Below are 111,115 nucleotides of genomic sequence, written 5' to 3' on the forward strand. Positions count from 1 at the left end.
TGCGCTGGCTGCTGGACCGGGGTCTGCTGCTGCCGACCGCGCCCGGGACCGTCGTCCTGCCCCGCGAGGTCGCCCTGCACCTGCGCGAGGGCCGAGCGCACCGCACGCCCGAACCGCTGCCGCCCGCCGTGGAGCCGGCCGCGGCGCACTCCCCGCAGGTGGTGGACGCCACCGCGGCCGGGCAGGCCTACACGGCGCTGGCCACCGTCGAGGAGCTGCTGAAGGACTGGGACGAGGGCGGCCCGGCGGTGCTGCGGGCGGGCGGGCTGAGCGTCCGGGACCTCAAGCGGACCGCGGTGGCGCTGGACGTGTCGGAGCCGGTCGCCGCCTTCTGGACCGAGCTGGCCTACGCGGCCGGACTGGTCGCCTCCGACGGCGAGGCCGACGAGCGGTACGCGGCCACGCCCGCCTACGACGAGTGGCTGGAGCAGCCTCCGGCCGAGCGCTGGGCACGGCTCGCCCAGGCGTGGCTGACGGCCACCCGCACCGCGGGGCTGGTCGGCGGGCGGGACACGAAGGACCGGACGCTGTCGGCGCTCGGCCCCGGCCTCGACCGGTCCGCCGCGCCGGAGGTACGGCACCGGGTGCTGTCCCTGCTGGCCGGGCTGGCGCAGGGCGCGGCCCCGGACACCGAGTCGGTCCTGGCCCGGCTGCGCTGGGAGCGCCCGCTGCGGGGCGCCCGGCGGGACGGCGCCGAGGACGACCTGCGCTCCCGGCTGGCCCGCTGGACCCTGTCGGAGGCGGAACTGCTGGGCGTGACCGGCCGGGGCGCGCTGTCGTCCCACGGCCGCGCGCTGCTGGGGGCGCCGCCGGCCGGGCGGACCGGGGGCACGGGCGGGAAGGCCGGGAGTCCCGCCGGCGGTACGGCCGGGCCGGCCGACGGCACGCCGGAGGCGGGCACGTCCGCCCGGGCAGCCGGCCCGTCCGGGCCCACCGTGCCCGCGGAACCCGCCGGCCCCGGCGACAAGCTCCCCGTGCACCACCACCGCTCCCCCGGGCGCCCCACTGTCCTTTCCTCCGCCGAGCAGACCGCCGCGACCGCCGCCGCGGCCCGGCTGCTGGCTCCGCTGCTGCCCGAGCCGCTGGACCACGTGCTGCTCCAGGCCGACCTGACCGCGGTCGCCCCCGGCCCGCTGCGACGACCGCTCGCGGACGTGCTGGGCGTGCTCGCGGACGTGGAGTCCAAGGGCGGCGCGACGGTGTACCGGTTCACCCCGGCCTCGGTCCGGCGCGCCCTGGACGCCGGGCGGACCGCCGCCGACCTGCACGCCTTCCTCACCGAGCACTCCCGCACCCCGGTCCCGCAGCCGCTCGCCTACCTGATCGACGACGTGGCCCGCAGACACGGCCACCTGCGGATCGGCGCGGCCTCCGCCTACGTCCGCTGCGACGACGACGCCCTGCTGAACGAGATCCTCGCCGACAAGCGCGCCGCCGCCCTGCGTCTGCGCCGCCTGGCACCGACCGTGCTGGCGGCGCAGACCGACCCGGCGACGCTGCTGGAGGGGCTGCGCGCGATGGGGTACGCGCCCGCCGCCGAGTCCGCCGAGGGCGACGTCCTGATCACCCGCGCGCACGCCCACCGCACCCCGCCGCGCTCCGCGCCCGAACCGGTGCCGGAGGGGCCGCCGCCGCCCGACGCCACGCTGCTCGCCGCGGCGATCCGCGCGATCCGGGCCGGCGACCTGGCCGCCACCGCCCCCCGCAAACCCGTCGGCGAACCCCTGGCGGGCGGCGAGCTGCCGCGCACCTCCTCCGCCGAGACCCTGGCCACCATGCAGGCCGCCGTCCTGACCGGCGACTCGGTCTGGATCGGCTACGTCAACGCCGACGGCGCCGCCAGCCAGCGCGTCATCGCCCCCGTCCGCGTGGAGGGCGGCTTCGTGACGGCGTACGACCACACGTCCGACGAGGTCCGCACCTACCCCCTGCACCGGATCACCGGGGTGGCGGAGCTGGCGGACGACTGAGGCCGCCCCGGGCCGCAGTCGATCTCGCGTCCTTCGGCCACCACGGGAGGATGAGGCACACTGGACGTTTGGCCGTGATGGAAGGGTGTGCCGCGCGTGAATGGTCCGCTGATCGTCCAGTCCGACAAGACCCTGCTCCTGGAGGTCGACCACGAGCGGGCCGACGACTGCCGTCGTGCCATCGCGCCCTTCGCCGAGCTGGAGCGGGCGCCCGAGCACATCCACACCTACCGGGTCACCCCGCTCGGGCTGTGGAACGCGCGCGCCGCGGGGCATGACGCCGAGCAGGTCGTGGACGCGCTGGTGCAGTACAGCCGGTACCCGGTGCCGCACGCGCTGCTCGTGGACATCGCCGAGACGATGGACCGCTACGGCCGCCTCACCCTGACCAAGCACCCCGCGCACGGACTGGTCCTGTCCACCACCGACCGGCCGGTGCTGGAGGAGGTGCTGAAGTCCAAGCGGATCGCCCCGCTGGTCGGCGCCCGGATCGATCCGGACAGCGTGGTGGTGCACCCCTCCGAGCGCGGGCAGATCAAGCAGACCCTGCTGAAGCTGGGCTGGCCGGCCGAGGACCTCGCCGGGTACGTCGACGGTGAGGCCCACCCGATCGAGCTGCTGGAGGACGGCTGGGCGCTGCGTCCGTACCAGAGGCAGGCCGTGGAGAACTTCTGGCACGGCGGCAGCGGTGTCGTCGTGCTGCCCTGCGGCGCGGGGAAGACGTTGGTCGGCGCCGGGTCCATGGCGCAGGCGAAGTCGACCACGCTGATCCTGGTCACCAACACGGTCTCCGCCCGGCAGTGGAAGCACGAGCTGGTCAAGCGGACCTCGCTGACCGAGGACGAGATCGGCGAGTACAGCGGGACGAAGAAGGAGATCCGGCCGGTCACCATCGCCACCTACCAGGTGCTGACGACCCGGCGGAAGGGCGTCTACCCGCACCTGGAGCTGTTCGACTCCCGGGACTGGGGGCTGATCGTCTACGACGAGGTGCACCTGCTGCCCGCGCCCGTCTTCAAGTTCACCGCCGACCTCCAGGCGCGGCGGCGGCTGGGGCTCACGGCCACCCTGGTGCGGGAGGACGGACGGGAGTCGGACGTGTTCTCCCTCATCGGGCCCAAGCGGTTCGACGCCCCGTGGAAGGAGATCGAGGCGCAGGGCTACATCGCGCCCGCCGACTGCGTCGAGGTCCGGGTGAACCTCACCGACTCCGAGCGGCTGGCGTACGCCACCGCCGAGACGGAGGAGAAGTACCGCTTCTGCGCGACCACCGAGACCAAGCGGAAGGTGACCGAGGCGATCGTCCGCCGGTTCGCCGGGCAGCAGATCCTCGTCATCGGCCAGTACATCGACCAGCTGGACGAGCTGGGCGAGCACCTGAACGCCCCGGTGATCAAGGGCGAGACGTCCAACGCGCAGCGCGAGAAGCTCTTCGACGCGTTCCGCGAGGGCGAGATCAGCGTGCTGGTGGTGTCCAAGGTCGCCAACTTCTCCATCGACCTGCCCGAGGCCACGGTCGCCGTCCAGGTGTCCGGCACCTTCGGCTCCCGGCAGGAGGAGGCCCAGCGGCTCGGCCGGGTGCTGCGCCCCAAGGCCGACGGCCACCAGGCGCACTTCTACTCGGTCGTCGCCCGCGACACCGTCGACCAGGACTTCGCCGCCCACCGGCAGCGCTTCCTGGCCGAGCAGGGGTACGCCTACCGGATCGTGGACGCGGACGACATCCTGGCCGAGAGCTGACGGGCCCGGACGGCGGGACGTTCCCGCCGGCCTAGAAGAACGCGTGGTACTCCATCCAGCCCGTCGTCCTGCCGGACTTGCCGTAGTACCAGTCGCCGCCCTTCGCGGTGCAGTACACCCGCACGTTGTTGCCCGCGAAGACGGACTTCTTCACCTTGGACCGGAAGCTGGGGCTCGTGTACATGTCGGCGTGGTCCCACTGGACGACCTGCAGGGTCCGGTCCTTGATGTTCTTGGTGCACGCCGAGGAGCCGACGGCCGAGGCGCCGGGAGCGGCCATCAGGGTGGCGCCGAGGGCGAGGGCGGTGGCGGCGGTCAGCCCGCTCACCGCCTTGCGGAGCGGAATCTTCGAGAAGAGCATGCCGGTTTCCCCGTGTGTTCGGTCGAAAGAGTCGGACAACGATTGATCATGCTGTCATACGAGATGATCAGCCCGATCGCGAGGAGCGGGTAAGCGGCTGCCAACGGCTGCTGCCACCAGGGCAGTTCCAGGTCCAGGGCGCCCTCGTGGGGCACCAGCCACATCGTGCGGGCGGTGAAGACCAGGGCCGTCAGCGCCGCCGTACGGGGGTGTCCGTCGGCCAGCAGCACGGCGAGCAGCGGCACGCACCACACCCAGTGGTGGGTCCAGCTGACCGGGCAGACCAGCAGGGCCGTGAACGCGGTCAGCAGGACGCCGTGCGCCTCCCGGCGGGCACGGGCCGCCAGCACCAGCCCCGCCGCCGCGACCGCCGCCGCCGGCAGCGCCCAGGCGAGGCCCGGCCCGGGGTCGCCGAGGGCCCGCGCGAGAAGGCCCCGCAGGGACTGGTTGTCCACGATCCACGCCTTGCCCACCCGGTCGGTCTCGTACAGCCGCCGGGTCCAGAAGTCCGCGCTCGCCGAGGGGAGCAGTACGGCACCGAGCGCGACCGTGCCCGCGAAGGCCGCCACCGCCGTCGCCGCCTCCCGCACCCGGCCGCGCAGCAGCAGGTACACCACGAACACCGCCGGGGTGAGCTTGACGCCGGCCGCGATGCCGAGGCCCAGCCCCTGGGCGCGGGCGCCGGGCGGCCGGGTCAGGTCCGCCAGGACCAGGCAGGCCACGGCCAGGTTGATCTGGCCGAACAGCAGCGTCTGGAAGACCGGCTCCAGCCAGAGGGCGAGGGCCGTGGCCGTGCAGAGCGGGGCCGGCGGGAGGGGGCGGGAGGCCAGGCGGGCGGAGAGCGCGACCAGGGTGGCGAGCAGGACGGTGTTGCCCGCGAGGAAGGCCGCCTTCAGGGCCGTGACCGGGATCCAGGTCAGGGGGACGAAGAGGACGGCCGCGAAGGGCGGGTAGGTCGCAGGGAGCCGCCACTCGGTGACGGTGAAGCCGTACAGGTCGGTGCCGTGGGCCACGGCCGCGCCCTCGGCCCGGTAGACGAGGAGGTCGGCCATGGGTGCGCCCCGCAGGGCGCACAGCGTGACGAACGAGGCGAGGGAGAGGGCGAGCAGGAGCAGGGCCGTCCGGTTCCGCACGGACGCGACCCTATGCCGTCACCTGCGGCGTGTGCCCGCTTCCGCGCCGTACTCACCGAGGATGACGATCTCGAAGGCGGCCTCCAGGAACACCTTCACCGCGCGGAGGACGTTGCCCGGCCAGTGGTGGTGGACGCCGTCGAGCGCCGTGGCGCCGGACGGCGGCCGGGAGGACATGAAGCTTGCTGCGCTCATGTCTCCATGGTGGAACTCCGCACCCGTCCCCCGCATCGGTCCACGGGCCCGATCCGGGACCGGAAATCCATTGGCCCCCACCCCGCCCCCTCACCTAAAATCTCCGCCCTTGCCCGCCTCCACTCGGAGTGCCGCCGTCCGGCCGGAAACCGGGCGGCATCGTCGTAGCCACGCAGCAGGCCCACCGGAGGCACCCCCTTGTCCACGCCCGCCCACGACACCCTCGACGGTCCGCTCGCCCGAGAGCGCTCCCACCTCGCCGCCTCCCGTGCCGCCCTGCGCGCCATGCGGGAGGACGTGGAGGCGCTGGACATCGGCGACGTCACCGCGAACTGGGTGAACGCCCGGATCCTGGAGCGCCAGATCGGGGAGCGCATCAAGGCGCTGGCCGACCTCAGCGACACCCCGTTGTTCTTCGGCCGGCTCGACTACCTGCACGCTCCGGGCGCGGAGCAGGCCGAGGGTGCCGAAGGGGAGGAGTTCTACATCGGGCGTCGGCACGTGCACGACGCCGACGGCGACCCCATGGTCATCGACTGGCGTGCGCCGGTCTCGCAGCCGTTCTACCGGGCGTCCAGGAAGGACCCCATGGACGTCGGGCTGCGCCGCCGCTTCGGCTACACCGGCGGCGAGCTGACCGCGTACGAGGACGAGCGCCTCTCCGACCCGGAGGAGGCGGCCACCACCAGCAGGCTGCTCCAGCAGGAGATCGAGCGGCCGCGTGTCGGCCCGATGCGGGACATCGTCGCCACCATCCAGCCCGAGCAGGACGAGATCGTCCGCAGCGGCCTCGGCGGCACGGTCTGCGTGCAGGGCGGCCCGGGCACCGGGAAGACCGCCGTCGGCCTGCACCGCGTCGCGTACCTCCTCTACGCCCACCGGGAGCGGCTGGCCCGCACCGGCACCCTGGTCATCGGGCCGAACCGGTCCTTCCTGCACTACATCGAGCAGGTCCTGCCCGCGCTCGGCGAGCTGACCGTGCGGCAGGCGACCGTGGACGACCTGGTCGCGCACGTGGAGGTGCGCGGCACGGACGAGGCCGCCGCCGCGATCGTCAAGGGCGACGCCCGGATGGCCGAGGTCCTCCGACGCGCCCTGTACTCCCACGTGACCCTGCCCACCGAGCCGGTCGTGGTGGTGCGCGGCTCGCGGCGCTGGCGGGTCCCGGCGTACGAACTGGAGGAGATGGTCCGGGAGTTGCTGGCCCGGGACATCCGCTACGGCGCCGCCCGCGAGGCCCTGCCGCAGCGGATCGCGCACGCGGTGCTGGTGCAGATGGAGCGGGCCGGGGAGGCCCCCGACGACCGGGTCCAGGACGCGGTGGCCCGCAACAGCGCGGTGAAGGCGGCCGTGAAGGCGCTCTGGCCGGCCGTCGACCCGGCCAGGCTGGTGCTGCGACTGCTCACCGACGCGGAGTTCCTCGCCGAGCACGCCGACGGTGTCCTGACCGAGGACGAGCAGAAGACGATCGTGTGGGCCAAGCCGGTGCGCGGCGTGAAGTCGGCCAGGTGGTCGGCGGCGGACGCCGTGCTGGTCGACGAGGCGGCCGACCTGGTCCAGCGCACGTCCTCGCTCGGCCATGTCGTCCTGGACGAGGCGCAGGACCTCTCCCCCATGCAGTACCGGGCCGTCGGCCGCCGCTGCACCACCGGCAGCGCGACCGTGCTCGGCGACCTCGCGCAGGGGACGACCCCGTGGGCGACCCGGAGCTGGGCGGAGGCGCTGGCCCATCTCGGCAAGCCGGAGGGGGCCGTCGAGGAGCTGACCGCCGGTTTCCGTGTGCCGACGGACGTCATCGCGTACGCCTCCCGGCTGCTGCCGCACATCGCGCCCGGCCTCGCCCCGGTCGCCTCCGTCCGGGAGAACCCCGGCTTCTTCGAGGTCCGCACGGTCACGGGGACCGCCGACACCGTCGCCGCCTGCGAGGAGTCGCTGCGCAACGAGGGCTCGACCGGTCTGATCGCCGCCGACGCCCGCGTCCCCGTCCTCGCCGACGCGCTGACGGCGGCCGGCATCCCCTGTCTGGCCCCCGGCGAGGAGACCACCCGGGAGACCCGGCTGACCCTGGTCCCGGCCTCGCTCGCCAAGGGCCTGGAGTACGACTACGTGGTCCTGGACGAGCCGCAGGCCGTGGTGGACGGCGAGCCGGACGAACGCACGGGCCTGCGGCGCCTGTACGTGGCGCTGACCCGGGCGGTGTCGGGCCTGATCGTGACGCACACGGCGCCGCTGCCGCCACAGCTCGCCGAGTAGGGTGCTGTGCCGTTCCGCCATGTCCGCCTGGAGAGGCCTCCGTTGAGCACGCCGTACCCGCCGCACGCGTCGCCGTACCCGCAGCAGCCGGGGCCGTACCCGTATCAGCAGCCGCCCGGCCCCGGGTGCGAGGTGTGCGGGGCGATGCCCGCCGCGCCGGTGACGGTGCGCGGGCACCAGGGGATGGTGGTGGTGATGCGGTTCCTGCGGCGCCAGGGCGTGCTGTGCCGCACCTGCGGGCTGGCCGTCGCGCGGAAGATGCAGGCGGACACCCTCGTCCAGGGCTGGTGGGGTCCCCTGTCGATGCTCATCACCCCGTTCGTCCTGCTGATCAACCTGGGGGAGCTGTCCCGCATCCGCAAGCTCCCGCCGCCGGCCACGGCCGCCTGGCGCCCGCCGCTGGACCCCGGCCGCCCGCTGCTGAGGCGGCCCGCGGGCCTGATCGCGCTCGTCCCGCTGCTCGCCCTCGCCGGGCTGGTCCTCGCCATCCCGGTGCTCCTGGTCATCGGCGTGGTGGTCGACTCCGGCGGGAGCGGGCACCCCACCCTGACTCCCGGCTCGTGCGCCCGCAACGACGCGGACTGGCCCGAGCAGGACCTGCGGCCGGTGGACTGCGGCTCACCGCAGGCGGAGTTCCGCGTCTACTGGCCGGACACTCCCTCCTGCCGGTCCGGCGACTACGACGCCTACCCGCAGTACAGCGAGAACGGGGACCTCTCGCTGTGCCTGCACCCGGTGCGGAACTAGCGGGCCACCCCGTCCAGCGTCGTCCGCCACTCGGCCACCGCGTCCGCGGAGACCGGTCCCTGCCAGCCGTCGGGACGGGCCGCGCCGCCGATGTGGAAGGCGTCGATCCCGCCGGCCCGCAGCCGCGGGACGTGGTCGAGGCGCAGTCCGCCGCCGACCAGGATCTGCTGCCCGTACCCCGGCTCGCCGCCGTGGGCCGCCTCGGCGAGCAGCGTGGGCAGGCCGTCGTCCACGCCCGAGGCGGAGCCGGCGGTGAGGTAGGTGTCGAGGCCGGGCAGGTCGGCGAGCTGTTTGCGCAGGGCGTCCCGGTCGGCGGCCCGGTCGATCGCCCGGTGGAAGGTCCACGGGCAGCCGCCGAGCGCGCCGACGACCCGCTCCACGGCGGCCAGGTCGACGCCACCGTCCTCGGCGAGGAAACCGAGGACGAACTGGTCGGCGCCGGCCTCCCGCAGCTCGCCGGCCACGCCGACCAGCCGGTCCACGTCCCCGGCGGCGAACCCGTCCGCGAGCCGGAGCATCACGCGCAGCTCGATGTCGACGGCGGCACGGATCGCGGCGACCGTGGCCGGCGCGGGGGTGAGCCCGTCGGCCGCCATCTCGGTGACCAGCTCCAGCCGGTCCGCGCCTCCCGCCTGGGCGGCGACCGCGTCCTCGACGTCGAGGGCGATCACCTCCAGGACCGCACGCTTGCTCATGGCACCCCATTCCTCGGCGTTCTCGGGCGACTACAGGTCTAGTCCAATTCAAGAGTACGCCGGTACCGGAGCGCCACAGTGCCGCCGGTCACCCGAAGATGTTCAGCTCCTTCTCCCGCACCCCCGCCAGCTCGTAGGCCGCCGCCGGCACCGGCCGTCCCGAGTACAGCCGGACGAGCGTGGGGGCGTCGCCGATGTACCGGGCGGGCGGACCCTCCCCGGCCGGAGCGCCGAGCCGCAGCGGCTCGTCCAGGTCGTCGACGTCGGCGTGGAGCGGCACGTGCTCCCTCTGCCGGGTGTGCCGCACCAGCAGGGCCAGCGCGTGCGGCAGCCCCGCCCCGGCGTACGCCCCCGGCTCGCCCAGCACCTCCCGCACGTCCCCGGCGTGCACCCACTCCCCCAGGGCGATCAGGTCCAGCCGCCCGTCGCCCCGGGCGATCACCGGCCCGGCCTCCGTCATCCCCCGCTCCAGCTCGTCCACGACCCGCGCGTTCGTCCAGTCGGCCCGCTCGGCGATGTCCCGGTCGTTCGACTCCGGCGAGAACACGCCCTCCTCGAACCGGTTCTCCACCACCCGCGTCAGCGCGGCGGAACAGTGCGCCAGCACGTCCCGCACCGTCCACCCCGGACACGCGGCCGTCGGCAGCGCGAAGTCGGAGTCGGGCCGGGACCGCAGCAGCGGCACGAGGGCGTCGCGCTCGACGGCCAGCAGCCGTCCGGGCAGTTCGGGATCGCGCACTTCCAGCGTGTCAGTCATGACGGCCACGCTAGGGGCGACCGGGGCGGACCGTCACGCGGGAAACGGACGGGCAGCCGAAACGGGGAGGCGGGGGGCGGGACGGGGCAGCGGTCCGGTGGCCGACCGGCGAGACGGCAGGACGCTGCAGCGACACGGTGACCGACCGGGGGGCGGCGGGACGCGACCGGGCAACGGACCGGGAAGGCGGCAGGACGCGGCAGCGACACGGTGATCGACCTGGGGGCGGCGGGACGCCGACCAGGCAGCCGACCGAAAGAAGCGGCCGGGAAAGCAGCCCGGGCAGCCGACCGAATGAAACGGCCGGGAAAGCAGCCCCGGCAGCCGACCGAAGAAGCGGCCGGGGAGGCGGGCGGGCGCCGACCGAAGAAGCGGCCGGGGAGGCGGGCGGGCGCCGTCCGGCGCGGAAGAATGGTCCCATGGCCGATCTCGACGCCCTGCGCCTCCGCTTCGCCCGCGCCCTGGAAGCAGCCCGTGCCCCCGGCGGCGGCTCCGACCCCGACCCCGTCCCGTACGCCGACAACCTGCTCGCCCGCTGGCAGGAGCCGCAACGCCGGTACCACACGGTGGCCCACCTCACCGCCGTACTCGACCACGTCGACACACTGGAGGCGTACGCGGACGACCCGGACGTGGTCCGGCTGGCCGCCTGGTTCCACGACGCGGTCTACCTGCCCGAGCGGTCCGAGAACGAGGAACGCTCGGCACGGCTGGCCGAACGCGCCCTGCCGGAGGCCGGGGTGCCGGACGCGAAGACGGCCGAGGTGGCCCGGCTGGTCCGGCTCACCGTCACGCACGACCCGGCCGACGACGACCGCGACGGCCAGGTGCTGTGCGACGCCGACCTCGCGATCCTGGCCGCACCCCCGTCGGCGTACGCCGTGTACACCGCCGAGGTCCGCGAGGAGTACCACTTCGTCCCGAGCGACGCCTTCCGCCAGGGCCGTGCGGCGGTCCTGCGTCAACTCCTCGACCTGCCCCGCCTGTTCCGCACCCCGTACGGCCGCGAGCACTGGGAGGCCACCGCCCGCTACAACCTCGCGTCCGAGCTGGAAATGCTGTCGACCTGAGGGCCTCGCCGCCGTACTGTGCGCGCATGCGGACCATGAGCGGGGACCAGGTGGAGGCGGCTGTCGCCAGCTGCACGGACGCACTGCGCGCGGCGGTGGACCGGGACTGGGAGGCCGTCGACGCGGCCGGTCTGGACTGGAGTTGCCGTACCACCGCGCTCCACATCGCCCAGGCCGTCACCAAGTACGCCGGCCAGCTCGCCGCCCGCGCCCCGCACCGCATCCCGCTGAACCTCACCCTCCCCGAGGGCACCGACAACGCCGGGCTGATCCAGGTGATCGAGGCGACCGGCGCGGTGCTGGCCGCCGCGGTCCGCACCGCACCGCCGGGTGTGCGGGCCTTCCACCCCCTCCCCTTCGGCAGCGCCGACCGCGAGGGCTTCGCCGCGATGTGCGTCACCGAGGCGCTGCTGCACACCCACGACATCACCCGCGGCCTCGGCCTGCCGTACGAACCCCCCGCCGACCTCGCCGAATCCGCCCTGGCCTGGCTCTTCCCGCACGTCCAGCCCGGTCCCGCCCCCTGGCCGACCCTGCTGTGGGCGACCGGCCGCGGCGAGTTGCCCGGCCGCGCCCCGGTCACCGACTGGACCTGGTACAACAACCTCGTCATCCCCACGGATCGCCTCACCCTCACCGGCATCCGCCCGGCCGCCGCCGACGATCTGCGCCTGGGCGGCACCGGTGGCTTCGACTGGCTCGACGGCGGCCCCTACGAGGGCACCCGGGAGGCCTGCTCCCACCTGCTGAAGGCGTACGAAGCCGGCGTCCACCGCCCCGAGTTCGGCGTCTTCGCCCTCGTACGCTCCGAGGACGGCCGGGCGGTCGGCGGCATCGGATTCCACGGCGCCCCGGACGACGAGCGCCGGGTGGAGATCGGCTACGACCTCGTCCCCGGCGCCCGCGGCAACGGCTACGCCACCGAGGCGCTGCGCACCCTGACCGAGTGGGCCCTGGCCCGGGAGGACGTCGACACGGTCATCGCCACGGTCGAGCGCGCCAACCTGCCCTCACAGCAGGTGGTGAGCCGGGCGGGCTTCACCCCGGCGACGGTGGAGGAGGAGCGCACCGCCCGGGACGAGCACGACATGGACGCGGGGCTGCTGCTCTACCTGCGCCGCTGAGCCGGGCCCTTGCGCCGGCGCAGTCCGGAGGACGTCAGCAGCCGGACCACCTCGCGGCTGCTGACCTCCACCGCCCCCGCCGCCACCACGTCCGCGTAGCGGTGGGACGGGACGTCGTAGTGGTCCCCGTCGAAGGCCCGGCGGGGGACGCCCACCCCGGCCGCGAACAGGTGGAGTTCGTCGTAGGAGACGTCACTGACCAGGTGGGACCACAGGCGGCCGTGGCCCGGCCAGGTGGGCGGGTCGATGTAGAGGGTCACCGGTGCCTCACGAGGACGTCGTCCCGCCGGTCGCCGAGGCCAGGGAACCGACGGAGGCGACCTTCACGCCCGCCTTGTGGCACACCCAGTGCGGGTCGGGGCCCAGTTCCGGTTCCACGTCCAGGGCGTGCGGGTCGCCGGAGCCGCACACCGGGCACAGCGGCCAGCGGCCGTACCGCTCCAGCAAGGCGTCCTGGACGTCCTGGGCGACCAGTCCGGCGACGAAGGCCAGGCCGTCCGGCCACTGCTCCACCCACCAGCGCCGCTGCGCGATGGAGTCCTCCACCAGCGACACCACGTCCGCCTCCGCGACCTGGCCGGCGACCAGGTCCGCGAGCACCAGGGCGCGGGCCGCGTGCAACGCCTGTTCCAGGGGGCTGATGGGGTCCATGCACCCCATTGTGCGCACTCTTGACCGCGACACCGAACCGAAAATATCTTTCAATCGTGACCCAGGACGTGAAGGAAAGTTTCGGCAGTCCGGGTGGCTCCCTCGCCGCCAAGGTGCGCACCCTCGCCCCCTCCATGACCCGGTCCATGCAGCGCGTCGCCGAGGCCGTCGCCGGTGACCCGGCCGGCTGCGCCGCGCTCACGGTCACCGGACTCGCCGAACTCACCGGCACCAGCGAGGCCACCGTCGTCCGCACCGCCCGGCTGCTCGGCTACCCGGGCTACCGCGATCTGCGGCTCGCCCTCGCCGGGCTCGCCGCCCAGCAGCAGTCCGGCCGCGCGCCCGCGATCACCACGGACATCGCGGTGGACGACCCCATCGCCGACGTCGTCGCCAAGCTGGCCTACGAGGAGCAGCAGACCCTCGCCGACACCGCCGCCGGAATCGACACCGCGCAGCTCGACGCGGCCGTCGCCGCCCTCGCGGCCGCCCGCCGCACCGACGTGTACGGCATAGGGGCGTCCGGACTGGTCGCCCAGGACCTCACCCAGAAGCTGCTGCGGATAGGGCTCATAGCCCACGCGCACAGCGATCCGCACCTCGCGGTGACCAACGCCGTGCAGCTCCGTTCGGGTGACGTGGCGATCGCGATCACGCATTCGGGGTCCACGGGGGACGTCATCGAGCCACTCCGGGTGGCCTTCGAGCACGGCGCGACGACGGTGGCCGTCACCGGCAGGCCCGACTCGGCGGTCACGCAGTACGCCGACCTGGTGCTGACCACCTCGACCTCGCGGGAGACCGAGCTGCGGCCCGCCGCGATGTCCTCGCGGACGAGTCAGCTGCTGGTGGTGGACTGCCTGTTCGTGGGAGTGGCACAGCGGACGTACGAGACGGCGGCGCCGGCCCTGGCCGCGTCCTACGAGGCGCTGGCCCACCGGCACCGGAACGCTTCGCGATGAACCGCGGAGCGATGGACCGCGGGCGTTGGACCGCAGGCGATGGACCGTAGGGCGATAGACCGTAGGGCGATAGACCGTAGGGAAAGCACGCCCCCGTACTGGAGAGAGCCACCCCCCAATGACCTCTCATGACCTCCGCAGCCAACTCGCCTCCCTGACCACCGAAGCCTTCCGGCCCGAACTGGCCGACATCGACCGGCTGCCCACCCTGGACATCGCCCGGCTGATGAACGACGAGGACGCGGGCGTCCCCGGCGCGGTGGCCGGGCAGCTGCCCCGGATCGCCGCCGCCATCGACGCCGTGGCCGCCCGCATGAGCCGCGGCGGACGGCTCGTCTACGCCGGGGCCGGCACCGCCGGACGACTGGGCGTGCTGGACGCCTCCGAGTGCCCGCCCACCTTCAACACCGACCCGGACCAGGTCGTCGGCCTGATCGCGGGCGGCCCCTCGGCCATGGTCACCTCAGTGGAGGGCGCGGAGGACTCCCGGGAGCTGGCCCGGCGGGACCTGGACGCCCTCGGACTCACCCCGGACGACAGCGTGGTCGGCGTCTCGGCGTCCGGTCGTACGCCCTACGCCGTCGGGGCCGTCGAGCACGCCCGTGCGCTCGGCGCGCTGACCGTCGGCGTGGCCTGCAACGCGCGCAGCGCGCTGGCCGCCGCCGCCGAGCACGGCATCGAGGTCGTCGTCGGCCCCGAGCTGATCACCGGCTCCACCCGGCTGAAGGCCGGGACGGCCCAGAAGCTGGTCCTGAACATGCTGTCGACGATCACGATGATCCGGCTCGGCAAGACGTACGGGAACCTGATGGTCGACGTCCGTGCCTCCAACGCCAAGCTCCGCGCCCGCTCGCACCGGATCGTCTCCCTGGCCACGGGCGCGGGCGACGCCGAGATCGAGAAGGCCCTCTCGGAGACCGGTGGCGAGGTGAAGCACGCGATCCTGGTCCTGCTCGCCGGCGTCGACGGCCCCACGGCCGCCCGCCTTCTGACGGACTCCGGCGGCCATCTGCGCGCGGCCCTGGCCCAGGCGTCCGCGCCCTGACGCCGTCCTCCAGACGGCCTCGGGCCCAGGGCGGCCTCAGGGCGCGGGCGCCCGCCACACCAGCGTGTACCGCCAGAACAGCCGGCGCCGCATCCGGGCGCCGGGCAGGAGGCGGCGGGCCGTGCGGAAGATCTCGCTGTGGGTCTCCCGCGGCTCCCTGGTCCGGGCCGTCATGGACACGGGCCGCCGAGCCGGCCGGCCGCGGTTCTTCACCCACCCCACCAGCGGGTTGAGCGCCACGGCCGGCAGACCGAGCGCGTGGTCCAGGGTGCCGGACGCCCGCGCGCAGCCGACGACGACCAGCGTGCCGCCGGGCGCGAGCCGGTCGCGGAGGCGGGTGAGGGTCTCGGCGAGCGGGAGGTGGTGGAGCACGGCGACGCAGGTGATCACGTCGTAGGGGCCGTCGGGGAGCGCGCGGGCGGCGTCGGCGACGGTGTAGGTGACGACGGCGGAGGCACCGGTGGAGGCGGGAGCCGACTCCCTTGCCCGGGCGAGGATTTCCGCGTCGGTGTCCACCCCGTGCACCTCCCGGGCCCGCCGGGCGAGCAGCCGTACCAGGTCACCGCTGCCGCAGCCGACGTCCAGCGCGGTCCCGAAGCGGCGGGGCAACCGCCGTAGCAGCCAGGGGTGGTAGTGGGTGTTGTGGTCCCAGGGATGGGCCGCGTTGAAGCGGTGCAGGGCGTCGAGGAGGCGGGCGGTACGGGTCGTCGTCACGGCGCCCACTCCACCACGCCCCGGCCCGGACCGCCCCGGCCCTCCGGACCAGGGCACCATGGAGGGGAGGAGGCAGCGACCGATATGAACCATGCCCAGCTCACCGCCCTCGGCCGGGCGCTCCGGGTGCTCGGCGAGCACGGGGAGGCCCTGACCGCCGACACGCCGGACGCCCGGCTGCACGAGATCAGGGACGACCTGCGGCGGGCCCTCGACCTGCTGGACGACACCGTCTCCGCCGGTGCGCCCGCCACCCGTTGCCCCGAGCACCCGCAGGGCCCCGTGGACGAGAGCGCGCCCGACCTGTGTCTGCTGTGCGAGACCCGGCGCCGGGCCGCCCGCCGCTCGGAGTTCCAGGGCGGCAGGCCCCGCCCGGGCGAGCCGGCTCCCACCGCCCCGTCCCGGTACGGCGTGCGCGGCGACCGCCCCCAGCCGCAGCAGCGGTGGCTGCCGGAGCTGTGGAACGGCCAGGAGTGGCAGCTGTGCGGCACCCCGAGGCGGGACCGGCACGAGGCGGAGGCCTATCTCGCGGCCCAGCGGCGCGGCTCACGCCCCGCGATGGCCTACCGGCTCGTGCACGAGTTCACCGATTACGAGGTGCTGCGGGTGTGGGGGACGCCGGTACGGATCGACATCGAGCCGCTGGGCAACCTGTGACGGCCGGCCACCCGGCCGCCGCTCGACGGCCGGGTCAGCTGAGCGTCTTGACGGTCGCCGCGTCGTACGGCTTCAGCTCGTCGAAGCGGTCGGAGAGCACCTTGGCCGCCCACTCCGGGTCCTGGAGCAGCGCGCGGCCGATGGCCACCATGTCGAACTCGTCGGACTCCAGGCGGTCCAGCAGGTTGTCGATGCCCTGGACCGGGGAGCCCTCGCCCTGGAACGCGTTGATGAAGTCGCCGTCGAGGCCCACCGAGCCGACGGTGATGGTCTGCTTGCCGGTGAGCTTCTTGGTCCAGCCGGCCAGGTTCAGGTCGGAGCCGTCGAACTCGGGCAGCCAGTAGCGGCGGGTGGAGGCGTGGAAGACGTCGACGCCGGCGGCGGCGAGCGGGGTGAGGATGGCCTCCAGCTCCTCGGGGGTCTCGGCGAGCCGGGCGGTGTAGTCCTGCTGCTTCCACTGCGAGTAGCGGAAGATGACCGGGAACTCGGGCGAGACGGCCTCACGCACGGCGGCCACGATCTCGGCGGAGAACCTGGTACGGGCCACCGGGTCGCCGCCGTAGGCGTCCGTACGGCGGTTGGTGCCGGCCCACAGGAACTGGTCGAGCAGGTAGCCGTGGGCTCCGTGGATCTCCACGCCGTCGAAGCCGATGCGCTCGGCGGCGGCAGCGGCCTCGGCGAACGCGGCGATGACGTCGTCCAGGTCCCGCTGGGTCATCTCCTTGCCGGTGGGCTCGGCGCCCGCGGTCTCGATGCCGGAGGGGCCCATGGCGGGGGCGTCCGGGAAGGGGGCGTCGCCCTGCTTGCGGACCATGCCGATGTGCCACAGCTGCGGCACGATCCGGCCACCGGCCGCGTGCACGTCCTCGGCGACCTTCGCCCAGCCCGCCAGCTGCTCCTCGCCGTGGAAGCGGGGGACGCGGTCGCTCTGCCCGGCCGACTCGTGGCCCACGTAGGTGCCCTCGGTGACGATCAGGCCGACACCGGCGGCGGCGCGGCGCGCGTAGTACGAGCGCACGTCCTCACCCGGGACGCCGCCCGGGGAGAACATCCGGGTCATCGGCGCCATCACGATCCGGTTCGGGACGGTGAGGCCGTTCAGCGTGATCGGCCGGGACAGGACGCGGGCCGCGCGGGAGGCGGGGGTCGTGGTGGTCACGTGGGGGGCTCCTCGTTCGGGGGCGGACGGGCAGGGCTACCGCCTGGTATGTGCGTGCGCATTGTTGCAGCACCTTAAGCAATCCGGGAAGCGCCCTCCGTATTCCCGCCCCCGGCTTCGAGTGGCGCGGGCCACACCGCCCCCTACGGCGGCCCCAGGAGCCGGGCCTCCCGGTTCAACCGCCGCACCCGCTCCCGCAGCACATCACCCGGCGGCGCCGGCTCGGCACTCTCCGGCGGACAGTCCCACTCCCGGCCGCCTCCGACGGGCCGCAGCTGCACGTAGCCGCCGACGTGCCCCATCACCTCGCCGATCCGCCCGGTCCGCACGTCCACGGCATACGCACCGACGGCGGGCCCCCTCACTCCGCGCCCCCCTGCGCCGCACCCCTCAGCACAGCCGCCAGCCGCGAGGCCACGCCCAGGTTGCAGCGCCCCAGGTCCACCAACGCGTACGGCTCCTCGTGCGCCGCCGACACGGGATCGACCCGGAGCGACGGCAGGATGATGCCGACGCCGTCCAGTGCGGCGCGCAGCTCTTCCACGGCCTTCTCGGTCTCGTCCACCCGTTCCACCTCCACGGTGAGTTCGTGATTCGTCACACAGGGTGTCGGCGCGCGGTCTAGCCTGGCCAGATACGACGCCCCAACAAGCCGTGCTGGTGAACCGGGAGTTGCTCATGCCTGGACCCAAGGACCTCGACCCGTCGTCGTCGCCCCGCGCGCTGCTGGGCGCGGAGTTGCGTCACGCGAGGGAGAAGGCCGGCCTGAGCCAGGAGGAACTCGGCCAACGGCTGTTCGTGAGCGGGTCGTTCATCGGGCAGCTGGAGGCGGGGACCCGGCGGATGCAGCCGGAGATGGCCCGGGTGTTGGATGAGGTGTTGGGGACGGGGGACTTCTTCACGCGGAACTGCACGGCGGCGGCCAGGTCGAAATATCCGGAGCACTTCGCGGAGGCGGCGGAGGCCGAGGCTCAAGCGACGGCGATCAGGCAGTACGCGCCGCTGCTCATCCCAGGACTGCTCCAGACGCCCGCTTACGCACGGGCTGTGTGCCGGGCTTACCAGCCCACGACACCCGAGAACGAGATCGACAGGCTGGTGACCGCTCGCATAGAGCGCGCCCAGATCCTCGACCATCCAACAGACCCCTTGTTGTGGTCGGTGATCGATGAGGCTGCGCTGCGGCGGGTGACCGGTGGGACCGAGGTGATGGCAGATGCCCTGCGCCATATCGCCGGTCTGGCCCGCCGGGGGCGTGCCATCGTGCAGGTGCTGCCGTTCGGGGCTGGGGCGCACGCGGCGATGGAGGGCTCCATCAAGCTGATGGACTTCGAGGACGCCCCTCCGCTGGTGTACTTCGAGGGGGTGGGTACAGGACGGTTGGAGGACGACCCGGCCATCGTCAGACACCAGCGGTTCACGTACGAACTCCTCACGGCGTGCGCACTCTCGCCGGAGAAGTCCCTGGTCCTCATCGAGGCGATGGCGCAGGATTACGCACATGAGGACCATCCCTGAGCACCTGCTGGACACGGCCACCTGGTGCAAGTCCAGCCATAGCGGTGGTGACGGCGGAGACTGCCTGGAAGTCGCCCGCTGGCGCAAGTCGACCTACAGCGGCGGCAGCGGCGGCGATTGCCTGGAAGTAGCCGACGGCCACCCCGCCCTCGTCCCCGTACGCGACTCCAAGGTCCCCCACGGTCCGAAGCTCGTGTTCCGGGCCGAGACCTGGGCTGCCTTCACCTCTTCCTTGAAGTGACCGTGGGGCCGCTCGCTTCTCGGCCAGTGTCGTGCTTCCACGGCCCGCCTCAAGGGCGCTGCGCGTCGCCTTCGGCGATGGGCCTCCGGCCCACCCTTGACCCGGTCCGCTCCAGCACGGGTCAGAAGCGAGCGAGCGGCCCTAAAGAGCAGTGGCCCAGCCCGGCACCGGCCCCTTGGGCGGGCTGGGCCGCACCGTCGGCAGGGGACGCGACCGCGCCTCACACGCACGCCGGGTCGGCTTAGCGGCGAACGGCGGGTGGGTGGTGGGCGCGACCGCATCTCGAACGCACGCCGGGTCGGCTTGGCGGCGAACCGCCGGTGGGCGGGGGCGCGGCCCTCGGCTCATGCGCACGCCCGGTCGGCTCAGCGACAAACCGCCGGCGGACGGGGCACGCGACCACGCCTCACACGCACTCCGGGACGGCTGCCCGCCCCCTGGACCTCACAGACCTCACCGCTCCCATTCCCGGCGGTGATTGGCGGATTTGTGCCATGGGTTCCAGCAAAGTGGCAGGTCAAGTGGGTGAGCGATCAGCGGGAGTGGCCCAAATCCGCCAAACACTGTCTTCGTGTGACCTGAGGGGCTGGTGGGGCATCCGAGAGACGCCGATGCTCCGGATGGGACGGAGGTGCGGCCCACCCCCACCCCCACCCCCACCCACCTCTCGCCGCTCGCCGCCAGCCCCACCCGCCGTCCACACGAAGCTCGACCGCGCGCCCCCACCGGCCGCAAGCCGCCGAGCAAACCCGGCGTCCACACGACACGCGACCGCGCACCCCCACCACCGGCCGTTCGCCGCTAAGCCGACCCGGCGTGCGTGTGAGCCGCGACCGCGCACCCCCACCCACCTCTCGCCGCCAAACCCACCCGGCGTGCGTGTGAGCCGCGACCGCGCACCCCCCACCCACCGCTCGCCGCCAACCCCACCCGGCGTCCATGCGAACCGCGACCGCGCACCCCCGGCTGACGGTGGGCAGCCAACCCGCCCAAGGGTCCGGTGCCGGGCTGGGCCACCGCCTTTCCGGGCCGCTCGCTCGCTTCTTCCCCGGGCTGGAGCGAGGTGTGTCAAGGGTGGGCCGGAGGCCCATCGGCGAAGCCGACGCGCAGCGCCCTTGACTCACCTCGCGGAAGCCCGACACTGGCCGAGAAGCGAGCGGCCCCAACAGCCACGTACCACCTCCCGGGGCTCAAGTCCCCAGCTCCGAGCGCCCTTTTCAAGGAACGGGTGAGGGTCCCCACCCACCCTCCCACCCCGCGAACTGACTTCACGCGTTCGACTTGCGACACACAGTCACGACGCTCTAGCGTGCCCGCATAACGAACAGCCCCCGCCCGGTGCGGCAACACCTGCGGGGGCTTGACCGACGAGACCGGAACGGCCCCGATCCCATGGCTGAAGCCAAGCTTAGTGCTGCCTCCCTCCCCGCGCACGTCTCCCCGCACCCGATGTCCAACCCGGGTTACGGCAAGCGCTCCGCGCCCGACCAACTCCGTCGTACCAAGCACGACTTCACTCACCTCCCGCCCCGCGAAGCCGCCGTCGCCGCCTACATCGACCGGCTGCCCGACGGCTCCGACATCTCCGTGAAGACGCTGGCCAAACACCTCCCCTACGGCCAGTGCGCCCTCCGCACCGCCCTCAATCGCCTGCAGCGGGCCGGGCACTTGAGGCGGGGACGGGAGCGGCTGGACACGGAGACAGGCGGCTTCCGCTGGATCACCCGATCGTGGTGGTCCCGTACGGCACGCGACGACGGCTGGTGGGCGAGGTTCACCCGAGGCGACGTACCGGAGCCGGAGCCGCCGCCGGGGACACCGGGCGACCGCGCCCGTCCCACCCGCTCCCGCGCCCACGTCCTGCTCGCCGCCCTGGGGCGCACGGCCCCGGTCCTCTCCCTCTCCGCCGCCGACTGCGCCGCGCTCGCCCCGCTGCTGACGGAGTGGTTCGCACGCGGGGCCACCGACGAGGGCGTGATCCGCACCCTGACCGAGGGCCTGCCCGCCTCCGTCCACCACCCCGCCGCCCTCGTCCGACACCGCCTCGCCACCAAGATCCCCCCGGAACCGGCACCGGCACCCGTCCCCCGGCCGCCCCGCCGGGTCCTGGAGTGCGCGGAGTGCGGAGTGCCGGGGCTGCCGGAGGCGCTGCCCGGGGGCGTGTGCAGACGGTGCCGGGGTGAACGCGCCCCCGCTCACCCCCGTACGCCCCTGCCGACCCCCACGGTCCACGCCCGCGCAGGTGAGATCCGGGCTGCGATGTCCCTGCGACGACACGAGAGGACACACGTATGACGGCTTCCACGGTCCGACATGACCACGCGGGGGCACGATGGAGGGGAGGAGGCGACGCCATGACCCCTGACACTGAAGAACGCCCGCAGATGTCCGTCGAGGACTTCGAGGAACTCGTCCGCAGGGCTCCGAGGGAGCTGCGGAACCGGCTGGAGTTCCTGGGCGGGAGGCTGTGCGTCCGGCACGGTCCGCTCGACGTGGAGGAGTTCGAGGAACTGGCCGCCGCAGCCCCCGAAACCGTGCGGCTCGAGTACGTCAACGGAAAGGTAGTGGTCAAGGCCATGCCGGACGGCAACCACGGCGAGATCTTCATGTGGCTGCTACGTCAGTGCATGCAGCAGCGCCCGGAGCTGAACCTCATGCCCGAGCGAGGCGTCAAGGCCGAGGCGTACCGCAAGGGACGTGCCATCACGGACGGCTTCCTCGCGCCCGTGGGTCACTTCAAGGGACACGGCAACTGGTCCGAGACCGACGGCGCCCTCATGGCCGTGGAGATCACCTCCCACGACCGCGACACCGACCAGCGCGACCGCGTCGACAAGCCGGTGGGGTACGCGGCGGCCGAGATCCCCGTCTACCTCCTCATCGACCGTGACAGCCGCGTGGTCAGCGTGTACAGCGAACCGAAGGACGGGCGTTACCTCCAGTGCTCCACCCACCCCTGGGGCGCCACCGTCGAACTGCCGCCGCCCGTGGGCATCACCCTCGACACGGACAAGCTCAAGGACTACGCCGACTGAGCCGGAGCCCGTAAACGCCCGAGGGCGGCACCCCCAGCCGGAAGCTGGACGTGCCGCCCTCGGTTCGCAGGACAGGCGATCAACCCTCAGGTCGATCAGAAGTCCATGTCACCGCCCGGCATGCCGCCGCCGGCCGGCGCGGCGGCCTTCTCCGGCTTGTCGGCGATGACGGCCTCGGTGGTGAGGAACAGCGCGGCGATGGAGGCGGCGTTCTGCAGCGCGGAACGGGTCACCTTCGCCGGGTCGATGATGCCCTCGGCGACCAGGTCGACGTACTCGCCGGTCGCGGCGTTGAGGCCGTGGCCCGGGGTGAGGTTGCGGACCTTCTCCACCACGACGCCGCCCTCGAGGCCGGCGTTGACGGCGATCTGCTTCAGCGGGGCCTCCAGGGCGATGCGCACGGCGTTGGCGCCGGTCGCCTCGTCACCCTCCAGCTCCAGCTTCTCGAAGACCTGGGAGGCCTGCAGCAGGGCCACGCCACCACCGGCGACGATGCCCTCCTCGACGGCCGCCTTGGCGTTGCGGACGGCGTCCTCGATGCGGTGCTTGCGCTCCTTCAGCTCCACCTCGGTGGCGGCACCGGCCTTGATGACGGCCACGCCGCCCGCGAGCTTCGCCAGGCGCTCCTGGAGCTTCTCGCGGTCGTAGTCGGAGTCGCTGTTCTCGATCTCGGCGCGGATCTGGTTCACGCGGCCGTTGACCTGCTCGGAGGAGCCGGCACCGTCGACGATGGTGGTCTCGTCCTTGGTGATGACGACCTTGCGGGCGCGGCCCAGGAGGTCCAGGGTCGCGTTCTCCAGCTTGAGGCCGACCTCCTCGGAGATGACCTCGCCGCCCGTGAGGATGGCGATGTCGCCGAGCATGGCCTTGCGGCGGTCGCCGAAGCCCGGGGCCTTGACGGCGACGGACTTGAAGGTGCCGCGGATCTTGTTGACGACCAGGGTCGACAGGGCCTCGCCCTCGACGTCCTCGGCGATGATCAGCAGCGGCTTGCCCGACTGCATGACCTTCTCCAGGAGCGGGAGCAGGTCCTTGACCGAGGAGATCTTGGAGTTGGCGATGAGGATGTACGGGTCCTCGAGCACCGCCTCCATGCGCTCCATGTCGGTCGCGAAGTAGGCGGAGATGTAGCCCTTGTCGAAGCGCATGCCCTCGGTGAGCTCGAGCTCCAGGCCGAAGGTGTTGCTCTCCTCGACGGTGATGACGCCTTCCTTGCCGACCTTGTCCATGGCCTCGGCGATGAGCTCGCCGATCTGGGTGTCGGCGGCGGAGATGGACGCGGTGGAGGCGATCTGCTCCTTGGTCTCGACGTCCTTCGCCTGCTCCAGCAGGGCGGCGGAGACGGCCTCGACGGCCTTCTCGATGCCGCGCTTCAGGGCCATCGGGTTGGCGCCGGCGGCGACGTTGCGCAGGCCTTCCTTGACCAGGGCCTGGGCCAGGACGGTCGCGGTCGTCGTGCCGTCACCGGCGACGTCGTCCGTCTTCTTCGCGACTTCCTTGACCAGCTCGGCGCCGATCTTCTCGTACGGGTCCTCGAGCTCGATCTCCTTGGCGATGGAGACACCATCGTTGGTGATCGTGGGGGCGCCCCACTTCTTCTCGAGGACGACGTTGCGGCCCTTGGGGCCCAGCGTCACCTTCACGGCGTCCGCGAGCTGGTTCATGCCGCGCTCGAGGCCGCGCCGCGCCTCCTCGTCGAACGCGATGATCTTGGCCATGTGAAGTGGTCCCTCCAGGACTGGGGGTGATTCCTTCGGACCGCGCCCGCGCCCGCGACGGACGGCTCGCCGGCCTCGTGGTCCCTTGCACCACACGGCCTGCGGGCCTCACCGACCCGGTCCTTCGCTGTCACTCTCACCTTCAGAGTGCTAACGCCAATGATTAGCACTCGGCATGGTCGAGTGCAAGCGCCCTGCGGGGTACGGCGTCCCCGTCCGCCGCCCGCGAACAGAGCCGTCCGGGGTACGGCGAAGGGCCCGCACCCTCTGCGAGGTGCGGGCCCTTCGGACAAGAAACGTTCAGGCGGTGACGCGAACCATGTCGGCCTGCGGGCCCTTCTGGCCCTGCGAGATCTCGAACTCGACCCGCTGGCCCTCTTCCAGGGTGCGGTAGCCGTCCATCTGAATGGCGCTGTAGTGGACGAAGACGTCCGCACCACCGTCGACCGCGATGAAGCCGTACCCCTTCTCCGCGTTGAACCACTTGACGGTGCCCTGAGCCATGCCTAACTCCCCTATTACTGGCCCTTGCACAGATCCACACTTCGCGGACCCGGGTCAGACCTCACCCCCCATTGGCCGGGGGCGTGCGCCGGAACGCGTCGACCGCGGCTGAATGTATCTGTCCAACTGCCGTCTGCAACAGGTCAATCGGACGAGAATTCTGGACGCGAGAGGTCAGGAATCTGGGGAGAATTCACCCGAATCCCGGGCAAGTCGGGCCCCATAAAAGCCGCAAAAGCCACAGAGGACCCGCACACTTTGGCTACTTCTTGTCGGGGCACGCGGCATGTTTTCTGGGCCCGCGGCCCGGAGGTCCCGGCCGTGTTCCCCAACTCTACCGCGCTCAATCACACAGAATTGCCCCCTCCGCTTCTCTCACGGAGAGGGCAATCCGACGGACACTCGGTAATCGATGTTACCGACGGTAATGAGCGGACATATGGACGGCTCAGCCGCCCGCGACCGCCGGAATGATCGACACGCCGGCACCGTCCGGGGTCACCGTCTCCAGACCCTGCTCGAAACGGACGTCGTCGTCGTTGACGTACACGTTCACGAAGCGGCGCAGCCTGCCCTGGTCGTCCAGCACGCGCGCGGCGATGCCCGTGTGGTTCTTCTCCAGGTCGGCGATGACCTCGGCGAGCGTCGCGCCCTCGGCGGTGACCTCGGCCTGCCCGCCGGTGTAGGTGCGCAGGATGGTGGGGATGCGAACGTTCACGCTCATGCGGTGAGACCTCCGGTCGGGTTCACGGGTACGGCGGGGCGGTGCCCCGGGGGCGCGGGGCTGTGACGAGTGTGCGGCTGCCGCCGCGCCGGCGCGACCGGCCCCCACCGCCCGCGGGGTGGGTGCGGCCTGCCGGCGCGGCGCCCGTCATGCGAGGCCGGCCTCGCGGAAGGAGTCCAGGCTCGGGCGGATGGTGGCGGTCAGGCCGGTCCCGGCCACCGCGTCCAGGGTCTTCAGGCCGTCGCCGGTGTTGAGGACGACCGTGGTCTTCGCCGGGTCCAGCAGGCCCGCCTCGAGCAGCTTGCGGGTGACGCCGACGGTCACACCGCCGGCCGTCTCGGCGAAGACGCCCTCGGTGCGGGCCAGCAGCTTGATGGCGTCCACGATCTCCGCGTCCGTCACGTCCTCCACGGCACCGCCGGTGCGGCGGGCGATGTCCAGGACGTACGGGCCGTCGGCCGGGTTGCCGATGGCCAGGGACTTGGCGATGGTGTCCGGCTTCTGCGGGCGGACCACGTCGTGCCCGGCCTTGAAGGCGGTGGACACCGGGGAACAGCCCTCGGCCTGCGCCCCGAAGATCTTGTAAGGCCTGTCCTCGACCAGGCCCAGCCTGATCAGCTCCTGCAGGCCCTTGTCGATCTTCGTGAGCTGGGAGCCGGAGGCGATCGGGACGACCAGCTGGTCGGGCAGGCGCCAGCCCAGCTGCTCGGCGATCTCGTACGCGAGGGTCTTGGAGCCCTCCGCGTAGTACGGCCGCAGGTTGACGTTGACGAAGCCCCAGCCCTCGCCGGCCGGGTCGCCGATCAGCTCGGAGCAGAAGCGGTTCACGTCGTCGTAGTTGCCCTCGATGCCGACCAGCTCACCGCCGTAGACCGCGGCCATGACGACCTTGCCCTGTTCCAGGTCGTGCGGGATGAACACGCAGGAGCGGAAGCCGGCCCGGGCGGCGGCGGCGCCGACGGCACCGGCCAGGTTGCCGGTGGAGGAGCAGGAGAGGGTGGTGAAGCCGAAGGCGCGGGCGGCCTCCAGGGCCTGGGCGACGACCCGGTCCTTGAAGGAGTGGGTGGGGTTGCCGGAGTCGTCCTTCACGTACAGCCCGCCGGTCACGCCCAGCTCGCGCGCCAGGTTGTCGGCCTTGACGAGCTTGGTCCAGCCGGGGTTCAGGTTGGGCTTGCCGGCGACGTCCGCGGGCACCGGCAGCAGCGGCGCGTACCGCCAGATGTTCGCGGGACCGGCCTCGATGCGCCGGCGCAGTTCCTCGGTGTCGTAGGCGGAGAAGTCGTAGGCGATCTCCAGCGGGCCGAAGCACTCCTCGCAGGCGAAGACCGGGCCGAGCGGCACCCGGTGGCCGCACTCGCGACAGCTCAGTGCCGCGGCGGGGCCGAGGTCGACGGTGGATTCGCTGGAGGTTGCAACTGTCTGCACAGCCATGTGAGGCGAGGCCCTTTCTCCTCATCTTCCTCACGACGCATCTCGCCGTGAGACGGATTTGGCACCTTCCCTAGCCGGGAGCCTCGCTACGAAGACGAGAATCGGCTGGAGGGTTGCCGGGGCTTCATCGGGCCGTGTCCCTCTGCCCCTCTGGATGAGCGGTATGCGGTTGTGAACGCCGGTCGACCCCCGACATGCGATGGTCATCGGCGTTGTTCAAGACTGTAACCGAAGGCCAGGACAGTTGAGATAGTCGTCCGAACCGCGAGATGGATCACACGGTGGAGTGTGGTCGTGACAGTGAGGAGCCGCCGACCGTGCTGGAAGAAGTCGAGCGCTGGCTGAGCACCCGCTCCTGGTCCGTGGCCGACCGTCCGCTGCACCAGGTGCTGGCGGCCAAGCAGCGCACCGGCCAGACGATCAGCGTCGTCCTGCCCGCCCTCAACGAGGAGGAGACCGTCGGCGACATCGTCGCGGTCGTCCGGCACGACCTCGTGGAGCAGGCACCGCTCGTCGACGAGATCGTGGTCGTCGACTCCGGCTCCACCGACCGCACCTCCGAGGTCGCCGCCCGCGCCGGCGCCCGGGTCGTGCACCGCGACGACATACTGCCCCGCATCCCCGCCGTCCCCGGCAAGGGCGAGGTGCTGTGGCGCTCGCTGCTGGTGACCGGCGGGGACATCGTCTGCTTCATCGACGCGGACCTGAGGGAGTTCTCCTCCGCCTTCGTCACCGGGATCGTCGGCCCGCTCCTCACCGACCCGGACGTCGACCTGGTCAAGGGCATGTACGACCGCCCGCTCGCCGGCGGTGCCGGGCAGGGCGGCCGGGTCACCGAGCTCATGGCCCGTCCGCTGCTGAACATGCACTGGCCGCAGCTGGCCGGGTTCGTGCAGCCGCTGGGCGGCGAGTACGCGGCCCGCCGCTCCCTGCTGGAGCAGCTGCCGTTCCCCGTCGGCTACGGCGTGGAGCTGGGCATGCTGGTCGACGCGCTGCACCTGGTGGGCCTGGACGCGCTGGCCCAGGTCGACGTGGGTGTGCGCAAGCACCGGCACCAGGACGGGCAGGCGCTCGGGAGGATGGCGGCGGCGATCTACCGCACGGCCCAGCTGCGGCTCGCGCGCGGGCACCTCGTCCGGCCCTCCCTCACCCAGTTCGAGCGGGGCCAGGACGGGTTCGAGCCGCGTACCTACTCGGTGGACACCGAGGAACGGCCGCCCATGGTGGAGATCGCGGAGTACGCCGAACGGAAGGTGGCGTGAACGTGCCGTACACGGTCCTTCCGCCTGGCGAGCCGTACGTTTGAGCGTTTGGGGGCCGGGCTAGGTTGAGGCGTATGGCTTTCACGCGTGCTGCTGGTGACAAGGCTCAGGTGCTGGTCGCGTCGAATCGCGGCCCGGTCTCCTATCAGGTGGGCGAAGACGGTGCGCTGCACGCCAGACGGGGCGGCGGCGGACTGGTCTCGGGGCTGTCCGCCATCGGCTCGGACGCGGACTCGGTGTGGGTGTGCGCCGCGCTCGGCGACGGCGACCGGGCGGCGGTGCGGCGCGCGGACGGCGGGCTGCTGCCGGCCGAGGACACCGGCGGGCAGCGGGTGCGGATGCTCGACATCGACGCGAGCGTGCACGCCGAGGCGTACAACGGGATCGCCAACTCGGTGCTGTGGTTCGTCCACCACATGCTGTACCAGACCCCGCTGGAGCCGGTCTTCGACGCGGAGTTCCGCCGGCAGTGGGGGTCGTACGAGGCCTACAACCGGGCGTTCGCCGAGGCGCTGGCGGAGGAGGCCGCCGAGGGCGCGGCGGTGCTGATCCAGGACTACCACCTGGCCCTCGCCCCCCGGATGCTCCGCCGGCTCCGCCCCGACCTGCGCATCGGCCACTTCTCGCACACCCCGTGGGCGCCGCCGGACTACTTCCGTGTCCTGCCCGACGACATCGCGGCGGAGCTGCTCGGCGGCATCCTCGGTGCCGACCGGGCGGCGTTCCTGACCCGGCGGTGGGCGGACGCGTTCACCGACTGCTGTCACGCGGTGCTCGGGCCCGGCATCCCGTCCGGCACCCGGATCGGGGTGCACGGGCTCGGCGCGGACGCCGACTTCCTGCGCGAGCGGGCGCACCGGCCGGACGTGGACGAGCGGATGGCGGCGCTGCGGGAGGAGATCGGGGAGGGCCGGAAGACGATCGTCCGGGTGGACCGCACCGAGCTGTCCAAGAACATCGTGCGCGGGCTGCTGGCGTACGAGCAGCTGCTGGAGGACCACCCCGAGTGGCGGGAGAAGGTCGTCCACGTGGCCTTCGCCTACCCGTCCCGGCAGGACCTCGCCGTGTACCGCGACTACACCGCCGAGGTGCGGCGGGTCGCGGACGGGATCAACGAGCGGTACGGCACGGCGGGCTGGACGCCGGTCGTGCTGCACGTGAAGGACGACTTCGCCCGCTCCCTGGCCGCGTACCGGCTGGCCGACGTGGCCCTGGTGAACCCCATCCGCGACGGCATGAACCTGGTCGCCAAGGAGGTCCCGGTCGTCTCCGACGCGGGCTGCGCGCTGGTGCTGTCGCGGGAGGCGGGGGCGTACGAGGAGCTGGGCGAGGACGCGTTCACGGTGAACCCGTACGACATCGGCGGGACGGCGCGGGCCCTGCACGAGGCGCTGACCCTGCCGGCCGGCGAACGGGCGGAACGCTCGAAGCGGCTCGCGGCCGCGGCGACCGCGCTGCCGCCGGCCCGGTGGTTCCTGGACCAGCTTGAGGCGCTGACCTCTCAGCCGCGCTGACCCGTCGGGCCGAGCCGGCCTCGCAGCCGCGCCGGCCTCACAGCGGGGCCGACGTCCCAGCGGGGCCAACGTCCCAGCCGGACTGGCCTCACAGCCGGGCCGAGCGGTCAGCCGAGCTGGGTGGCCAGTGTCCTGAGGAGGTCCACGACGCCCTCCGGGCCGTCCACCACCAGGTCGGCGCGTTCGGACAGTTCCGTGACCTCGGTGCTGCCGCTGCACACCAGCAGGCCGGGGGTGCCCTCGGCGCGGAGTTCCTCGACGGCGGCGAAGGCGGGCAGGTCGCCGAGGTCGTCGCCGGCGTAGACGACGCTGCCGGCCTTCAGGGCGCGGGCGTGGTCGAGGAGGGCCACGCCCTTGTCCATGCCGGGCGGGCGCAGCTCCAGGACCATGCGGCCGGGCTCCACGATCAGGCCGTGCCGGGCGGCGAGGTCGGTGAGGGGGGTGCGCAGGGCCTCGAACGCGGCCTGCGGGTCGGCGGCACGGCGGGTGTGTACCGCGAGCGCCCGGCCCTTCTCCTCGATCCACGCGCCCTCGCCGGCTCCGGCGCGCCGGAGCACTGCGGGCAGCTCGGCGCGGACGGCGGCCACGCCGGGGTGCGGGGGCGGCGCGGTGACCTCGCCGGTGGCCGCGTCCCAGCGTTCGGCGCCGTAGTGGCCGAGGACGGTGAGGTGCTCCAGACCGGGGACGCCGGCGAAGCCGCCGTGGCGGACCGCTACCTCGGGCGGGCGGCCGGTGATCACGGCCACGGAGGCCACCCGGGGTGCGAGCGCGGCGAGCGCGGGTACGGCGCCGGGGTGCGCGCGGGCCTGTTCGGGGTCGGCGACGATGGGGGCGAGCGTGCCGTCGAAGTCGAGGCCTACGAGCGCGGTGCCGGGCTTGGCCAGCAGTGCGTCGAGTCCGTCCCGGCCGGCTCGGGTGCGCGGGGCCGGAAGGGGGTGCCGGGGGTCCGTGGAGTGGGTGCCCATACGGCGACCCTATCCAGGAGGGGCCCGGTCCACTCCTCAGCGCTCCGCGCGGCGGGCCTCGCGTATGCGGCGGAGGCGGTGGACCGTGACGGGGTCGTGGGCCAGGGCGCGCTCGTCGTCCAGGAGGGCGTTGAGGAGCTGGTAGTAGCGGACGGGGGTCAGGTCGAGCTCCTCGCGGATGGCCCGTTCCTTCGCGCCGGGGCCGGGGAAGGTCCGGCGCTCCAGCGCGAGGATGGCTTTTTCGCGGGTGCCCAGTTCCATGCCCGCCACCGTAGCGGCGGGCGCTGACATCGGGCGGTCGGTCCTAGCCCGCGTTGGTGCTGTCGGCCGCCGTGGCCGACGACTGCAGGCGGGTCAGGACGCCGGCGGGGTTGCCGCCGGGGGCGACGGCCTGGCCGATGTTCTGCTTGACGGCCGCGCTGATCGCCGCCCAGGAGGTCTTGCCGACGGGGTACAGCTCGGAGGTGGGCAGCTGCTCCAGGAAGGGACGCAGGGCCTTGTCCGAGGGCGCGTTCGACGCGTCCATCGTGTTGGAGGCGGAGCCGGTGACCGGCAGCAGCCCGTACTCCCGGGAGAAGTCGAGGACGTTCTTCTCGGTGTAGACGAAGTCGAGGAAGTCGCCGATCTGGTCGGCGTGGCCGTTCTGCCTGAAGCCCATCATCCAGTCGGCGACGCCCATGGAGGCCCTGGCCTTGCCGGTGCGGCCCGGCATCGGCACCATGCCGAACTTCACGCCCTTCTTGGACGCCTGCTGGATCAGCGTGGGGTGGCCGTTGAGCATGCCGACCTGGCCGTCGGCGAACGCGGCGAAGGCGTCCGCGCGGTTGAGCTTGCCGGGGGCGACCGGGCCGGTCAGTCCCTTGCCGACCAGCTCGTCCTTGAGCCAGGTGAAGGTCTCCACGTTCGCCGCGGAGTCGATGGTGTAGGTGCCGATCTCGTCGGTGTAGCCGCTGCCGCCACTGAGCAGCCACTGCATGGTCTCGGCCTGGGCCTCCTCCGGTCCGAGCGGCAGGGCGTACGGGTACTTCACGCCCTTGTCCTTGAGGGCCCTCGCGTCGGCGGCGAGGTCGTCCCAGCTGGTGGGCGGGGTGATGCCGGCCTTGGCGAAGAGGGTCTTGTTGTAGAAGAGCACCCGGGTGGAGGCGGCGAACGGGATGCCGTACTGGGTGTGCTGCCACTGGCCGGCGTCGGAGAGCTGGGAGAGGAGGTCGGCCTGGGTACGGATGGAGAGCAGGTCCGAGGCCGGGTAGAGCTTGCCCGCCGCGGCGTAGTCGGCGTAGGCGCCGATCTGGGCCATGTCGGGGGCGTGGCCGGCGTCGACCATCTCCTTGACCTTGCGGTCGACGTCGTTCCAGGAGTAGACGCTGACCTCGACCTTCACGCCCGAGTGCTGCTTCTCGTACTCCTTGGCCAGGGCGTCCCAGTACTTCTTGGAGCTGTTCGCGGGCGAGTCGCCGTAGTCGGCCGCGACCAGTCTGAGGGTGACGTCGGAGGAGCCCGTGCTCCCGCAGCCGCCGAGCACCGCCGTCATGCCCAGCGCGGACACCACCGCGATCGTTCCTGCCGTTCGCCGACGCACCCTCAAAGCCCCAACCCTGCTGTCTGACCGTTCAACAAATGGACACATAAGGTCTACACCACGTGAGTGGACTAGACCTCTCCCGGGTGGGAGGGTCACACTAGGCCCCGTGGTGAGACATGTCATCGCCCTCGACGTGGGCGGTACCGGGATGAAGGCCGCCCTCGTCGGCGACGACGGCGCACTGCTCCACCGCGCCCGCCGTGCCACCGGCCGCGCCCGCGGCCCCGAGGCCGTGCTCGCGGGCATCCTCGACTTCGCCGCCGAACTGCACGCCCACGGCGTCGAGCACTACGGCGAGAGCGCCGGCGCGGCCGGCATCGCGGTCCCCGGCATCGTCGACGAGCACACCGGCACCGCCGTCTACGCCGCCAACCTCGGCTGGCGCGACGTACCCCTGCGCGACCTGCTCGCCGACCGGCTCCGGGTGCCCGTCGCCCTCGGCCACGACGTGCGCACCGGCGGCCTCGCGGAGGGCCGGATCGGCGCCGGCCGCGGCACGGACCGGTTCCTGTTCGTGCCGCTGGGCACCGGGATCGCCGGCGCCATCGGCATCGACGGGCGGGTGGAGGCCGGCGCGCACGGGTTCGCGGGCGAGATCGGCCACGTCGTCGTACGGCCCGGCGGCGCCCCCTGCCCGTGCGGGCAGCGCGGCTGCCTGGAACGGTACGCCTCCGCGTCCGCCGTCAGCGAGGCCTGGGCGGCGGCCTGCGGCGACCCGGACGCGGACGCCGCGGACTGCGCGCGAGCCGTCGCGTCCGGCGACCCCGACGCCGTCCGGGTGTGGCGGGAGGCGGTCGACGCGCTCGCCGACGGACTGGTCACCGCCCTCACTCTGCTGGACCCCGGCACGCTGATCATCGGTGGCGGGCTGGCCGAGGCGGGGGAAGTGTTGTTCCAGCCCCTGCGGGACGCCGTCCGGCGCCGGGTCACCTTCCAGAAACTGCCGGCCGTCGTCCCCGCCGCGCTGGGCGACACCGCCGGCTGCCTGGGCGCGGGACTGCTCGCACAGGACCTGCTGACAGCCACTCCTACGACTCCGGAGGTAAGCACCTGATGGCAACCGAGCGGGAAACCCTGCTGCTCACCGGCGCGAACGTGGTGCTCCCCACCGGAACGGTGCCCAACGGCCAGGTGGCCGTGGACGGCAGGCGCATCGCCGGCACCGCACCGGCCGGCGCCGAGGTCGTCGACGTCACCGGCCACTGGCTGGTCCCCGGCTTCGTCGACCTCCACAACCACGGCGGAGGCGGAGCCTCCTTCTCCGGCACGGCGGACGACATCCTCCAGGCCATCCGCACGCACCGCGCGCACGGCACCACCACCCTCGTCGCCTCCACCGTCACCGACGAGATGGACCTGCTGGTCGGCCAGGCCGGCCTGCTCAGCGAGCTGGCCGAGCAGGGCGACATCGCGGGCATCCACTTCGAGGGGCCGTTCATCTCCCCGTGCCGCAAGGGTGCCCACTCCGAGGCGCTGCTGCGCCACCCCGACCCGGCCGAGGTCCGCAAGCTGATCGACGCCGCGCGCGGCAAGGCGACGATGGTCACCCTCGCCGCCGAACTGCCCGGCGGCATCGACTCCGTACGGCTGCTCGCCGAGCACGGCGTCATCGCGGCGATCGGGCACACGGACGCCAGCTACGAGCAGACGGCCGAGGCGATCGACGCGGGCGCCACGGTCGCCACCCACCTCTTCAACGCCATGCCCGCCCTGAACCACCGCGCGCCCGGCCCGATCGCCGCCCTGCTGGAGGACGAGCGGGTCACGGTCGAGCTGATCAACGACGGCGTCCACCTGCACCCCGCCGCCCTGGAACTGGCGTTCCGTCACGCGGGCGCGGACCGGGTCGCGTTCATCACCGACGCCATGGACGCGGCCGGCGCCGGCGACGGCCGCTACCTGCTCGGCCCGCTGCAGGTCGAGGTCAGCGAGGGCGTGGCCCGGCTGGTCGAGGGCGGTTCGATCGCCGGCTCCACACTCACCCTGGACCGCGCCTTCCGGCGGGCGGTGACCGTCGACAAGCTCCCGGTGGAGGACGCCGTACGGGCCCTCTCCGCCACCCCGGCCCGCCTGCTCGGCCTGTCCGACCGCATCGGCTCCCTGGAGCCCGGCAAGGACGCCGACCTGGTCCTGCTGGACGCGGACTTCGCGCTGAAGGGCGTGATGCGGCAGGGCGAATGGGTGGTAGCGCCCCAACTGCCCTGATCCGTACCGGCGTCGAGGAGACGGTGGCCGGCCCGCGCTCTGGGCCGACCGCCGTCTCTTTGGCATGATCGTGACCCCGGAAACCGAGACAGGCGCGGCAACTTCGAGGGAGGTCGGCCCGGGTGATCCTCACGGTCACGCTGAACACCGCTCTCGACATCACCTACCGCGTGCCGTCGCTGCGTCCGCACGCCTCGCACCGGGTCTCGGAGGTCGCCCAACGGCCGGGCGGCAAGGGCGTGAACGTCGCGCGGGTGCTGGCCGCGCTCGGGCACGAGGTGACGGTCACCGGGTTCGCGGGCGGCGGCACCGGCCGGGAGGTGCACGAGCGGCTGGCGGGCACCCCCGGTCTGACGGACGCGCTGGTGCCGGTCGCCGGGGCGAGCCGGCGCACGATAGCCGTGGTCGACGAACTGTCGGGCGACACCACCCAGCTGAACGAGCCCGGCCCGCAGATCACCCCGGCCGAGTGGGGCACCTTCCTGGACCGGTACGGCGAACTGCTGCCCGCCGCCTCGGCGGTGGCCCTGTGCGGCAGCCTGCCGCCGGGGGTGCCGGTGGGGGCGTACGCCAACCTGGTCCGCGCCGCCCGCTCGGCCGGCGTCCCGGTGCTGCTGGACACCGGCGGCGAGCCGCTGCGCCGCGGGGTCGCGGCCCGACCCGACATCATCAAGCCCAACGCGGACGAACTGGCCGAACTGACCGGCTCCCACGAGCCGTTGCGCGCCACCCAGGACGCCCGCCGGCGCGGCGCCCACACGGTCGTCGCCTCCCTCGGCGCGGACGGCCTGCTCGCCGTCACCCCCGAGGGCCGCTGGCGCGCCGCCCCGCCGACCCGCGTCCACGGCAACCCGACCGGCGCCGGCGATTCGGCGGTGGCCGGTCTGCTGTCGGGCCTGCTGGACCGCCTCCCCTGGCCGGACCGCCTCGCCCGCGCGGTCGCCCTGGCGACGGCGACGGTACGGTCCTCGACAGCGGGCGAGTTCGATCCCGGGACCTACGAGAAGCTTCTGGAGCGCGTGACGGTAGCCGCGGCATGACCGTGCTCGGAGTTCGCGCACCCCACCACCGGCTGCGGCGCCGGCACCTCAGCCGCTGGAATTGACCCAGCCCTTCACCAGCCACATCTGGTCGATCAGGGCATCGCACTGATTGCCCTGCTCGCAGGAGAGCTTGACGGTGTTCGTTCCCTTGTTCAGCTGGACCCAGCTGTAGGTCTTCGTCCAGCCCTTGTCGTAGCTGCCCTCCGAGGCTTCCGCCCAGTTCTTCAGTCCGACGGGCGTGTTGGACGCCGTGCCGTTGACCGTGAGGGTGGCCGTGGCGTCCTTGCCGGGGACGCTGTAGCCGACGAAGACGCTGTACTTGCCGGCCTCGGGAATGCCGTTCACGGTCCAGGTGATCGAGGAACCGGTCTGGTTGAAGCCGGTCACATAGGCGCCGCCGGCCGCCTTCGCGCCCGGTACGTCCGTGGCCTTGGCCGCGCCGCCGGCCAGCTGGAGGGCGGCCGCGTCCGACTTCGGCAGCTCTCCCGGCGCCGCCGAACCGCTCCCCGACGGGCTCGGCTTGGCGCTCTGGGACTGGGTCGGGGTCGGCTGGGCCTCGTTGCCGGAGTCGTCGTCCGTGTTGCCGTTGATCATCGCGACGCCGATGCCGATGACGACCGCGGCGACCACCGCGATCGCGCCGATCAGCAGGCCCTTGGTGTTGGGGCCGCGGCGGCCGGGCGCGGGGGGCGCGGAGCGGCGGGAGGACGGGGCGCCGCCGGGAAGGGTCTCCGGCGCCTGGTAGTGGGCGCTCGGCTGGCCGTAGGCACCCTGCTGCGGCGGGGCGGCCGGCTGCGCACCGTACGGGGCCCGCTGCGCGCCGTAGCTGCGTTCGCCGACGCTGCGCACCCTGCTGACCGAGTTCGGGTAGCCGTAACCGCCGGACGGCGGCTGGGCTCCCCGTGCCTGGCCATCTGCGTACAGGTAGCCGAACGGGTCGTCGTCCTCGGGCGTGCTCGCGCCGTTGTCGCCGGGCGTCATCCCTTGGTACTCCTCAACAGGTGCGGGCGGATGCGGTACGGGTGTGGAATGGCGAGCCTACCCGCTCTCACTGGCCCAAACGGGTGACCCGAACCGCGTCAACTCGCTGACCTGCGCTTCATCCGGCGCGGCGGTGCTGTTTGGGACGAGATCGTTTCTCTACGTACATCCGCTCGTCAGCGGACTTCAGCACCTCGTCCGCCGTCATCCCGCAGTGCGCCCACCCGATGCCGAAGCTGGCGCCCACCCGGACCGCCCGGCCCTCGGCCCGGATCGGCTGGATGATCTCGTTGCGCAGCCGTACGGCGAGGTCCTGGGCGTCGGCCCGGCCGAGGCCGTCGGCGAGGATCACGAACTCGTCGCCGCCGAGCCGGGCGACCGTGTCACCGTCCCGGACGCCGTTGCTCAGCCGCCGTGCGACCTCGATGAGGACCGCGTCACCCGCGTTGTGCCCGAACCGGTCGTTGATCGACTTGAAGCCGTCGAGGTCGCAGAAGAGCACCGCGAGGCCCTTGGTGCCGTCGTCGCGACCCTCCTCGGGGGCGACGGTGTGCACGTGGTGGTCGTAGGCGTCGTAGCCCTCCGTGCCCGGCGCGAAGTCGAAGCCGTGGCCGGCCGGGACGTCGAAGACCGGGTGGCTGTAGGCGGCGTCCAGGGACTCCGCGGCGCCGGCGTGGGCGGGGCGCCGGCAGAGCCGGGCCGACAGGCGCGAGCGCAGCTCGGCCGAGTTCGGCAGCCCGGTCAGCGAGTCGTGGGAGGCACGGTGCGCGAGCTGCAGCTCGCGCCGCTTGCGCTCCTCTATGTCCTCGACGTGGCTGAGGAGGAAGCGGGGGCCGTCGGCGGCGTCCGCGACGACGCTGTTGCGCAGGGACACCCAGACGTAGCTGCCGTCCCGGCGGCCGAGCCGCAGCTCCGCGCGCCCGCCCTCCGCCGAGGTCCGCAGCAGGGTGCCGATGTCCTCCGGGTGGACGAGGTCGGCGAAGGAGTAGCGGCGCATCGCGGAGGCGGGGCGCCCGAGCAGCCGGCACAGGGCGTCGTTGGTGCGCAGGATGCGGCCGTGCTGGTCACCGCCCATCTCGGCGATGGCCATGCCGGAGGGGGCGTACTCGAAGGCCTGCCGGAAGGATTCCTCGCTGGCGCGCAGGGCCTGCTGCTCGCGCTCCAGGCGGACCAGGGCGCGCTGCATGTTGGCGCGCAGGCGGGCGTTGCTGATCGCGATGGCGGCCTGGAAGGCGTACATCTGCAGGGCCTCGCGGCCCCAGGCGCCGGGACGGCGGCCGTTGCGCGGCCGGTCGACGGATATGACGCCGAGCAGCTCGCCGCAGTTACTGCCCTGCGCTCCGGGGGTGTACATGGGCGCGAAGAGCCGGTCGGAGGGGTGCCACTCGTCCTCGAAGCGCGGCGCGGGCCCGTCGGTGTACCACTGGGGGACGTCGTCGTCGTCCAGGACCCAGCCCTCGGTGTGCGGTATGAAGACGAGGTCGCCCCAGCGCTCGCCCATGTTCAGCCGCCGGTCCCAGGACTCGCGGGAGCCGACCCGGCCGGTGATCAGGGCCTCGGCGGCGGAGTTGCCGGAGAAGGCGGCGACCACGAGATCGCCGTCCTGCCGTACCAGGTTCACCGCCGCCATCTCGTACCCGAGAGCGCCGACGGCGCCGTCGGCGACGGTCTGCAGAGTGTCCGCCAGGCTGCGCGCCGTGTTCATGTCGGCCATGACCTGGTGCAGCTGCCGCAGGGATGCAAGACGGACATAGGGCTCCGACTCGGTCTCCATGCTCGCCCCTCCCCCCGAGACCTCGCAGCGAATGAAGGGTTGTCCCGCCACTGAATCACAGCGCGCTGCCCACTCGGTACACAGGGTCAACAATTCCTTGCCCTTGTGACTCAAGTCACAGGAGAACGTGAACAATTGAGTGGAGTTTCTGCGTTTTGCCTGTGCGTTTACTGAACGCACAGCGTGCGGATGCGCCCCCATCATGCACGCTTCGTGCACACCCCATGCGCGCTCGTCGCGCCGTGTGCGCCGTTGGTCCTAGGACCCGGCTCGGGCGGAGGGCGGATGCGGCCCGCGTGCGGCGGAGACTAGCGTTTCCGGCGTGCTGAAGACTCCCTCCCCCACCGCCCCCCTGCCCACCGGGCATGCTGAGGGGGTGAGCAACGACGAGTTCCGGGCCGCGATGTCCCGGCTGGCCGCGGGCGTGGTCCTGGTCACCGCGCAGGAACCGCCGCTCGACCCGGACGACCCCGAGGCGCCGGGCATGGAGGACGTCGGCATGACCGCGACCGCCTTCATGTCGGTCTCCCTCGACCCGCCGCTGGTCCTGGTCAGCCTGCGCACCGGCGCCCGCATGGACGACCTGCTGGAGGAGCAGCCCCTGTGGGCGGTGTCCGTCCTCGCCGAGAGCCAGCGGCACATCGCGGGCCGCTTCGCCATGAAGGGCCGCATCAGCGACCGGCTACTCTTCGAGGACATCCCCTACGCCCGCGGCGAGGCCACCGGCGCCCCGCTGGTCGGGGGCGCGCTGGCCACCCTGGAGTGCCGCACCGAGCAGCGGGTGACCGCCGGCGACCACACCCTCGTCATCGGCCGCGTCCTCACCGCCCGGGTGCCCAGCGCCGAGGGGGGTCCACTGCTGTACTTCCGCGGCCGGTACCGGCAGCTGGGCTGAGGGCTCGCTGCGGGAGCGGACCGGCGGCCGGGGTGCGGGTTCGCCGCGAGGTCCGACCGGCGGCCGGGCTTCGCGTTCGCCGCGAGGTCCGACCGGTGGCCGGGCCGCGCGTGCGCTGCGGGGGCGACCGGCGACCGGGCCGAACGGCCACTGCGGGGATCCGGTGGACAGCGGGGCCGAACGCCCGCCGCGGGTTCCGACCGGCGACCGGGCCGAACGGCCACTGCGGGGAGGCCGGCGGCCGGGCTGCGCCTCCCGGGCGGCCGGTACGGGCAGCTGGGCTGAGGGCTGGCTGCGGGAGCGGACCGGCGGCCGGGCAGCCACCGCGGGGAGCGCACCGGCGGCCCGTACGAACGGGGAGACCGGCGGCGGCCGGACGGTGGGCGTGCCGGCCCTGTGACCTAGACCTCCTCGACGGTCAGCTCCGCCAGCCGCGACGGGTCGGTGACGATGTCGATCACCGAGATGCGGTCGGCGACGAAGGCGAAGGCCAGGACCCGCTCCGGGCGGCCGTCGGCGAACACGGCCAGGCCGGTCGCACCGTCCACCAGCACCGGGCGCGCGACGCGCGCCAGGTGGGCGAAGCTCGCCGCACCGGCGGCGACCCGGGCCGCACCGCTGTTCACGCCCGCCTCGGTACGGGCCACCACGTCCGGGTCGAGCACCATGAGCAGCCCGTCGAAGTCACCGCCCCGCGCCGCGGCCAGGAAGGCGTCGACCACCTCCCGCTGCCGGGCCAGGTCCGCCTCCGGCGCCTCCACGCCCCGCACCCGGCGCCGGGCCCGGCTGGCGAGCTGCCGCGCCGCGGCCGCGTTGCGCCCGAGGATGCGGGCCACCTCCTCGAACGGCACCCCGAACAGATCGTGCAGCACGAAGGCCAGCCGCTCGGCCGGCGAGAGCGTGTCGAGGACGACGAGCAGGGCCAGCCCGACGGAGTCGGCGAGTACGGCGTCCTGCGCGGGGTCCGGCTCGGCGGAGGGCGCGGGCCGCCAGCTCTCCAGGGGCTCCTCGCCCCGGGTGCGGCGGGAACGCAGCATGTCGAGGCAGACCCGGCCGACGACGGTCGTCAGCCAGCCGCCGAGGTTCTCCACCTCCCGGGTGTCGGACCGGCTCAGCCGGAACCAGGCCTCCTGGACGGCGTCCTCCGCCTCGGCTGCGGAGCCGAGCATCCGGTAGGCGACGGCCCGCAGGTGTCCCCGACAGGCCTCGAACCGCTCGGCGAGAAAGTCGTTGTCGGTCATGGGTGGTCCGGCCTCTCCGTCGTCGTTCCCGGGGTCCCGGTGCTGCCGCACCACCCTGACGATCCGGAACCCGGAGTTGTGACAGACCACCGCCCCGGCCGCGGTCCCGCTATCCCCAGTCCCGTCCCGAACGGCCCCGCTTCGTCTCCGCGCGCTGCTTCTTCTCCCGCAGCCGGCGTTCGTTCAGACCCCGCGGGATGCGGGTCGGCTTGCGCGGCCTCGGCGGCGGCGCGCTGGCCTCGGCGAGGAGCGCGGCGAGACGTACGGCGGCGGCCTCGCGGTTGCGCCACTGCGAGCGGTGCTCCGAGGCCCGTACGGACACCACCCCGTCGACGAGGCGGCCGGCCAGCCGCTGGAGCGCCCGCTCCTTCCACACGGGGGGCAGCGCCTCGGTGCGGGCGAGGTCGAAGCGCAGCTCCACCTGGGAGTCGCTGGTGTTGACGTGTTGTCCACCGGGCCCCGACGACCTGGAGAAACGCCACATCAGCTCGGCCTCCGGGAGGGAGACGGAGCCACGGATGACATAGGGACCGGACATGCGCTCCATGTTCCCGGCTGCGTCCCGCTCACGTCACCCCGATTTGCCGTTGGTAAAAAAGGTAAAGGGCGCCGGAACCTTGGGGAGGCCCTTCGACGTTCATAGGGGTAGCTGTAGCTTCGACACGCACCGCGTAACGCAACGAGGGAAGGACCCCCGAACCATGGCAGTAAGCCTGTCCAAGGGCGGAAACGTCTCGCTCACCAAGGAGGCTCCGGGCCTGACCGCCGTCACCGTGGGTCTCGGCTGGGACGTCCGCACCACCACCGGCACGGACTTCGACCTGGACGCCTCCGCCATCGCGGTGAACGGTCAGGGCAAGGTCTACTCGGACGCCCACTTCGTCTTCTTCAACAACAAGCAGACCCCGGACAGCTCGATCGTCCACACCGGCGACAACCGCACGGGCGAGGGCGCGGGCGACGACGAGGCGATCAACGTCAACCTGGCCGCCCTCCCGGCCGACATCGACAAGATCGTCTTCCCGGTCTCCATCTACGACGCGGAGAACCGCGGCCAGAACTTCGGCCAGGTCCGCAACGCCTACATCCGCATCATCAACCAGGCCGGCGGCGCCGAGATCGCGCGCTACGACCTGTCGGAGGACGCGGCCACCGAGACGGCCATGGTCTTCGGCGAGCTGTACCGCAACGGCGCGGAGTGGAAGTTCCGCGCGGTGGGCCAGGGCTACGCCTCGGGCCTGGTGGGCATCGCCCAGGACTTCGGCGTCAACGTCTGACCGACTCCGCGTCACCGCCCGAGCGACGGCCGAGACGTGAAGGCCCCCGGCACCCGCCGGGGGCCTTCGCCCGGGGCCTCCGCCCGGGAGTCTCCCTCCACGGGCGGGCTACGGCACCCGTGGGAAGCGGGCCTGGAGGGTCCAGATCGCCGGGTTCTCCGCCAGGTCCTCGTGCAGGTCGGTCAGGTCCGCGAGCAGGTCGTGGAGGAAGTCCCGGGCCTCGCGGCGCAGTTCGCCGTGGGAGAAGGCCAGCGGAGACTCCTCCGCCGGCATCCAGTCGGCGGTGATGTCGACCCAGCCGAAGCGGCGCTCGAAGAGCATCCGGTCGGTGGACTCGGTGAAGTCCAGCTCCGCCCGCTGCGGCCGGGCGGCGCGGGAGCCCATCGGGTCCCGGTCCAGCCGTTCGGCGATGTCGCACAGCGCCCACGCGAAGTCGAGCACCGGCACCCATCCCCAGGCTGTGGACAGTTCCCGGTCGGTCTCGGTGTCCGCGAGATACACGTCCCCGCAGAACAGGTCGTACCGCAGCGCGTGCACGTCCGCGTGGCGGTAGTCGGTCTGCGGAGGGTCCGGGAACCGGTTGGAGAGGGCGTAGCCGATGTCGAGCACGGAGGAGATGGTGTCACGCCGCCCCACCGAACCCCGCCCACGGTCCACCGGCCCCTGCCCTCACCCCGCCGGACCCCGCCTCCGGCCCACCGGACCCCGACCCAGGCCCGCCGAACCCCGACCCAGGCCCGCCGAACCCCGTCCCCGGCCCGCCCGGCCCGCCTAAGATCACTGACATGTCCAGATCCGTACGCCTTGTCCCGGGCCTCGCCGCCATACTCGCCCTCGCCCTCACGGGCACCGCGTGCGACGGCGGTGTGCGGGGCACCCCGGGTGGTTCCGGCGTACACGACCCGTACTTCCCTAAGGCCGGCAACGGCGGCTACGACGTCGACCACTACGCACTCACCCTGGACTACACCCCGTCCGGCCGCCGGCTCACCGGCACCGCGGTCATCACCGCCCGGGCCACCCGGGACCTGTCCGCCTTCGACCTCGACCTCGCCGGACTGCACGTCGACTCGGTCCGCGTCGAGGGCAGGGACGTCCGCTGGAGCCGCACCGGCCAGGAACTCACCGTCCGCCCCCACGACGACCTCGGCAAGGGCGAGACCTTCCGCGCCACCGTCCGCTACTCGGGCACCCCACGCACCCTCACCGACCCCGACGGCGCGCACGAGGGCTGGCTGCCCACCGCCGACGGCGCCCTCGCCGTCGGCGAACCCGTCGGCTCCATGGCCTGGTTCCCCGGCAACCACCACCCCTCCGACAAGGCCGCCTACGACATCACGGTCACCGTCCCGAAGGGCCTGCAGGCCGTCTCCAACGGCGAGCTGAAGGAGCAGCGCACACGGGGCGGCCGTACCTCCTACCACTGGCACACCGCCGAGCCCATGGCGAGCTACGTCGCCACCGTCGCCATCGGCCACTACGAGATCACCCGCACCTCCGGCCCGCGCGGCCTGCCCGTCCTCACCGCCGTCGACCCCGCCGAGGCCGAGGGAAGCGCCGAGGTGCTGGGGAAGATCCCCGAGATACTCGACTGGGCGGAGTACAACTTCGGGCCGTACCCGTTCTCCTCGGCCGGCGTGATCGTCGACCGCCCCGACGACATCGAGTACGCCCTGGAGACCCAGAACCGCCCCGTCTTCCCGGCCGACCAGTTCGACACCTCGACCCTGGTGCACGAACTCGCCCACCAGTGGTACGGCGACTCGGTCACGCCCCGCACCTGGCGGGACATGTGGCTGAACGAGAGCTTCGCGCAGTACGCGGAGTGGCTGTACAAGGAGGACCACGACGGGCCCACCGTCCAGCAGACCTTCACCCGCCTCTACGAGAGCGACCGCGAGGACCTCTGGGCGTACCCGCCGGCGACACCGTCCGGTGCCGCGCACATCTCCGACACCCCCGTCTACGACCGCGGCGCGATGGTCCTGCACAAGATCCGGCAGAAGACCGGCGACGACACCTTCTACGACATCATCCAGGGCTGGGCCGCCGACCACCGCCACGGCAGCGCGAGCACCGCCGACTTCACCGAGTACGTCGAGGAGAAGGCCCCGGAAGAGGACTTCACCGGGATCTGGAAGGACTGGCTGTACGGCGACGGCCGGCCGGACCACCCGTGACGACGGGCGGCCCGGCCGGCCGACTGCCCCGCGGAGCGGGTTACTTGACGTTCACGGCGGTCCAGGCCGCCGCCACCGCCTTGTACTCCGCGCTGCCCGAGCCGTACAGGTCGGCCGCGGCCTGCAGGGTGCCGGTACGGGCGCCCGCGTAGTCCGTGGACCCAGCGCACTTGAGCCGCCGGCCGTCACACCCCGCCCCCGGCCGCCCACCCGCGACCGTCACAGCACCCGGATCCCCAACGCCGCCGCCAGCACCGGCGCCAGATCCAGCAGCTGCCCCGTACTGACCACCGCACCCGACAGCCGGTCCAGACCCCGCGTGATCTCCAGGGGAGCGGCACCCCGCAGATCCACGTCCCGCAACGTGGCACCGCCGAAGTCGGCACCCTTCACCGCACAGTCGACGAACTCCACCCGTTCCAGCCGCGCCCCCGCGAAATCCGGTTCCACCAGCACACAGGACTCGAACACGACATCCTTCAGACGGGCCTCACGGAGATTCAGACAGTCGATCTTGCCGCCCCGGACGACCACCCGCTCCAGCACCGCGCCATGCAGCTGAATCCCGCCCAGACGCGCGTCGACCAGCTCCACGTCACGGAACGTCGCCTCCGCCAACTGCGTCCCCACCCCGCGCAGTCCGGTCAGCACCGAGTCCAGCACCCGAGCCCGCCCCAACGCCGTCCCGTCCACCGCGCAGCCCGTCAGCGCACAGTCCATGAACCGGGCGCCGGCCCCCTCCTGCCCGCTCAGATCCAGCTCCCGGAACTCCACCCCGTCATAGTCACCGTCCGGCTCCAACTCCCCCTCAGCCCACGGCTCCAACGCGGGCAACCGCACCTCCGGCCGCCGCGCACCCTTCACCTGCGCCGCGTCCCCGCCCGCGCCCGACCCCGCGCCCGTCACTCGCCTCACCATGCCCCCATGCTGCACCCCACCACTGACAATCCCCCGGACCTGGGAAAACACCGAGACGCACACGGGGACACACCGGGACACCCACGGGATGTCACATCCCGCACCGCCCCACCGTCGTACCCCCGAGCAGGTGAACCGACGTGAACCGACCCAGGAGGCCCCATGCACCACATCACCGTCATCGGCGGCGGCTTCGCCGGACTCACCGCCGCGATCACCGCCGCCGAGGCCGGCGCCAAGGTCACCCTCTACGAGGCCCACCACACCCTCGGCGGACGCGCCCGCACCGCGACCGGCCCCTACCGCACCAACGAAGGCCCCCACGCCCTCTACGCCGGCGGCCCCCACTGGACCTGGCTCGGCCAACGCGACCTGATCGGCCCCCTCGCCCCCCTGCCACCCCTGGAAGCCACCCGCCTACGCCTCCACCACCGCGGCGTCCTGCGCCGCACCCCACCCCTCCCCCTGCTCAAGCTCCTCCGCCACCGCACCGCCACCGCCCCCGTCGACACCGACTTCCACCAATGGGCCACCACGATCGCCGGCGAGGAAGGCGCACGAGCCGCCGCCCACTACGCCGCCGTCGCCCTCTTCCACCACGACCCCGGCAGCCTCTCCGCCGCCTTCGTCCAGGAACGCCTGCGCCGGGCCACCACCCTGCCCCCGGAAGCCCACTACCCGCGCGGCGGCTGGGGCACCGTCATCCACCGCATGGCCACCCACGCCGCACACCTCGGCGTAGGCATCGAAACGGGCGCCCGCGTCGACGAACTCCCCGAGAACACCCCGGTCGTCGTCGCCACCACCCTGCCCGCCGCCGCACGGCTCCTCCGCGACGACACCCTGACCTGGCCCAGCGGCCGCACCGTCCTCCTCGACCTCGCCCTGCACACCCGGCGCGGCGACGCCTTCGCCGTCTCCGACCTCGACACCCCCGGCTGGATCGAACGCTTCACCGCCCAGGACCCCTCCCTCGCTCCGGCCGGCGAGCAACTCCTCCAAGGCCAGTTCCCCATCGGCCCCCGCGACACCCGCGCCGACGCCGTCACGCGCGCCGAACACCTCCTCGACCTGGGCTTCCGAGGCTGGCGGGAGCGGATCACCTGGCGACGCGAAGCCGTCTCCGACGGCCGGACCGGCGCCGTGGACCTGCCCGGCCGCACCTGGCGGGACCGGCCCGCCCTGGACCGCGGCGACGGGATCTACCTCGCCGGCGACCAGGTCGCGGCCCCCGGCGTGCTCTCGGAGGTCTCCTTCAACAGCGCGGTCACGGCGGTCTCCCTCATCCTCGGCCGACCCGCCCTTGACCTCAAGCACGCTTGAGGTCGGAGGCTGAGGCCGCCGGGAACCACTCCGCACCGGCACCACCGTCTCCCGGGGGGAACCCATGTACGCCATCCGCCTCCACGCCTTCGGCCCCGCCGACAACCTCACCTACGAAGAGGTCCCGGACCCGGCCCCGGGCCCCGGCCAGGTACGCATCACGGTCACCGCCGCCGGAGTCCACCTGCTCGACGCGACCCTGAGGGAAGGACACCGGGGCCCCCTCCCCGAACTCCCCACCCTGCCGACCATCCCCGGCCGGGAGGTCGCCGGAACCGTGGACGCCCTCGGCGACGGCGTCGACCCGCGGTGGCTCGGCAAGCGGGTCGTCGCCCACCTCGGCGTCGCCCCCGGCGGCTACGCCGAACGCGCCGTCACCGACGCCGAACGCCTCCACCACGTCCCCGACAACCTCGACCCCGCCGCGGCCGTCGCCATGATCGGCACCGGCCGCACCACCCTCGGCATCGTCCAGTTCGCCGAACCCGGACCGGACGACATCGTGATCGTCCCGGCCGCCGCCGGCGGCGTCGGCACCCTGCTCGTGCAGTACGCCAAGAACGCCGGAGCACACGTGATCGGCCTCGCCGGCGGCCCGGAGAAGACCGCCCGCGTCCACGCGAACGGCGCCGACCTCGCCATCGACTACACCACCCCCGACTGGCCCGCCAAGATCCGCGCCCACCTCGGCGACCGGCCCGCCACCATCGTCTACGACGGCGTCGGCGGAACCACCGCCCGAGAAGCCGTGGCCCTGCTCGGCCCCGACGGCCACCACCTCGTCTTCGGCTGGTCGGCCGAAGGCATCGCCCAGGGCCAGGGCTACCACGTCGAAGGCCTCTCCCGGTCCGTCCTCGGCCCGGCCATGCTCCGGAAAGCCGGCGGCCTGCGCGCGCTGGAGCAGCGCGCCCTCACCGAGGCCGCCCAAGGCCGCCTCCACCCGGCCCTCACCCGCTACCCCCTCGCCGAAGCGGCCACCGCCCACCGGGCCCTGGAACAGCGCCGAACCGTCGGCAAGGTCGTCCTGGAACCCTGACAGCGCTCACCCCCTGACCCCAGCGCCGCCGACGCGGGTACGAGGGCGTGTGGAGTGCGGAACTTCATGGCCTGGAGAGACGGCCTCTGTGTACAGTGGACCCGCTTCCGCGCATGGCATCGCAGTGCGCGATGCCTCCTTAGCTCAGTCCGGCCAGAGCAACGCACTTGTAATGCGTAGGTCGTCGGTTCGAATCCGACAGGGGGCTCCACCAGCCCAGGCGGGGCCGGCTCCCGCCTGGGCTTTCTCGTGTCATCCGGCGGTCAGCAGGTGAGCGATCTCAAGCTGCCGCGGCTCGATCGGGCGGCCGTCCCCCACATCCCACAGGGCGTTCTGGAGCAGCCGGCCGAGGGTCCAGGCGCGGGCCCGGTCGCGGTCGAGGCCGAGGACGTCGGTCATGGCGTCGAAGCGCCAGCGGACCTCGGCCGGGTCGTAGCGGTTGTCCAGGGCCGGCCACAGTTCGAATCCGGGGTCGCCGGCCGGCGGCTTGGGGTCGATGGCGAGCCAGTCGGCGCGGTCGGCGGCGAGGACGTTCTCGTCGTGCAGGTCCCAGTGGAGGAGACGGTCGCCGGGTTCGCTGGCGACCTCGCGGACGGCGGCGGCGCAGTCGGCGACGGTCCGGCGCGCTTCGGGGTCGGGGATGCGCCGCAGGGCCCGGGGGGTCCGTTCGAGCATGGCTTCGGTGAGGTCGCCGAGGCGGCGCAGGCCGGGCGGGGCGGGGAAGGTCGTCAGGTGGGCCAGGAGCCGGGCGATGACGAGGACTGCTTCGCGGGTGTCGGTGAGGTGGGCGAGCATCCGGGATTCGTCCAGGCGTTCCAGGAGCATGGTGCCGGTGGCCGGGTCGTGGTCGAGGAGTCGTACGGCGCCGTCACCGTTCCATGTCCGCAGGGCGGCCGGTTCGCCTTCGCTTTCCTCGTCCGGCAGCTGGAGCTTGAGGACGGCGCGGAGGCCGTCGGTGCGGACGACGGGGAGGACGAGGGCGCTGACGCCGTTCATGGAGGGTCCGTCGAGCGTGAGCCGCCAGCGATCGAGGAAGTCGGCCGCGAGGTCCGGGAGGGCGGCGATGAAGGCGCGTCCCGCCGCGCCGTTGTACGTCTCCTGGGCCTGGGCCGGCTCGCCGGGAATGTCGATCACGAGTCGGACGATAGTGGCGTGCGTGAATCGGCTCATGCGAATTTCCCGGGGCCTGAACGGGGTGTGGGCGTATGTCCGCAGTGCTCCCGGCACCTATGTGTGGTTGGTGGTCCTGTTCGTCACGACGGTGGCGTTGCACCACATGCCGCCGGAGTTCGAGGAGCATTTCCTGCGGCGGCGGTCGACGAACCTGCACGAGTTGTCGCGGAATCCGGTGCGGGCGCTGGTGGCGAGCGCGATGTGGATCGAGAGCGGTCACTGGGTGCCGTACGCGGTGCTGTACACGGTGTTCCACGCGCCGGCGGAGCGGTGGCTGGGGACGGTGCGCTGGCTGGCGGTGTGCGCGTTGGCGCATGTGCTGGCGTCGCTGGTCAGTGAGGGGGTGCTGCTGGAGGCGATCAGCCGGGGTGTGGCTCCGCGGACGGCGGTGTTCACGCTGGACATCGGGGTGAGTTACGCGCTGGCCGGGGTGATCGCGGTGGTGGGGTACGGGATCGCGGTGCCGTGGCGGTACGCGTACCTCCTGGGGGTGCTGGCCGTGTTCGGGCTGCCGTTGGCCGCGGGGCCGACGTTCACCGATGTCGGTCACTTCCTGGCCGTGCTGATCGGTCTGGCCTGCTATCCGCTGGTCAGGGGGCGGGGAAGAGCATGGAATCCGAAGGAGACACTGGCCGGGTTCAGGGGTTAACGTCCCGGCCATGAGCAGCCCGGTGAGCGGTGTCGTGAACGGTGGGATCTCCTTCTGGTACGCGGACGACGGTCTTCCGCCGGCGCGGGAGCCGCTGTCGGGGGACGCGTCGGCCGATGTGGTGATCGTGGGGGGCAGCTATACGGGGCTGTGGACGGCGTACTACTTGAAGAAGGCGGCGCCGTTTCTCCGTATCACGGTGCTGGAGCAGAAGTTCTGCGGGTACGGCGCCTCGGGCCGCAACGGGGGCTGGCTGTACAACGGGATCGCGGGCCGGGACCGGTACGCGAAGCTGCACGGTCGTGAGGCGGCCGTCCGGTTGCAGCGGGCGATGAACGACACCGTGGCGGAGGTGATCGCGGTCGCCGGGGCGGAGGGTGTCGACGCGGACGTGCACAGGGGTGGTGTGCTGGAGGTGGCGACGACCCCGGCGCAGCTGGCGCGGCTGAGGGCGTTCCACGAGCACGAGGTGTCGTACGGGGAGAAGGACCGGGAGCTGTACGGTGCGCGGGAGACGGCGGAGCGGATCCGGGTGGCGGACGCGGTCGGTTCGGCCTGGACCCCGCACGGGGCCCGGCTGCACCCGGTGAAGTTGGTGAAGGGGCTCGCCGCGGTCGTGGAGGGGCTCGGGGTGACGATCCACGAGTCGACGCCGGTGACGGAGATCCGTCCCCAGCACGCGGTCACCCCCTACGGCACGGTCCGTGCGCCTTACGTCCTGCGTTGCACGGAGGGTTTCACGGCGTCTCTGAAGGGTCAGCGGCGGACGTGGCTGCCGATGAACTCCTCGATGATCGCGACGGAGCCGTTGTCCGAGGAGCAGTGGGCGGGGATCGGCTGGGCGGGCCGGGAGACCCTGGGGGACATGGCGCACGCGTACATGTACGCGCAGCGCACGGCGGACGGCCGGATCGCGCTGGGCGGGCGGGGGGTGCCGTACCGCTTTGGTTCGCGTACCGACAACGACGGCCGGACGCAGCCGGCGACGGTCGAGGCCCTGCGGGAGATCCTCACCCGCTTCTTCCCGTCCCTGGCGGGGGTCGGGATCCAGCACGCCTGGTCGGGTGTGCTCGGTGTGCCGCGTGACTGGTGCGCCACGGTGACGCTGGACCGTTCCACGGGGCTGGGCTGGGCCGGCGGTTACGTCGGTTCGGGTGTCGCCACCGCCAACCTGGCCGCCCGTACCCTGCGCGATCTGGTGCTGCGGGATTCCGGACAGGGCGGCCGGACGGAGCTGACGGATCTGCCCTGGGTGAACCACAAGGTCCGCAAGTGGGAGCCGGAACCTTTCCGCTGGCTCGGCGTGCAGGGCATGTACGCCACGTATCGCACCGCCGACCAGCGCGAGCGCCTCCGTCCGGGGACGGAGTCCTCCCGGCTGGCGAGGGTGGCGGACCGGATCGCGGGTCGGCAGTGAGGGTGCCGGGTCGGTGTTCCGGGAATTTCCGCGAAGTTCACCAGGGCCCGGGTACTGACAGAGCCGGTGAACGCCAGGTACCGTCCTGATCCAGTTCACTCCGGTGGACTACGCCAACCACCTTCCTACAACGGATCGTCCGGCACGTTCCTGCCGGTAGAAGGGGGCCCATTCACCATGGCCACAGTCACGTTCGACAAGGCGACCCGGATCTACCCGGGTTCCGACAAGCCCGCCGTCGACCAGCTCGACATCGCGATCGAGGACGGCGAGTTCCTCGTCCTGGTCGGCCCGTCCGGTTGCGGCAAGTCCACCTCGCTGCGGATGCTCGCGGGGCTGGAGGACGTCAACGGCGGTGCCATCCGCATCGGTGACCGCGACGTCACGCACCTGCCGCCGAAGGACCGGGACATCGCCATGGTGTTCCAGAACTACGCCCTGTATCCGCACATGACGGTCGCCGACAACATGGGCTTCGCGCTCAAGATCGCCGGTGTGCCGAAGGCGGAGATCCGGCAGAAGGTCGAGGAGGCCGCGAAGATCCTCGACCTGACCGAGTACCTGGACCGCAAGCCGAAGGCGCTGTCCGGTGGTCAGCGCCAGCGTGTGGCGATGGGCCGGGCGATCGTGCGTGAGCCGCAGGTCTTCCTCATGGACGAGCCGCTGTCCAACCTGGACGCCAAGCTCCGTGTGTCGACGCGTACGCAGATCGCGTCCCTCCAGCGTCGTCTCGGCATCACGACGGTCTACGTCACGCACGACCAGGTCGAGGCCATGACCATGGGCGACCGGGTGGCGGTGCTCAAGGACGGTCTGCTGCAGCAGGTCGACTCGCCGCGGAACATGTACGACAAGCCGGCGAACCTCTTCGTCGCCGGTTTCATCGGCTCGCCGGCCATGAACCTGGTCGAGGTGCCGATCACGGACGGCGGTGTGAAGTTCGGCAACAGCGTGGTGCCGGTCAGCCGGGAGGCGCTGTCGGCGGCCGCCGACCGGGGCGACCGTACGGTGACGGTGGGTGTGCGTCCGGAGCACTTCGACGTGGTGGAGCACAACGGCACGGTGGCGGCTTCGCTGTCCAAGGACGCCGCGGACGCGCCGGCCGGTCTGGCGGTCTCCGTGAACGTCGTCGAGGAGCTGGGCGCGGACGGGTACGTGTACGGCACGGCCGAGGTCGGCGGCGAGGTCAAGGACCTCGTCGTCCGGGTGAACGGCCGGCAGGTGCCGGAGAAGGGCTCCACGCTGCACGTCGTGCCGCGGCCGGGCGAGATCCACGTGTTCTCCACGTCCACCGGTGAGCGGCTGTCGGACTGACGACGGTCGCCGGCATCGGCAGGGGCCCCGCGCGTTCGGCGTGCGGGGCCCCTGCCGTTTGGTGCCGCTGTGCGTGCCGCCGCGTCGCGTCGTAGTTTCTCGTCACCGGATCTCGTCGTTGGATCTTGCGGGCGGGCGCTTCGTCAACCCGTTACCCGGAAATCAGCACCTTCTCATCCCCCATAAGAGTGACCGAATGTCGCCAAATCATCACTGGGCGCTACCCTCACACGCGTGAAGCACTCCACCACCCCACAGACGCGACGCGGCCACCGGGGCGGCCCTGCCCGCCGGATCGGCCGCACTCTCGCCCTCGTCCTGCCCGTCGTCCTGGTGCTCTCCGGGACCCTCGCGGTCACCCGGGTCAACTGGACGGGCAGTCCGTCCAGCTCGGTGCTGGCCGCCTCCGACGTCGCCGCGGCGGAACCCCCCGCGAGGAGGGTCTCCCGTGCTCCGCAGGACGTGCTCCGTGACCGGCTGATGACCGAGCTGCAGAGCAGGGACCCGGGGGTGGTCCTCACCCACCTCCAGCAGGCGGTCAACGGCCGTCCCCGGCTGGCCCGGCACTGCTCGTCCATCGCCCGCGCCCTGGGCCGGGCCGCGGTGCAGATCTACGGCGCCTCGCGTGCCCAGTCGTACGCCCGCCCGGTGTGCGACACGGCCTTCGCCTCGGGGGTTCTGGCCGCGCACAGCTGAGGTGCCGGTGGGAAGTCGGTAACGGCTCCTCAAGAAGGGCGTTGCCGCCGACCCGCCGTGGTGGGGCGCCACGTACAGTGCGGTCATGACCCATCCGAACGCCGCGTCGCGCCCCACTCAAGCCGTGGTCCTGGCCGGTGGCCAGGGCTCACGGCTGCGTCCGTACACCGATGACCGGCCGAAGCCGATGGTCGAGATCCCGGGTACGGGTACTCCGATCATCGGCCACCAGCTGACCTGGCTCGCCGAGGAGGGCGTGACGGACGTGGTGGTCTCCTGCGGCCACCTCGCCGACGTCCTCCAGAAGTGGCTGGACTCGGCCGACCTTCCCGTCTCCGTCACGACGGTCGTGGAGACCGAGCCCCTGGGCCGCGGGGGTGGCCTGCGGTACGCCGCGGCGCGTCTGCCCCATCCCGACCGGCCCTGGTACGCCACGAACGGGGACATCTGGACGCGGTTCTCGCTGCGGGACATGGCCGACTTCCACACGGAGCGGGATGCGCTGGCCACCTTGGCGCTGGCTCGTCCGCGGATTCCGTGGGGTGCGGTGAGGACCGACGGGTTCGGGCACATCACCGACTTCATCGAGGCGCCGCCGTCGACGTTCGAGATCAATGCCGGTGTCTACGTGTTCTCGCCGGAGTTCGCTTCTCTGCTGCCCGAGCGGGGCGACCATGAGCGGACGACGTTCCCGCGGCTGGCCCGGGAGAAGAAGCTGGCCGGGTTCCCCATTCCGCAGGGTGCTTACTGGCGGGCCATCGACACGGCGAAGGACCTGACCGAGGCGGCGAAGGAGCTCGCGGCGCTCGGTCGCTGACGGCTCCCCGCGTCCCCCGCCGGCCGACGGTTCCCGCACCCCCTCGGCCGGTCCGCTCGCCTCACGCTCGGAAGGGCCCCGTACCTCCCTGGGTACGGGGCCCTTCCGTCCGCTCGCTCGTTCCGTCAGCCCAGTAGGCCGCCCACCAGGCCCGGTTGGCCCGTGGAGGTGCTGCTGCCGCCGGAGGACGTGCCGCCGCCCGTGGTGGAGCCGCCCGTGCTGGTGCCGCCGCCCGTGGTGGTCGGGCCCGCCGTGGTGCTGGGGGCGCCGCCCGTGGGAGAGGTCTGGCGGGGCGGGGCCTGGCCCGTGGTGCCCTGGGTCTGGGTGGGGGTCGTGACGGTGGCGCCGGTGGTGCTGCGGCTCGTGCCCGGGGTGGTCGCCGCGCCGGAGGGGCTCGCGCCGGCCGTGGCGCCGTCCGTCGGGGAGGTGGAGGCCGACGGGGTGGTGCGGTGCCGTGTGCCGGGTTCCTGCGGGAGCGGGGAGCCGGGGAGCTGGTTGCGGGGGGCCTCGCCGGGGCCGGGGACGACCACGCGGCTGGAGTCGCGGACCGCGCCGCCGAGCAGGGAGCCGACGAGGAGGGTGAGGCCGACCGTGACGGCGGTGATCAGGGCGCCGCGGCGCAGGACGTAGCGGCGCAGGTCCCAGATGTCGGCGCGGGGGCCGAGTCGGCGCCAGGCGCTGCCGGCGAGACGGCCGTCGACGGAGTAGACGGGGGCGCCGGCGATGATCAGCGGGGACCAGGCGGCGAGGTAGATGATGTCGGGGGCGTCGTAGGCGGGGACGGTCTTCCAGCTGACCGTGACGATCAGGGCGGCGGAGAGCAGGGCACCGATGACGGCGGTGACGCGCTGCCAGCAGCCGAGGATGGTCAGGACGCCGACGACGACCTGGAGGAAGGCGATGACCAGGCCGGAGCCGACCGGGTGCTGGAGGGCGAACTGGCGCAGGGGTTCGGCCACGTCCCAGGGGTGCAGGGTGTTGAGCCACTTGACCATGGAGCCGCGTTTGCCGCCGTCGAAGTAGACGGGGTCGCACAGCTTGCCCATGCCGGCGTAGAGGGAGATGAAGCCGAGGAAGATGCGCAGGGGGAGGAGGACGACGCCGAGGTTGAGCCGGCGGCCGGGGTAGTAGGCGTGCCGGGCGGGGTCGTCGCCCTGGCGCCGGGCGCGGCCCGCGTGGTCGGGGTCGGGGCCGGCCGGGTCGTCGTAACCGTCGTGGCCGTCGTGGCCGTCGTGGCCGTCGTGGCCGTCGTAGAGGGCGTACGGGTCGTGGCCGGGGTCGGCGTGGGGTGGGTCGTCGTAGGCGCCGGTGACCGTGCGCATGTGCGGCAGGAGACGGGTGCCGTCGGCGTCCGGGGCGGTGCGCTGGTGGCCGACGACGGGGGTCTCAACGGTCTGGTCGAGGGCGTCGTAGGTGTCGGCGTAGCCCGTCTGGACGCGCGGGATGACCTGGGTGGCGCCGGCCTCGGGCTCGTCGGCGTGGCGGACGCTGCTGCCCCGCACGGCCTGGAGGAGCCGGTGGGCGCCGGTGTCGTCGGGGGCGGACTTGCCGCTCCACACGACGGGGCGGCGGCGGCCGGTGGCGCCGGCCCGGCCCGCCGTGCCCGCGACGGGCATCCGGGCGGTGTCCTGGGTGGCGCTCAGGTGCCGGGCGATCCGCGGGGATTGGGTGCGCTGGGCCGCCGCGCCCAGCTGCACGCGGAAGCTGGCGTGATTGACGATGACCTGCGCCGGATCGCTCGGCACCTTCACCATGCTCAGCGCGGGAGCGTCGTCGTATCCCGACGAGCGGTCCCCCGTGGGTGTGCGGGGTGTTCTGGTGTCCACACTCATCTAACCGAGTGATGTGGCGTTAGGACACTGCTTTGACCGGGCGGATGTGTCCGGACCCCGTCAAAGCCGTCTCGAACGCCTCATGGGTGCCCGAATACGCCCGCACGGGTGAGGTTCCGGACGGGTGTTCAGCCCGTCCGGAACCGTGTTCAGCCCGGCCAGACCCGTTGTGCGGCCTGGTCCGAACCGTGGTTCAGTTCCGTCGGCGCGAGGCCTCGTAGAGCACGATGCCGGCCGCTACACCGGCGTTGAGGGACTCGGCGCCGCCCGGCATCGGGATGCGCACGCGGTAGTCGCAGGTTTCTCCGACGAGGCGGGACAGGCCCTTGCCCTCGCTGCCGACGACGATGACGACCGGACCTCCCAGGGCCTCCAGGTCGCCCAGTTCGACCTCGCCGTCCGCCGCGAGACCGACCACCGTGAGGCCGGCCTTCTTGTAGGCCTCCAGGGTCCGGGTGAGGTTGGTGGCGCGGGCGACCGGGGTGCGGGCGGCCGCACCGGCGGAGGTCTTCCAGGCGCCGGCGGTCATGCCGGCCGAGCGGCGCTCGGGCACGACCACGCCGTGGCCGCCGAACGCGGAGACGGAGCGGACGACGGCGCCGAGGTTGCGCGGGTCGGTGACTCCGTCCAGGGCGACGACCAGCGGGTCCTCGCCCTCTTCGGCGGCGGCGTCGAGCAGGTCCTCGGGGTGCGCGTACTCGTACGGCGGGACCTGGAGGACGAGACCCTGGTGGTTGAGGCCGTTCGTCATGCGGTCCAGCTCGGGGCGCGGGGCCTCCATGAGGTTGATGCCGCCGCGCTCGGCGGCGAGCTGGAGGGCCTCGCGGACGCGCTCGTCGTTGTCGATGAACTGCTGGACGTAGAGGGTGGAGGCGGGGACGCCCTCGCGCAGTGCCTCGACGACCGGGTTGCGGCCGACGACCAGCTCGGACGTCGACCTGCCGGCGCCCCGGCGCTGCTGCGTGCGGCCCTGGGCGCGGCGGGTCTTGGCCGCGGCGGCGCGCTGCTTGGCGTGGCCCTTGCGCATCTCGGCGGGCGGGGTCGGGCCCTTGCCCTCCAGGCCCCGGCGCCGTTTGCCGCCGCTGCCGACCTGCGCGCCCTTCTTCCCGGACATGCGGCGGTTGTTCGCGGCCATGAGTTACCCGTCTCTGCTCTCTCGAAAAAGCGTGTCGTACGTACGTCGTGTGCGTCGTTGCGTCGTGTGCGTCTTATGCAGTGTGCCGCCCGGAGGGCCGGGCGGCACAATCGATCAAGGGCCGGTGCTCAGCGGGTGCCGAGGCTCCAGCGCGGGCCCTGCGGGCTGTCCTCGATGACCAGCCCGGACTCCTTCAGCTGGTCGCGGATGGCGTCGGCGGTGGCCCAGTCCTTGCGGGCGCGGGCGGACTCGCGCTGGTCGAGGACGAGGCGGACGAGGCTGTCGACCACGCCGTCGAGGTCCTCGCTCCGGTCGCCGGAGTCGCCGGCCCAGTGCGGGTCGAGCGGGTCGAGGCCGAGGACGCCGAGCATGGCGCGGACCTCGGCGAGGCGGGCGACGGCGGCTTCCTTGTCGTCGGCGGCCAGTGCGCTGTTGCCCTGGCGGACGGTGGTGTGCACGACGGCGAGGGCCTGGGGGACGCCCAGGTCGTCGTCCATCGCCTCGGCGAAGGCGGGCGGGACCTCGTCGGCCGGCTCGACGGTCTTCCCGGCCAGCTCGGTGACCCGCTGGACGAAGCCCTCGATCCGGGCGTACGCGGACGCGGCCTCGCGCAGCGCCTCCTCGCTGTACTCGATCATCGAGCGGTAGTGCGGGGTGCCCAGGTAGTAGCGCAGCACGACCGGGCGCCACTGCTTGACCATCTCGCTGACCAGGACGCTGTTGCCGAGCGACTTGGACATCTTGTCGCCGGCCATGGTGACCCAGGCGTTGTGCACCCAGTACCGGGCGAAGTCGTCGCCGTAGGCCTTGGCCTGGGCGATCTCGTTCTCGTGGTGCGGGAAGATCAGGTCCAGGCCGCCGCCGTGGATGTCGAAGACGGTGCCCAGGTACTTGTGGGCCATCGCCGAGCACTCCAGGTGCCAGCCGGGACGGCCGGGGCCCCACGGGGTCGGCCAGGCCGGCTCGCCGGGCTTGGCGGACTTCCACATGGCGAAGTCGCGCGGGTCCCGCTTGCCGGTCTCACCGGCGCCCGAGGGCTGCTGGAGGTTGTCCAGCTCCTGCCGCGACAGCCGGAGGTAGCCGGGGAAGGAGCGCACGTCGAAGTAGACGTTGCCGTCGGCCTCGTAGGCGTGCCCGCGCTCGATCAGGCCCTGCATCATCTCGACCATCTCGGTGACATGGCCGGTGGCGCGCGGCTCGTACGTCGGCCGCAGGCAGCCGAGGGCGTCGTAACCCTCGTTGAAGGCGCGTTCGTTCTCGTACCCGATCGACCACCACGGCCGGTTCTGCTCGTGGCTCTTGTTGATGATCTTGTCGTCGATGTCGGTGACGTTGCGGATGAACGTCACCTCGTAGCCGCGGTACTCGAACCAGCGGCGCATGATGTCGAAGTTGAGGTACGACCGGATGTGGCCGATGTGCGGTGCCGCCTGGACGGTGGCGCCGCACAGGTAGATCGAGACACAGCCCGGCTTGACCGGGGTGAAGTCACGGATCTGCCGGGCGCTGGTGTCGTACAGGCGAATCGTCACCACTCCAGAGTAGTGGGCGTGAGCCAGTGCCTCACGCCCTTCCCCCGCGCTGCCGGGGTCTCAGACGCGGCCGACGACCTTCCGCGGCGTGATCCGCACGACGACCCGCTGGGCGTCGTCCTTCGCGGCCGGGTTGAAGTCCGCGTAGTCCTTGCCCGTGTACTTCCGGCTCAGTTCGTCGATGAGTTCCGGGCCGCCCTCCGTGGTCATCTCGGCGGTGCCGCGGATCTCGGCGTAGGCGTACGGGTTCTCCGGGTCCATGACGACGACCGTCACCCGCGGGTCGCGCCGCAGGTTCTTCTCCTTCCGGCGGTCGGCCGTGGTGGAGAAGAGGAGGTGGTCGCCGTCGCGCTTGACCCAGACCGGGGACATCTGCGGACTGCCGTCGGGCTGGACGGTGCCGACGACGATGAACACCTTGCCGTCGAGCAGGGATTTCAGGCTGTCGGACAGTGCGGCGGACATGGGTACCCTCCGGTTCCGGCGATCACTGGCGGTCGTGAGGGTACCCTCGCACGCGCTCAGCTCACCCGCACCACGAGTGCCGTCGCCACCGCCATCAGCCCCTCCTCGCGGCCCGGGAAGCCGAGGCCGTCGGTGGTGGCGCCGGAGACGGAGACGGGTGCGCCGGCCGCTTCGGAGAGGGTCTTCTGGGCCTCGTCGCGGCGTTTGCCGATCTTCGGGCGGGGCCCGATCACCTGGACGGCGATGTTGCCGACGGTGAAGCCCGCCGCGCGGACGATCCGGGCGGCCTCGGTGAGGAGGGTGGTCCCGGAGGCCCCCGACCACTCGGGGCGGCCGGTGCCGAAGTGCTGTCCCAGGTCACCGAGTCCGGCGGCGGAGAACAGGGCGTTGCAGGCCGCGTGGGCGACGACGTCGGCGTCGGAGTGGCCGGCGAGTCCGGGGCCCTCGCCCTCCCACTTCAGGCCGGCGCACCACAGCTCGCGGCCCTCCTCGAAGGCGTGGATGTCGGTGCCGATGCCGACCTGCGGCAGCGGGAACCCGGTCTCAGAAGCCATCGTTGAGCCTCCTGCGGGCGAGGACCGCCTCGGCGAGGACCAGGTCCAGGGGGCGGGTGACCTTGAAGGCCTCCTCGTGGCCGGGGACGGCCACGACGGGCAGCCCCAGCTGCTCCACCATGCTCGCGTCGTCGGTGACGTTGTCGGTGACGCTCTCGTGGGCGCGGACGAGGGTGGCCCGGTCGAAGCCCTGCGGTGTCTGCACGGCACGCAGCCGGGACCGCTCGGGGGTGGCGACGACCGGCTCGGGCGCGTCGGGCTCGGCTGCGGGCGCCACCTCCTTGACCGTGTCGGCCAGCGGCAGCGCGGGCACCACGGCGGGGGCGCCGTCGCGTACGGCCTCGACGACCGTGTCGACCGTGTCGACCGGGACGAGTGGCCGGGCGGCGTCGTGGACCAGCACGATCCCGTACTGCGGCGGCAGGGCTTCGAGGCCGAGCCGGACCGACTCCTGGCGGGACTCCCCGCCGGGCACGACGAGGAAGTCCGTCCGCTCGGGCAGCGCGTGCGCGTCGAGCAGGGACTTGACCTCGGCGGCGCCGTCCGGCGGGGCGACGACGATCACCAGGGAGACGTGGCGGGACGCGGCGAGGGCGCGGACCGCGTGGATGAGCATGGGCGTGCCGTTCAGCGCGCGGAGTGCCTTGGGGGCGCCCGGACCGAGCCGCACACCCCGGCCGGCGGCGGGAATCACGGCGGCGACGGAGGTCTGCGCGGGCGTGGGGCGTGATTCGTCAGACATCGGTTCCTGTCAGGTTTGTGTGCTCGACCTACGTGGGTATGGCCTGAGGAGTGCCGGGCGCGACGCCTTGACCGGACCCTTTCCGTGACCCTGGTCGAGCCATCCGCCCGGGCCCGGCACGTCAAGTATCGGGGGGCTGTGCAGCGGGATCCCTGCTGTACGAAGGATCGGTTCCCCGGAGAGCACCCACTGCGGGGACGAACATGCCGCAGCGCCCGGCGACAGGGAGTGTCATCGGGCACCGCGGCATTTCGGTGTGCTGGGCGTGGCGGAGGCGAGGGTTCGCCGCCGCTGCGCGTCAGGAGGCGAGCACCTCGTCGAGCAGGGCCTCGGCCTTGTCCTCGTTCGTGTTTTCCGCGAGAGCCAGCTCGCTCACCAGGATCTGGCGGGCCTTGGCGAGCATGCGCTTCTCACCGGCGGACAGTCCGCGCTCGCGCTCGCGACGCCACAGGTCACGCACGACTTCCGCGACCTTGATGACATCGCCGGAGGCGAGCTTCTCCAGGTTTGCCTTGTAGCGACGGGACCAGTTCGTGGGCTCCTCGGCGTACGGCGCGCGCAGCACCTCGAAGACCCGGTCGAGTCCGTCCTGACCGACCACATCACGCACGCCGACGAACTCCGCATTGTCCGCTGGCACACGTACCGTCAGGTCACCCTGGGCGACCTTCAGCACCAAGTAGGTCTTGTCCACGCCTTTGATCTGGCGAGTTTCGATAGCCTCGATCAGCGCGGCCCCGTGATGGGGATAGACCACGGTGTCGCCAACCTTGAACGTCATGTGACAGGTACCCCTTCCGTGGCTATCCAGGGTAACACGGATACGGCGTCTTCTGAATGGCGTTTTCGCAGGTCAGGGCATATCTCGGGGCTTGACAACAGCAACCCGGACGTGCTGCGGGCCGCTTCCGAAAGTGGGTATTCGCAGGTCGGAGGGGCTCTGCGGGCGGGGTGAAACGCCTACGTTACACACCTCGGGAGAGCGCTCCAAGGGGATGAATGTCACGATTTGTCCGCCCTCAGGGGTGCGACTTCCGCTACTCCGTTCGGTGGCCGGAGGCGGATGTGAGACGAATCCAAAATTGATCAACCGCCGCCGGAGGGGAGCCTCGTGATCAATATCGGGGGTGGCCGCGCATTCCTTCACGGAAAATTTGCGAGGGGTCTTGAGAGGCGCCGAGAGGCGGTCGCCGCCGCGTTATGTGAATGGCGGACGGACGCCTCCGCAATGTGACTGAGGAGTCACTTGTGCCTGGTGAGGTACCCCCACGCGGACGGAAGCCCGGCGCTTGGGGGAGGGTCGGGTGCGGTCGCGTCGGAACGGCTCGGTAACCTGAGGCCGCTGACAGACACTTAGGGCGGCTTTATAAGGGGAGCCGCCCGCGCGTTCAAGGAGTTGCCGCCGCCGTGAGCAGCAGCCTTCGACGCGGCGCCCTCGCCGCCTCCGCCATCGTCTTCTCGATCGCCTCGCTCGCCGCCTGTGGCGCCGGCAACAACTCGCAGACCCTGGAGATCAAGCCGGACAACGCCGCGACCAGCGTCGGCGCCATCAAGATCCAGAATGCCCTGGTCATCACCCAGCCGGACCTGGAGTCGACGGGACCCGCGGTGATCTCCGCGACCCTGTTCAACTCCGGCCGCAGCGACCAGACCCTCCAGTCGATCACCGTGGAGGGCAGCGGCACGTCCGCCGAGCTGAAGCCCGCCAAGGGCCAGAGCCTGACCGTCCCCGCGGGCGGTTCGCTGGTCGTCGGCGGCAAGGACAACGCCGCCGCGACGCTGTCCAGCGGCCGTGAGGCGGTCAAGGACGGCAACGCCCAGAAGCTCACGTTCACCTTCAGCAAGACCGGCAAGGTGAGCCTGAACGCCTTCGTGGTCCCGGCCACCAGCTACTTCGACAAGTGGGGCCCGTCCCAGGTCCCGTCCGCCTCGGCCGCCGCCGGCGGCGCCCCGGGTGCCACCGCCTCCGGCAGCGCCTCCAGCAGCGCCTCCAGCAGCGGCAAGCCGGAGAAGGGGCACGAGACCAGCCCGTCGGCCACCGCCTCCCACTCGGCCGTCACCCCGAGCGACTCGGCCTCCCAGTCGGCCGCGGGCCACTGACCGGCCTGACGACAAAGCCGTACGACACAGCCGTACGACACAGCCGTACGACACAGCCGTACGACACAGCCGTACGACACAGCCGTACGACACAGCCGTACGACGGAGGGCGGCACCCCTGCGCGGGGTGCCGCCCTCCGTCGTTTCCGTACGTGTCAGGGCTGTGCGGTCTACGGCTCGAACTTGTAGCCCAGTCCCCGCACCGTCACCAGGTACCGCGGCGCGCCCGGATCCGGCTCGATCTTGGCGCGCAGGCGCTTGACGTGGACGTCGAGGGTCTTGGTGTCGCCGACGTAGTCGGCGCCCCACACGCGGTCGATGAGCTGCATGCGGGTCAGGACGCGGCCGGCGTTGCGCAGCAGCATCTCCAGGAGGTCGAACTCCTTCAGCGGGAGATCGACCTTGGAGCCGCCGACGGTGACCACGTGCCGGTCGACGTCCATGCGGACCGGGCCGGCCTCCAGCGCGGCCGGGGTGACCTCCTCCGGCTCGCCGCGCCGGCGCAGCACCGCGCGGATGCGGGCGACCAGCTCACGCGAGGAGAACGGCTTGGTGACGTAGTCATCGGCTCCTATTTCGAGACCGACGACCTTGTCGATCTCGCTGTCCTTGGCGGTCACCATGATCACGGGGACGTTGGAGCGGCCCCGCAGCTGGCGGCAGACCTCGGTGCCGGGCAGGCCCGGCAGCATCAGGTCGAGGAGGACCAGGTCGGCGCCGTTGCGCTCGAACTCGTCCAGGCCGTCGGGGCCGGTCGCCGCGACGGCGACCTCGAAGCCCTCCTTGCGGAGCATGTACGACAGGGCGTCGGAGAAGGACTCCTCGTCCTCGACGACGAGCACTCGGGTCACGGAAGGACCTCCGGGGCGGGAAGCGGTTCGTACGGGGATGAGTCGGTGGGACCCGCCTCGTCGTCGAGGTCGGGATGCTGCTGTGCGCGGTCGCGGGCCGCGCCCGCCTCCGGCAGCCTGAGGGTGAAGGTGGAGCCCTGGCCTTCGGCGCTCCAGACCGTGACCTCCCCGCCGTGCGAGGCGACCACGTGCTTGACGATGGCGAGACCCAGGCCGGTGCCGCCGGTGGCCCGGGAGCGGGCCGGGTCGACGCGGTAGAAGCGTTCGAAGATGCGCTCCTTGTCCTTGTCCGAGATGCCGATGCCCTGGTCGGTGACGGCCAGCTCGATCATGTCGCCGCCCGGCGCGCCGACCCTGCGGATGGCTATGCCGACGCGGGTGCGGGCCGGGGAGTAGTTGACGGCGTTCTCGACCAGGTTGCCGAGGGCGGCGGCCAGCTGGCCCCGGTTGCCCCAGACGTGCAGGTCGGCCGTGCCACCGGCGGCTATCGTGATCTGCTTCGTGCCCGCCTGGTGGCGGCAGCGGTCGATGGCCTCGGCGACCAGCTCGTCCACCCCGACCGGCTCGGCGTCCTCCAGCGGGTCGTCGTTCTGCACCCGGGAGAGGTCGATCAGCTCCTGGACCAGGTTGGTCAGCCGGGTCGCCTCGATCTGCATCCGGCCGGCGAAGCGCTGGACGGCCTCCGGGTCGTCCGAGGCGTCCATGACGGCCTCGGAGAGCAGGGAGAGCGCGCCGACGGGCGTCTTCAGCTCATGGCTGACGTTCGCCACGAAGTCGCGTCGTACCGCCTCGATCCGGCGGGCCTCGGTCAGGTCCTCGACCAGCAGCATGACCAGGCGGGAGCCGAGCGGGGCCACGCGCGCGGAGACGGCGAGGGCCTCGCCGCGCCCGGTGCCGCGCCGCGGCAGATCCAGCTCGACCTGCCGTATCTCCCCGTCGCGTCTGGTGTCCCGGGCCATCTGGAGCATCGGCTCGACGGCGAGCTTGCCGCCGCGGACCAGCCCGAGGGCGTAGGCGGCGGAGCTGGCCTTGACGACGGTGTCGGCCTCGTCGAGGACGACCGCGGAGGAGCGCAGCACCGACAGAACGGTGTCGACGCCGGGCGGGAGTACCGGATCGGTGTGCAAGGAAGTCCTGGTGGGTCGCTTCTGGTCGCGTTCGCTCCAGCGGAACGCCAGCATGGCGATGACACCGGTGAGCACCCCGGCGATCGCTGCCGCTGCGGCGACCGCCGCGTTCACGTCCATGTCTCCAGGTTAGGCATGGGGTACGACATGACCACAGCCGTCGAGGTGCGACCTCGAACACTCGTCGCCCAGAGTTCACCTTGCAGCCAGTACTGGTTCATTCGGGGTGGCGGAAACGGACGCGTGCGGGGCCGAACGTGGGAGCGTGGGGACCAAGCACGCCTATGAGAGGGAACCCTGATGCGGGACGCGTACCACGAGGAACTGGACTCGATCGGCGACGGACTGGTGGAGATGGCCCGGCTGGTCGGCTCGGCGATCGGGCGCGCCACGACCGCCATGCTGGACGCCGATCTGAAGCTGGCCGAGAGCGTGATCGAGGCCGACCAGAAGGTCGACCAGCTCCAGCACGACCTGGAGGCCCGGGCGATAGCCCTGCTGGCCCGGCAGCAGCCGGTGGCGACGGACCTGCGGATCGTCGTCACGTCGCTGCGCATGTCCGCGGACCTGGAGCGTTCCGGCGACCTGGCCCAGCACGTGGCGAAGCTGGCGCGGCTGCGCTTCCCGGACCGGGCCGTTCCGCAAGACCTGCACGCCACGATCCTGGAGATGGGCCAGCTCGCGCAGCGCCTGATGGCGAAGGCGGCCGAGGTGATCGTGACGAAGGACGTCGACCTCGCGCTCCAGCTGGAGCAGGACGACGACGAGATGGACCTGCTGCACCGCACGCTCTTCCAGCACCTGATCGACGACCGCTGGAAGCACGGCATCGAGACGGCCGTGGACGTCACCCTGCTGGGCCGCTACTACGAGCGGTACGCCGACCACGCCGTGGCCGTCGCCAAGCGGGTGGTCTACCTGGTGACCGGCGAGCACGCGGACGATCTGCAGCAGGACATCCAGCCGGTGACGGGGACCGACGGCGTGTGAGCCGTGCGACGCAGTGAGCCCTCCGGGGGCCGCGTGAGCCGTGCGGCCCGTGAGGCCTCCGGGGGCCGCGTGAGCTGTGAGCCTTGGGAGCCTCAGGGGGCCGCGTGAGTCCTGCGGGGCCGCGCAGGTCCCCCAGGGGCCGGCCGGGACGGGCTCGCGAACGTCCGAACGCCTCCGTGCGCCGTTGATGCGCCCGGCCGAACGGGCATGGAATGGGCGAGGGCATCCCTGCCCAAGGTCTAGGAGGGTCCCATGGCCGAATCCCCCAGCACCACGCCCGATCCCACGCAGGAGCGCGAGACCGAGCAGCCCGCCGAGATCAAAAGCCTTCCGCTGTTCGGCGCGTGCGGCTGCGGTTCCGGATGCGGGTGCGGGTGCCAGTCGGGCAACCCCTGCCAGTGCGGCTGAGCGACACCGCGCGACGACGACGGGGCCGGTGCGAACAGGGTTCGCACCGGCCCCGCGCCGTACCGGATGCCCCGCCCGCCCGCCGGGCGCAGCATGGACGTAACGGCGTCGAGAGGAGGTGCGGGAGCCATGGCCAAGTTCATGGACGTACACCGCGGCATGCAGGGCATCACGGCCGAGAAGCTGATGGAGGCGCACCAGGCCGACCTCGCCATCGAGCAGGAGGAGTCCGTGCACTTCGAGCGCGCCTGGGCGGACCCCGAGTCCGGGACGGTCTACTGCCTCTCCGAGGCCCCCTCGGCCGAAGCCGTGCAGCGCGTGCACGAACGCGCCGGGCACCGCGCGGACGAGGTGCACGCGGTGTCGCTGGAGGCCTGACCGGAGCCGAGCCCCGTCGACACCCCTGGCCCCACCGGTCTCATCGGCTGCCGCCCGTCGGGCCGGGTGAGCCGCGGATCACGGCCCGCCGCCGTCGTACGGCCGGGCGGGGTCGCCGCCGTACGCCTCCGGGTGGAAGCTCAGGCGGCGGGAGAGGACGTCCCGGGACACCTGGCTGACCGTGCGGCCGTCGGCGTACGCGCGGGCCCGCAGCCGGTCCAGGGCCTGCTCGGAGTCGAGGTCGAGCTGCACCATCACCATGCCGACCGCCTGGTGGACCTCGGTGTGGTCGGCCTCCGAGGCCGCCACCCAGGAGGCCAGCTCGTCCTCCGCGTCGTCGCCGCCCGCCCCGGTGGCGCCGCGGACGGCGCTCCGGAAGTTCATCAACGCGAAGGTGACCGCGTCCCGCACCCACAGCGCGACCCGCAGATCGGGCTCCGTCAGCCCGCCCACCCGGTCGCTGTACAGGTCGAACGTGCCGACGGCGGCTCCGCCGACGCCGATCGGCAACGAGAACACCGCGCGGACGCCGAGGGCCACCGCCTCCTGCGCGAAGATCGGCCAGCGGCGCACGTCGGGGCCCCGGGTGAGGTCGGCCGCGAGGACCGGGGCGCCCAGGTCGAGCGCGGTCTGGCAGGGACCGTCGCCGACGGTGTACTGCAACTCCGCCAGCCGGGCGGCGACCCGGTCGCTGGCACACCAGGTCACGCGGACGCCACTGCCGCCGGAGATCGACACGGAGGCACCGGTGACCGGCAGGAGCCGCACGCAGGCGGCGCACAGCGCGTGGGGCACCGCCAGCGGGTCGTCGATGCCGCGCGCGGCGGCGGCCAGCGTCTCACCGACCCGCAGCCGCCCCTCGGCATCCGACGGCACCCCGCCGCCGGCCCACGCCCCGGGCTCCTCGGGCGGCATCCTCATCACTCCCGCCGCGCACGGTCTCCGTCGAACGGATCCACCGAGCTGATCCGCCGGTCCGACCGACTGGTCCGAGCCACCGGTCCGATCCCTGCCTGATCCCCCGGTCTGCGGATACCGGGTTCCCAGGACGGCGGAAGTAACTGCGCGTTTCCGCCGCGACGGGGCAGGCCCCGCTGCCCGGTGTCGCCGCCCCGCCGTCCCCGCCACAGCAGGGCACCGCTAAGCGGTACGCACCCCGCTCCCCTCGCGCTCCTGCACCGCCGGAGCCGGGGTCCGGGCCGGCGGGTCGGCGGGCAGGCGGCGCATGAGGACGCCGTATCCGGCCGCCGCCACCGTGCCCACCACCGCGCACGTGCCCCACAGCCACACATCGCCGAGACCGTCGATGACCGCGCCCGCCATCAGCGGGGCGACGAGGGCGGCCAGGGACCAGGACAGGGAGTACACGCCCTGGTAGCGCCCGCGGCCGTGCACCGGGGAGAGACGGACGACCAGGCTGGTCTGGGTCGGGGCGTTGACGATCTCGGCGAGGGTCCACACGCACACGGTGAGCATGAAGGCCCCGACCGAGCCCGCGAACGCGGTCAGTCCGAAGCCGTAGCCCGCGAGGACCGAGGAGGCGACCAGCCGGGTGCGCGGGTCGCGGTGTTCGATGAACCGGGTCACCGGGATCTGCAGGGCGACGATCAGGATGCCGTTGACGGCGATGGCCAGGCCGTAGTCGGCGGGCGAGAACCCGGCGCGGCCCATGGCCACCGGCAGCCCGACCGATCCCTGCTGGAAGACCAGGGCGACGAGGAAGGACAGTCCGACGACGGCCATGTACCGCCCGTCCCGCAGGACGGTGCCCAGACCGATCGCCGCCTCCTCCTGCCGGGCCGCGGGCGCGGGCCGTGACTCGGGCAGCTTCGCGAAGACCACGGCCGCGCAGGCCAGGGTCATGCCGGCCTCGATGAGGAACCCGGCGAGATAGCTGAACTCGGCGATGAACCCGGCGGCCATGGAGGACACGGCGAAGCCGAGGTTGAGCGCCCAGTAGTTGAGGGAGAAGGCCCGCACCCGGTCCTCGGGACGGACGATGTCGGCCATCATCGCCTGGACGGCGGGCCGGGAGGCGTTGGAGGCCATGCCGACGAGGAAGGCGACGGCGGCGATGGCCGTCGGGTCGGTCATGAAGCCGAGCAGGGCGACGGAGGCCGCGGTGGCGGTCTGGGCGATGAGCAGGGTGGGCCGCCTGCCGAGCCGGTCGGCCATCACCCCGCCGCCCAGCGAGGAGACGACCCCGCCGAGGCCGTGCAGGGAGGCGACGAGACCCGCGTACGACGCCGAGTAGCCGCGGTCGAGGGTCAGGTAGAGGGCCATGAAGGTGGCCACGAACGCGCCCAGCCGGTTGACGAGGGTGCTGATCCACAGCCACCAGAACGCGCGGGGCAGCCCGGAGACGGATTCGCTGACGGCTCGTCTCATACGGGCTGGTGACATCGCGGATCCCCCGGTTGTGTAAGCGGCTCAGACGGTGAGCACACATTACGAATGCGGAGCTCGGGGGCGCCACTCAATTAGCGGTTCGCGTCAATCGGGCAGCGCCCGGCCGACGCCGGGACGCCCTCCGCCCTCCGCGGGCGGCGGCCGGGGCCGGGTACGGCGTGGTCCGGGCGGCCCGCTCGAAGCGGCTCGGGAACGGGTACTTCCGCTCCAGGAAGGCCCTGATCGCCTCCCGGGCCGCCGCCCGGTCCGCCGGGGCGGTGTCCACGTCGTTCAGGCAGAAGAAGTCCACGTCCTCGCCCGCCGCGAGCCGCGCCAGCCTCCGGCGCATGTCCGGGGTGCCCAGCTGGACGTACCGGAAGCTGTACTCGGCCGGCACCGCCCGGCCCGTCGCGATCGCCCAGTGGTGGTGCAGCGTGGACGCCGGGGCGACGTCGGCGGTGGACCGGAAACGGGAGTACGACGTCCGCTCCAGCTCCTCGATGCCGAGGCTCTCCATCTCGCGCATCACCGACAGCAGCTGAGGGTGCGGGGTGTGCAGCGACTTGTGCGTGACGTACCTGCCGTGAAAGCGCCGGATCACCTCACGGGCGTTCTTCCCGGCGGAGTTCGGCGCCGGCTCCAGGGGGTGCGGGGCGCCGACCCCGAGCTTGAGCGGGGACAGCGGGATGCGGGCGATGCCGTTGCCGTGGAAGAAGTGCTCGGCGCCGACCGGGCGGTGGATGAAGACGTCGTCGTTGAAGTAGAGGTAGTGCTCGGACAGGCCCGGTATGTGGTGCAGCCGGCTCTCGATCGCGTGCGAGTTGAAGACGGGCAGCGCGTCGGCCGGGAGGATGTCCCGGTGGTCGACCACGGTCAGCCCCTCCGCGTCCGGGTCCAGCCAGGAGGGCGTCTGCGAGTCGGTCACGAGATAGACGTGCCGGATGAAACCGGCGTACATCTCCAGCGACCGCAGCGCGTATCTCAGCTCGTCGTGGCTGGTGTACCGGGAGGCACCGGTCTCGCGCGGCGCGATGACGTTGTCGGAGAGCGCCTGGTGCGCCCGCCGCTTCACCGCCATCACCGGATCGTCCCCGTCGACCCAGGTGTACACGGCGTCGACGGGGAAGCACACCTGATCGACACCGGGCTCGGCGAACGCGGGGAGGGTGGGCAGGGGGCGGCGGCCCGGCGCTGCGGGGAGGGGGGTGGGCGGCTGGTGGGCGGGTCGCTGGTGGGGGGCCGTGGCCGGTGGCTGCTCGGCTGCCGCCATCCCCGACAGCCGCTCGGCGGACGTGGCCGACACCTGCGCTGCGGACGCGGCCGACGGCTGCTCGGCGGGCAGGCCCGGCGGCTGCTCGGCCGCCGTGGCCGGCGAATGCAGAGGCAGCGGACCCGGTGCACCCGGTGCAAGCCCCTCCAAGCCACCCGGTACGAAGCCCCGCCCCCGCTCACGCGCCTCGCCGGCGTCCGGCACGACGCCCGGCCCCGCCACCGGTCCCCCCGCCACCGGCTCCCCCGCCCCTCCCCCCGTCGCCCGCCACGCCCCGGTCGGCAGTACCTCCGACACGGCGTTGCGGCGCGGGGCGACCAGGGAGGGGCCGAAGTCGTCCTGCAGGCGGGCGCCGGGGACGGTGAGGTGGGCCGGGTCCCGGCCCAGATCGCGGCCGTAGCGCCAGAACTCGATGTCGCAGCCCATCTCCAGCCCGCCGAGCACCTGCCCGCCCGGCCCCAGCCGGATCAGGCCGGCCCGTAGCACCGGCGCTCCGCGCAGCGCCCGCGGCAGCCTGCCGTCGGCCCACAGCACCGCGCTCGCCACCGCACCGTCGGCGTCCACCGCGCCGACGTACGCGGCGCTGAGCGCGAAGTGCCGCCGGGCCCCGGCGAGCACCGCGGCACGGTACGACTCCTCCACCCCGACCACCGGCCGCGGCACCCCGGGCCCCTGCTCGGCGGGGACCAGGAAGTACGGCACACCGGCCGTCTCCAGCAGGGCGCACACCTGCTCCAGGTCCGCGGCGGCGGCCTGCCCTGCGGTGTAGCCGGTGACCGTACTCCCGTACAGCCGTACCGGTCCGCACACGACCCGGCGCAGCCCCGGCACGGCGGTGCGCAGCCGGCGGCGGGCCGGGGCGGCGCGCAGCGCCCACAGGCGGGCCGACAGCCACAGCCCCAGGCGCGTCAGCAGGTCCCGGACGGCCCGCAGGCCCGGCGCCGGCGACGCGAGACGGTGACGGAGGTCGATGGCCATGGCCGCCGCCGCCCGTCAGCTCTGCTTCTCGAAGGGGCTCGGGAAGGGGAAGTAGTTCTCCAGGAAATCGTGCATCCGCACGCTGACCTGCTCCCGCTCCTCCGGCGGCACGTCGACGTCGTTGAGGCAGAAGAAGTCGAAGCGGCGGTTGCGGCGCAGGTCCGCCAGGCGCCGGTCGGCGTCGGGCCGGCTGATGTTCACGTAGCGGAAGCTGAACTTGCCGGGCACGCCACGGCCGGTCATCAGCGCGTACTGGTAGAGCAGCGGTGCCGTCATGGCGATGTCGGTCGGCGAGCGGAAGCGGGACGCGGTGGTGCGGGCGATGTCCTGCGGGAACAGCTCCTCCAGCGCGCGGAGCGCCCCGCGCTGCTGCGGCAGCGGGGTGTGCATGAAGTTGTTCGTGGTCATCCGCCCGAACTTCTCCAGCAGCAGCCGCCGTACGTTCTTGCTGGCGGAGTTGGTCGCGGTCTCCTCGGCGTGGGGCTTTCCGATGCCGATCTTCAGGGGGGAGACCGGTATCTTCATCAGCCCGCTGCCGAAGAAGAAGTGCTCCGGGGTGACGCGGCGGCCGACGAAGACGTCGTCGTTGAAGTACAGGTAGTGCTCGGACAGGCCGGGGATGTGGTGCAGCCGGGTCTCGATGGCGTGCGAGTTGAAGACGGGGAGGACGTCGTCCGGGAAGATGTCGCGGTGGTCGACGACCGTGATCCCCGGGGCGGTGTCGTCCAGCCAGTGCGGCTTCTGGCCGTCGGTCACGATGTAGATGTGCCGCACGAAGTCGGCGTACATCGCGAGGGAGCGCAGCGAGTACTTCAGCTCGTCGTGGCTGGTGTAGCGGGAGGCGTTGGTCTCCTTGTCCAGGATCTCGGCGATGCCGCCGTCCTGGTGGCGGGCCCGCTTGGCCCGCATCGCCGGCTCCTCGCCGTCGACCCAGGTGTAGACGACGTCGACGGGGAAGGTCACCTGGTTGACGGTGGGGAGGGTGAGCGGGACGAAGCTGGGGACCTCCCGGTCACCGACCCGGACGCCGACCGGCTTCTGCTCACTGGCGGGCAGCACGTCGGTGATCCCGTTGTTCCGGGGCGTGACGAGGGACTCGGCGAAGACGTCGGCGGAGGCCTGCGGCTGCACCTTGGCCAGCCGCCGGGGACCGTCGGCCGAGGCGAGCAGCTCGGCGCCGTCCTCCCAGAACTCCACGTCACAGGCGAGCTCGGGGCCGGCGAGGAGCTGGCCGGCGGGGCCGAGGTGGTTCTCGCCGACGCGCAGCACGGGGGCGGTGCGCAGCGCGGCGGGCAGGACACCGTCCAGGAACAGGGCGGGGTGCTTGAGCTGGCCACCGGGCAGCGGCCGGCCGATGAACACGGCCGTGCCCGCGTGGCGCGCCTCCAGGGCGTCGAGCAAGCGTTCCCGGTCGACGGCGTTCACACCGAGCGTGTAACGCGCGCGGGAGGAGACCAGGAAATAGGAAATGCCTTCCTGTTCCAGCGCGCCGACAACAAGATCCAAATTCGAGGCGGCGGCCTCCGCGGCGGTGAACCGGTCCACCACCCGGCCGTAGAACCGCTGCCCGCGCACCGCCACCGGGCGGAGCACCGGATCCGTGACCGCCGCCTTGCGGCGGCGCCGCATGGTACGCAGCTGCCATACGCGCTCGGCGGCCTTCCGCTCGACTCGCGGTCGCATCCGCCGCGCAAAGGAACGCACGGTCACGTTCGGTGCTCCTTATTCCTGGCCCTCAGCCTTCCTGGCGATAAACAGACACGAGAATGTGGCGAATGGTTGTACGAGAATTAACCGAACGTTGGCGAGACGGAGAGCACACCCCCTCCCCCTCCCCGGGCCGGGCGTGCTCCGACGCCCGCGCGCATCCCGCCCCCGACCCCCCTTAGGTAGGCTCAAGGCCATGGCCGACGCACCGTACAAGCTGATCCTCCTCCGCCACGGCGAGAGCGAGTGGAACGCGAAGAACCTGTTCACCGGCTGGGTGGACGTCAACCTGAACGAGAAGGGCGAGAAGGAGGCAGTCCGCGGTGGCGAGCTCCTGAAGGACGCCGATCTCCTGCCCGACGTGGTCCACACGTCCCTCCAGAAGCGCGCGATCCGCACGGCCCAGCTGGCGCTGGAGGCCGCGGACCGCCACTGGATCCCCGTCCACCGCTCCTGGCGCCTGAACGAGCGCCACTACGGCGCCCTCCAGGGCAAGGACAAGGCGGCGACGCTGGCCGAGTTCGGCGAGGAGCAGTTCATGCTCTGGCGCCGCTCGTACGACACCCCGCCCCCGCCGCTGTCGGACGACTCCGAGTTCTCCCAGGCGAACGACGCCCGCTACGCCTCCATCCCGCCGGAGCTGCGCCCGCGCACGGAGTGCCTCAAGGACGTCGTCATCCGGATGCTCCCCTACTGGTACGACGCGATCGTCCCGGACCTGCTGACCGGCCGCACGGTCCTGGTCGCCGCCCACGGCAACAGCCTGCGCGCCCTCGTCAAGCACCTCGACGGCATCTCCGACGCCGACATCGCGGGCCTGAACATCCCGACCGGCATCCCCCTCTGCTACGAACTGGACGCCGACTTCAAGCCGCTCACCCCCGGCGGCAAGTACCTCGACCCGGAGGCGGCGGCCGCCGCGATCGAGGCGGTCAAGAACCAGGGGAAGAAGAAGTAAGCGCACAAGGACGAGCCCTCTGCCTGCGGGTTGTACGCGCGGGCGGGGGGCTCTTCTCTTGCCGTGGGCCTTCTCGGGGCCGTCAGGGCGAGATCACCAACGACGGACCCGGATGCCGACGGCGATCCTTTGGCTACCGCGCCGCGGCGCTTCCCTCGACAGCGTCCAGGAGCAGGTGCCACGGATACTCCCCCGGCTTGCCCTGCCCCGGCCGGTTCGGGACGAAGCCACCCTGGCCGTACAGAACCCGCACCCCCATCTCGCGCAGTTCCGCGACGCTCCGCTCGAACTGCCGGTGCTGCGCGTAGGCGGCGTTCACGCACGGCATCACCACCATGGGGATGCCCTTGCCGATGCCCTCGGCGACGACACCGACCACGAACTCACGCGTGATGCCGAGGGCCCACGCGTTGACCGTGTTGAAGGTCGCCGGAGCCACCGCGATCACATCCGCCGTGGGCCACACGTCAGGCTCCCCCGGCAGCTTGTACGCGCTGCGCACGGAGTGCCCGGTGAGCCGCTCCAACTCAGCCTTCCTCGGCTCCAGCCAGCCAGCCGCGGTCGAGGTCAGGCCGACACACACATCGAAGCCGCGGTCCTGCGCGTCCGCAACGACCGTCGCCGTATCGAGCACCGGCGGGGCGGCGGAGCCGAAGAGGTAGAGGACAGGGCGCGTCGTCGTCATGCACGTATCGGATCACACTCAACCGCCGCCTCCCAGGGGCGAGTAGGCGCCGGAAAGGCATATGGCCGTACGGCCACCTGGGTATCGTTCCCGGCGGGTGCTCAGAACGGAGACCGGCATGCCGACACGGGGCGAGGACCACGCGGGCGCACGCATCAAGGAACAACGCAGACTGGCCAGACTCACCCAGCGGCAGTTCGCCGAGCGGCTCCCCTATTCGTACAGCTACCTGAACCAGGTCGAGTGCGGAGCGCGCCCGGCCACCGCCGCCTTCGTCGCCGCCTGCGCGAAAGCCCTCAGCATCGACGTCACGGTGCTGACCGGGCAGCCGTACGTGACCGAACTGCAGCGCGACCGCCTCGCGGAACTGGTCCGGCCGATCCGGGAATCCCTCGACCTGTACGACCTCGGCCCCCACCCGGACCTGACCACCCGACCGGCGCAGCAGCTCATCGCCGGGGCCGATCACCTGTGCGCCGAAGTGCGGGCGACGCATTTACGCAACGCGGCCCGCGACCTGCCGGAGCTCATCGCCGAGCTGACCCACACTGCGTGGTCTACGCCCTCGACCGAGCTGTGGCGGGGGCTGGCATCGGCGTACCGCACAGCGCACGACATCAGCGTGAAGCTCGGCTACTACGACCTGTCCGCCGTCGCCCTGGACCGCATGAACTGGGCAGCGCGCCGCGCCTCCGACCCCTGCCTGGCAGCCGTCCGGCAGTACATGCGGGCCCTGGTCTACTTCCGTGAGGGTGAGTACCGGATCGGACAACGCCTCGTCGCCGCCGGGCACGACGTGATCGCGCAGGCCGGTGACTCACGGGAAGCCCTGGTAGTCACCGGCCAGCTACACCTGGGCGGATCCGTCATCGCCGCCCGCGCCGAGGAGGGGCCGGCAGTCGAGCAGCACATCACGGAGGCCCACCGGATCGCAGAGCGCATCGGCGACGCCTCCGATGTCCACTGGCTCAGCTTCGGCCCGACCAATGTCGCCCTGCACAGGGTGTCCGTCGCCGTCGAGATGTGCCAGTACGACGACGCTCTGAAGCAGGCCCGGAACCTGAAATTTCCTCCCGGGCTCCCCACTTCCCGCCGAGCCCACTTCCTGATCGACCAGGCCCGCGCCGAGATGGAGACCGGGCACACCGACGCCGCGTTGCGGTCACTCGTCGAAGCCCGCCGTGTCGCCCCCGAACAGACCCGCTACCATCCCACCGCCCGGGAGACGATCACCGGTCTGGTCCACCAGTCCCGCCGCACCCCGGAGACGCTCCACCACATGGCGGCCTGGCTCGGCCTCTAGACGTGCTCACAACGCTCACAGAACTGTGAGCATTGGTCGTCCGGCAGCTTGTCACGCTGTACTCACCCGTCGTCACGGCTACGCGAAGGCGACGAGACGAGATGCGCCCCGGCGGCCGCGCGAACGACCCCGGGGCCGGCCGACGCTGCGAAGGAGCGTCGACATGACGAACGCTACCCGCCCACCACAGGATGACCCGCCGACCCCCAAGATGACCATCAGGGTGTACCGGGTGAACCGCCATGGAGCCGTCACCCAGGAGTGCGGCACGGTGAGCATGTCACCCCTCGAAGGGCCGCCCCCGTTCACATCCGCCTTCCCGTCCTGCAAGTGCCCGGGCTGCCGGGTCGAAGGGGCGGCTGCCCGGTGACTCGGACCGCGCAGAGCGGCACCCCGACTGTTCCTGACATCACCCAACGACCGCCCTTGCCGAGGGAGGCGGCGCGATTCGGCTACTGGTGCGAGTGCTGAACCGAGGACCTGACCGAACAGTGGCCGCCGGCACTGCTGGCATCCTTCGATGCCTACTCCGCGCCGCAGGCGGACCGTTGGGTAGCGGTCGTACTCCGCACGATCTCACCGGCACTGGACGCGGACGCATCGGACGCGGCATGGGAGTGGCTGCACGAGGGCCGCATCGAGACCCGACGAGCCCTGCTACGAGCGGAACCGTGCACGGTGTCTGTCACTCACGCCAGGACCAAGATCACGTGGACGATCCGACCGGTGCTCTTCCTGCCGCTGGCTCACCGCCAGGCCGCCGAACTACCGGCGTGCGCATACCATTGAAATGATCGCCGCCGTATCGAACACCGGCGGGGCGGCGGAGCCGAAGAGGTAGAGGACAGGGCGCGTCGTCGTCATGTGCGCGACCGCCCACAGCCGGCCCTGTTAAAGCAAGCCGGACCGGTTCAGACCTTCTCCGCGCTCAGGCGCGGATGCCCGGCGGTGAGCAGCTCGATGTCTTCTACGTCCGAAGTCAGGATCGTCACCGTGCCGGGATGCTGCAGGGCGGTCGCGCACAGCATGGCGTCGATGGCGTACTTGTGGCCGTGCAGCCCCGCCGCACGCAGCAGAGCGGCGGCGGATTGCGCGACGGATTGGGTCACCGGCTCGACACCCAGGCGGGACAGAGTCCACTTCAGCGCGGCGTCGTCGATCTTCGGGTGGATCACCTCGACCAGTACGGCGGCTGACGTGATCACTGGCAGGTCCGCGTCGCGAGCCGCCGTCAGCCACTCGTGGATTTCCCGATCGCGCTGTACGGCCTTCGCCAGGCCCTCACTGTCCAGGACCAGGGCACCACTCACGCAGCCGCCCCTGCGTTCGAGGCGCCACCGGTCAGCCGGGCCCGCTTGGTCGCCACGGCCTCGGGGTCGGCCGGGCCGTGCACCTTGTCGAAGTCCGCGATCAGCTCGTCCAGGTTGTCGCGCTCGATCTGGCGCTGGGCCGCCTTCTCCAGGTAGGCCGAGACGCCTCGCTTGCCGACCCGCTCACGGATCGCACGCAGAGTTCCGGCGGTCAGGGTGACGGAGATACCGCTGGTGGGGCCATCGCCAGGTGGGAAGTCGACGTCGTCATCAGTCATACGCCGAGTATGCCATTGGATATAGCATCACGAGCAGTATGTGCACAGCTCCGAGCGGATCGCGCGGAAGCGCCCCGCGGCGCACGGCTGCGGGACGCCCTTGGGGTTCGGCCCAGTGGGGTTCAGTCGACCTTCTGTCCGTCGTACGTACCGCCCTTGCAGTAGTTGCCCTCCTCGTTGACCGCGGGTGTTCCGCCGCCCTGCTTGCACTGCGAAGGCGTGACGTAGGAGGGGGCGCCCTGCGTGGCGGCCGTGGCCGTGGCGGCGCCTGTGAGGCCGAGTCCGGCGAGGGCTGCCGTGGCGACGGCGGCGGCGAGGGTTCGTCGAATGCGCATGTGCTTCCCTTTCACGGATTACCTCGATGGGGGCACTAGCCAGCCTGATCTTCACCCATGTGGGTGGCACGTCTTGTTCCGCCATTCGGGTGATGGTGCCGTCGGGTGCGGGGTCGATGACGCGACCCGTCGGACGGACCCGTGAGCCGCGTTGACCGGCGGAAACGGGCGCGGGCTGTCCACCCGGCGGTGGGCCGAGTGCCGTCACTGCGGACCCACCCCAACCGGGGTGCACCGCCCGGACCGGTTGACCAGCCGGGCGCCGGCCGGTCAGGTGATCGCCGGTGTGGTCCCGTCAGGCAGCGCGCAGGCGTCGCCGGCGTAGGGGCGTGAGACGATCTGTCCGCCGGCGGCCGTGCAGTCGTCCCGGGAGATGGTCGGGAACGAGGCGGCCCCGGCGCTGACGGCGCCGACGGCGCTCACGCCCGCAAGGGTCGCCGCGGCCAGGACCAGGCCCAGGATTCTTCGCAGGCGCATGACGTCCTCCTTCTCCCAGGCGCCTTCGTCCGGCCTTCGGGAAGGGAAGGACAAGTCGCAGGACGACGGCGCCCTCTTCTTCAGCATGGGCGCAGTGCATGAGGCCCGCGAGGCAGGCCGGGGGTGAGGAGGAGACGGGCCGTACCCCGCTCCGACCGGTGCCGGGGGTGGTGGCCCGCGCGGTCCTCTAGCGCGGCTCCTGGGCCGCCGCCCGGCACGCGCCGGTCGCGGCGCCGCCCGCCACTCCGGCTCCGGTCAGCCCGGTCACACAACCCTGGAGGTCTCCGACCACGCCTCGGCGGCAGGCCTCTGTGACGGAGTCGGAGGCGGTGGCACCGGCCAGTTCGGCCATACGCGTGCAGGCGGGGATGTCCGCCCGGGCCGCGGGGGCGGCGAGGACCGCGCCACCGAGGGTGAGGGTCAGGCCGGTGAGGGCACCGGCGGCACGGGTCGACGTGCGCATGGGACGCACCTGCCTTCCGGGGTGGCCGCGCGGTCCTGTTGCCGGCGGACCGGATCCGCCCCTCACTCCAGCGTCGCACCCTCTCCCCCGCCCGTCCTGGGCACCCGGGGGCCCTTGGCAGCGGCGAGCCCGGTGACCGGGACATCCGCGGCGCGCGGCTCAAGGACGGCACCGGCGTCGGCTTGCACCACGGCGGGCCTGCCGCCGCGGCCCTTCCACGACTGGTCGGACGGCTCCAGCGGCCTCTTCGTGATCGGCGTGGCCCTGGTTCGGATCGGCACCCTGGCCGCGACGGCCTCGGTCTCCTCGGGCCGCTGGTCCCCGCCCAGCCAGGCGGCCCGCGCCGGCGGGCCGGTACGAGGACCGGGGGCCGGCGCGAGGGCCGACAGCATGCGGAAAGGGGGTTTCGGGATGCCTCCGGGCATGTTCTCCAGCCCCGTGTCGCGGGCAGGCGGCGAACAGAGCGGAGGTACTCGGGTCCGCCCCGGTACCTCGGTCCGGCCGGGATCTAGGCTTTCTCCTGGAGGAGATTCGCCCGTCAGCTCGCCCGTGGGTCGTTGAAACATGAAGGAAGTCCCGTTGAACTTCTGGTCGCTCTATCAGCACGGCTTCGCGCGCATCGCCGCGTGCACGGGCCACACCGTCATCGCCGACCCGCACGCCAACGCGGAAGCGGTCCTGCGCCAGGCCCGCCGGTGCGCGGACGAGGGCGTCGCCGTCGCCGTCTACCCCGAGCTGGGCCTCACCGGCTACTCCATCGAGGACCTGCTGCTCCAGGACGCCGTGCTGGACCGGGTCGAGGAGGCGCTGGAGACGGTCGTGGCCGGGTCGGCGGAGCTGCTGCCCGTGCTGGTCGTCGGTGCTCCGCTGCGCCACCGCCACCGGATCTACAACTGCGCGGTGGTCATCCACCGCGGCCGGGTCCTCGGCGTCGTACCGAAGTCGTACCCGCCGAACTACCGCGAGTTCTACGAGCGCCGGCAGATCGCCGACGGGCACGACGAGCGGGGCGGGACCGTCCGGGTCGCGGGCGCCGATGTGCCGTTCGGGGTGGACCTGCTGTTCGCGGCGGCGGACGTGCCCGGGCTCGTGCTGCACACGGAGATCTGCGAGGACATGTGGGTGCCGGTGCCACCGAGCGCCGAGGCCGCCCTCGCCGGGGCGACCGTGCTGGTCAACCTCTCCGGCAGCCCCATCACCGTCGGCCGGGCCGAGGACCGCAGGCTGATGTGCCGCTCGGCATCCTCCCGCTGTCTCGCCGCCTACGTCTACGCGGCGGCCGGACTGGGCGAGTCCACCACGGACCTGTCCTGGGACGGGCAGACCATGATCTACGAGAACGGGGTGCTGCTCGCGGAGACCGACCGGTTCGCGCTCGGCGACCAGTACGCGGTCGCCGACGTCGACCTCGACCTGCTGCGGCAGGAACGGCACCGGATGGGGACGTTCGACGACAACCGGCGGGCCCACACCGCGCGGACCGGGGACTTCCGGACGGTCTCCTTCGAGCTGGACCCGCCGCTCACCGACCTCGGCCTGCGCCGGCGCGTCGAGCGCTTCCCGTTCGTGCCGGCCGACCCCGAACGGCTCGCCCTGGACTGCTACGAGGCCTACAACATCCAGGTCGCCGGGCTCCAGCAGCGGCTGGCGGCGATCGGCGGACCCAAGGTCGTCATCGGGGTGTCCGGCGGCCTCGACTCCACGCACGCGCTGATCGTCGCCGCCCGGGCGATGGACCGCGCGGGGCGGCCGCGCAGCGACATCCTGGCCTTCACCCTGCCCGGTTTCGCCACCAGCGACCACACCAAGGACAACGCGCACAAGCTGATGCGGGCGCTCGGCGTCACCGCCGCGGAACTGGACATCACGCCCACCGCGCGGCTGATGCTCCAGGAGATCGGGCACCCCTTCGCCTCCGGCGAGCCGGTGTACGACGTCACCTTCGAGAACGTCCAGGCGGGCCTGCGCACCGACTACCTGTTCCGGCTGGCCAACCAGCGCGGTGGCATCGTCCTCGGCACCGGTGACCTGTCCGAGCTGGCGCTCGGCTGGTCGACGTACGGCGTCGGCGACCAGATGAGCCACTACAACGTGAACTCCGGCGTGCCGAAGACGTTCATCCAGCACCTGATCCGCTGGGTCGTCACGAGCGGCCAGTTCGACGACGAGACCGGCAAGATCCTCTCCGCGATCCTGGACACCGAGATCAGCCCGGAGCTGGTGCCGGGCGAGGAGATGCAGTCCACCGAGTCGAAGATCGGCCCGTACGCGCTGCACGACTTCACCCTCTTCCAGGTGCTGCGCTACGGCTTCCGGCCCTCGAAGATCGCCTTCCTGGCCTGGCACGCCTGGCACGACCCGGACGCCGGTGCCTGGCCGCCCGGCTTCCCCGAGGCCAAGCGCGGCGCGTACGACCTCGCCGAGATCCGGCACTGGCTGGAGGTGTTCTGCCGCCGCTTCTTCGCGTTCTCCCAGTTCAAGCGCTCGGCCATGCCGAACGGCCCGAAGGTCTCGGCGGGCGGCTCCCTCTCCCCGCGCGGTGACTGGCGGGCCCCGTCGGACGGCAACGCGGAGGCGTGGCTGCGGGACCTGGCCCGCTTCGACTTCGACGCGGCGAGCGCCGGCCGCTGACCGGTGTCCCGGCCCCCGGCCGGTTCCCCGCCCCTCCGGCGCGCCCGGCACCGGGGCGGGTCGCCGGGGCGGCGGTGGGGCGGACCGGGGTGCCGGCCGGCCCCCCGCCTCCCCGCGCGGTCAGTTGTTCCAGGTCTCGTCGTACGGGTCGCGTGGCGTCGGTACGGGTCGGGCCGAGGCGACCTTCAGGTACGGCACCGGGCCGTTGTTGACCGGGTCGCGGCTCAGGCGGGAGGTGTACGTGCCCGTCACCTCCAGCCAGGCGTCCGGGCGCAGGACCGGCGGGAGCGCGCCGGTCAGCGCGATCTTCACCGGCCGGGCGTCCGCCGCACAGCAGTTGAGGGCCATCCGGACCAGGTAGGCGGTGCCGGACCCGTCCAGGGCGACGAAGCCGGTGACCCGGACCCGGCGGCCGTGCAGGGAGCGGCCGTGGCCGTAGGCCGCGCGGGAGGCGTAGTCGACGACGGAGAGCGGGACGGGCTCGCCGGCGGGCAAGGGGCCGTAGGCGTACGGCTTCTGCAGTGCCGTACCGGAGCGCAGGGCGCTGTAGGAGCCGAGGGCCGGCGGGGCGATCAGGATCAGGGCGAGGAGGGGGAGCAGGAGGAGCCAGGCGACGCGGGGTCCGGGGTGTTCGTGAGACCCCGGTCGCCGGTCGCGGCGGCGCTCGTACCAGGCCGTCGCCAGCGCCGCCGCGATCAGCACCGCGCCCGAGGCCAGCAGCAGCGGGCGCAGGCCCGCCTTGACGTACCGCAGGTACAGGTCGGTGGTGCCCGCGTGCAGCAGGGCCGCGCCGAGCAGGAACAGGACGGCCGCCTGGACCTGGCGGCTCACAGCAGCACCGCCCCGGTCAGTACGGCGCCCGTGACGGCCAGCGCGAAGGTGGCGGGCGCGAAGCGGAACGCGAACGTACGGCCGAAGGTGCCGGCCTGCATCGCGAACAGCTTCAGGTCGATCATCGGGCCCACCACCAGGAACACCAGCCTGGCCGTCGGGGAGAACTGGGTCAGGGAGGCCGCGACGAACGCGTCCGCCTCCGAGCAGATCGACAGCAGGACGGCGAGGACGGCGAGGGCGAGCACCGAGAGCAGGGGCGTGGCGGCGGCCGTGCCCAGCCACTCCGCCGGGACCACCGCCTTCAGCGTCGCCGCGGCCGCCGCGCCGAGCACCAGGAAGCCGCCGGCGTGCATGACGTCGTGCCGGACCGCGCCCCAGAACGCCTCTCCCCTGCCCGCGCCCTCGTGCGCGCCGTGGGCCGGCGGGCGCAGCCAGTCCGCGCGGCCCGCCCGCTGCCACAGCCAGCCCATCGCGCAGGCCACCAGCAGGCTGGCCAGGAACCGGGCCAGGACCATCTCCGGGTGCCCCGGGAAGGCGACGGCGGTGGCCGTCAGCACCACCGGGTTGACCGCGGGCGCGGAGAGGAGGAAGGCGAGGGCGGCGGCGGGCGGCACGCCCCGGCGCACCAGGGCGCCCGCCACCGGCACCGACGCGCACTCACAGCCCGGCAGCACCGCGCCCGCGATACCGGCCACGGGCACGGCCAGCGCGGGCCGGCGCGGCAGGGCGCGCGCGAAGAAGGACGCCGGCACGAACACCGCGATCGCCGCCGAGAGCAGCACACCGAGCACCAGGAAGGGCAGCGCCTGGACGGTGACCGCCACGAACACCGTCGTCCAGGTCTGCATCACCGGGCTGCCGAGCAGCCCGCGGAGGGGGGACTGGGCGAGGACGGCCGGCAGCAGGACGAGGACGAGGACCAGGGGGGAGGTGAGCCGCCGGCCCGCGCGGTGGGGGGCGGGCGGGGGGCTGGAGCCGGGGACCTGCGGGGGCTCGGGGCGGGCATCCGCCGGGGGCCCGGTGTCCGCGTCCGGTGACGGCCCGGGTTGCCCGGTGTCCGCGTCCGTCGGGGCGTCTTCGGTGATGGCCACGGGTGGTTACCTCCGGCTGCTGCTCTCCCTCCCCTCCTCTACGCGCGCACCCCGCACGGGCGTTCAGACCGTTGCTGGAACCATGCATCTCCTTGGGGCACTCTTTCCCCTTGTGGCGAGTGTTCCGTACCAAGGGGGGCCGGGGACCCGGCCGGCGCACATGGTCGTGTGCGGCGACGACGGGCTCGCGCACCGGCTGGCCGCCGAGTTGCGCGGGGTCTACGGCGAGCAGGTCACCCTCGTCGTACCGCCGAACGAACGCACCGCCCGGCCCCCCGTGGTCGGCCGTGCCCGGGCCGCGTCGGCGGCGTTGTTCGACCGTGTGGTCAGCGCCGCCGTGGGCACCGTGGGCCGGACCGGCGGAAACGGGCAGCCACCAGGCGCCCCGGGCGGCCAACGGCTCGACGGAGAAGGCGTGCTGGAGGCGACCGAGCTGACCGAGGCGGTGCTCGCCGAGGCCGGAGTGGCCCGGGCCGCCGCACTGGCCCTCGTGTACGACGACGACGAGACCAACATCCGCGCGGCACTGACCGCCCGCCGGCTCAACCCGCGACTACGGCTCGTCCTCCGGCTCTACAACCGGAGGTTGGGTCAGCACATCGAGGAACTCCTCGATCAGGCGGCCGCGTTGGCCGCCGGGGGTGACGAGGGCGGCGAGGGCGGCGGCCTTGCGGACACCGGCGGCGAGGCCTCCACGACCGTGCTGTCCGACGCCGACACGGCCGCACCCGCGCTGGCCGCCACCGCCGTCGCCGGAACCGGCCGGGTCGTACAGGCCGAGGGACTGCTGCTGCGGGCCGTGGAACGACCGCTGCCCGGGGACGCACCCGATGCCGGCACGGGCGCGGGTGCGGGAGCCGGCGCGAGTGCCGGGCTGTGCACCCTGGCCCTGCTCTCGGGCGGTGGCGACCCGGGCGGCCCCGGGGAGCAGCCGCGGTTGCTCCCCGACGACGAGGAGGTAGGGCAGGCCGCCGGCCGGCACGCCGTGGTACTGGAGCACGTCTCCTCCGGCAGCGGTACGGAATCCGCCGCCCCCACCCGCCGGCTGACCGGCGTCATGCCGCTCGCCTCCCTCTTCTCCCGTCGGCTGCGCTGGTCCCTGGCCGGGCTGGTCGGCTGCGTGGTCGGTCTCGCCGTAGCCCTGTGGCTGGTCACCGGCATCCACCCGCTGCGCGCCTTCTACATCACCCTGCTCGACCTGTTCGCGATCGACGACCCGGCGCTCAAGGAACCCCTCGGCCGGCAGCTCCTCCAACTCCTCTCCGCACTGGTCGGGTTGCTCTTGCTCCCGATCCTGCTGGCCGCCGCCCTGGAGGCGCTCGGCACCTTCCGCACCGCCTCCGCCCTGCGCCGGCCACCCCGGGGCCTGAACGGGCACGTGGTCCTGCTCGGACTCGGCAAGATCGGCACCCGGGTGCTGACCCGGCTGCGGGAACTGAACATCCCCGTGGTCTGCGTCGAGTCCGACCCGGAGGCCCGCGGCCTCGCCACCGCCCGCCGGCTGCGGGTGCCGGTGGTCCTCGGGGACGTGACCCAGGAGGGCGTCCTGGAAGCCGCCCAGATCCACCGGGCCCAGGCCCTGCTCGCGGTGACGAGCGCCGACACCACCAACCTGGAGGCCGCCCTCTACGCGCGCACCGTCCGCCCCGACCTCCGCGTGGTCCTGCGCCTCTACGACGACGACTTCGCCACCGCCGTCTACCGCACCCTGCGCACCGCGTACCCCCACGCCCTGACCCGCAGCCGCAGCGTCACCCACCTCGCCGCCCCCGCGTTCGCCGGGGCGATGCTGGGCCGGCAGGTGCTGGGTGCCGTCGCCGTGGAGCGGAGGGTGCTGCTGTTCGCCGCGATCGACGTCGACGGCCACCCGCAGCTGGAGGGCCGGACCGTACGGGACGCCTTCCGGGCCGGCTCCTGGCGGGTACTGGCGCTGCTGGGCCGTACCGACACCGCCTCCGACCACGTACTGGAGAAGGGGGACCGGGTGGTGGTCGCCGCGACGCGCAGGGGCCTGGCGGAACTCCGCTGACCCGGTGCCGGAAAACACGTTGCCGTGCCCAGCGGATCATGGAACAGTGCCGGGTGCTCTGCGATCCGGCAGAGGATCCCACGGTGAGGAACGACGGCCCATGACTGCGGCGCCCCCGAGCGGCCGCCTCCGGCGCTGAGAGCCGCGCAGGAACTCCGCCTCCGCACGGCGGCCCCACGATGCGGTGCCCGACGCACCGCCACCCTCTCCCGCCCCGGAACCCATGGGGTCCACCACAGGGGCGTCTTCCGAGACTTCGTGAGGTCACACCCACCATGGACATCCAGGTCCAGAGCTTTGCCGTCGCCAACCTCCGCCGCCGGCCCGTCGTCGCCGAGATCGCCGGTTTCTCCCCCGGCACCGACAGCCCCTACCTCAACTACGCGACCCCGCTGCCCGGCGCCGAGCCGACCGAGCGGGACGTCACCGCGCTGGTCGGGGCCTTCCGGGAGCGCGGGCTGCTGCCCCGGCTGGAATTCGCACCCGAGGCCGCGCCCGCCGTGGCGCCGGTCCTGCGGGCGTCCGGCTTCGAGACCGAGGCGGTGCACGAGTACCTCGTCTGCACCCCGGACCGCCTGACGGTCCCCCGGCCCGCCCCGACCGTGGAGACCCCGGCGACCGACCGGGACTACGCCGAGCTGGACGCGGCGCTCGCCGAGGCGTTCGGCGGTGTCTTCGCCCCCTCGGCGGAAGGCGCGGGCCGGTTGCGACGCACCCAGGAGGGCGGCGGGGCGGTGCGCTTCGTGCGTGCCCCGGAGGGCGGCTGCGCCGGTGGCGCCTCCTGCTCCGCGCCGGCCGAGGACACCGCCGAACTGTCCGGCGTCGGCACCCGCCCGGCCCACCGCGGCCACGGCATCGCCGCCGCGGTGACGGCATCGGTGACCGCGGCGATGTTCGCGCAGGGGGCCGGCTCGGTCTGGCTGGAGTACTCCGGCGAGGGCTCCCGCCGCGTGTACGAACGCGTCGGCTACGTCCCCCGGGGCACGCGCCTGTACGTGTCGCTGACGCGTCGCTGATCCCGTCCACCGCTCGGGCCTTCTCCGAGAGGGCCCGGACGCGGGCGCTCGTGAACCGGCGTGGCCGGGCGGGCCAGGGAGCTCGGTCCCCTGTCCCTGACCGTCCAGCACACGGGGAGGGACGCGTGACGGGCCCTCGGCGCGTCAGTCGCCGAGGGCCCTCTTCCCGGAACCGCCGCAGGTCAGCCGCTCGCCACCGGTGTCCGCTCCGGCTCCTCCGGCACCAGCCCCAACGCGGCGTCCCGCTGGAACTCGGTCTCCCGGCGCAGCAGCCGGAACCACATGAACACCACAAACCCGGCGAACACGAACCACTCGCCGGTGTAACCGAGGTTCTGGAAGGCCTTCAGGTCCAGCCCCGTGCCGCCCGGCGCGCCGGCCGGTACGGCCTTCATCCCGGCGTCCCCCTTGTCCAGGGTGACCCAGGCGTCGTAGAGGCGGTACGGCACCAGGTTCACCAGCGACGGCGAGCTGATCGCCGCGGTCTGCCCGGCCGGCAGCCCGCCCTGTGCGCTCACCCCGTTGTCCCCGGGCGTCTCGGACGCCTGCAGAGCGCCGGTGACGGTGACCCGGCCGGCGGGCGGCGCGGGCGCCTTGGCCGCGTCCGCCGTCCCCGGCAGCCACCCGCGGACCACGGGCAGCGCCTTCCCGGAGTCGGTGCGCAGCAGGGTCAGGACGTAGAAGCCGCGTTTGCCGTCCAGCTCCCGCCCGGGCACCAGCAACTGCCTGCCGTACCGCCCGCTCGCCGTGACCCGCCGGCCCGCCGTGCTCTTGTCGACGGGCAGCATCGAGTCGAGCGGGCGCGCCGCCGCGGTGCGGCCGGACTCGACCCGCTCGGTCACGGTGCGGTGGTCCTGGACCCGGTCCTCGAACCGGCTCAGCTGCCACGACCCCATGAAGACGCAGAACGGGATGGCGAGCAGCACGAAGACGTTGATGCCCCACCAGCGGGGTGTCAGCAGGAAGCGGTACACGCCCTCCACGGTACGGCGCCCGGCGGGGCGCCCCGGCCGCGGGGCGGCCTTTCCCCGCCTTTCCCGACCCTCGTCTTCACGGACCCTCGGTCTTGGCGGTCCCTCGGTCCTTCCTCGCCCTCAGCGAGTAGATCAGCGGGATGCGCGGATGGTCCACGGGGAAGCGGTGGTAGCCGTCGCGCACCTCGAAGTTCCCGAAGCGCGGGAAGAGCGACACGTCGTGCTCGTGCAGGAACTCCAGGCGCAGCCCCGTCGCGGCGACCGCGGAGACCACGTCCCCGAGGGTGTGCTGCCACTCCACACTGCGGTTGTGGACGGTGACGGCGTCCAGGTCGGCGTACGTGCCCGGCTCCTCGTAGACCTGCGCGTCCCGGTTGAAGTAGTCGCGCACGATCCGGGTGCCGGTCTCGTCGTCCAGGGAGTCGGTGAGCGGGTGGAACTCGGCGAGGTAGAGGAAGCCGCCGGGCGCGACCAGCGAGGCGGCCGTCTCGGCCCAGCGCCGGACGTCCGGCAGCCAGCACAGGGCGCCGAGCCCGGTGTACACGATGTCGTACGACGGCTCGGGCACGGCGGCGGGCGCGTCGTAGACGTCGCTGGTGACGAACGTCGCCCGGTCGGGGCCGTAGCCGAGGTCGGCCGCGAGGGCGCGGGCCGCCTCCACCGCCGGTGCGGAGAAGTCCAGGCCCACGACGCGGGCGGCACCGTGGTGGGCCCAGGAAAGGGTGTCGGTGCCGATGTGGCACTGCAGGTGCAGCAGCGACTTCCCGGTGACGTCCCCGACCTCGGCACGCTCGAAGTCCCGCAGGTCGTCACGGCGGGTGCGGAAACCGTCGAGGTCGTAGAAGCCGCCGGCGACGTGGAGGGGGACCCGCTCGTCCCACTTGGCCCGGTTGTCCTCGTGCCAGCCCTCGGGAACGGAGGCGGAGGTGACGGAAACGCTCATGGACCGGGAAGTTATCCACAGGCTGCGCACACCCGCCACCCAATTGTCGGCGCGGCCAGGCAGTATGGGCGCATGACTGGGGCCATGAGTGAGAGCGGTACGCCGAACGCACAGCACACACCGGACATGCCGGACTGGGAGAAGCGGTTCCGTGCACCGCGCGTCTCCCTGCCCGACTGGGCGGAGGACGCGCCGGACCGCTCCCTGTTCGTGTCGAACGCGACGGGGACGTACGAGCTGTACGCCTGGGACAGAGCGACGGGCGAGCAGCGCCAGGCGACGCACCGGCCGAACGGTACGACGGACGGTGTCCTCTCCCCGGACGGCGCCTGGATCTGGTGGTTCGACGACAAGGACGGCGACGAGTTCGGCGTCTGGCGCCGCCAGCCCTTCGCGGGCGGTCCGGACGAGCCGGGCGTGCCCGGTCTTCCCCCGTCCTACCCGGCCGGCCTGGCCCTGTCCCGCGACGGCCGTACGGCGGTCGTCGGCCGCTCCACGGACGACGACGGTACGACGATCCACGTGGCGCGCGAGGGCGCGGACCCGGTGGAGATCTACCGGCACCGCGAGTCCGCGGGCGTCGGCGACCTGTCGTACGACGGTTCCCTGATCGCCGTCGAGCACACGGAGCACGGCGACGCCATGCACGCCGCGCTGCGGGTGCTCCGTCCGGACGGCACGGCGGTCGCCGAGCTGGACGACACCAAGGGCGGCACCGAGGAGCTGGGTCTGGAGGTGCTGGGCTTCGCCCCGGTCGACGGCGACACCCGGCTGCTCATCGGCCACCAGCGCCGGGGCCGCTGGGAGCCGCTGGTGTGGGACGTGGCGACGGGCGAGGAGACGGACCTGGCCCTGGACCTGCCGGGTGACGTCAGCGCCGAGTGGTATCCGGACGGCTCGGCCCTGCTCATCGCCCACGGCTTCGAGGCCCGCAGCGAGCTGTTCCGGTACGACCTGACGGTCCGCGAGCTGACCCGCATCCCCACCCCGCCCGGCACGGTCTCCGGTGCCACGGCCCGCCCCGACGGCAGCGTGGAGTACCTGTGGTCGTCGGCCGCCGAGCCGCCGGCGGTGCGCTCCACGACCGGCGCGGTCGTACTGGACCCGCCCGGCATGGCGTGTCCGCCGTCGGTGCCCGTGGAGGACGTGTGGGTGGAGGGCCCCGGCGGCCGTATCCACGCGCTGGTCCAGAAGCCGGCGGGTGCCACGGGCCCCCTGCCGACCGTCTTCGACCTGCACGGCGGCCCGACCTGGCACGACAGCGACTCCTTCGCGGCGGGTCCGGCCGCCTGGGTCGACCACGGGTACGCGGTGATCCGCATCAACTACCGCGGCTCCACCGGATACGGCCGCGCCTGGACCGACGCCCTCAAGCACCGGGTCGGCCTGATCGAGCTGGAGGACGTGGCGGCCGTCCGCGAGTGGGCGGTCACCTCCGGCCTCGCCGACCCCGCTCGCCTCGTCCTGACCGGTGCCTCCTGGGGCGGCTACCTCACCCTGCTGGGCCTCGGCACGCAGCCGGACGCCTGGACGCTGGGCATCGCGGTCGTCCCGGTCGCGGACTACGTCACCGCGTACCACGACGAGATGGAGGCTCTGAAGGCCATGGACCGCACCCTGCTGGGCGGCACCCCCGAGGAGGTCCCTGACCGCTTCGCGGCATCCTCCCCGATCACGTACGTCGACCAGGTCAAGGCGCCCGTCCACATCTCGGCCGGCGTCAACGACCCCCGCTGCCCGATCCGCCAGATCGACAACTACGTCAAGAGGCTGGAGTCCCGCGGCGCGGTCCACGAGGTGTACCGGTACGACGCGGGGCACGGCTCCCTGGTGGTGGACGAACGGATCAAGCAGGTGAGGCTGGAACTGGACTTCGCGAGGCGTCACCTGGCCGCCGGCTGAGCCGCCGCGCGCCGGTCAGCGGGTGACGTCCGCGGCCCACGGCACCCGCCGGCCGGCGTCCTGGACCGTCGTCCGAGGACGCACGCCTCGGCGGAGCGTCACGCCCCCGCCAGCACCCCGGTGTAGTAGACCGTCCCCGCGCACGCCCCGGTCACCACCGCCGTCGCCGAGGGGGATCCGCCCTGCGCCGTGTGGGTGACCGCGATGCTGCCGTCGGCGGTGCCGTCCTCGGTGGCGAGCTGGGTGGTGGTGCCCGCCGAGCCGCCGGTGTCGGTGGTGCTGCCGGTGGCGCTCGCGTCCTGGGTGGGGGTGGGGTCCGGTGACGGGTCGGTCGGCTCGGTGCCGCCGTTGCCGGTGCCGCCGGTGGTGGGGCAGGTCTCGGAGGGGACGAAGGCGAACTTCTCCTCGTACGCCGCGCCGGGCTGCAGGACCAGCGTGGTGACTTCGAGGGACGGGTCGGGCAGGGAGGTCGCCGCGTCCCCGGCCGCGTGCCGGAGGCTGACGATCTTGGCCGGGTCGGCGGCGCCCTGGGCGGTCGGCGTGATGCTGCCGGCGCCGGTGACGGTGCAGGCGGTGCCGGAGGTGTTGGTGACGCGGAAGACGCCGTAGACGGCTCCCGCGGAGTCGGGCGGGTTCACCGTGGCGGTGGCGGAGCCCAGCTGGGCCGCCGTGCAGAGCCCGGTGCCGGAGGCCGGCGGGGCGACGGGGCCGTTGCCGCTGGTGGAGCTGCCGCCCTGGCTGCCCTTCCCGGTCTTCTCGTCGTCCTTGCCGTGCTCCTTGCCCGGCTTCACCGTCGTGCTGCCGGTGTCCTTCCTGCCGCCCTTGTCGCCGCCCTTGTCCTTGCCCTGGCCGGTGCCGCCCTGGGCCTGGGAGGTCTGGCCGGCCATGGCGGTGTTCGGGTCGGACCCGCCGGCGTGGGAGACGTGGACGAGGGCCGGGATCGCGGTGCCGATGAACAGGGCCGCCGCTGCCATGCCGACCACGGCCTGCCGCTTGCGGGCGCGGCGCGCGGGGACGGCCCGGCGCAGGTGGTCCAGGGTGCCGGTGCGCGGCTCGATGTCGTCGACCGCCGTGTGCAGCAGTTGGCGCAGGGTCTGTTCGTCGGAGTCGAGGTCGTCCAGGGCGTGGACTCCGTCGAGCCTCTCGGGGCCCTTGTCCTCGGGGCCGTGGTTCACAGTTCCGTTCCCAGCGTGCGATGGCGTGTGCTGTTGCCCGGCGCGCCCTGTCGGCTCGTGCCAGGCGTAGGGCTCGTGGCGTTCGTGCGAGTGCCGCTCATGGGAGTGACCGTCATGGGAATCGCCCCCTTCGGCGTGGTCGGTCATGCCGGTGTCTCCATGGCCACCCGCAGCGCGGCGATGCCCCGCGATCCGTACGCCTTCACCGAGCCCAGGGAGATGCCGAGCGTCTCGGCGACCTGGGCCTCGGTCATGTCCGCGAAGTAGCGCAGCACGAGCACCTCGCGCTGGCGGCGCTGCAGGCCCTTCATCGCCTTGATGAGGTCGCGGCGCTCCAGCTGGTCGTAGGCGCCCTCCTCCGCGCTCGCCATGTCGGGCATCGGCTTGGAGAGCAGCTTCAGGCCGAGGATGCGCCGGCGCAGCGTGGAGCGGGAGAGGTTGACGACCGTCTGCCGCAGGTAGGCGAGGGTCTTCTCGGGGTCGCGGACGCGCTTGCGGGCCGAGTGGACGCGTATGAAGGCCTCCTGGACGACGTCCTCGCAGGAGGCGGTGTCGTCGAGGAGGAGCGCGGCGAGGCCGAGTAGCGAGCGGTAGTGCGCCCTGTAGGTCTCGGTGAGGTGGTCGACGGTCGTCCCGGCGGCCTCGGTCGCCACGGCGCCCGCGGACTCCTCGACGCCGTCGCGCTGACTGGGTATGCGGGCGGGCCGCGCTGCGGGCATGGGCGCGATCACCGGCATGCCGCCGGGCGCGCGCCGGGGCGCGGGGCGGGGCCGCAGGGCCGTGCCGCCGCGGGCCACACTGAGTTCGAGTACCTCTGCCACGCCAGTTGGACACGTTTCCCCCCGCGGGGGTTGTACGTGCCGGGCGTCACATGTGCGACAACCGACGGTGCTTCAAATGCCGTCATGCGTCCCGCTCTTCCGTTATGTCCCATTTGAACGGGCGTCCCCACGCCCCGATCACGGCGTCCCCACGCCAGGATCATCACGTCCCCAGGCCACGCAAGGGTGACCGCAAAGACGCTCCCCGCCTCCGTACGGTTGCGGAAGGCGGGGAGAGAAAGTCTCTGCTGCCGGGAGGGACGGTTCAAGTGGATTGGACCATGCTTCCGGCCACAGTACTTACACAGATCCTACAAAGTTCAACCGCTACGCGGGGCGGACGTCTCCGCCGCGATCAGTTCGGCGATCTGCGCGCAGTTCAGCGCGGCGCCCTTGCGCAGGTTGTCGCCGCAGACGAACAGCTCCAGCGCGGTCGGATCGTCCAGGGCCCGCCGCACCCGGCCCACCCAGGTCGGGTCGGTGCCCACCACGTCGGCGGGGGTGGGGAACTCGCCGGCGGCCGGATCGTCGCACAGCACCACCCCCGGCGCGGTGGCGAGGATCTCCCGGGCGCCGTCGACGCCGACCTCCCGCTGGAAGCGGGCGTGGACGGTCAGCGAGTGCGTGGTGACCACCGGGACCCGGACGCAGGTCACGGCGACCGGCAGCCTCGGCAGGCCGAGGATCTTCCGGGACTCGTCGCGGACCTTCATCTCCTGCGAGGACCAGCCGTCCTCCCGGAGCGACCCGGCCCACGGTACGACGTTGAGCGCGACCGGCTCCGGGAACGGCCCGGTGTCCTCCCCGACGGCCCGCCGCACGTCCCCGGGCTTGGTGCCCAGCTCGGTGCCGGCCACGAGGGACAGCTGGGCCCTGAGCGTGTCCACGCCGGCCCGTCCGGCGCCGCTCACCGCCTGGTACGACGACACCACCAGCTCGCGCAGCCCGAACTCGGCGTGCAGCGCGCCCAGGGCGACGATCATCGTCAGGGTGGTGCAGTCGGGGCTCGCCACGATGCCGCGGGGACGGGACCGCACCGCGTGCGGATTGATCTCGGGCACGACGAGCGGCACGTCCGGGTCCATCCGGAAGACGCCGGAGGTGTCCACGACGACCGCGCCGCGCTCGGCGGCGACCGGCGCCCACACGGCGGCGACCTCGTCGGGGACGTCGAACAGCGCGACGTCGACCCCGTCGAAGGCGTCCTCCGTCAGGGCCGTCACCTCGACCTCCTCGCCGCGCACGGCCAGCTTGCGGCCGGTCGAACGCGGGGAGGCGATCAGGCGGATCTCGCCCCAGACGTCCGCCCGCTGGGACAGGATCTGGAGCATGACCGTGCCGACGGTCCCGGTCGCTCCCACGACCGCGAGCGTCGGCTTCCCGGTCGGTGCCATCAGCGGCCCGTGCCTCCGTAGACGACGGCCTCGTCGGACTCGGAGTCCAGCCCGAAGGCGGTGTGCACGGCGCGGACGGCCTCCGGCACGTCGTCGGCGCGCGTGACCACCGAGATGCGGATCTCGGAGGTCGAGATCAGCTCGATGTTCACACCGGCGTTGCTGAGCGCCTCGAAGAACGCGGCGGTCACGCCCGGGTTGGTCTTCATACCGGCGCCGACCAGGGAGATCTTGCCGATCTGGTCGTCGTAGCGCAGCGAGTCGAAGCCGATGCCGGGGCGGTTCTTCTCCAGCGCGTCGATGGCCTTGCGGCCCTCGGTCTTCGGCAGCGTGAAGGAGATGTCCGTCAGCCCCGTGGACGCGGCGGACACGTTCTGCACGACCATGTCGATGTTGATCTCGGCATCGGCGATGGTCCGGAAGATCGCGGCGGCCTCACCCGGCTTGTCCGGCACACCGACGACCGTGATCTTGGCCTCGGAGGTGTCGTGCGCGACACCGGAGATGATGGCCTGCTCCACCTTCTTGTCCCCAATCGGCTCACTGCTGACCCACGTGCCCTGAAGTCCGCTGAAGGACGACCGGACGTGGATCGGGATGTTGTAGCGGCGGGCGTACTCCACACAGCGGTGGAGCAGCACCTTGGAGCCGGAGGCCGCGAGCTCCAGCATGTCCTCGAAGGAGATCCAGTCGATCTTCCGCGCCTTCTTCACCACGCGCGGGTCGGCGGTGAACACGCCGTCGACGTCGGTGTAGATCTCGCAGACCTCGGCGTCGAGCGCGGCGGCGAGCGCCACGGCCGTCGTGTCGGACCCGCCCCGGCCCAGCGTGGTGATGTCCTTCTTGTCCTGCGAAACGCCCTGGAAGCCGGCGACGATGGCGATGTTGCCCTCGTCCAGCGCCGTCCTGATCCGGCCCGGCGTGACGTCGATGATCCGGGCTTTGTTGTGGACCGAGTCGGTGATGACGCCTGCCTGGCTGCCGGTGAAGGACTGCGCCTCGTGACCCAGGTTTTTGATCGCCATCGCCAGCAGGGCCATGGAGATCCGCTCTCCGGCGGTCAGCAGCATGTCGAATTCGCGCCCCGCAGGCATCGGAGAAACCTGCTCGGCGAGATCGATCAGCTCGTCCGTCGTGTCGCCCATCGCGGAAACGACGACGACAACCTGGTTGCCGTTCTTCTTCGCTTCCACGATCCGCTTGGCGACGCGCTTGATGCCCTCGGCATCGGCTACGGAGGAGCCTCCGTACTTCTGCACGACAAGGCCCACGTGCGCTCCTCGCTCGGTTCGTTTGTGTCGGCTCAGTCTATCGAGCGTCCGAATACCACCACCGTGCTCCCGCATGGTGAGACATCGTCCGCTCGGACACGACCCCTGCCCAGCGATCGGCGCCGCACTCCGAACGTGCCCCGGGTCACAGCGCCCGGCTACTTCCCCGGCCGGATCCCCAGCGGAGCGCCGATCTCCTGCGCCATCACCCGGCCCGCCTCGAACTCCAGGGTCTCGTCGCCGATGTCCGGCTGGTCGGTGTCGAGGCCGTCCAGCTCCTCCAGGGGCTGGTTGAGGCGGACGTGGATGAGCACGGACTGGAGGGCGCGCAGCACGGCGGAGGCCGTCGGACCCCAGTTGGAGAAGTACGAGAACTGCCACCACCACAGGGCCTCGCTGGTGCGGCCCGCACGGTAGTGCGCCATGCCGTGCCGGAGGTCGGTGATGATGTCGGCGAGGTCGTCGGAGATCCGGGCCGGCACCGGGGCGGTGCGGGGCTCGTACGGGTCGAAGACCTCGGAGTACACGTCGATCGGGTCCAGGAGCCGGGCGAAGTTCTCGCGCAGCTCGTCCACGTCCGGCTCGGGGCCCGGGTCGGGCTCGTAGCGCTCCTCCGGGACGATGTCCTCGTGGGCGCCCAGCCGGCCGCCGGCCAGCAGGAGCTGGGAGACCTCAAGGAGGAGGAAGGGGACGGCCGATTCGGGCTCGTCGCCCCGCGCCACCTCCGTGACGGCCACCAGGAAGCTCTCGACCTGGTCCGCGATCTGGACCACGAAGTCGTCCGGGTTCTGCGCCGAGGCGTGCAGTGTGGCGTCAGACATCTAGCAGTCGTCTCCCCTCGAAGGCGCGGCCGAGGGTGACCTCGTCCGCGTATTCCAGGTCGCCACCCACCGGGAGGCCGCTGGCCAGGCGGGTGACCTTGAGGCCCATGGGCTTGATCATGCGGGCGAGGTACGTCGCCGTGGCCTCGCCTTCCAGATTCGGATCCGTGGCCAGGATCAGCTCTGTGACCGTCCCGTCGGCCAACCGCGCGAGAAGTTCTCGTATACGCAGGTCGTCGGGGCCCACACCCTCGATCGGGCTGATCGCGCCGCCGAGCACGTGGTAACGGCCCCGGAACTCGCGGGTCCGCTCGATCGCCACGACGTCCTTCGGCTCCTCCACCACACAGATGACGGCGGGGTCGCGGCGCGGGTCGCGGCAGATGCCGCACAGCTCCTCCTGCGCCACGTTGCCGCACGTCGCGCAGAAGCGGACCTTCGCCTTCACCTCCAGGAGGGCCTGCGCGAGCCGCTTCACGTCGGTCGGCTCGGCCTGCAGGATGTGGAAGGCGATCCGCTGCGCGCTCTTGGGACCGACGCCGGGCAGCCGCCCCAGCTCGTCGATGAGGTCCTGGACCACGCCTTCGTACAACGGACTGCCCTTCCTGGAGACCTTTCGGTACGTACGGTAGTCGGCTCCCGCCTCCGCTCGGAAGGCGGAGGCGTCAGAACGGCAGGCCCGGGATGCCGCTGCCGCCGCCCAGCCCCTGGGCCAGCGGGCCGAGCTTCTGCTGCTGCAGCGCCTGCGCGTTCTCGTTGGCCGCCTGCACGGCCGCCACGACCAGGTCGGCGAGGGTCTCGGCCGTCTCCTCGGCGGACCCGGCCTCCGGGTCCACCGCCTTCGGGTCGATCTTCAGGGCGCGCAGCTCACCGGCGCCGGTGACGGTGGCCCTCACCAGGCCGCCGCCCGCCTGCCCGTCGACCTCCGTGTTCGCCAGTTCCTCCTGCGCCCGCTGCAGGTCCTGCTGCATCTTCTGGGCCTGCTGGAGCAACTGCTGCATGTTGGGCTGGCCACCGGGGATCACGATCAGCTCCTCGCCGTCTCCGTCGTCGTCTCCGACGCTTCGTCCGCGTCGACGTTTTTCTCGTCGTGAATGAGCCTACGTGGTCCACGCGGCCACTGCCCCGCCACTCTTTCGAGTGAGATCAGCGACCGGCCTATACCTGATCAAGGCCTCCTTCCGGGCGGAAAAGCCGGGAAACCTCCCTCTTCGCCACCCATTGGGCGGTAGGAAGGGGGCCGCGCGTCGGCATGGAATGTCACGCAACGTGACATGTGGTGATCAGTTGGGAGTGCCGGGTGGGTCAGCCGGAGATGCAGCCCGAGGGTCCGCCTCAGGACGGGCGGGGCGAGGGTGCGGCCGGGCTGCGGCCGGGCGATCTGACCGGGCGGGCCTTCCCGCTCGGCGACTGGGCGGAGCCCGCCGAACGGCTGGACGACCTGTACCGGTGGGTGGAGCGCCGGGCACTGGAGACGTCGGCCTGGTACCTGCGGGAGCGGATCCGGAAGCGGCGCGGCGCGCGCGTGCTGCGGGTGGGCGCTGCGGCCGGGGCGGTGGCCGGGGCGGCACTGCCGCTGCTGGACCTGACCGGGGTGGCCGGCGGGGTGGCGCCCTGGGGGTGTCTGGCGCTGCTGCAGGCGGTCGCCTGCGTCGGCATCGACCGGTTCTTCGGCGTCACCTCCGGCTGGATGAGGGACGTCGCCACCGCGCAGGCGGTGCAGCGGCGGCTGCAGGCGTTCCAGTTCGACTGGGCGTCCGAGAGCGTCCGGGAGGTGCTGGGGCCGGCCGAGGGCACGGCGAGCGAGGCGGCCGAGCGGTGCCTGTCCGTCCTGCGGCGCTTCTCCGAGGACATCACCGAGCTGGTGCGCACCGAGACGACCGACTGGATGGTGGAGTTCCGCACCGGCTCCGCGCCCCTGGGCATCCAGACGGCGGTGGCGGCGGTACCGCGGCAGGACGTGGGGGCCTCGGGGGGCCGGCTCCCGCTGCCCCCGGCGAACGGCTCCCGCCCGAACATGCCCCGGCAGCGGCCACCGGAGCCGCGGTGAGCGCCCCGGAGGGACTGCGGGGAACCACGCGACCGGCCGTGAAGGGGAAGAGCCCGAGCCGCCGGTCGACCGTCACTCCCTGCTGTAGGTGAGGCTCTCCCCGCCGCTCGCCTTGGCCCGCTTCAGCCGCCCGTCCGGCAGCAGCGTGACCTCGGTGGCCTCGCCGGGGCTGCAGGAGGAGGCCGGTTCACCGGTGGTGACGGTGGACGGCCCGATCTCCAGCGGACCGGCGCCGCCGGGCTCCTCGGCCAGCTCCGCCTCGAAGACGCAGTGGTACGACCCTCCGCCCTCGGCCGGTCCGTCCGCGACCAGCGTCAGCACCGTGTCGCCCACCTCGCCCTGCCGGATGGTGAGTTCGCGGGTGTTGGAGCCGCTCGCGTTGTCGATGGTCGTCCGCCAGGTGCCCAGGTAGGCGTCCGGTACCGCCCCGGCGGCGGAGGCGGAGGGGGACGGGGACCGGTCGGCCCGCGTGGGCGATTCCGAGCCGGCCGGGGAGGTGGCGGTGGGCGCCGGGCCGACCGTGCCGTTCCCCTTGTCGTCGGTCCCGACGCCGTTCTTCATCAGCGCGTAGACCGTGCCGCCCGCCCCCAGCGCGACGACCAGCGCGATCGCGACGAGCAGCGCGGTGGACCGCCCGTCGCGCCGCTCCGGCTCCGCCGGGACACCGACGGCCGGCGGCCCGTACGGCGGGGTGGAGCCGAGCCCGCCGGCGTAGGGGTGGTACGACGACTGCCCCGCGCCCCAGTTCCCCGGCTGCTGCGGATAGCCGTACGCGGCGGCCGGGGCCGCCTGGGGATGCTGCTGCGGGACCCCGTAGGACGGCACCCCGAAGCCGGCGGGCGCCTGCGGGACGCCGGACGCGTGCGGGCCGGACGCGTGCGGGCCGGACGCGTGCGGCACACCGGGCGGTGCGCTCGGCGGTGGGGGAGCCTGGGCGGAGACGACGGTGGGCAGGTGGTTGACGGGACCGCCCGGGCCGCCGTCGGAGACGGGTGCGTGCTCGGGCGACCTACCGGCACCAGCGGCATCAGGGGTGTCAGGGACACCAGAAGCACCACGGGCCCCGGTGACTCCATGCGCCCCCGCGCCCCCGGCAGCCCCGAAAGCACCGGCCGCCGGCACCGCCCCGGCGGCCCCGGCGGCCCCGCCACCGACAGCGTCCACGGCACCCGGTGACGGCGCCACGGCCCCGCCTGGGCCGTCCTCCGGATTCTCCACCTCCAGCAGCTGCACGGCGTGCCGTCCCAGCTGTGCGACCAGCGAACTCGGCAGCCAGGGGTCCCGGGACCGCCCCCCGGTCACGGTGTCCTCCACCCCGGTCCGCTCCAGGATCGTGTCCAGCGAGGGCCGGTCCTCGGGGTCCTTGCGCAGGCAGTCCCGGACCAGGTCGGCGATGCCCTCCGGCACCCCGGTCAGATCCGGCTCCTCCTGGGCGATCCGGAACATCAGCGCGTGCGCCCCGCTGTCGGCGTTCCCGAAGGGCAGGGCCCCGGTCGCCGCGTACGCCAGCACCGAGCCGAGGCAGAACACGTCGCACGCCGGGGTGATCCGGTCCCCGCGCACCTGCTCGGGCGCCATGAAGCCGGGCGACCCCACGAGCGCCCCGGTCCGGGTCAGCCCCTCCCCGCCGGCGGTCGCCGTCTCCAGGGCCCGCGCTATGCCGAAGTCGATCACGCGCGGCCCGTCGATGGTCACCAGCACGTTGGACGGCTTGAGGTCCCGGTGCACGATGCCGGTCGCGTGGATGTCCTTCAGCGCGTGCGCGAGCCCCGCCGCAAGGATCCGTACCGACCGCTCGGGCAGCGCCCCGTGGTCGTGCCCGACGACCTGCTGGAGGCTCGGCCCGGCCACATACCCGGTCGCCACCCACGGCACGGCCGCCTCGGTGTCCGCGTCCAGCACGGCCGCGGTCCAGTGCCCCCCGACCCGCCGCGCGGCCCGCACCTCCTGCCGGAACCGGGCCCGGAACTCCTCCTGGGCGGCCAGTTCCTCCCGGACCAGCTTCACGGCGACGGTCCGCCCCCGGTCCGAACGGGCCAGGTACACGTGCCCCATCCCGCCCGCGCCGAGCCGCGCCAACAGCCGATAGCCCCCGATCTGCTGCGGATCCCCCGGCCCCAGCTTCTCCATCCCCGCGCCGCCTTCCCCCATAGGTGTGCAACGACCGAGAATAGTGCGGTCGTACGACGGCGACGCTCCCCCGTCGACAACCTGTCGCGGATTCGGGTCGTCCACGGAACAAGACGCCGATAGGCCTTCCGCATCGCGGACATTTACCCTCACCGGCATGACCCCTCAGCCCAGCCCCGAAGCCGGCACCACGGTGAAGGCCGCGGACCGCGCGCACGTCTTCCACTCCTGGTCCGCCCAGGACCTCATCGACCCCCTCGCCGTCGCCGGCGCCGAGGGGTCGTACTTCTGGGACTACGACGGCACGCGGTATCTCGACTTCACCAGCGGACTCGTCTTCACCAACATCGGCTACCAGCACCCCAAGGTCGTCGCGGCGATCCAGGAGCAGGCGGCGAAGCTGACCACCTTCGCGCCCGCGTTCGCCGTCGAGTCCCGCTCGGAGGCGGCCCGGCTGATCGCCGAGCGGACCCCCGGCGACCTGGACAAGATCTTCTTCACGAACGGCGGCGCGGACGCCGTCGAGCACGCGGTGCGCATGGCCCGGCTGCACACGGGCCGCCCGAAGGTCCTCTCGGCGTACCGCTCGTACCACGGCGGCACCCAGCAGGCCATCAACATCACCGGCGACCCGCGCCGCTGGGCGAACGACTCCGGCTCGAACGGTGTCGTCCACTTCTGGGCCCCGTTCCTGTACCGGTCCCGCTTCTACGCCGAGACCGAGGAGCAGGAGTGCGCCCGGGCGCTGGAGCACCTGGAGACGACGATCGCGTTCGAGGGACCGGGGACGATCGCCGCGATCATCCTGGAGACCGTCCCGGGCACCGCCGGGATCATGCTCCCGCCGCCCGGCTACCTGGCCGGCGTGCGCGAGCTGTGCGACAAGTACGGCATCGTCTTCGTCCTGGACGAGGTCATGGCCGGCTTCGGCCGGACCGGCGAGTGGTTCGCGGCCGACCTGTTCGGTGTCGTACCCGACCTCATGACCTTCGCCAAGGGCGTGAACTCGGGCTACGTCCCGCTCGGTGGCGTGGCCATCTCGCAGAAGATCGCCGAGACCTTCGGCAAGCGCCCCTACCCCGGCGGCCTCACCTACTCCGGGCACCCGCTGGCCTGCGCCGCCGCCGTCGCCACGATCAACGTGATGGCGGAGGAGGGCGTGGTCGAGAACGCCAAGCGCCTCGGTGAGACCGTCGTCGGGCCCGGCCTCGCCGAGCTGGCCGAGCGGCACCCGAGCGTCGGCGAGGTCCGCGGTGTCGGCATGTTCTGGGCGCTGGAGCTGGTGCGGAACCGGGAGACCCGGGAGCCGCTGGTGCCGTACAACGCGGCCGGCGAGGCGAACGCCCCCATGGCCGCGTTCACCGCCGCCGCCAAGCGGAACGGCCTGTGGCCCTTCGTGAACATGAACCGCACCCACGTCGTGCCGCCGTGCAACGCGACCGAGGCCGAGCTGAAGACGGGCCTGGCCGCGCTCGACGCCGCCCTGAGCGCCGCCGACGAACACACGGTGTGACCGTACCGCGGCTGCCGCCGGGCCGATTCGAACGCGTAAGGTGACGTGCTCGTAAGCAGAAGGGGACGCGTGTCGACCGCGCGTCCGTACGAGTACGTCACCCGGACGTGTGAGGAGAGGCACGGAGCATGCCCGGCAACGGCCCCGTGACGCGCAGCACGCTGCGTCAGCAGATCGCGGACGCGCTCCGTGACGAGGTGCTGGCGGGACGGCTGCGCCCGGGGCGGGCGTTCACCGTGAAGGAGATCGCCGACCAGTACGGCGTCTCCGCCACCCCCGTCCGTGAGGCGCTGGTCGACCTGTCCGCGCAGGGCATCCTGGAGGCCGACCAGCACCGCGGGTTCCGGGTGCCCGAGTACTCGCTCACCGACTACCGGAACATGATCGAGGCGCGCAGCCTGGTCACCGACGGCATGTTCCAGGCCCTCCACACCGGCCACCCCGCCTTCCGCACCCCGCCCGAGGACCCCCGCACGGCGGCGGCCCTGACGACCGTACGGCGTCGCGGCGAGGAGGCCCAGCGGGCCGCGACCGCCGGCGACGTCACGGTCCTGATCGGGTACGACCTGCGTTTCTGGCGCGAGCTGAGCGCCCTCTTCGGCAACCCCTACCTCGGCGACTTCCTGCACCGGCTGCGCGTGCAGTCCTGGGTCTGCGCCGTGCAGCACCTGCTCCGCCTGCCCGACCTGCGTGGCCGGCTCTGGGCGGGGCACACGGACCTGGTGGACGCGCTCGCCCGGCGCGAGGCGGGGACGGCCCGCGCGATCGTCGCCGCCGCCAACTCCCACTCGCTCGCCCTGCTGGAAGACCTGACCGAGGGGTAAGTGACCGAGTACGGCCGTCGTATCGGCACGAGGGGAGCCGCCCCCGGGCCGTACCGACTACCCTTCCCTGACCACCTGCCGCCGTGCGTGACCACGCGCCTGCCGTACGAGGAGCCCTCTTTGGCCTGTGACCTGTGGCTGGTACCGCTCGTGGACGTGTTGTGCCACACCCCGGACAACCCCTTCGCCGACGAACTCGCGCAGTACAACAAGGCGCTGGCCGAGGCCGGCCTGCCTCCCGTCCCGGTGTACCAGTACATGCCGGGCCTGTCCGGCGACGTCGCCCCGGTCGCCGGTTTCGACTACGACGCCCTGCACTTCCTGCGCCGGGCCTACCTGCTGCAGGTCTGCGGCCTGCCGGTCACCCCGGTGGACGAACTGGGCGGGGACTACGAGCAGTTGCTGGAGATGTTCGAGTCGACGGCCCAGCAGTCCCACCTGGTCTGGCACTACGACCACGCGGGCGCCTACGTCCCCGTGGACTTCCCGCACCCGCTCTCGAACGACGAACTCCTCGCGGGCGGCGGCCCGCTGGGCTCAGCCCAGACCCTGCTGCGCGAACTCCAGTACGTCGCCCCGACGATCGGCATCGACCCGGCCAACCCCCCGGCGCCGCCCGCCCCGCCGACCGCCCCGACCGAGCTGGAGGAACCGGCCGTCCCGGCGCCCTACGACCCCAGCCCCTTCGCCCGCGAACGCCACGTCTGGCTGGGCCTCCACGCGGCGGCGACCCGCTCGCTGGCCCAGGGCTCGATGATCGTCTTCAGCTGACCCTCGGCACGTTCGGGACGGCGATCGGAGCGGACGAGAGGTGCGGGCGGCCGGAACGGCCTGGGGATCCGCGATCAGGTCGCCGTCCGGAAGCCCGACGCGGACGCCGAGACAGCGGACGCCTGAATAGCGTGACGCGGCTCCTGACCATGAACACCTGCACGCGGACGGCCCAGCCGGACGACGGCGAGCTCGACCACACCTTCCTCAAGGCGTCCCGGAAGATCAACGCCGTGTACGACGAGCGGGCGCAGTGGCCGGAACGAGGGATGAGCGCGAGCTGAGCCGGAACGGCAGGGACTCCGCGGGCCCGAGCAGCGGCACGGGGCTATGAGGGCCGGCCGATGAGGCGGACGACCGGGGGCCACAGCACTCCGGCCGCAAGCAGCAGGGAAGGGCCGAGGTGCACCGGGCACACGAGCAGGGGCGGCCTGTTGTGGCGGGCGACCTCGAAGACGGCCGGGTCCGAGCAGTCCGTGCCGTCGGCCTGGTGCCCCTCACCACCGTATGGTCCCCGGCACAGCACGCTCCCGTGAACGCGCATACGTCCATTGTCCACCGGCTCCACACGGAGCCCGGCGGTGCCTGGCGACGCCTACAGGAACGCGTTGGTCCCGGTCGCCCTGTCGGGGGTGCCGTTGTACGGCGCGCCCCACGAAACGTACGCCTTCGTGTGGTGATGCCGGGCATGCCCGGGACCTGACCTGAGCTCTCAACCAGTGCGGCTGAGACGCCCTGCCGGCATCGCCTCCCGCATACGACCCGCCCGCCGGACAAGGCCACGAACGCCGACAGCAAGCGCCCAGAACAAGGGGGGGAGAGCGGCGACCCGTTCCATACCTCCCATGCCCAGACCGAGGTAGTGGCGGGAGAGGAACAGTCCGAAGGCCGTGAGCGCGGTGACTCCCAGCAGGCTGGTGCCCCACCGCATGGGGGTCGGAACGTGTTCTGCCAGGCCGAACCCCGCCACGACGAGACCGATGTTGCCCCCTGCCATGATGAAGAGGGCCCCCAAGGCATGCTGGTTCTCGTTGACGTCCGCCGGAGCCAGCCCGACCAGCACGAATCCCACGCCGACACCGGCGAGCAGCAGACGGGCCACGGCAGCGGTCCGTCCCCTGCGCCACAGGACACCACCGGTCAGGGCGGCACCGACGACGAACAGCACTCCCAGGACGACGAACGAGACATTCATCAGACCGTGGTCGGGGGAACAGATGTACCGCGGCTCGGGATCCGGCTGCAGAGCGCAGTGAGCGTTGCCCAAGTCGCTGATGTTGTTCCGCGCCCAGCTGTACGGTCTGGACCAAGCCGACTCGGCGATCAAGTGGATGACGAAGAACTGCACCACGCCCACGATCCATGCCGAGTACCCGATCCGGAGTCTCATCCGTCCACCTTCCGCCGCGCGAATAACGTGCGGACAGCCGATCACGCGGCGCCGGACTCGGGCACTCCGACAAGCCCCCTGGAACAGGGTGGGGCAGACCCTACTGTGGCCCGGCGCACGAGTCCGCGGAACGGGTGTCACCCCGCGCAGCGCCACAGGTGTTGGCCACGCGTCCGCGTCGGACTCCCGAACGTGCCGGGGGTCAGCTGAAGGCGGTCACCGAGCCCTGGGCCGGTGAGCGGGTCGCCGCCGCGTGGAGGCCCGCCGGACGTGGCGTGCGCGGGCGAAGGGGCCGGGGTCGTAGGGCGCCGGGACGACCCGTTCCAGCCCTGGGTCACAGGCGTGTTCCCGGACGGACCGGCCGGTTCCCGGCCGGCCAGACGCCGCGGAGGGCGGGACGGCCGGGCGGGTTCTCCGCACCGGCCGTCCCGTCAGACTCCCGGGCCCCGGGAAAGGGACGCTCAGAGGAACGAGTTGATCTCGATCGTCTCGTCCCGGCCCGGGCCCACGCCGATCGCGGAGATCGGGGCGCCGGACATCTCCTCCAGGGCCTTGACGTACGCCTGGGCGTTCTTCGGCAGGTCGGAGAAGCTCTTCGCCTTGCTGATGTCCTCGCTCCAGCCCGGCAGCATCTCGTAGACCGGCTTCGCGTGGTGGAAGTCGGTCTGGGAGTACGGCAGCTCCTCGACGCGCTTGCCGTCGATCTCGTACGCCACGCAGACCGGGATCTGCTCCCAGCCGGTGAGGACGTCGAGCTTGGTGAGGAAGAAGTCGGTCAGGCCGTTCACGCGGGTCGCGTAGCGGGCGATGACCGCGTCGAACCAGCCGCAGCGGCGGTCACGGCCGGTGGTGACGCCCCGCTCGCCGCCGATGCGGCGCAGCGCCTCGCCGTCCTCGTCGAACAGCTCGGTCGGGAACGGGCCGGCGCCGACGCGGGTCGTGTAGGCCTTGAGGATGCCGATGACCCGGCTGATCTTCGTCGGGCCCACGCCCGCACCGGTGCAGGCGCCGCCCGCCGTCGGGTTCGAGGAGGTGACGAAGGGGTACGTGCCGTGGTCGATGTCCAGCAGCGTGCCCTGGCCGCCCTCGAAGAGCACGACCTTGTCGTCCTCCAGGGCCTGGTTCAGGACCAGCACGGTGTCGGCGACGTACGGCTTGATCTGCTCGGCGTAGCCCAGCAGCTCCTCGACCACCTGCTCGGCGGCGATGGCGCGCCGGTTGTAGAGCTTGGTGAGGATCTGGTTCTTGACGTCGAGAGCCGCTTCCACCTTCTGCTCGAGGATCGACTCGTCGTACAGGTCCTGGACCCGGATGCCCACGCGGTTGATCTTGTCGGCGTAGGTCGGGCCGATGCCCCGGCCGGTGGTGCCGATCTTGCGCTTGCCGAGGAAGCGTTCCGTCACCTTGTCGACGGTCACGTTGTACGGCGTGATGACGTGCGCGTTACCACTGATCAGGAGCTTGGACGTGTCGACGCCACGCTCGTTCAGACCGCTCAGCTCGGAGAGCAGGACCGACGGGTCGACGACGACGCCGTTGCCGATGACCGGGACACACGAAGGCGAGAGGATCCCGGAAGGGAGAAGGTGGAGGGCGTACTTCTGGTCGCCCACGACTACCGTGTGGCCGGCGTTGTTGCCGCCCTGGTAGCGCACCACGTAGTCGACGGATCCACCGAGCAGGTCCGTCGCCTTTCCCTTGCCTTCGTCACCCCACTGAGCACCGAGCAGCACAAGTGCGGGCACGCGCGTACACCCCTTCCGGGCGGGGCATGTCCAAGGTCGGGGGCGTGGGCGTAAGGTTCACCGCCGCGTACCACCGCGACCGCCGTTGGTCGCACAACCGTCGGACCGGATGCCCCGGAATAGACGAAGCCCCTGGCGCAATAGCGCAAGGGGCTCTTGCACAAAGATGCTACCCGAGGAAGCGAGGCAGGACCGAGGTGGCGACTCTCGCGACGTCCGATCAGCTGCTGGTGATCATCGATCCGGCCGCGCGGCAGACGGACGGCGAGTCCGTACGCATCGCGAAAGACGTGCTCAGCGCGGGTGCGACGGCCAAGGTGTGCCTGCCGGAGGACCCGGAGGAATTCGCCCGCGCGCTGGGCCGGAGGGGGTCCCGGCGGCCGGTCGTGGTCGGGGACGACCGGGCGCTGGTGCGGGCCGTCACGCTGCTGCACCGGCGGCGGGAGCTGGCCGGGTGCGCGCTGTCGGTCGTGCCGGTCGGGGACAGTGCGCTCGCCGAGTCGCTCGGGGTGCCCGGTGGGACGGTGGCGGCGGCGCGGGCGGTGCTGGAGGGCGCCGAGCGACGGCTGGACCTGCTGGTCGACGACAGTGACGGGGTGGTGCTGGGCGCGCTCGGCATTCCGCCGGCACCGGTGCGGGCGGCCGGGGGGAGCGAGCCGGTGCCGGTCGCGCCGGGCGGCCCCTGGTACCGCTCGCTGGTGCGCACCCTCGCCGTCCGGCCGGCCCGGCCCACCCGGCTGTCGGCCGTGCCCTCCCCCGGGACCCGCCTGCGGGTGGAGGTCGACGGGCGGACCGTGGTGGACCTGGACCAGCCGGTGGAGGCGGTGTCGGTGGCGCCGGGTCCGGGCGGGGTGGCCTCGGTGGAGGTGCGGCCGCTGTCGGTGGGTGCGGAGGCGACCCCGCTGCTGGCCTCCGGCCGCACGGTGACCGTCATCGGCGAGGCCTTCCGCTACCGGGCGGACGCGGCGGTCACCGGCCCGGTACGGCGGCGGACGTGGCGGGTGGCGGAGGGCGCCTGGAGGCTCATCCTGCCCGCCGCCCACTGATCCTCACCGGCCACCCCGACCGCATCTAAAGGTCTGGTGACACATATTTAACCGTGCCGACCCCTTCCCGGGCGTGTCCTTCGTCCACCATCCTGCTCCATCAGGACCCGCGGACTGACAGGGAAGGGGCCACCCGATGGCAGTGGACGAGGGGGTCGCGCCGACGACGGGCGCGGCGGACGGCGAGACGGTTCACCGGCTGAAACCCAATGCCGTAGGGCTGCTCGGGGTGGTGTTCATGGCCGTCGCCACCGCCGCGCCGATCACCGCGATGACCGGCAACGTGCCCTTCATGGTGTCGTCGGGCAACGGGGTCGGGGCACCCGCGAGCTATCTCGTGGCAATGGTCGTCCTGGCAATCTTTTCCGTCGGTTTCACCTCGATGGCCAAGCACATCACCTCCACCGGCGCCTTCTACGGCTTCATCTCCCACGGGCTCGGCCGCACCGTCGGACTCGCCTCCGGACTGCTCGCCACCTTCGCGTACGTCGTCTTCGAACCCGCGCTGATCGGGATCTTCTCCACCTTCGCCACGACCACGCTGCGGGACCAGACGGGGCTGCACGCCCCCTGGTGGGCCTTCGCCGGGCTGATGCTCGCCGTCAACGCCACCGGCACCTGGTTCGGGGTCAGCGTCGCCGAGAAACTGCTGGTGGTGCTGCTGGCCACCGAGGTGACCGTCCTCGCGGCCATGGCGGTGTCCGTCGCCCTGCACGGGGGCGGGCCGCACGGCTTCACCTTCGCCCCGGTCGACCCCGTCAACGCCTTCAAGGGGACGTCGGCCGGCCTCGGCCTCTTCTTCGCCTTCTGGTCCTGGGTCGGCTTCGAGTCCACGGCGATGTACGGCGAGGAGTCCCGCGACCCGAAGAGGATCATCCCCAGGGCCACGATGGTCAGCGTGCTCGGCGTCGGTGTCTTCTACGTCCTCGTCTCCTGGATGGCCATCACCGGCAACGGCGAGGCGGAGGCCGTACGGGCCGCCTCCTCCGCCAACCCGCTCGCGATGTTCTTCGACCCCACCGAGCGCTACGTCGGCCACTGGGCGGTCGACGTCATGCAGTGGCTGATGATCACCGGCTCGCTCGCCTGCGGCATGGCCTTCCACAACTGCGCCGCCCGCTACCTGTACGCCCTGGGCCGGGAGGGCGTCCTGCCCTCGCTGCGGGACAGCATCGGGCGCACCCACGCCCGGCACGGTTCCCCGCACATCGCCGGACTGGTGCAGAGCGTCGTCAGCGCGGTGCTGATCGGCGCCTTCTGGGCGGCGGGCAAGGACCCGTACACCGGTACGTACGTCCTGCTCGCCATCCTCGGCACCATGGCGATCCTCGTCGTGCAGGCCGTGTGCTCCTTCGCGGTGCTGGCGTACTTCCGCTCCCACCACCCCGAGAGCCGGCACTGGTTCCGCACCTTCACCGCCCCGCTCGTCGGAGGCGTCGCGATGCTCGCCGTCGTCGTGCTGCTGGTCTCCCACATGGGCGTGGCGGCCGGGCCGGAGTCCGGCTCGCTGGTGCTGAAGGCGACCCCGTGGCTGGTGGCACTGGTCGCGGCGACCGGTCTCGGCTACGCCCGGTACCTCAAGCGGTGCTCGCCCGAGCGATACGCGCTGCTCGGGCGGACGGTGCTGGAGGAGACCAGGGAGCGGTGACGCCCGCGCCCTCCCGCTCAGCCCGCCTCCACCCGCAGCCCCGACAGTCCCCGGATCACGAAGTTCGGCTTCCGCTCCGGCTCCGCCGCCAGGGTCAGGGCCGGGGCCTGCCGGAGGAGGGCCGTCATGGAGGCCGCCAGCTCGATACGGGCCAGCGGCGCGCCGATGCAGTAGTGGATGCCCGCGCTGAAGGAGATGTGCGGGTTGTCCCCGCGGGTGAGGTCCAGGCGGCCGGGGTCGGTGAAGACCGCCGGGTCGTGGTTGGCGGAACCGAAGAGCAGGGCGATCTCCGACCCCCTCGGGATCGACGTGCCGTCGATCTCGATGTCGTCCAGGACCCAGCGTTCGAAGAGCTGGAGCGGGGTGTCGTAGCGCAGCAATTCCTCGACCGCGGAGGGGACCAGGCAGTGGTCGGCGCGCAGGGCCGCCAGCTGGTCCGGGTTGCGGAACAGCGCCCACCAGCCGTTCACGGTGGCGTTGACGGTCGCCTCGTGACCGGCGTTGAGGAGCAGCACCACCGTGGAGATCAGCTCCTGCTCGGTGAGACGGTCCCCTTCGTCATGGGCCGCGATCAGGCCCGAGACCAGGTCGTCGCCGGGATCCTCGCGGCGGGCCGCGATCAGCTCCCGCAGATATTCCGAGAACTCCACCGACGCGCGCACCGCCCTCGCGGCCGTCTCCTGCGACGGATTCAGCTCGTACATCCCGCAGATGTCCGCCGACCAGGGGCGCAGCCGCCCCCGGTCCGCCTCCGGAATGCCCAGCATCTCGGCGATCACCGCCACCGGCAGCGGCTCCGCCACGTCGGTCAGCAGATCACCGCCGCCGTCGCGGACCAGACCGGCCACCAGCTCGTCCGCCAGCCCCTCGACGTACGGCTTCAGCCGCTCGACCGTGCGCGGGGTGAACGCCTTCGACACCAGGCGCCGGATCCGGGTGTGGTCCGGGGGCTCCAGGTCGAGCATCCCGTGGTCGTTGAGGGTGTGGAACGGCTCGTGCTCCGGCGGGGGCGGGGTACGGCCGAACTCCTCGTGGCCGAACCGGTGCTGGTACGTCCGCCCCAGCCGGCGGTCCCTCAGCAGTGCCGAGACGTCCGCGTGGTGCGGGACCAGCCACTGGTCGGTCGGTTCGTACCGGATCACCCGGCCGCGTGCCCGCAACTCCGCGTAGGCCGGGTAGGGGTCGGCGACGAACGCCGGGTCCCAGGGGTCGAAGGCGAGGTCCGCAGCAGCTGCCATGGACGGACGCTAGCCCGGCTCACCCCGGTGTGACCAGCCTCGCCTCGTAGGCGAACACCGCCGCCTGGGTGCGGTCGCGCAGGCCCAGTTTGACCAGGACACGGCTCACGTGGGTCTTGATCGTCGACTCCGCCACCACCAGACGGCCGGCTATCTCGGCGTTCGACAGGCCCTGGGCGATCAGGATCAGCACCTCAGTCTCCCGTTCCGTCAGTTCCCCGTAGGCCGCCTGGGCCGCCGGCATCAGGCGGGGGGTGTCCGCCAGCCTGGAGAACTCCGTGATCAGGCGCCGGGTGACCGAGGGGGCGAGGAGGGCCTCGCCCGCCGCCACCACCCGCACGCCGTCGGCCAGCTGGCGCGCCGAGGCGTCCTTGAGGAGGAAGCCGGAGGCTCCCGCGCGCAGCGCCTGGTACACGTACTCGTCCAGGTCGAACGTGGTCAGCACCAGCACCTTCGCCGTCTCGTCCGCGGCGACGATCTCCCGGGTCGCCTCGATGCCGTTCAGCTCGGGCATCCGGATGTCCATCAGTACGACGTCCGGGGCGAGTTCCCGGACCCGGTCCACCGCCTCCCGGCCGTTGACCGCCTCGCCGACGACCTCGATGCCCGGCATCGCGTTCAGCAGCACCGAGAATCCCTCGCGGACCATCATCTGGTCGTCCGCGATCAGTACGCGGATCGTCATGCCCCGCCCTCGATCGCCGCGGTCGCCGCCGTCACCGGCAGGAACACCGTCACCTCGTACCCTCCCTCGGCCGTGGGGGCCGCCGTCATCTCGCCGTTCAGCATCGAGACGCGCTCCCGCATGCCGGTGATGCCGTGTCCGGCGCCGGGAGAGGGCTTCGGCAGGCCCGGTGCCGGGGGCGGGCCGTTGACGATGCGGACGCCGAGGCCGCCGAGGACGTAGCCGATCTCCACGCGGGCGCTCGCGCCGGGTGCGTGGCGCAGGGTGTTGCTCAGCGCCTCCTGCACGATCCGGTACGCCGACAGCTCCACCCCCTGCGGCAGTTCGCGCACCGCGCCGGTCACCGCCTTCTCCACCGCCAGGCCGGCCTCGCGCACATTGGCGAGCAGGCCGTCCAGATCCGCGAGGGTGGGCTGCGGGGCGTCCGGGGCCTCGTAGTTCTCCGCCCGGACCACGCCGAGGACCCGGCGCAGCTCGGTCAGGGCCGCCACCGCGTTCTCCCGGATGGTGGCGAACGCCTTCTCCAGCTCCGGCGGCGGGTTCTCCACGCGGTAGGGCGCGGCCTCCGCCTGGATGGCGACCACCGACATGTGGTGGGCGACGACGTCGTGCAGCTCACGGGCGATCGTGGTGCGCTCCTCCAGGAGGGTGCGCCGCGAACGCTCGTGCTCGGTCACCGTCTGCTGGGCGGTCACCTCCTCGTCGGCCTGCCGGCGTATGTGCCGGACCGTGACGACCAGCAGGACCAGCGCGGACACCACCAGCATGGCGGACGTGTCGGTTTCGTAGGGCGCGTAGCCGAAGGCGGTCTGTGCCCAGAAGCCGTACAGCGCGGTCAGCAGCCACATCCAGGCCGCCGTGCGCGGACGGGTGCGGATCGCCACGACCGTGAGCACCAGCAGGTGGGAGACGAGGCTGCCCGGCAGCCAGGGCCAGCTGCCCCAGTCGCTGCCGAGGACCGAGCTGGCCGCCGTCGCCGCGAGCGACAGCCAGAACGCGCCGACCGGACGCACCAGGGTCAGCAGCACCGGGGCCAGGGCGAGCAGCCCGCACAGCACCGCCGGTACGCCGGTGTCGGCACCCGTCACGCCGACGGCCATCGCCACGAGTCCGCCGGCCGCCACCACCGCGTGCGGGGTCCAGGCCGCGTAGGCCCGCAGCCGGCCGAGGTGGCGGGTGAGGGGGCCGTCCACCGCCATGCGGGGCAGCGGCCGGTAGGCGAAGGCCTGGTGGAACAGGTCCTGCCGCAGCCCGCGCAGGGCGTCCGCCGCCGCACGGAACTCGGGGCTGCGCGGCTTGTACGGCTCGAACGCGCCGTCCGGCGTGTCCGGCGGCGTCGGCTGCGTCTGGGTGGTTTCGCTCACGTGGGAAACGGTAGGCGCCGGCCGGGTGCGCGGTCGTCCCCTTGGAGAAGGGTCCCGGGGCGTCCCCCTCAGGTACTACGTACGGGTCGCCCCCGACGGTCAGCGCCCTCCGGGGCGGACCACACCCGACTCGTAGGCGAACACCGCCGCCTGGGTGCGGTCGCGCAGCCCCAGCTTCACCAGGATCCGGCCCACGTGGGTCTTCACGGTCTGCTCGGCCACGACCAGCCGCTCGGCGATCTCCGCGTTCGACAGGCCCTGCGCGATCAGCGCCAGCACCTCCGTCTCCCGCTCGGTGAGGTCGGCCACCCGCCGCTTGAGCGGGGCGCGGCCGCTGCCGTCCAGACGGGAGAACTCGGCGATGAGCCGGCGGGTGATGCCGGGGGCCAGCAGGGCGTCGCCCGCGGCCACCACCCGTACCGCCTCGGCCAGCTGGTCGGCGGAGGCGTCCTTGAGGAGGAAGCCGGACGCCCCGGCCCGCAGCGCGTCGTACACGTACTCGTCCAGGTCGAACGTGGTCAGCACCAGCACCTTGACGGCGGGGTGGTCCTCGGTGATCCGGCCGGTCGCCTCGATACCCCCCAGCTCCGGCATCCGGATGTCCATCAGCACGACGTCCGGGGCCAGTTCGGCGGTCCGGGCGATCGCGTCCCGGCCGTCCACCGCCTGCCCGACCACCTCGATGTCCGGCTGGATGTCGAGCAGCACGGTGAAGCCCTGCCGCACCATCTGCTGGTCGTCGGCGATGAGTACCCGGATGCTGCCGGTACCGCTCGTCATGGGCTCTGTTCTCCTGTCGGGGGCTGGTGGGGCGGGCGCGGGGCGGTGTCCCCGGGAAGGTGGGCGGTGACGCTGAACCCGCCGCCCGGGGTGTGCT

Annotated in this window: 111 protein-coding genes, 1 tRNA gene, 1 pseudogene and 1 riboswitch (1 of these 114 cut by a window edge); of the genes and pseudogenes, 47 read left to right on the plus strand and 66 right to left on the minus strand. The window is 72.4% G+C overall.

The window, feature by feature from the left end:
* Both ACZ7N4_RS28655 and ACZ7N4_RS28660 read left to right on the plus strand, forming a co-directional pair.
* The coding region (locus ACZ7N4_RS28655; protein ID WP_471363321.1) for a helicase-associated domain-containing protein at window positions 1–1,970 on the plus strand (1,970 nt) is incomplete at its 5' end.
* A 96-nt stretch (window positions 1,971–2,066) separates the two neighbouring features.
* Window positions 2,067–3,710 (plus strand): DNA repair helicase XPB, encoded by a 1,644-nt coding sequence (locus ACZ7N4_RS28660; RefSeq protein ID WP_471363323.1) that lies wholly within the window; start codon window positions 2,067–2,069, stop codon window positions 3,708–3,710.
* A 31-nt stretch (window positions 3,711–3,741) separates the two neighbouring features.
* Here ACZ7N4_RS28660 and ACZ7N4_RS28665 read toward each other — a convergent pair whose 3' ends face one another.
* The 3 genes from ACZ7N4_RS28665 to ACZ7N4_RS28675 are packed head-to-tail and all read right to left on the minus strand — an operon-like array spanning window position 3,742 to window position 5,399.
* Window positions 3,742–4,071 (minus strand): hypothetical protein, encoded by a 330-nt coding sequence (locus tag ACZ7N4_RS28665; protein WP_471363327.1) that lies wholly within the window; start codon window positions 4,069–4,071, stop codon window positions 3,742–3,744.
* The gene (locus ACZ7N4_RS28670) at window positions 4,035–5,180 is read right to left on the minus strand and encodes a glycosyltransferase 87 family protein (protein ID WP_471363740.1); all 1,146 of its coding nucleotides are present in this window, start codon (window positions 5,178–5,180) and stop codon (window positions 4,035–4,037) included. The genes ACZ7N4_RS28665 and ACZ7N4_RS28670 overlap by 37 nt, the downstream gene beginning before the upstream one ends.
* Before the next feature lie 42 nt (window positions 5,181–5,222).
* Complete coding sequence (locus tag ACZ7N4_RS28675) at window positions 5,223–5,399, minus strand: hypothetical protein (RefSeq protein ID WP_471363331.1); 177 nt, start codon at window positions 5,397–5,399, stop codon at window positions 5,223–5,225.
* Between the two features lie 198 nt (window positions 5,400–5,597).
* On the opposite strand from ACZ7N4_RS28675, the gene ACZ7N4_RS28680 reads away from it, so the two are divergent.
* Window positions 5,598–7,652, plus strand: coding sequence for a HelD family protein (locus ACZ7N4_RS28680; protein ID WP_471363334.1), 2,055 nt, complete (start codon window positions 5,598–5,600; stop codon window positions 7,650–7,652).
* A 144-nt stretch (window positions 7,653–7,796) separates the two neighbouring features.
* Window positions 7,797–8,399 carry an LppU/SCO3897 family protein gene (locus tag ACZ7N4_RS28685; RefSeq protein WP_471363337.1) on the plus strand — a complete coding sequence of 201 codons (603 nt, stop codon included), beginning with the start codon at window positions 7,797–7,799 and terminating at the stop codon, window positions 8,397–8,399.
* On the opposite strand, the gene ACZ7N4_RS28690 is transcribed toward ACZ7N4_RS28685, so the two are convergent.
* The gene (locus ACZ7N4_RS28690; RefSeq protein ID WP_471363340.1) at window positions 8,396–9,094 is read right to left on the minus strand and encodes a copper homeostasis protein CutC; all 699 of its coding nucleotides are present in this window, start codon (window positions 9,092–9,094) and stop codon (window positions 8,396–8,398) included. The genes ACZ7N4_RS28685 and ACZ7N4_RS28690 overlap by 4 nt on opposite strands.
* 88 nt (window positions 9,095–9,182) lie before the next feature.
* Window positions 9,183–9,851 (minus strand): maleylpyruvate isomerase family mycothiol-dependent enzyme, encoded by a 669-nt coding sequence (locus ACZ7N4_RS28695; RefSeq protein ID WP_471363343.1) that lies wholly within the window; start codon window positions 9,849–9,851, stop codon window positions 9,183–9,185.
* Window positions 9,852–10,270: 419 nt separating this feature from the next.
* Here ACZ7N4_RS28695 and ACZ7N4_RS28700 point away from each other — a divergent pair, with 419 nt between their 5' ends.
* Window positions 10,271–10,921 carry an HD domain-containing protein gene (locus ACZ7N4_RS28700; RefSeq protein ID WP_471363346.1) on the plus strand — a complete coding sequence of 217 codons (651 nt, stop codon included), beginning with the start codon at window positions 10,271–10,273 and terminating at the stop codon, window positions 10,919–10,921.
* Window positions 10,922–10,947: 26 nt separating this feature from the next.
* Window positions 10,948–12,045 carry a GNAT family N-acetyltransferase gene (locus ACZ7N4_RS28705; protein WP_471363349.1) on the plus strand — a complete coding sequence of 366 codons (1,098 nt, stop codon included), beginning with the start codon at window positions 10,948–10,950 and terminating at the stop codon, window positions 12,043–12,045.
* Here ACZ7N4_RS28705 and ACZ7N4_RS28710 read toward each other — a convergent pair.
* Complete coding sequence (locus ACZ7N4_RS28710) at window positions 12,030–12,305, minus strand: DUF4031 domain-containing protein (RefSeq protein WP_471363352.1); 276 nt, start codon at window positions 12,303–12,305, stop codon at window positions 12,030–12,032. The two genes, ACZ7N4_RS28705 and ACZ7N4_RS28710, sit on opposite strands and share 16 nt — an antisense overlap.
* Window positions 12,306–12,312: 7 nt before the next feature.
* A complete protein-coding gene (locus tag ACZ7N4_RS28715) occupies window positions 12,313–12,696 on the minus strand; it encodes a hypothetical protein (RefSeq protein ID WP_208879551.1) in 384 nt (127 codons plus the stop codon).
* Between the two features lie 56 nt (window positions 12,697–12,752).
* Between ACZ7N4_RS28715 and ACZ7N4_RS28720 the strand changes: the two genes are divergently transcribed.
* Entirely contained in the window at window positions 12,753–13,658 is a 906-nt protein-coding gene (locus tag ACZ7N4_RS28720; RefSeq protein ID WP_471363358.1) for a MurR/RpiR family transcriptional regulator, read from the plus strand.
* Window positions 13,659–13,776: 118 nt separating this feature from the next.
* On the plus strand, window positions 13,777–14,703 hold the full coding sequence (gene murQ, locus ACZ7N4_RS28725) for an N-acetylmuramic acid 6-phosphate etherase (RefSeq protein ID WP_471363363.1): 927 nt from the start codon (window positions 13,777–13,779) through the stop codon (window positions 14,701–14,703).
* 36 nt (window positions 14,704–14,739) lie between these two features.
* On the opposite strand, the gene ACZ7N4_RS28730 is transcribed toward murQ, so the two are convergent.
* Window positions 14,740–15,417, minus strand: a complete 678-nt coding sequence (locus ACZ7N4_RS28730) for a class I SAM-dependent methyltransferase (protein WP_471363368.1) — start codon at window positions 15,415–15,417, stop codon at window positions 14,740–14,742.
* 84 nt (window positions 15,418–15,501) lie between these two features.
* Here ACZ7N4_RS28730 and ACZ7N4_RS28735 point away from each other — a divergent pair, with 84 nt between their 5' ends.
* Window positions 15,502–16,074 (plus strand): hypothetical protein, encoded by a 573-nt coding sequence (locus ACZ7N4_RS28735; protein WP_471363371.1) that lies wholly within the window; start codon window positions 15,502–15,504, stop codon window positions 16,072–16,074.
* A gap of 34 nt (window positions 16,075–16,108) precedes the next feature.
* On the opposite strand, the gene ACZ7N4_RS28740 is transcribed toward ACZ7N4_RS28735, so the two are convergent.
* The 3 genes from ACZ7N4_RS28740 to ACZ7N4_RS28750 form a co-directional block, all read right to left on the minus strand.
* Window positions 16,109–17,233 (minus strand): NADH:flavin oxidoreductase, encoded by a 1,125-nt coding sequence (locus ACZ7N4_RS28740; RefSeq protein WP_471363374.1) that lies wholly within the window; start codon window positions 17,231–17,233, stop codon window positions 16,109–16,111.
* A gap of 143 nt (window positions 17,234–17,376) precedes the next feature.
* Window positions 17,377–17,568, minus strand: a complete 192-nt coding sequence (locus ACZ7N4_RS28745; RefSeq protein WP_471363376.1) for a hypothetical protein — start codon at window positions 17,566–17,568, stop codon at window positions 17,377–17,379.
* 26 nt (window positions 17,569–17,594) lie between these two features.
* On the minus strand, window positions 17,595–17,834 hold the full coding sequence (locus ACZ7N4_RS28750; protein ID WP_471363379.1) for a hypothetical protein: 240 nt from the start codon (window positions 17,832–17,834) through the stop codon (window positions 17,595–17,597).
* Window positions 17,835–17,911: 77 nt separating this feature from the next.
* Between ACZ7N4_RS28750 and ACZ7N4_RS28755 the strand changes: the two genes are divergently transcribed.
* From ACZ7N4_RS28755 to ACZ7N4_RS28770, 4 genes are all read left to right on the plus strand, one after another.
* Entirely contained in the window at window positions 17,912–18,751 is an 840-nt protein-coding gene (locus ACZ7N4_RS28755) for a helix-turn-helix domain-containing protein (protein WP_471363383.1), read from the plus strand.
* The gene (locus ACZ7N4_RS28760; protein ID WP_471363385.1) at window positions 18,735–18,992 is read left to right on the plus strand and encodes a DUF397 domain-containing protein; all 258 of its coding nucleotides are present in this window, start codon (window positions 18,735–18,737) and stop codon (window positions 18,990–18,992) included. Before ACZ7N4_RS28755 ends, ACZ7N4_RS28760 begins: the two co-directional genes overlap by 17 nt.
* Before the next feature lie 1,392 nt (window positions 18,993–20,384).
* A complete protein-coding gene (locus ACZ7N4_RS28765) occupies window positions 20,385–21,287 on the plus strand; it encodes a hypothetical protein (RefSeq protein WP_471363388.1) in 903 nt (300 codons plus the stop codon).
* A gap of 59 nt (window positions 21,288–21,346) precedes the next feature.
* On the plus strand, window positions 21,347–22,027 hold the full coding sequence (locus ACZ7N4_RS28770) for a Uma2 family endonuclease (RefSeq protein ID WP_471363392.1): 681 nt from the start codon (window positions 21,347–21,349) through the stop codon (window positions 22,025–22,027).
* A 95-nt stretch (window positions 22,028–22,122) separates the two neighbouring features.
* Here ACZ7N4_RS28770 and groL read toward each other — a convergent pair whose 3' ends face one another.
* The 4 genes from groL to thrC form a co-directional block, all read right to left on the minus strand.
* Window positions 22,123–23,745, minus strand: a complete 1,623-nt coding sequence (gene groL / locus ACZ7N4_RS28775; RefSeq protein ID WP_014673417.1) for a chaperonin GroEL — start codon at window positions 23,743–23,745, stop codon at window positions 22,123–22,125.
* 300 nt (window positions 23,746–24,045) lie between these two features.
* Window positions 24,046–24,249: a cold-shock protein gene (locus tag ACZ7N4_RS28780; RefSeq protein ID WP_004986573.1), complete on the minus strand. Its 204-nt coding sequence runs from the start codon at window positions 24,247–24,249 to the stop codon at window positions 24,046–24,048.
* A 448-nt stretch (window positions 24,250–24,697) separates the two neighbouring features.
* Window positions 24,698–24,973 (minus strand): MoaD/ThiS family protein, encoded by a 276-nt coding sequence (locus ACZ7N4_RS28785; RefSeq protein WP_471363397.1) that lies wholly within the window; start codon window positions 24,971–24,973, stop codon window positions 24,698–24,700.
* 147 nt (window positions 24,974–25,120) lie between these two features.
* On the minus strand, window positions 25,121–26,404 hold the full coding sequence (thrC, locus tag ACZ7N4_RS28790; RefSeq protein WP_471363400.1) for a threonine synthase: 1,284 nt from the start codon (window positions 26,402–26,404) through the stop codon (window positions 25,121–25,123).
* Window positions 26,405–26,422: 18 nt separating this feature from the next.
* A riboswitch (SAM riboswitch) is annotated at window positions 26,423–26,565 on the minus strand.
* A 156-nt stretch (window positions 26,566–26,721) separates the two neighbouring features.
* Between thrC and ACZ7N4_RS28795 the strand changes: the two genes are divergently transcribed.
* On the plus strand, window positions 26,722–27,666 hold the full coding sequence (locus tag ACZ7N4_RS28795) for a glucosyl-3-phosphoglycerate synthase (RefSeq protein WP_471363403.1): 945 nt from the start codon (window positions 26,722–26,724) through the stop codon (window positions 27,664–27,666).
* 74 nt (window positions 27,667–27,740) lie between these two features.
* Window positions 27,741–29,180: an alpha,alpha-trehalose-phosphate synthase (UDP-forming) gene (locus tag ACZ7N4_RS28800; RefSeq protein ID WP_471363407.1), complete on the plus strand. Its 1,440-nt coding sequence runs from the start codon at window positions 27,741–27,743 to the stop codon at window positions 29,178–29,180.
* A 107-nt stretch (window positions 29,181–29,287) separates the two neighbouring features.
* On the opposite strand, the gene otsB is transcribed toward ACZ7N4_RS28800, so the two are convergent.
* The 3 genes from otsB to ACZ7N4_RS28815 are packed head-to-tail and all read right to left on the minus strand — an operon-like array spanning window position 29,288 to window position 31,724.
* Complete coding sequence (gene otsB / locus ACZ7N4_RS28805; RefSeq protein WP_471363410.1) at window positions 29,288–30,145, minus strand: trehalose-phosphatase; 858 nt, start codon at window positions 30,143–30,145, stop codon at window positions 29,288–29,290.
* A gap of 36 nt (window positions 30,146–30,181) precedes the next feature.
* Window positions 30,182–30,406 (minus strand): DUF3263 domain-containing protein, encoded by a 225-nt coding sequence (locus ACZ7N4_RS28810; protein ID WP_471363413.1) that lies wholly within the window; start codon window positions 30,404–30,406, stop codon window positions 30,182–30,184.
* Between the two features lie 43 nt (window positions 30,407–30,449).
* Window positions 30,450–31,724 (minus strand): ABC transporter substrate-binding protein, encoded by a 1,275-nt coding sequence (locus ACZ7N4_RS28815; protein WP_471363417.1) that lies wholly within the window; start codon window positions 31,722–31,724, stop codon window positions 30,450–30,452.
* 112 nt (window positions 31,725–31,836) lie between these two features.
* Between ACZ7N4_RS28815 and ACZ7N4_RS28820 the strand changes: the two genes are divergently transcribed.
* The 3 genes from ACZ7N4_RS28820 (at window position 31,837) to ACZ7N4_RS28830 (ending at window position 34,972) form a co-directional block, all read left to right on the plus strand.
* Window positions 31,837–32,781, plus strand: a complete 945-nt coding sequence (locus ACZ7N4_RS28820) for an ROK family protein (RefSeq protein ID WP_471363743.1) — start codon at window positions 31,837–31,839, stop codon at window positions 32,779–32,781.
* Window positions 32,781–33,932, plus strand: a complete 1,152-nt coding sequence (gene nagA, locus ACZ7N4_RS28825; protein WP_471363419.1) for an N-acetylglucosamine-6-phosphate deacetylase — start codon at window positions 32,781–32,783, stop codon at window positions 33,930–33,932. The genes ACZ7N4_RS28820 and nagA overlap by 1 nt, the downstream gene beginning before the upstream one ends.
* A 122-nt stretch (window positions 33,933–34,054) precedes the next feature.
* Window positions 34,055–34,972, plus strand: a complete 918-nt coding sequence (locus ACZ7N4_RS28830) for a 1-phosphofructokinase family hexose kinase (RefSeq protein ID WP_471363422.1) — start codon at window positions 34,055–34,057, stop codon at window positions 34,970–34,972.
* A gap of 48 nt (window positions 34,973–35,020) precedes the next feature.
* Here the strand turns inward: ACZ7N4_RS28830 and ACZ7N4_RS28835 are convergent, their stop codons facing one another.
* Window positions 35,021–35,956: a CBM35 domain-containing protein gene (locus ACZ7N4_RS28835; RefSeq protein ID WP_471363424.1), complete on the minus strand. Its 936-nt coding sequence runs from the start codon at window positions 35,954–35,956 to the stop codon at window positions 35,021–35,023.
* A 118-nt stretch (window positions 35,957–36,074) separates the two neighbouring features.
* Entirely contained in the window at window positions 36,075–37,730 is a 1,656-nt protein-coding gene (gene cdgB, locus ACZ7N4_RS28840; protein WP_471363427.1) for a diguanylate cyclase CdgB, read from the minus strand.
* A 322-nt stretch (window positions 37,731–38,052) separates the two neighbouring features.
* On the opposite strand from cdgB, the gene ACZ7N4_RS28845 reads away from it, so the two are divergent.
* The gene (locus ACZ7N4_RS28845; RefSeq protein WP_471363430.1) at window positions 38,053–38,625 is read left to right on the plus strand and encodes a flavin reductase family protein; all 573 of its coding nucleotides are present in this window, start codon (window positions 38,053–38,055) and stop codon (window positions 38,623–38,625) included.
* A gap of 401 nt (window positions 38,626–39,026) precedes the next feature.
* Here the strand turns inward: ACZ7N4_RS28845 and ACZ7N4_RS28850 are convergent, their stop codons facing one another.
* Both ACZ7N4_RS28850 and arfB read right to left on the minus strand, forming a co-directional pair.
* Window positions 39,027–39,866 (minus strand): sigma-70 family RNA polymerase sigma factor, encoded by an 840-nt coding sequence (locus ACZ7N4_RS28850; RefSeq protein WP_471363435.1) that lies wholly within the window; start codon window positions 39,864–39,866, stop codon window positions 39,027–39,029.
* Window positions 39,867–39,975: 109 nt separating this feature from the next.
* Window positions 39,976–40,413: an alternative ribosome rescue aminoacyl-tRNA hydrolase ArfB gene (arfB, locus tag ACZ7N4_RS28855; RefSeq protein WP_471363438.1), complete on the minus strand. Its 438-nt coding sequence runs from the start codon at window positions 40,411–40,413 to the stop codon at window positions 39,976–39,978.
* A 154-nt stretch (window positions 40,414–40,567) separates the two neighbouring features.
* Here arfB and ACZ7N4_RS28860 point away from each other — a divergent pair, with 154 nt between their 5' ends.
* Complete coding sequence (locus tag ACZ7N4_RS28860; RefSeq protein ID WP_471363441.1) at window positions 40,568–41,143, plus strand: TerD family protein; 576 nt, start codon at window positions 40,568–40,570, stop codon at window positions 41,141–41,143.
* 108 nt (window positions 41,144–41,251) lie between these two features.
* Here the strand turns inward: ACZ7N4_RS28860 and ACZ7N4_RS28865 are convergent, their stop codons facing one another.
* Entirely contained in the window at window positions 41,252–41,752 is a 501-nt protein-coding gene (locus ACZ7N4_RS28865) for a hypothetical protein (RefSeq protein WP_471363444.1), read from the minus strand.
* Between the two features lie 176 nt (window positions 41,753–41,928).
* Here ACZ7N4_RS28865 and ACZ7N4_RS28870 point away from each other — a divergent pair, with 176 nt between their 5' ends.
* A complete protein-coding gene (locus ACZ7N4_RS28870) occupies window positions 41,929–43,323 on the plus strand; it encodes a M1 family metallopeptidase (protein ID WP_471363448.1) in 1,395 nt (464 codons plus the stop codon).
* 40 nt (window positions 43,324–43,363) lie between these two features.
* Here the strand turns inward: ACZ7N4_RS28870 and ACZ7N4_RS28875 are convergent.
* A pseudogene (locus ACZ7N4_RS28875) lies at window positions 43,364–43,483 on the minus strand (M4 family metallopeptidase); the annotation flags it as partial.
* Between the two features lie 59 nt (window positions 43,484–43,542).
* Window positions 43,543–44,241 carry a pentapeptide repeat-containing protein gene (locus ACZ7N4_RS28880; protein ID WP_471363450.1) on the minus strand — a complete coding sequence of 233 codons (699 nt, stop codon included), beginning with the start codon at window positions 44,239–44,241 and terminating at the stop codon, window positions 43,543–43,545.
* A 162-nt stretch (window positions 44,242–44,403) separates the two neighbouring features.
* Here ACZ7N4_RS28880 and ACZ7N4_RS28885 point away from each other — a divergent pair, with 162 nt between their 5' ends.
* The 3 genes from ACZ7N4_RS28885 to ACZ7N4_RS28895 all read left to right on the plus strand — a co-directional run bounded on the left by ACZ7N4_RS28885 (window position 44,404) and on the right by ACZ7N4_RS28895 (window position 46,811).
* On the plus strand, window positions 44,404–45,564 hold the full coding sequence (locus tag ACZ7N4_RS28885; RefSeq protein WP_471363454.1) for an FAD-dependent oxidoreductase: 1,161 nt from the start codon (window positions 44,404–44,406) through the stop codon (window positions 45,562–45,564).
* Between the two features lie 64 nt (window positions 45,565–45,628).
* Window positions 45,629–46,600, plus strand: coding sequence for a zinc-binding dehydrogenase (locus ACZ7N4_RS28890; protein ID WP_471363458.1), 972 nt, complete (start codon window positions 45,629–45,631; stop codon window positions 46,598–46,600).
* A 133-nt stretch (window positions 46,601–46,733) separates the two neighbouring features.
* Window positions 46,734–46,811 (plus strand) — tRNA-Thr (locus ACZ7N4_RS28895).
* A 41-nt stretch (window positions 46,812–46,852) separates the two neighbouring features.
* Here the strand turns inward: ACZ7N4_RS28895 and ACZ7N4_RS28900 are convergent.
* Entirely contained in the window at window positions 46,853–47,770 is a 918-nt protein-coding gene (locus ACZ7N4_RS28900) for an aminoglycoside phosphotransferase family protein (protein WP_471363461.1), read from the minus strand.
* On the opposite strand from ACZ7N4_RS28900, the gene ACZ7N4_RS28905 reads away from it, so the two are divergent.
* From ACZ7N4_RS28905 to ACZ7N4_RS28925, 5 genes are all read left to right on the plus strand, one after another.
* Window positions 47,769–48,422, plus strand: coding sequence for a rhomboid-like protein (locus tag ACZ7N4_RS28905; protein WP_471363464.1), 654 nt, complete (start codon window positions 47,769–47,771; stop codon window positions 48,420–48,422). The two genes, ACZ7N4_RS28900 and ACZ7N4_RS28905, sit on opposite strands and share 2 nt — an antisense overlap.
* Before the next feature lie 10 nt (window positions 48,423–48,432).
* A complete protein-coding gene (locus ACZ7N4_RS28910; protein ID WP_471363467.1) occupies window positions 48,433–49,839 on the plus strand; it encodes an NAD(P)/FAD-dependent oxidoreductase in 1,407 nt (468 codons plus the stop codon).
* 177 nt (window positions 49,840–50,016) lie between these two features.
* A complete protein-coding gene (locus tag ACZ7N4_RS28915) occupies window positions 50,017–51,153 on the plus strand; it encodes an ABC transporter ATP-binding protein (protein ID WP_471363471.1) in 1,137 nt (378 codons plus the stop codon).
* 234 nt (window positions 51,154–51,387) lie between these two features.
* Window positions 51,388–51,849 carry a hypothetical protein gene (locus ACZ7N4_RS28920; RefSeq protein WP_471363474.1) on the plus strand — a complete coding sequence of 154 codons (462 nt, stop codon included), beginning with the start codon at window positions 51,388–51,390 and terminating at the stop codon, window positions 51,847–51,849.
* A gap of 85 nt (window positions 51,850–51,934) precedes the next feature.
* The gene (locus tag ACZ7N4_RS28925) at window positions 51,935–52,666 is read left to right on the plus strand and encodes a nucleotidyltransferase family protein (protein WP_471363477.1); all 732 of its coding nucleotides are present in this window, start codon (window positions 51,935–51,937) and stop codon (window positions 52,664–52,666) included.
* A gap of 125 nt (window positions 52,667–52,791) precedes the next feature.
* Here the strand turns inward: ACZ7N4_RS28925 and ACZ7N4_RS28930 are convergent, their stop codons facing one another.
* The 7 genes from ACZ7N4_RS28930 to ACZ7N4_RS28960 form a co-directional block, all read right to left on the minus strand.
* A complete protein-coding gene (locus tag ACZ7N4_RS28930) occupies window positions 52,792–54,498 on the minus strand; it encodes a DoxX family protein (RefSeq protein WP_471363478.1) in 1,707 nt (568 codons plus the stop codon).
* A 193-nt stretch (window positions 54,499–54,691) separates the two neighbouring features.
* Window positions 54,692–55,633 carry a 23S rRNA (guanosine(2251)-2'-O)-methyltransferase RlmB gene (gene rlmB, locus ACZ7N4_RS28935; RefSeq protein ID WP_471363481.1) on the minus strand — a complete coding sequence of 314 codons (942 nt, stop codon included), beginning with the start codon at window positions 55,631–55,633 and terminating at the stop codon, window positions 54,692–54,694.
* Between the two features lie 128 nt (window positions 55,634–55,761).
* Window positions 55,762–57,165, minus strand: a complete 1,404-nt coding sequence (gene cysS / locus ACZ7N4_RS28940; RefSeq protein WP_471363486.1) for a cysteine--tRNA ligase — start codon at window positions 57,163–57,165, stop codon at window positions 55,762–55,764.
* A 60-nt stretch (window positions 57,166–57,225) separates the two neighbouring features.
* A complete protein-coding gene (locus ACZ7N4_RS28945; RefSeq protein ID WP_471363491.1) occupies window positions 57,226–57,630 on the minus strand; it encodes a PPOX class F420-dependent oxidoreductase in 405 nt (134 codons plus the stop codon).
* 56 nt (window positions 57,631–57,686) lie between these two features.
* Entirely contained in the window at window positions 57,687–58,184 is a 498-nt protein-coding gene (ispF, locus tag ACZ7N4_RS28950; protein ID WP_471363494.1) for a 2-C-methyl-D-erythritol 2,4-cyclodiphosphate synthase, read from the minus strand.
* On the minus strand, window positions 58,174–58,926 hold the full coding sequence (gene ispD / locus ACZ7N4_RS28955; RefSeq protein ID WP_471363498.1) for a 2-C-methyl-D-erythritol 4-phosphate cytidylyltransferase: 753 nt from the start codon (window positions 58,924–58,926) through the stop codon (window positions 58,174–58,176). The genes ispF and ispD overlap by 11 nt, the downstream gene beginning before the upstream one ends.
* Window positions 58,927–59,224: 298 nt before the next feature.
* Window positions 59,225–59,707 carry a CarD family transcriptional regulator gene (locus tag ACZ7N4_RS28960; protein WP_003953493.1) on the minus strand — a complete coding sequence of 161 codons (483 nt, stop codon included), beginning with the start codon at window positions 59,705–59,707 and terminating at the stop codon, window positions 59,225–59,227.
* A 626-nt stretch (window positions 59,708–60,333) separates the two neighbouring features.
* On the opposite strand from ACZ7N4_RS28960, the gene ACZ7N4_RS28965 reads away from it, so the two are divergent.
* The gene (locus ACZ7N4_RS28965) at window positions 60,334–61,026 is read left to right on the plus strand and encodes a copper chaperone PCu(A)C domain-containing protein (RefSeq protein WP_471363500.1); all 693 of its coding nucleotides are present in this window, start codon (window positions 60,334–60,336) and stop codon (window positions 61,024–61,026) included.
* Between the two features lie 170 nt (window positions 61,027–61,196).
* Here ACZ7N4_RS28965 and phoP read toward each other — a convergent pair whose 3' ends face one another.
* Both phoP and phoR read right to left on the minus strand, forming a co-directional pair.
* Window positions 61,197–61,877 (minus strand): two-component system response regulator PhoP, encoded by a 681-nt coding sequence (gene phoP, locus ACZ7N4_RS28970; protein WP_014673455.1) that lies wholly within the window; start codon window positions 61,875–61,877, stop codon window positions 61,197–61,199.
* A complete protein-coding gene (gene phoR, locus ACZ7N4_RS28975) occupies window positions 61,874–63,124 on the minus strand; it encodes a two-component system sensor histidine kinase PhoR (RefSeq protein WP_471363504.1) in 1,251 nt (416 codons plus the stop codon). Before phoR ends, phoP begins: the two co-directional genes overlap by 4 nt.
* Window positions 63,125–63,304: 180 nt before the next feature.
* On the opposite strand from phoR, the gene phoU reads away from it, so the two are divergent.
* The 3 genes from phoU (at window position 63,305) to ACZ7N4_RS28990 (ending at window position 64,780) form a co-directional block, all read left to right on the plus strand.
* A complete protein-coding gene (phoU, locus tag ACZ7N4_RS28980; protein ID WP_471363507.1) occupies window positions 63,305–63,994 on the plus strand; it encodes a phosphate signaling complex protein PhoU in 690 nt (229 codons plus the stop codon).
* A 252-nt stretch (window positions 63,995–64,246) separates the two neighbouring features.
* Window positions 64,247–64,402: a hypothetical protein gene (locus ACZ7N4_RS28985; protein ID WP_389587144.1), complete on the plus strand. Its 156-nt coding sequence runs from the start codon at window positions 64,247–64,249 to the stop codon at window positions 64,400–64,402.
* A 129-nt stretch (window positions 64,403–64,531) separates the two neighbouring features.
* Window positions 64,532–64,780, plus strand: a complete 249-nt coding sequence (locus ACZ7N4_RS28990; RefSeq protein WP_471363512.1) for an SCO4226 family nickel-binding protein — start codon at window positions 64,532–64,534, stop codon at window positions 64,778–64,780.
* A gap of 78 nt (window positions 64,781–64,858) precedes the next feature.
* Here the strand turns inward: ACZ7N4_RS28990 and ACZ7N4_RS28995 are convergent, their stop codons facing one another.
* From ACZ7N4_RS28995 to ACZ7N4_RS29010, 4 genes are all read right to left on the minus strand, one after another.
* Complete coding sequence (locus ACZ7N4_RS28995) at window positions 64,859–65,701, minus strand: GAF and ANTAR domain-containing protein (RefSeq protein ID WP_471363516.1); 843 nt, start codon at window positions 65,699–65,701, stop codon at window positions 64,859–64,861.
* Window positions 65,702–65,920: 219 nt separating this feature from the next.
* Window positions 65,921–67,183, minus strand: a complete 1,263-nt coding sequence (locus ACZ7N4_RS29000; RefSeq protein ID WP_471363519.1) for an MDR family MFS transporter — start codon at window positions 67,181–67,183, stop codon at window positions 65,921–65,923.
* A gap of 73 nt (window positions 67,184–67,256) precedes the next feature.
* On the minus strand, window positions 67,257–69,416 hold the full coding sequence (locus tag ACZ7N4_RS29005; RefSeq protein ID WP_471363522.1) for a stealth conserved region 3 domain-containing protein: 2,160 nt from the start codon (window positions 69,414–69,416) through the stop codon (window positions 67,257–67,259).
* 15 nt (window positions 69,417–69,431) lie between these two features.
* Window positions 69,432–71,126, minus strand: coding sequence for a stealth family protein (locus ACZ7N4_RS29010; protein WP_471363525.1), 1,695 nt, complete (start codon window positions 71,124–71,126; stop codon window positions 69,432–69,434).
* 193 nt (window positions 71,127–71,319) lie between these two features.
* Here ACZ7N4_RS29010 and ACZ7N4_RS29015 point away from each other — a divergent pair, with 193 nt between their 5' ends.
* Window positions 71,320–72,081, plus strand: coding sequence for a phosphoglyceromutase (locus ACZ7N4_RS29015; RefSeq protein WP_471363528.1), 762 nt, complete (start codon window positions 71,320–71,322; stop codon window positions 72,079–72,081).
* Window positions 72,082–72,214: 133 nt separating this feature from the next.
* Here ACZ7N4_RS29015 and ACZ7N4_RS29020 read toward each other — a convergent pair whose 3' ends face one another.
* Window positions 72,215–72,766, minus strand: coding sequence for a flavoprotein (locus ACZ7N4_RS29020; protein WP_471363531.1), 552 nt, complete (start codon window positions 72,764–72,766; stop codon window positions 72,215–72,217).
* A gap of 118 nt (window positions 72,767–72,884) precedes the next feature.
* Here ACZ7N4_RS29020 and ACZ7N4_RS29025 point away from each other — a divergent pair, with 118 nt between their 5' ends.
* Together ACZ7N4_RS29025 and ACZ7N4_RS29030 are read left to right on the plus strand one after the other, a co-directional pair.
* Entirely contained in the window at window positions 72,885–74,069 is a 1,185-nt protein-coding gene (locus tag ACZ7N4_RS29025) for a helix-turn-helix domain-containing protein (RefSeq protein WP_471363534.1), read from the plus strand.
* Window positions 74,070–74,549: 480 nt separating this feature from the next.
* The gene (locus ACZ7N4_RS29030; RefSeq protein WP_471363747.1) at window positions 74,550–74,858 is read left to right on the plus strand and encodes a hypothetical protein; all 309 of its coding nucleotides are present in this window, start codon (window positions 74,550–74,552) and stop codon (window positions 74,856–74,858) included.
* 122 nt (window positions 74,859–74,980) lie between these two features.
* On the opposite strand, the gene ACZ7N4_RS29035 is transcribed toward ACZ7N4_RS29030, so the two are convergent.
* From ACZ7N4_RS29035 to ACZ7N4_RS29060, 6 genes are all read right to left on the minus strand, one after another.
* Entirely contained in the window at window positions 74,981–75,379 is a 399-nt protein-coding gene (locus ACZ7N4_RS29035; RefSeq protein ID WP_471363539.1) for a PIN domain-containing protein, read from the minus strand.
* Entirely contained in the window at window positions 75,376–75,657 is a 282-nt protein-coding gene (locus ACZ7N4_RS29040) for a hypothetical protein (RefSeq protein WP_471363543.1), read from the minus strand. Before ACZ7N4_RS29040 ends, ACZ7N4_RS29035 begins: the two co-directional genes overlap by 4 nt.
* 122 nt (window positions 75,658–75,779) lie before the next feature.
* Window positions 75,780–75,992 carry a hypothetical protein gene (locus tag ACZ7N4_RS29045; RefSeq protein ID WP_471363546.1) on the minus strand — a complete coding sequence of 71 codons (213 nt, stop codon included), beginning with the start codon at window positions 75,990–75,992 and terminating at the stop codon, window positions 75,780–75,782.
* Between the two features lie 270 nt (window positions 75,993–76,262).
* The gene (locus ACZ7N4_RS29050) at window positions 76,263–76,469 is read right to left on the minus strand and encodes a hypothetical protein (protein WP_471363549.1); all 207 of its coding nucleotides are present in this window, start codon (window positions 76,467–76,469) and stop codon (window positions 76,263–76,265) included.
* 187 nt (window positions 76,470–76,656) lie between these two features.
* Window positions 76,657–76,932, minus strand: coding sequence for a hypothetical protein (locus ACZ7N4_RS29055; protein ID WP_471363552.1), 276 nt, complete (start codon window positions 76,930–76,932; stop codon window positions 76,657–76,659).
* A 62-nt stretch (window positions 76,933–76,994) separates the two neighbouring features.
* The gene (locus tag ACZ7N4_RS29060) at window positions 76,995–77,324 is read right to left on the minus strand and encodes a hypothetical protein (RefSeq protein ID WP_471363554.1); all 330 of its coding nucleotides are present in this window, start codon (window positions 77,322–77,324) and stop codon (window positions 76,995–76,997) included.
* A 172-nt stretch (window positions 77,325–77,496) separates the two neighbouring features.
* On the opposite strand from ACZ7N4_RS29060, the gene ACZ7N4_RS29065 reads away from it, so the two are divergent.
* A complete protein-coding gene (locus ACZ7N4_RS29065) occupies window positions 77,497–79,563 on the plus strand; it encodes an NAD(+) synthase (RefSeq protein WP_471363557.1) in 2,067 nt (688 codons plus the stop codon).
* Between the two features lie 120 nt (window positions 79,564–79,683).
* On the opposite strand, the gene ACZ7N4_RS29070 is transcribed toward ACZ7N4_RS29065, so the two are convergent.
* Both ACZ7N4_RS29070 and ACZ7N4_RS29075 read right to left on the minus strand, forming a co-directional pair.
* Window positions 79,684–80,394, minus strand: a complete 711-nt coding sequence (locus ACZ7N4_RS29070) for a TIGR03943 family putative permease subunit (protein WP_471363559.1) — start codon at window positions 80,392–80,394, stop codon at window positions 79,684–79,686.
* Window positions 80,391–81,488 carry a permease gene (locus tag ACZ7N4_RS29075; protein ID WP_471363561.1) on the minus strand — a complete coding sequence of 366 codons (1,098 nt, stop codon included), beginning with the start codon at window positions 81,486–81,488 and terminating at the stop codon, window positions 80,391–80,393. The genes ACZ7N4_RS29070 and ACZ7N4_RS29075 overlap by 4 nt, the downstream gene beginning before the upstream one ends.
* A 160-nt stretch (window positions 81,489–81,648) precedes the next feature.
* Between ACZ7N4_RS29075 and ACZ7N4_RS29080 the strand changes: the two genes are divergently transcribed.
* Window positions 81,649–83,517: an NAD-binding protein gene (locus ACZ7N4_RS29080; protein ID WP_471363564.1), complete on the plus strand. Its 1,869-nt coding sequence runs from the start codon at window positions 81,649–81,651 to the stop codon at window positions 83,515–83,517.
* Between the two features lie 275 nt (window positions 83,518–83,792).
* The gene (locus ACZ7N4_RS29085; RefSeq protein WP_471363566.1) at window positions 83,793–84,533 is read left to right on the plus strand and encodes a GNAT family N-acetyltransferase; all 741 of its coding nucleotides are present in this window, start codon (window positions 83,793–83,795) and stop codon (window positions 84,531–84,533) included.
* Between the two features lie 182 nt (window positions 84,534–84,715).
* On the opposite strand, the gene ACZ7N4_RS29090 is transcribed toward ACZ7N4_RS29085, so the two are convergent.
* Together ACZ7N4_RS29090 and ACZ7N4_RS29095 are read right to left on the minus strand one after the other, a co-directional pair.
* Window positions 84,716–85,507 carry an SURF1 family protein gene (locus ACZ7N4_RS29090; protein WP_471363568.1) on the minus strand — a complete coding sequence of 264 codons (792 nt, stop codon included), beginning with the start codon at window positions 85,505–85,507 and terminating at the stop codon, window positions 84,716–84,718.
* A 76-nt stretch (window positions 85,508–85,583) separates the two neighbouring features.
* Window positions 85,584–86,450, minus strand: coding sequence for a class I SAM-dependent methyltransferase (locus ACZ7N4_RS29095; RefSeq protein WP_471363571.1), 867 nt, complete (start codon window positions 86,448–86,450; stop codon window positions 85,584–85,586).
* 84 nt (window positions 86,451–86,534) lie between these two features.
* Between ACZ7N4_RS29095 and ACZ7N4_RS29100 the strand changes: the two genes are divergently transcribed.
* Window positions 86,535–88,352 carry a S9 family peptidase gene (locus ACZ7N4_RS29100; protein WP_471363751.1) on the plus strand — a complete coding sequence of 606 codons (1,818 nt, stop codon included), beginning with the start codon at window positions 86,535–86,537 and terminating at the stop codon, window positions 88,350–88,352.
* Window positions 88,353–88,450: 98 nt separating this feature from the next.
* Here ACZ7N4_RS29100 and ACZ7N4_RS29105 read toward each other — a convergent pair whose 3' ends face one another.
* From ACZ7N4_RS29105 to ACZ7N4_RS29135, 7 genes are all read right to left on the minus strand, one after another.
* On the minus strand, window positions 88,451–89,527 hold the full coding sequence (locus ACZ7N4_RS29105; RefSeq protein WP_471363573.1) for a hypothetical protein: 1,077 nt from the start codon (window positions 89,525–89,527) through the stop codon (window positions 88,451–88,453).
* Window positions 89,528–89,670: 143 nt separating this feature from the next.
* Window positions 89,671–90,264, minus strand: coding sequence for a SigE family RNA polymerase sigma factor (locus ACZ7N4_RS29110; RefSeq protein ID WP_471363754.1), 594 nt, complete (start codon window positions 90,262–90,264; stop codon window positions 89,671–89,673).
* A gap of 404 nt (window positions 90,265–90,668) precedes the next feature.
* The gene (locus ACZ7N4_RS29115) at window positions 90,669–91,742 is read right to left on the minus strand and encodes an aspartate-semialdehyde dehydrogenase (protein ID WP_471363576.1); all 1,074 of its coding nucleotides are present in this window, start codon (window positions 91,740–91,742) and stop codon (window positions 90,669–90,671) included.
* Window positions 91,742–93,013 (minus strand): aspartate kinase, encoded by a 1,272-nt coding sequence (locus ACZ7N4_RS29120; RefSeq protein WP_471363579.1) that lies wholly within the window; start codon window positions 93,011–93,013, stop codon window positions 91,742–91,744. Before ACZ7N4_RS29120 ends, ACZ7N4_RS29115 begins: the two co-directional genes overlap by 1 nt.
* Before the next feature lie 158 nt (window positions 93,014–93,171).
* Window positions 93,172–93,834, minus strand: coding sequence for a DUF5063 domain-containing protein (locus tag ACZ7N4_RS29125; protein ID WP_471363582.1), 663 nt, complete (start codon window positions 93,832–93,834; stop codon window positions 93,172–93,174).
* Window positions 93,827–94,426, minus strand: coding sequence for a recombination mediator RecR (recR, locus tag ACZ7N4_RS29130; protein ID WP_356151572.1), 600 nt, complete (start codon window positions 94,424–94,426; stop codon window positions 93,827–93,829). Before recR ends, ACZ7N4_RS29125 begins: the two co-directional genes overlap by 8 nt.
* 73 nt (window positions 94,427–94,499) lie before the next feature.
* Window positions 94,500–94,859, minus strand: coding sequence for a YbaB/EbfC family nucleoid-associated protein (locus ACZ7N4_RS29135; protein ID WP_471363586.1), 360 nt, complete (start codon window positions 94,857–94,859; stop codon window positions 94,500–94,502).
* Between the two features lie 275 nt (window positions 94,860–95,134).
* Here ACZ7N4_RS29135 and ACZ7N4_RS29140 point away from each other — a divergent pair, with 275 nt between their 5' ends.
* On the plus strand, window positions 95,135–95,884 hold the full coding sequence (locus ACZ7N4_RS29140; protein WP_471363588.1) for an SLATT domain-containing protein: 750 nt from the start codon (window positions 95,135–95,137) through the stop codon (window positions 95,882–95,884).
* Window positions 95,885–95,956: 72 nt separating this feature from the next.
* Here the strand turns inward: ACZ7N4_RS29140 and ACZ7N4_RS29145 are convergent, their stop codons facing one another.
* Window positions 95,957–98,014: a serine/threonine-protein kinase gene (locus ACZ7N4_RS29145; protein ID WP_471363591.1), complete on the minus strand. Its 2,058-nt coding sequence runs from the start codon at window positions 98,012–98,014 to the stop codon at window positions 95,957–95,959.
* 157 nt (window positions 98,015–98,171) lie between these two features.
* Here ACZ7N4_RS29145 and ACZ7N4_RS29150 point away from each other — a divergent pair, with 157 nt between their 5' ends.
* The 4 genes from ACZ7N4_RS29150 to ACZ7N4_RS29165 all read left to right on the plus strand — a co-directional run bounded on the left by ACZ7N4_RS29150 (window position 98,172) and on the right by ACZ7N4_RS29165 (window position 101,406).
* Window positions 98,172–99,527, plus strand: coding sequence for an aminotransferase class III-fold pyridoxal phosphate-dependent enzyme (locus ACZ7N4_RS29150; RefSeq protein WP_471363594.1), 1,356 nt, complete (start codon window positions 98,172–98,174; stop codon window positions 99,525–99,527).
* A gap of 128 nt (window positions 99,528–99,655) precedes the next feature.
* Window positions 99,656–100,351: a GntR family transcriptional regulator gene (locus ACZ7N4_RS29155; protein ID WP_471363596.1), complete on the plus strand. Its 696-nt coding sequence runs from the start codon at window positions 99,656–99,658 to the stop codon at window positions 100,349–100,351.
* A gap of 120 nt (window positions 100,352–100,471) precedes the next feature.
* Window positions 100,472–101,122 carry a hypothetical protein gene (locus tag ACZ7N4_RS29160; protein WP_471363599.1) on the plus strand — a complete coding sequence of 217 codons (651 nt, stop codon included), beginning with the start codon at window positions 100,472–100,474 and terminating at the stop codon, window positions 101,120–101,122.
* 131 nt (window positions 101,123–101,253) lie between these two features.
* Window positions 101,254–101,406, plus strand: coding sequence for a hypothetical protein (locus tag ACZ7N4_RS29165; protein WP_471363604.1), 153 nt, complete (start codon window positions 101,254–101,256; stop codon window positions 101,404–101,406).
* Window positions 101,407–101,450: 44 nt separating this feature from the next.
* Here the strand turns inward: ACZ7N4_RS29165 and ACZ7N4_RS29170 are convergent, their stop codons facing one another.
* From ACZ7N4_RS29170 to ACZ7N4_RS29180, 3 genes are all read right to left on the minus strand, one after another.
* Complete coding sequence (locus ACZ7N4_RS29170) at window positions 101,451–101,666, minus strand: hypothetical protein (protein ID WP_471363607.1); 216 nt, start codon at window positions 101,664–101,666, stop codon at window positions 101,451–101,453.
* A gap of 168 nt (window positions 101,667–101,834) precedes the next feature.
* Window positions 101,835–102,512, minus strand: a complete 678-nt coding sequence (locus ACZ7N4_RS29175) for a DUF998 domain-containing protein (RefSeq protein WP_471363610.1) — start codon at window positions 102,510–102,512, stop codon at window positions 101,835–101,837.
* A gap of 461 nt (window positions 102,513–102,973) precedes the next feature.
* Window positions 102,974–104,257, minus strand: coding sequence for an adenylosuccinate synthase (locus tag ACZ7N4_RS29180; protein ID WP_471363613.1), 1,284 nt, complete (start codon window positions 104,255–104,257; stop codon window positions 102,974–102,976).
* Between the two features lie 197 nt (window positions 104,258–104,454).
* On the opposite strand from ACZ7N4_RS29180, the gene ACZ7N4_RS29185 reads away from it, so the two are divergent.
* Window positions 104,455–105,303: a diacylglycerol kinase family protein gene (locus ACZ7N4_RS29185; RefSeq protein ID WP_471363615.1), complete on the plus strand. Its 849-nt coding sequence runs from the start codon at window positions 104,455–104,457 to the stop codon at window positions 105,301–105,303.
* A gap of 136 nt (window positions 105,304–105,439) precedes the next feature.
* Window positions 105,440–106,951, plus strand: a complete 1,512-nt coding sequence (locus tag ACZ7N4_RS29190) for an APC family permease (protein WP_471363618.1) — start codon at window positions 105,440–105,442, stop codon at window positions 106,949–106,951.
* Between the two features lie 17 nt (window positions 106,952–106,968).
* On the opposite strand, the gene ACZ7N4_RS29195 is transcribed toward ACZ7N4_RS29190, so the two are convergent.
* The 5 genes from ACZ7N4_RS29195 to ACZ7N4_RS29215 form a co-directional block, all read right to left on the minus strand.
* Entirely contained in the window at window positions 106,969–108,189 is a 1,221-nt protein-coding gene (locus tag ACZ7N4_RS29195; protein WP_471363621.1) for a cytochrome P450, read from the minus strand.
* A 19-nt stretch (window positions 108,190–108,208) separates the two neighbouring features.
* Entirely contained in the window at window positions 108,209–108,874 is a 666-nt protein-coding gene (locus ACZ7N4_RS29200) for a response regulator (protein WP_471363624.1), read from the minus strand.
* Window positions 108,871–110,238 (minus strand): sensor histidine kinase, encoded by a 1,368-nt coding sequence (locus ACZ7N4_RS29205; protein WP_471363627.1) that lies wholly within the window; start codon window positions 110,236–110,238, stop codon window positions 108,871–108,873. The genes ACZ7N4_RS29200 and ACZ7N4_RS29205 overlap by 4 nt, the downstream gene beginning before the upstream one ends.
* A 99-nt stretch (window positions 110,239–110,337) precedes the next feature.
* On the minus strand, window positions 110,338–111,018 hold the full coding sequence (locus tag ACZ7N4_RS29210) for a response regulator (protein WP_471363630.1): 681 nt from the start codon (window positions 111,016–111,018) through the stop codon (window positions 110,338–110,340).
* Window positions 111,015–111,115, minus strand: the final stretch of a protein-coding gene (locus ACZ7N4_RS29215; protein ID WP_471363633.1) for a sensor histidine kinase. Its footprint extends 1,321 nt past the window's final position; only the last 101 of its 1,422 coding nucleotides appear in the window; its start codon lies beyond the right edge, outside the window; it ends in the stop codon at window positions 111,015–111,017. Before ACZ7N4_RS29215 ends, ACZ7N4_RS29210 begins: the two co-directional genes overlap by 4 nt.

The sequence above is a fragment of the Streptomyces sp. NPDC107654 genome (assembly GCF_055639035.1).

Coding starts and splice junctions, on each gene's coding strand:
- ACZ7N4_RS28665 (WP_471363327.1), bottom strand. CDS start 4,071: ATGCTCTTCTCGAAGATTCCGCTCCGCAAGGCGGTGAGCGGGCTGACC.
- ACZ7N4_RS29145 (WP_471363591.1), bottom strand. CDS start 98,014: ATGGAGAAGCTGGGGCCGGGGGATCCGCAGCAGATCGGGGGCTATCGG.
- ACZ7N4_RS28715 (WP_208879551.1), bottom strand. CDS start 12,696: ATGGACCCCATCAGCCCCCTGGAACAGGCGTTGCACGCGGCCCGCGCC.
- ACZ7N4_RS28860 (WP_471363441.1), top strand. CDS start 40,568: ATGGCAGTAAGCCTGTCCAAGGGCGGAAACGTCTCGCTCACCAAGGAG.
- ACZ7N4_RS28835 (WP_471363424.1), bottom strand. CDS start 35,956: ATGACGCCCGGCGACAACGGCGCGAGCACGCCCGAGGACGACGACCCG.
- nagA (WP_471363419.1), top strand. CDS start 32,781: ATGGCAACCGAGCGGGAAACCCTGCTGCTCACCGGCGCGAACGTGGTG.
- ACZ7N4_RS28985 (WP_389587144.1), top strand. CDS start 64,247: ATGGCCGAATCCCCCAGCACCACGCCCGATCCCACGCAGGAGCGCGAG.
- ACZ7N4_RS28675 (WP_471363331.1), bottom strand. CDS start 5,399: ATGAGCGCAGCAAGCTTCATGTCCTCCCGGCCGCCGTCCGGCGCCACG.
- ACZ7N4_RS28900 (WP_471363461.1), bottom strand. CDS start 47,770: ATGAGCCGATTCACGCACGCCACTATCGTCCGACTCGTGATCGACATT.
- ACZ7N4_RS28690 (WP_471363340.1), bottom strand. CDS start 9,094: ATGAGCAAGCGTGCGGTCCTGGAGGTGATCGCCCTCGACGTCGAGGAC.
- ACZ7N4_RS28925 (WP_471363477.1), top strand. CDS start 51,935: ATGACCCATCCGAACGCCGCGTCGCGCCCCACTCAAGCCGTGGTCCTG.
- ACZ7N4_RS28700 (WP_471363346.1), top strand. CDS start 10,271: ATGGCCGATCTCGACGCCCTGCGCCTCCGCTTCGCCCGCGCCCTGGAA.
- ACZ7N4_RS29040 (WP_471363543.1), bottom strand. CDS start 75,657: ATGACTGATGACGACGTCGACTTCCCACCTGGCGATGGCCCCACCAGC.
- ACZ7N4_RS29110 (WP_471363754.1), bottom strand. CDS start 90,264: ATGCCGGTGATCGCGCCCATGCCCGCAGCGCGGCCCGCCCGCATACCC.
- ACZ7N4_RS28760 (WP_471363385.1), top strand. CDS start 18,735: ATGAGGACCATCCCTGAGCACCTGCTGGACACGGCCACCTGGTGCAAG.
- otsB (WP_471363410.1), bottom strand. CDS start 30,145: ATGGGCACCCACTCCACGGACCCCCGGCACCCCCTTCCGGCCCCGCGC.
- ACZ7N4_RS29200 (WP_471363624.1), bottom strand. CDS start 108,874: ATGACGATCCGCGTACTGATCGCGGACGACCAGATGATGGTCCGCGAG.
- ACZ7N4_RS28885 (WP_471363454.1), top strand. CDS start 44,404: ATGCACCACATCACCGTCATCGGCGGCGGCTTCGCCGGACTCACCGCC.
- cdgB (WP_471363427.1), bottom strand. CDS start 37,730: ATGGAGACCGAGTCGGAGCCCTATGTCCGTCTTGCATCCCTGCGGCAG.
- ACZ7N4_RS29045 (WP_471363546.1), bottom strand. CDS start 75,992: ATGCGCATTCGACGAACCCTCGCCGCCGCCGTCGCCACGGCAGCCCTC.
- ACZ7N4_RS29150 (WP_471363594.1), top strand. CDS start 98,172: ATGACCCCTCAGCCCAGCCCCGAAGCCGGCACCACGGTGAAGGCCGCG.
- thrC (WP_471363400.1), bottom strand. CDS start 26,404: ATGGCTGTGCAGACAGTTGCAACCTCCAGCGAATCCACCGTCGACCTC.
- ACZ7N4_RS29085 (WP_471363566.1), top strand. CDS start 83,793: ATGGACATCCAGGTCCAGAGCTTTGCCGTCGCCAACCTCCGCCGCCGG.
- ACZ7N4_RS29115 (WP_471363576.1), bottom strand. CDS start 91,742: ATGGCACCGACCGGGAAGCCGACGCTCGCGGTCGTGGGAGCGACCGGG.
- murQ (WP_471363363.1), top strand. CDS start 13,777: ATGACCTCTCATGACCTCCGCAGCCAACTCGCCTCCCTGACCACCGAA.
- ACZ7N4_RS29000 (WP_471363519.1), bottom strand. CDS start 67,183: ATGTCACCAGCCCGTATGAGACGAGCCGTCAGCGAATCCGTCTCCGGG.
- ACZ7N4_RS28765 (WP_471363388.1), top strand. CDS start 20,385: ATGGCTGAAGCCAAGCTTAGTGCTGCCTCCCTCCCCGCGCACGTCTCC.
- ACZ7N4_RS28905 (WP_471363464.1), top strand. CDS start 47,769: ATGCGAATTTCCCGGGGCCTGAACGGGGTGTGGGCGTATGTCCGCAGT.
- ACZ7N4_RS29050 (WP_471363549.1), bottom strand. CDS start 76,469: ATGCGCCTGCGAAGAATCCTGGGCCTGGTCCTGGCCGCGGCGACCCTT.
- ACZ7N4_RS28685 (WP_471363337.1), top strand. CDS start 7,797: ATGCCCGCCGCGCCGGTGACGGTGCGCGGGCACCAGGGGATGGTGGTG.
- ACZ7N4_RS29060 (WP_471363554.1), bottom strand. CDS start 77,324: ATGCTGTCGGCCCTCGCGCCGGCCCCCGGTCCTCGTACCGGCCCGCCG.
- ACZ7N4_RS28960 (WP_003953493.1), bottom strand. CDS start 59,707: ATGACGTTCAAGGTTGGCGACACCGTGGTCTATCCCCATCACGGGGCC.
- ACZ7N4_RS28910 (WP_471363467.1), top strand. CDS start 48,433: ATGAGCAGCCCGGTGAGCGGTGTCGTGAACGGTGGGATCTCCTTCTGG.
- ACZ7N4_RS28880 (WP_471363450.1), bottom strand. CDS start 44,241: ATGGTGAGGCGAGTGACGGGCGCGGGGTCGGGCGCGGGCGGGGACGCG.
- ACZ7N4_RS28890 (WP_471363458.1), top strand. CDS start 45,629: ATGTACGCCATCCGCCTCCACGCCTTCGGCCCCGCCGACAACCTCACC.
- ACZ7N4_RS29210 (WP_471363630.1), bottom strand. CDS start 111,018: ATGACGAGCGGTACCGGCAGCATCCGGGTACTCATCGCCGACGACCAG.
- ACZ7N4_RS28850 (WP_471363435.1), bottom strand. CDS start 39,866: ATGACCGACAACGACTTTCTCGCCGAGCGGTTCGAGGCCTGTCGGGGA.
- ACZ7N4_RS28915 (WP_471363471.1), top strand. CDS start 50,017: ATGGCCACAGTCACGTTCGACAAGGCGACCCGGATCTACCCGGGTTCC.
- ACZ7N4_RS28945 (WP_471363491.1), bottom strand. CDS start 57,630: ATGTCCGCCGCACTGTCCGACAGCCTGAAATCCCTGCTCGACGGCAAG.
- ACZ7N4_RS28785 (WP_471363397.1), bottom strand. CDS start 24,973: ATGAGCGTGAACGTTCGCATCCCCACCATCCTGCGCACCTACACCGGC.
- rlmB (WP_471363481.1), bottom strand. CDS start 55,633: ATGGCCGCGAACAACCGCCGCATGTCCGGGAAGAAGGGCGCGCAGGTC.
- ACZ7N4_RS29190 (WP_471363618.1), top strand. CDS start 105,440: ATGGCAGTGGACGAGGGGGTCGCGCCGACGACGGGCGCGGCGGACGGC.
- ACZ7N4_RS29175 (WP_471363610.1), bottom strand. CDS start 102,512: ATGAGACTCCGGATCGGGTACTCGGCATGGATCGTGGGCGTGGTGCAG.
- ACZ7N4_RS28995 (WP_471363516.1), bottom strand. CDS start 65,701: ATGAGGATGCCGCCCGAGGAGCCCGGGGCGTGGGCCGGCGGCGGGGTG.
- ACZ7N4_RS29015 (WP_471363528.1), top strand. CDS start 71,320: ATGGCCGACGCACCGTACAAGCTGATCCTCCTCCGCCACGGCGAGAGC.
- ACZ7N4_RS29095 (WP_471363571.1), bottom strand. CDS start 86,450: ATGAGCGTTTCCGTCACCTCCGCCTCCGTTCCCGAGGGCTGGCACGAG.
- ACZ7N4_RS29020 (WP_471363531.1), bottom strand. CDS start 72,766: ATGACGACGACGCGCCCTGTCCTCTACCTCTTCGGCTCCGCCGCCCCG.
- ACZ7N4_RS28735 (WP_471363371.1), top strand. CDS start 15,502: ATGAACCATGCCCAGCTCACCGCCCTCGGCCGGGCGCTCCGGGTGCTC.
- ACZ7N4_RS28810 (WP_471363413.1), bottom strand. CDS start 30,406: ATGGAACTGGGCACCCGCGAAAAAGCCATCCTCGCGCTGGAGCGCCGG.
- ACZ7N4_RS29005 (WP_471363522.1), bottom strand. CDS start 69,416: ATGGCCATCGACCTCCGTCACCGTCTCGCGTCGCCGGCGCCGGGCCTG.
- ACZ7N4_RS29170 (WP_471363607.1), bottom strand. CDS start 101,666: ATGCGCGTTCACGGGAGCGTGCTGTGCCGGGGACCATACGGTGGTGAG.
- ACZ7N4_RS29025 (WP_471363534.1), top strand. CDS start 72,885: ATGCCGACACGGGGCGAGGACCACGCGGGCGCACGCATCAAGGAACAA.
- ACZ7N4_RS28780 (WP_004986573.1), bottom strand. CDS start 24,249: ATGGCTCAGGGCACCGTCAAGTGGTTCAACGCGGAGAAGGGGTACGGC.
- ACZ7N4_RS29155 (WP_471363596.1), top strand. CDS start 99,656: ATGCCCGGCAACGGCCCCGTGACGCGCAGCACGCTGCGTCAGCAGATC.
- ACZ7N4_RS28705 (WP_471363349.1), top strand. CDS start 10,948: ATGCGGACCATGAGCGGGGACCAGGTGGAGGCGGCTGTCGCCAGCTGC.
- groL (WP_014673417.1), bottom strand. CDS start 23,745: ATGGCCAAGATCATCGCGTTCGACGAGGAGGCGCGGCGCGGCCTCGAG.
- ACZ7N4_RS28800 (WP_471363407.1), top strand. CDS start 27,741: ATGGCTTTCACGCGTGCTGCTGGTGACAAGGCTCAGGTGCTGGTCGCG.
- ACZ7N4_RS29065 (WP_471363557.1), top strand. CDS start 77,497: ATGAAGGAAGTCCCGTTGAACTTCTGGTCGCTCTATCAGCACGGCTTC.
- phoU (WP_471363507.1), top strand. CDS start 63,305: ATGCGGGACGCGTACCACGAGGAACTGGACTCGATCGGCGACGGACTG.
- ACZ7N4_RS28755 (WP_471363383.1), top strand. CDS start 17,912: ATGCCTGGACCCAAGGACCTCGACCCGTCGTCGTCGCCCCGCGCGCTG.
- ACZ7N4_RS28990 (WP_471363512.1), top strand. CDS start 64,532: ATGGCCAAGTTCATGGACGTACACCGCGGCATGCAGGGCATCACGGCC.
- ispF (WP_471363494.1), bottom strand. CDS start 58,184: ATGGCTTCTGAGACCGGGTTCCCGCTGCCGCAGGTCGGCATCGGCACC.
- phoR (WP_471363504.1), bottom strand. CDS start 63,124: ATGGACGTGAACGCGGCGGTCGCCGCAGCGGCAGCGATCGCCGGGGTG.
- ACZ7N4_RS28770 (WP_471363392.1), top strand. CDS start 21,347: ATGACCCCTGACACTGAAGAACGCCCGCAGATGTCCGTCGAGGACTTC.
- ACZ7N4_RS29125 (WP_471363582.1), bottom strand. CDS start 93,834: ATGTCTGACGCCACACTGCACGCCTCGGCGCAGAACCCGGACGACTTC.
- ACZ7N4_RS29055 (WP_471363552.1), bottom strand. CDS start 76,932: ATGCGCACGTCGACCCGTGCCGCCGGTGCCCTCACCGGCCTGACCCTC.
- ispD (WP_471363498.1), bottom strand. CDS start 58,926: ATGTCTGACGAATCACGCCCCACGCCCGCGCAGACCTCCGTCGCCGCC.
- arfB (WP_471363438.1), bottom strand. CDS start 40,413: ATGGAGCGCATGTCCGGTCCCTATGTCATCCGTGGCTCCGTCTCCCTC.
- ACZ7N4_RS28930 (WP_471363478.1), bottom strand. CDS start 54,498: ATGAGTGTGGACACCAGAACACCCCGCACACCCACGGGGGACCGCTCG.
- ACZ7N4_RS29080 (WP_471363564.1), top strand. CDS start 81,649: ATGGTCGTGTGCGGCGACGACGGGCTCGCGCACCGGCTGGCCGCCGAG.
- ACZ7N4_RS29100 (WP_471363751.1), top strand. CDS start 86,535: ATGAGTGAGAGCGGTACGCCGAACGCACAGCACACACCGGACATGCCG.
- ACZ7N4_RS28870 (WP_471363448.1), top strand. CDS start 41,929: ATGTCCAGATCCGTACGCCTTGTCCCGGGCCTCGCCGCCATACTCGCC.
- ACZ7N4_RS28695 (WP_471363343.1), bottom strand. CDS start 9,851: ATGACTGACACGCTGGAAGTGCGCGATCCCGAACTGCCCGGACGGCTG.
- ACZ7N4_RS29195 (WP_471363621.1), bottom strand. CDS start 108,189: ATGGCAGCTGCTGCGGACCTCGCCTTCGACCCCTGGGACCCGGCGTTC.